This window comes from Brevibacillus sp. 1238, assembly GCF_029892995.1.
Classification (GTDB): domain Bacteria; phylum Bacillota; class Bacilli; order Brevibacillales; family Brevibacillaceae; genus Brevibacillus; species Brevibacillus parabrevis.
In genome coordinates, this window is sequence record NZ_JARXWC010000003.1 from 110924 (window position 1) to 226266 (window position 115343).

A 115343-nucleotide genomic window follows, 5' to 3' on the forward strand; every position below is an offset into this window, starting at 1 on the left:
GCGACTTGCCCGCTGCGCGCTAGGGAAGCGGCGAGACGATGCGCTTACAAGCGATGTGCGACAAAATTGGCGGGAATAGGAAAAACAGATGATGGTTGTACTTGCGTATGATATGATAGACAAGGTTGTGTTATGAGATAAAGGAGGTTACCCATACATGAACACGGTTTCAGAAAGCATTGTAAAAGACATGTCGCTTGCCCATAGCGGCCATTTGAAAATTGACTGGGTAAAAGAGCATATGCCAGTTCTTAACCGCATTCGCGAGCGCTTCGAAAAAGAGCAGCCGTTTGCGGGACTGAAAGTGGCAATCTCCTTGCACCTGGAAGCAAAAACAGCTTACCTGGCAAAAGTGGTGCAAGCTGGTGGCGCAGAAGTGACCATCACTGGCTCCAACCCATTGTCTACCCAAGACGACATTTGCGCGGCTCTGGTTGAAGACGGCATTCGCGTTTTTGCGAAGTACAATCCAGACCCTGCTGAATACAAAGAGCATCTGATCAAAACGCTGGAAACTCGCCCTGACCTGATCATTGACGACGGTGGCGACCTGGTGACCATCCTGCACAGCGAGCGCCGCGATCTGCTGGCTCAAGTGCGCGGTGGGGCAGAAGAAACGACAACAGGTATCCTGCGCCTGAAAGCACTGGAAAAAGAAGGAAAGTTGGAGTTCCCGATGGTAGCGGTGAACGACGCTTTCTGCAAATATTTGTTTGACAACCGCTACGGTACAGGCCAATCCGTATGGGATGGTATCAACCGCACGACAAACCTCGTAGTAGCAGGCAAAACGGTCGTTGTTGCTGGCTACGGCTGGTGCGGCAAAGGGGTAGCTATGCGCGCGAAAGGTCTTGGCGCGAAAGTAATCGTAACCGAGATCGACGCGATCAAAGCGGTAGAAGCGTACATGGATGGCTTCGAAGTGATGCCGATGAGCGAAGCTGCAAAACACGGCGACTACTTCGTGACCGTAACCGGAAACCGCGATGTGATCCGCAAAGAGCATTTTGAAGTGATGAAAGATGGCGCTATCTTGTCCAACGCTGGCCACTTCGATGTCGAAGTGAACAAAGTCGAGCTTGGCGCTTTGTCGACATCGAAACGAATCGTGCGCAAAGACATCGAAGAATTTGTCATGGCAGACGGTCGAAAACTGTACCTTCTGGCAGAAGGCCGCCTCGTAAACCTGGCAGCAGGCGACGGTCACCCAGCTGAAATCATGGACATGACATTCGCGCTGCAAGCTGTTTCCTTGGCGCACGTCAATGAACAGTACGAGCAAATCGGCAAGAAGGTACTGAACGTGCCTTACGAGCTGGATGCCATGGTTGCTCAGTACAAATTGGAAGCATTGAACATCGGTATCGACAAATTGACCGATGAGCAAAAATCGTATCTCGATAGCTGGGTCGAATAAGACGCGAAACCCGTCCTTTCCCGGCAAAAAAATCAGCGAAAAAATCCTGCTTACAAACGCAGGATTTTTTTTTATAATAGCAAGTAGGCGACAAGGTGGGGAAAAGTGGGGGAAAGTGGAGCCACAGGACAAGAAAGTGGGGGACCAGGGCGTGTTCATGGGGGAATACCAGCATAGCATCGACGAAAAAGGCCGCCTGACCATCCCTGCGAAATTCCGTGAAGGACTCGGAGCTTCCTTTGTCATTACCCGCGGACTTGACCAATGCTTGTTCGCTTATCCGCTGGAAGAGTGGAAGCAGCTGGAGGAAAAGCTCAAGACGCTTCCTTTCACCAAAGCAGATGCACGCGCTTTTACACGGTTTTTCTTTTCCGGTGCAACCGAATGCGAGTGGGACAAGCAGGGAAGGGTAAACATACCGCCCAATCTCCGCGAGCATGCGGGCATGCAAAAAGAATGTGTGATCATCGGTGTGTCCAACCGCGTAGAGGTGTGGAGCAAAGAACGTTGGGAAGATTATTTCGCCCAGTCGGAAGGCTCTTTTGGAGAAATTGCTGAGAAACTGGTTGATTTTAATTTGTAGCAGCGAGAAGAACAGGAGTGACGACATTGTCGTTTCATCATGTAACAGTATTGAGGGATGAGGCTGTAGACGGCCTGAACATTCGGCCTGGAGGCATCTATGTGGATTGCACACTTGGCGGAGCTGGTCACAGCAGCCTGATTGCTTCCCGTTTGACCGATGGCGGTCGTTTGATTGCCATTGATCAGGACGACTGGGCGCATGAAAATGCCCGGGAACGCCTGGCTCCCTATATGGATAAGGTAACATTGGTCAAAAGCAATTTTCGCCATCTGAAGGAGATTGTCAAAGATTTGGGGCTTACAGGTGTAGACGGCATCCTGTTCGATTTGGGAGTGTCTTCGCCACAGCTTGACGAGGGGGAGCGCGGTTTCAGCTACAACGCCGATGCGCCGCTCGACATGCGAATGGATCAGCAAGCGCCCTTGTCCGCTTATGACATCATCAACGAATGGGACGAAGAAGAGATTGCCAAGATCATCTGGCTGTACGGAGAAGAGAAATTTTCCCGGCGAATTGCCCGGCAAATCGTGCAACAGCGCAAAAAGCAGCCGATTCAAACAACAGGCGAACTGGTCGAGCTGATCAAGGAAGGGATTCCGGCAGCGGCGCGACGCACAGGCGGACATCCTGCGAAGCGAACATTTCAGGCGATCCGCATTGCCGTCAACGACGAGCTGGACTCGTTCAAAGAAGCCGTCATCGATGCGATCGAGCTTTTGAATCCGGCTGGCCGCGTGAGTGTCATCACGTTCCACTCGCTGGAAGATCGCATTTGCAAGCAAGTGTACCAGGATTATGCCAAAGGCTGCACATGCCCGCCAGCGTTCCCGATTTGCACATGCGGAAACGAAGCGATCGTCAAAATCATCACGCGCAAGCCGATTTTGCCGTCAGAAGAAGAACTGCAAGTCAATCCGCGCGCACGCTCCGCGAAGCTGCGGGTAGCGGAAAAGGTCTAGAGTGAGCAAAAGCGACGAGGAAGAAGGGGTGAGAAAACGTTGAGCTATTACTACCAAGGCAATCTGGCAATGGAACTGGAAAAGGAATCCCGCTCCGTCACCAAAACAACAAAACGAACAGTCCGAATCAAGCCTACCATTCCGACAGGCGAAAAGTTGCTCTATCTCTTGTTTATCTCGCTGACAGTAACCGGTCTGGGAATGGTCGGGGTAAGATACTCGCAAATTTCCCAAATGAACTATGAAATCCAGAGCACCAAAAAAGAGAATCGCCTGATAGCCGAAAACAACGCCACTCTGAAACTGCAAATCGAGCAACTCAGCAACCGCGATCGCATCCAGAGAGAAGCCGAGCGACAAGGCATGGTGTACAATGCGAATGCCGTACATACGATTGGTCAGGAGAACGGAAAGGCGAGTTCGCTTCAACAAAAGCCAAACCAGCCTTAAATCAATGTTACTGCGTCTATTGTGCGGTAACATTTTTTTCTTACCCCCGATCAATGACGTGATGGAGTGAGTGGAAATGGATACGAAACGACTGGTGAACTGGCGCATCCTTATTTGTGCGTTGTGCCTGATCTTGATTTTTTCCACCTTGAGTCTGAGGATTTACTGGATTCAGACGGTGGAAGCAAGCAAAATTATGGATAAGGCTACGGAACAATGGGATCGGGCTCGGACGCTGCAACCGATGCGCGGAGCGATCAAGGATCGAAACGGCGAAATTCTCGCTTTCGATGGCAAGGCGTACACGGTGAACGCCAGGTTGAAGGGGCGCGATGACAAGGACAAGGATTTCGTCAAGGACCCTTACTATACAGCGAATGCTCTTGCCCCGATCCTCAACGCTCCGGTTCCTGAACTTGTGAAAATGCTGACCAAGCCGAACACGGTAGTCGAGCTGGGCCGCTATGGCAGAAAAATTAGCGAGGAACAAAAAAACCGGATTTTGGCGCTGCAATTTCCCAAGCTTCCCAGTGGGCAGCAAGTGGAAGAAAACCAGCTTCCGGGGATCTTTTTAAATGAAACGACCAGACGTGTGTACCCGAACAACAGCTTTGCCTCACACGTAATCGGGTACTTGGACCTGTACGACCAGCCGAAAATGGGAATCGAGCTTCAGCTCAACAAGGAACTGGCCGGAGAACAAGGGCAGATGGAGTATAAAAGAGACGGGGCAGGCTATCAGCTTCCGGACAGCCAGGGCCAATACGTCCCGGCAAAAGACGGCTACGACGTCTACCTCACCCTTGACAGGCAAATCCAGGATTACGTCGAGCAAGCGCTGGATGTCGTCGATCGCCAGTACAAGCCAAAAGGCATGACAGTCATCGTCTCCGATCCGCAGACGGGCGAGATTCTCGCGATGGGCAATCGTTCGCAATTTAATCCCAATACATACTATAACGGGATTACCAACTATACAAACCATGCGATCACTTCCATGTTCGAGCCTGGTTCCACGTTCAAGATCATTACGCTTGCAGCCGCGATTGAAGAAGGGCTGTTCAATCCAAATGAGACGTACGACTCTGGTAAATACACGATCAAGGGACAAGTTCCGATCCGCGACCACAACAACGGGGTGGGCTGGGGAAGAATTACGTTTCTGGAAGGGGTTCAGCGTTCCAGTAACGTAATGTTCGCGAAGCTCGGCTACGAACGCCTCAAGCTGGAAAAGCTCAGGGCGTACTTTAAAAAGTTCGGGATAGGTTCTTTGACCGAAATCGAACTGCCTTACGAGAAAGAAGGAAACCTGATCAACCTGGAGAAGCCGCGCTCTCCGCGTGACTGGGCAGCGTCGACTTTCGGACAAGGGGTGACAGTTACAGCTATTCAGCAGATCGCCGCAGTCGGGGCGATTGCCAATGGCGGCGAGCTGTTGAAGCCGCATATCGTCAAAGAATTGCGCGACCCGCACACCGGAGCGGTTGTGAAGCGCAGTGAACGCGAAGTGCAGAGACGGGTCGTTTCAGAAGCGACCGCGAAGAAAACCCGCGATATTTTGGAAACGGTCGTGACAGGCGAGCACGGAACAGGGAAGCTGTACGCGATCGACGGCTACCACGTCGCAGGGAAGACGGGAACGGCGCAAAAGTACGACCCGAACACAGGCAAAATCATGGACGGCCACTACATCGCTTCCTTTATCGGTTTTGCGCCAAAAGACAACCCGCGTCTGCTCGTGTACGTTGTCATTGATGACCCAGAAACGAGTGATTCGTATATATACTGGGGAAAAACGATGATTGCGCCCACGTTCAAGACGATCATGGAGCGCAGTTTGCAATATTTGCAACAGCAGCCGGATTTCTCGCGGGTGGAATCGGATAAAGGAAACGGGAAAAACGACAAGAAATCACAAGCACAAGTATTGGCGGCTCAGCCTGTAGCGAGTCAGACTTTGCCCAAGTTTGAAGGGATGTCGACGACGGCGGCGCAACTGCGCGCGAAGCAGGACAATCTGACGGTGACGGTGCTCGGAACAGGCACGAAAATCGTGGAGCAATATCCTGCCGCTTACGAGCAAACAGTGCCTGGCAAGCAAATCATTTTGGTGACGGATCGTCTGGATGGGGCGAAGATGCCTGATTTCAAAGGGAAGTCGCTGCGCGAAGTCATGGAATTTACTTCGCTTTTGAATATCGACGTGCAAGCCGCAGGAACAGGCTTTGTCGTACAGCAGAGCATCGCTCCGGGCACGGCGCTCACAGGCAAAGAGAAGCTGCTGATTACGCTGCAATCAGAGTCGCAGCCGCCGCCCGCGCCACAACCGCAGGAAGGCACAGCGCCAGCAGGCACAGCGTCACCTGATGGCGCTACGCCGCCGCCAGCGTCTGGAACTGGAACGACTGCGCCGACGAATCCGACTGGAGAGCAGCCTGCGGGTCAGCAGGGCGGACAGCAGGGAAGCACCGGGTCCAACCAGCAAGCTCCTCCAGCGGGCACACAAGCAGGTCAGACAAGTCCAACTCCATAGTTCTATCCCGTCCCCCCGACGAATAAGGTAAGGAAGAGACAACCTATTCGAGGGGGGACTCGCTTTGCGGGTATCCAATGCTACTGTACGCCGTCGCATTTTTATATCGCTTGTCATCGGCATTGTCCTGTATACGGCGCTCATCACCCGACTCGGGTATGTGCAACTGGTAGAAGGGCCGAAGCTGGCGCAAATGGCTGACCAGCTGTTGAATCGGGAAATCGACTTCAAGCCAAATCGCGGCCGGATTCTCGATCGGAACGGCAATGAGCTGGTCTCCAACATGACAGTGCCAACCGTTGTCGCCGTTCCCGCACAAATCAAGGATGCGAAGGAGACAGCCCGGCAACTCGCGATCATTTTGGAGCAAAAAGAAGAAGATGTGTACCAGGCGATCACGAAGAAACAAATGAGCAATGACAAGATTCCGGGCGGGAAAAAGCTGCCGATCGAAAAAGCGCGAAAAATCCAGGAGCTGAACCTGCCGGGGATTTACTTGGCCGGGGATTCCAAGCGCTTTTATCCGAATGGCTCCATGGCCGCGCATATTTTGGGCTTTACCGGGATCGACAATCAAGGGTTGACCGGACTGGAAAAGATTTACGATCCATTTTTAAAAGGAACGGACGGACACATTTCGTTTCCCTCTGACGCCAAAGGACGCGTGATGCCCGGCGGCTCCGAAGATTACGTAGCTCCGGTAAGCGGAATGGACATGTATCTGACCATCGACAGTGCGATCCAGTCGTTCATCGAACGGGAGCTGGATCAGGCTGTGGTCGCCTATCAGCCCGATGATGTTCTGGCGATCGCGATGAATCCAAAGACGGGGGAAATTTTGGGGATGGGCAGCCGTCCGACGTTCCAGCCGGACGAATATCAGAACTACCCGACGGAAGTGTACAACCGGAATTTGCCCATCTGGAAAACGTATGAGCCAGGTTCGACATTCAAGATTGTCACGCTCGCTGCGGCGTTGAACGAGGGCGTCGTATCGCTCGATGAAGGCTTCTACGACCCCGGCTTCATTACGGTCGCGGGAAAGCGGCTGCGCTGCTGGAAACGGCAAGGACACGGCCAGGAGACGATGCTGGAAGTCGTGGAGAACTCGTGCAACCCGGGTTTCGTGACGATGGGCCAGCGGCTGCAAAAAGAACGCCTGTTTGAATACATCAAAAAATTTGGCTTCGGACAAAAAACAGGAATCGATTTGATCGGAGAAGAGAACGGGCTGTTGTTCAATCTGAACCGCGTCGGTCCGGTTGAACTGGGCACGACCTCGTTCGGGCAAGGCGTTTCCGTTACGCCCATCCAGCAAATGGCGGCTGTTTCGGCAGCGATCAACGGCGGGAAGCTGATGAAGCCGTTCGTCGCCAAGGAATGGCGCGATAGTGTCACACACGATATCGTAGCGCGGACGCTGCCGACGGAAGTGCGGCAGGTCATCTCGGCAGAGACTTCCGCAAAAGTCCGGTACGCCCTGGAGAGTGTCGTCGCCCAAGGGACAGGGAACAAGGCGTACATCGAAGGCTACCGTGTCGGCGGGAAGACAGGAACCGCGCAAAAGGTCAAGAACGGACGATACATGGACGGGGAGTACATCGTATCCTTCATCGGCTTTGCTCCGGCAGACGATCCGCAAATTGTCGTTTATTTTGCAGTCGACAATCCGAAAGCACTGGCTTTTGGCGGACTGATTGCCGCGCCCAGCGTCAAGAGCATCATTGAATCTTCCTTGCAGCACCTGAATGTGCCCAAGCGCAAAGACGGGATTGCCAAGGAAATCAACAAAGCTTTGGGCGAGCGGGAACCGATCGAAGTACCGAATATGGTCGGGCAGACGATGAAAGATGTCGTCCAGACGTACGAGACGCTTCCGCTGGTCGTTTCGGGCAAAGGCACCTATGTGATTGCGCAGTCGCCAGCACCGGGAGTAAAAATTGAAGAGGGCGGAAAAATTCGCATACATCTTGGTGACAAATTGAGCAATTAGCTATAAAATGAGATTTCGAAGGCGGAGGGAAGTAGGCTTGTCTACAATCGCTCTGCCTTTGTTCGTCACCAAAACGGATTCGTGTCATTTCGGTAAAAAAGGGCAAATTTCTGTCTATACTAAGTTGGAGAATGGGGTGCCTGTTTCATGTTTCTACGGGATCTGCTCATGCCTTTGTTGCCAGTGAAGGTTTCGGGGGATGACAGTATGGAGATTACGGGTTTGACAGCAGACTCGCGCCAGGTTAAACCGGGCTACTTGTTTGTATGTCTGACAGGGTATACCGTGGATGGTCATACGTTCGCGGCCCAGGCGGTGAAAAATGGCGCCGTTGCCGTGTTATCCGAACAAGATCTGGACGTGCCAGCGACTATTGTCAGGGTGCCGGATACCCGGCGGGCAATGGCTATGCTGGCTGATCGTATTTTCGGATCTCCCACAAGAGAGTTAAAGGTGATTGGGGTTACGGGGACAAACGGGAAGACGACCACCACTCATCTGATCGACAAGATCCTGCGCGATCGGCGCAAGCAAACAGGCTTGATTGGCACGATCCACATGCGAATCGGGGATGTTATCGAAGAAGTGAAAAATACGACTCCCGATGCCGTGGATCTGCAAAGAAGCTTCCGTCGCATGTGCGATGTGAACACAGACTATGCGATCATCGAGGTGTCCTCTCATGCGCTTGAGTTGGGACGGGTGCGCGGCTGCGACATCCATACCGCGGTCTTTACCAATTTGACGCAAGATCATCTCGACTATCATAAAACGATGGAAAACTATCGCTACGCCAAGTCTTTGCTGTTTTCCCAGCTCGGGAACCACTACGATCCGAATTGCCTGAAGACAGCCGTGCTGAACGCAGATGACGAGGCATCGAAGCTGTATGCAACCGTGACACCTGCGCGCGTCGTGACGTACGGCATCGACCAGCCGGCAGACGTCCAGGCTAAAAACATCGAGATTACGAGCAAAGGAACCTCGTTTACGGCGGAAACCTTTGCGGGTACGATTGACCTCAACCTGAAGCTGATGGGGAAATTCAATGTGTATAACGCATTGGCAGCCATGGCGGTTACACTTGCAGAAGGCGTGAGCCTCGAAGACATCAAGGCGAGCCTGGAAGCAGTAGCTGGTGTCAACGGACGTTTTGAAGCCGTAGATGCGGGTCAGCCGTTCGCTGTTCTCGTCGATTACTCGCATACGCCGGACAGTCTGGAAAACGCCTTGATGACCGTCAAGGAATTTGCCAAAGGCAACGTGTTCTGCATCGTGGGCTGCGGGGGAGACCGCGACCGCACGAAGCGCCCGATTATGGCGCAAATCGCAACGAAATACGCGGATATGACCGTCTTAACATCAGATAATCCTCGCTCCGAGGAGCCGCAGGCGATCCTTGCCGACATGCTCGCAGGCGTGCGCGATGTGTCTGCTGCGCGTTACACGGCAGTGACGGACCGCCGTGAAGCGATTCATTATGCCGTTTCCTTGGCGAAGCCGGACGATGTCATTTTGATCGCCGGAAAAGGCCATGAGACGTATCAAATCATCAAAGATCAAGTACTGCCCTTCGACGACCGTGAAGTTGCGCGGGAAGCGATTGCCCGGTACAACCAAGAATAGAGACAGATGCGACACATTGGCATCGAAAGAAAGGAGGCTCGGGCATGTTCGCTGACAACGTCCTAATCGTCACGATCGTCGCCGCGTTTCTCATTGCCGTACTGATTGGCCCACTGTTTATTCCCTTCCTTCGCCGCCTGAAATTTGGGCAGGCAATTCGGGAGGAAGGACCGCAATCCCACTTCAAGAAGGCTGGTACCCCTACGATGGGGGGCACCATCATTCTGCTGGCACTTATATTTACCGTGTTGAAGTTTGCCAATGCTACAATGGAAATTTACTTCCTGTTACTGGTGACACTCGGCTACGGTTTGATCGGATTTTTGGATGACTTTATCAAGATCAGGAAGAAGCGCAACCTCGGCTTGACCGCCAGACAAAAGTTTGCCGGTCAGATTGTGCTGGCTATCGGCGCGTATATTTTGCTGCTGATGATGGGGCATGACACGTCGCTGCATTTGCCAGGCACGCCATGGAAGCTGGAGCTGGGCTATTTCTACTTCCCGTTCCTCTTGTTCTTGCTCGTCGGCACGACCAACGCCGTAAACATTACGGACGGTCTGGACGGCCTTTTGGCTGGTACGGGAGCGATCGCTTTCGGGGCGTACGCCATCATTGCCTGGTTCGGGCAAGATTACGACACGGCGATTTTCAGTGCAGCCGTCGTCGGTGCGGTTCTCGGCTTCCTCGTGTTCAATGCCCATCCGGCCCGCGTGTTCATGGGGGACACAGGCTCGCTCGGTTTGGGGGGAGCACTCGCCGGAATTGCGATCATGACGAAAACAGAGCTGCTTTTGGCGATTGTCGGTGGGGTGTTTGTCGTGGAGACACTGTCTGTCATCTTGCAGGTCGTTTCTTTCAAGACACGGGGCAAACGAATTTTTCGCATGAGCCCGCTTCACCATCATTTTGAATTGACAGGCTGGTCCGAGTGGCGTGTCGTCGTCACCTTCTGGCTGGTCGGCATGTTCTTTGCCGGATTGGGTGTATACCTTGAGGTGGTGACAATCAGATGATGCGTTATCATAATCAGCACGTAGTCGTTTTAGGAATGGCGAAAAGCGGTGTAGCAGTGGCAAAACTGCTGCACCGCTTTGGCGCTCATGTCGTGGTTAACGATAAAAAGCCGCGGGAAGAAGCGAGCGGGATCGAGGAGCTGGAAGCGCTCGGAATTACCGTCATTTGCGGGCACCATCCGGAAGATTTGATTCATCCGGGGGTGTCTCTCGTTGTGAAAAATCCGGGAATCCCTTATGAAGCGCCGCCAGTGAAGCAGGCGCTTGCTCTCGGTATTCCTGTCGTGACGGAGGTAGAGCTTGCCTCCCAGATTGCCAAGGCACCGATCATCGGCATCACGGGCTCCAACGGAAAGACAACCACGACGACGCTCGTTGGACAAATTCTCAAGGAAGCGGGTCTTGATGTGCTCGTTGGCGGCAACATCGGAACCGTCCTTTGCGGTCTTGCGGAGGAAGCTGGGCCAGACCAGTGGCTGGTCGCAGAGCTGAGCAGCTTTCAGCTCATGGGAACGCGAGAATTTCGTCCGCACATCGGTGTTTTGCTCAATCTGTACCCTGCTCATCTCGACTATCACCATACGCTGGAAGAGTATCTCGACGCCAAGCTGAAAATGTTCGCCAATCAGACCGCAGACGATATGGCGATTTTGCCGTTTGACCAGCCGGACATTCTCGCGAAATGCGGCGAGCTTCCCGCACAGACGTACTATTTCAGCAAAACGCAGCAAGTTCCGCGCGGGGCATTCGTCCAGGATGGCGTCATTTTGTTCGCCGATGGACAGGGCGGGACAGAGGCGATTATCGCTGTCGACGAGATCACGGTCCCGCATTTGGACAATGCGCTCGCCGCGATTCTGGTAGCGAAGCTGACTGGCGCTGATACGCGTGCGATCGTGCAGGTGCTTTCGACTTTTGCCGGGGTAGAACATCGCATGGAATACGTGGATTCCATCGCCGGAGTGAAGTATTTCAACGATTCCAAAGCGACCAATCCGGAGGCGGCTTCCCGTGCCTTGCAGGCGTGCCAGGAGCCTGTCGTCTGGATTTGCGGCGGGTTGGATCGCGGTGTTGATTTCAAGGAGCTTTTGCCTGTCATCAAGGGCAGGGTAAAAGCGGTCATCGCATTGGGCCAGACCGCACCGATTTTGCTTGCGCGGGCGGAAGAAGCAGGGATTAACGAGCGAATCCATGTCGATACTGTGGAGAAAGCCGTTCTTGCTGCTTCCCGGTTGGCGCAATCAGGTGACGTGGTGCTGCTCAGCCCGGCGTGTGCGAGTTGGGATATGTTCCCTTCGTTTGAAGCACGGGGGAGCATGTTTAAGGACGGCGTGCATAGACTTAAAACAAGCCTAGCATAACGTCCCACAAAAGCTTCATGAATACAGCGTGAAACGGGACGGCATGAGAAAGGATGACCTGGCACTATGAGCAAGGTACGCTCTGCCCCCGACTTCGTAATTATTTTTGCAACACTTTTTTTATTGGGAATTGGCATCGTGATGGTGTACAGCGCCAGTGCGATCGTCGCCCAGAAGCCACCCTTTTCCGATCCGTACTTTTTTGCCAAGCGGCAGCTGATTTTTGCCTTGCTCGGCATCACATCGATGTACATCACGATGAACATCGACTATTGGGTATGGAAACAATGGGCCAAGCCGGGCTTTTACGCCAGTATCGGGCTGTTGATTCTGGTGCTTATCGTCGGGATTGAAGTGAACGGCTCGAAAAGCTGGCTTGGCTTCGGGGCTTTCGGAATCCAGCCTGGCGAGTTTGCCAAGCTCGGCGTCGTCGCGTTTTTGGCGCGGTGGCTGTCCGACAACCAGAAGCAAATTGTGCAGTTCCGCAAAGGATTGATGCCCGCTCTGGCGATTCCGATGGTTTGTTTCGGCCTGATCATGCTTCAGCCCGACTTGGGTACAGGCACGGTATTGACAGGCACGGCGATTGTGATGATTTTCGCGGCAGGAGCGCGAATCAGCCACTTTGTCGGCTTGGGCATGATCGGGGTGGTTGGCTTCATCGGACTGGTACTGTCAGCTCCTTACCGCATCAAGCGGATTACTTCTTTTCTCGATCCTTGGTCTGACCCGCTCAATACAGGCTACCAAATCATTCAATCGCTGTATGCGATCGGCCCGGGCGGTTTGCTCGGCCTCGGTTTGGGACAAAGCAGGCAAAAGCATCTGTACTTGCCGGAACCGTACAATGACTTCATTTTCTCCATTGTGGCGGAAGAACTCGGCTTCATCGGCGGTACGCTCATCTTGCTGTTGTTCCTGCTGCTTTTGTGGAGAGGGATGCGCACAGCGATCACGGCCCCCGATCTGTTCGGCAGCCTTTTGGCGCTCGGGATCATCGGAATGATTGCGATCCAGGTCGTCATCAACATCGGGGTAGTGACAGGCATGTTTCCGGTGACGGGGATCACGCTGCCGTTTTTAAGCTATGGAGGATCATCCCTGACACTGATGCTCACAGGTGTCGGCGTTCTCCTGAACATATCTCGGTTTTCTCGATCATGAATGAACAGCAGGAAAAAGGTGCGATGCTTCGCACGTGGGCAATCTGTTTTCTCTGCATAAAAAGGGTGTGAGAGTATGCGCGTCGTCCTTACAGGCGGTGGCACAGGTGGACATATTTATCCGGCGCTTGCGGTGGCGAGGGAAGTTTCTCGCCAAACTCCGCAGGCTGCCTTTTTGTATATCGGCAGTAAAAAAGGGTTGGAAGCCCAGCTCGTACCGCGAACAGAAATTCCTTTTCAGTCCGTCGAGATCAGCGGGTTGAAGCGGAAGCTGTCGCTGGACAACCTGAAGACCTTGTGGAAATTCGTCCGGGCCGTGTCGGATGCGAAAAAAATGCTGCGCGATTTTCAACCGGATGTCGTCGTGGGCACGGGGGGATACGTCTGCGGGCCAGTCGTCTACGCAGCCTCGCGCTTGGGCATCCCGACCTTGATCCACGAACAAAACGTCGTTCCTGGTCTGACCAACAAATTTTTGTCGCGCTCGGCTACTCGGGTGGCCGTATCTTTTGCAGAGTCTCTCGCGTACTTTCCAGAGGGGAAAACCGTGTTTACCGGCAATCCGCGGGCGACAGAAGTGATGCATGGCAACGCGGAGGCGGGCCGTGGCTTTCTGGGGGTAGACGCAGGCAAAAAAATCGTCCTGATCTTTGGCGGCAGCCGGGGAGCGAGGGCGATCAATGAAGCGGTGCTTTCTGTTGTTACCGAGTTGGGCAAATATGCCGATACTCATTTTGTATACGTAACCGGAGATGTTCACTTTGATAAAATCTCCAGCGAGCTTGCCGCAAAAGGGAAGCTTCCCGAGAACATTTCCGTGCTTCCATTCGTCCATAACATGCCGGACGTTTTGGCGGCGACACATATACTGGTCGGACGTGCAGGTGCATCTACCTTGGCAGAAGTGACGGCTCTCGGCGTTCCGTCGATTTTGATTCCGTCTCCGTATGTGACAAACAACCATCAGGAGAAAAATGCGCGCGGCCTTGAACGTGCAGGTGCAGCGCGAGTCATTGTGGAGAAGGAGCTGAGAGGAGAGCGCCTGCTTCAGGAAGTGGAAAGCTTGCTGCACAGCGATGAGCTGTGGAAGCAAATGAAAGAGAGCGCCCTGTCGCTGGGAATGCCGAAAGCAGCCACGGAAATCGTGCGCACCTTGCAGGAAGTCTCCGCAAAAAAATGATCAGATGGGCGATTGTCACGCCGATCTGGGCGATCGCATAGTATGGAGCAAACACGTGAGAAGACTTACAGGTCCGACCTAGCAAACGTATCAGGAGGTTCACAAATGATAAATATTGCAGATGAGCTGAAGCAAGCAGGGATCGGAAAAGTGTGGACCAATGAGCCTCTCGCCAATCATACGACATGGCGGGTTGGCGGTCCTGCTGATTTGTTAATCCAGCCCAAGGACAAAGAATCCTTGCTAAAAGCCTTGCAGATCATCCATCGTCATGAAATTCCTTGGAGTGTTATCGGGCGCGGCTCCAACCTTCTGGTGAGGGACGGAGGGATTCGCGGAGCCGTGTTCAAAGTGGCTGAGGGCTTGAGCCACTGCGAGTTCAGGGGTGAAGAGGTGTGTGTGGGTGCCGGATATTCCATGATCCGCCTGGCGGTGGAGACAGGCAAGATGGGATTAACAGGGATGGAATTCGCAGGAGGGATTCCTGGTACGGTAGGCGGAGCCGTCTATATGAATGCAGGGGCACACGGATCTGATCTTTCACGTATTCTTATTGAAGCCGAGATTCTTTTCGCAAACGGCGAATGTAAGGTGTTGAGTAACGACGAACTGAGCTTTAGCTATCGGACTTCTCTTTTGCAAAAAGAAAAAGGGATTGTGCTGGAAGCCCGTTTTCAACTGCGTCCAGGCGATCGCAAGCAGATTGCCGCGACACTTGCGACCAACAAGGATCGGCGACGCCAGACACAGCCGTTGCAAATGCCGTGTGCGGGCAGTGTGTTCCGCAACCCGCCGAACGATCACGCAGGGCGTCTGATAGAAGCAGCGGGGCTGAAAGGCTATCAAATCGGTGGAGCTCAGGTTTCAGAAAAACACTCGAATTTCATCGTGAATTGCGGGGGAGCCACGGCTACCGACGTCCTCACCTTGATTGAGCATGTTCGGAGCACAATTCTTGCGAAATACGGAATTGATCTGCATCCGGAAGTTCTGGTGGTGGGCGAGGGGTAACACGGAGGTGAAAGTTTGGAGACTTTTGCGATCGAAGGCGGAAGACCTCTGTCCGGTTCGCTTCGGATCCAAGGAGCTAAGAACGCTGCTCTTCCCATCCTTGCCGCTGCTGTTCTTGCGGAAGGGCAATTCTATATCTACGATGTCCCCCATTTGAAAGATATCAAAGTCATGCTGGAGATAATGACGGCACTGGGGGCCAACACGAAGCACGTGGACGGTTGCGTCGATCTGGATACAACGTCTGTCTCCGTCCCGCATGTGCCAGATGATTTAATGAGCCAGATGCGATCTTCTATTTTTCTCGCCGGGCCGCTTCTGGCCAGGTTGGGTGAAGTCACCATATCGCGTCCCGGTGGCTGCGACATTGGTGAACGCCGAATTGACCTGCATTTGTCTGGTCTTACGGCACTCGGGGCTAAAATAGAAGAATCCGAAGGCTACATTACTTTTCGGGCAAAGCAATTGCGCGGGACCAACATCTTTCTTTCCTTCCCCAGCGTGGGCGCGACGGAAAATATCATGATGGCGGCAGTCTTGGCAAAAGGGACGACACGCATCTGTAATGCGGCTCGGGAGCCGGAGATTATCGACCTGCAAAACTTCCTGAACGCCATGGGTGCGCGAATAAGAGGGGCAGGAACCGATACGATTGAAATCAGCGGCGTACCGCGGCTTCGCTCCGTCAGCTACCGGATCATTCCCGACAGAATTGTGACGGGGACGTATGTGCTGGCGGTCGGCATTGCCCAAGGGCATGTGGAGCTGACCAATACATTGCCTGAGCAACTCACGGCATTGATTGAGGTTGCCCGTAGCTGTGGTGTTGAAATCAAGACCCGCCATGATATAATGGAAATCAAAAGCAACTCCCGTCCTCGTGCTTACGACCGGATCATCACCTCGCCGTATCCAGGGTTTCCGACTGACCTGCAGGCGCAGCTGATGGTGTTTCTGTCACAGGCGAGGGGAACCAGCGTCATCAAGGAAACGATTTTTGAAGGAAGATTCAAACATGTGAATGAATTGGCGCGAATGGGCGCCTCTATATACGTAGATCTCGGCTCTGCTATCATTCGCGGCGTCGGGAAGCTGACCGCCACGAATGTGGAAGCGACAGATCTGCGAGCAGGCGCTGCTCTCGTATTGGCAGGGCTTGCGGCAGAAGGCATTACGACGGTGAATCAGATTCATCATATCGATCGTGGATACGATCGCCTGGAAGAGCAATTGCGCAGGCTGGGAGCCGACATCACGAGGGTTTCGATATGATCGAGGGAAGTCAAGCGGCATAGTGCTATGCCGCTTTCCCTGTTTTGTATAGTTACATTTATTTGGAAGAAATCCATTTATTCCCTTTTGAATGAATTATCTTGCGGGCGATGAGCCTAGAATGCATGAGGAAGGATTCGGCCATGGCGGTAATTGAGGAACGCATTCCGCAAGTCAAGCAGCAACGTCCCAGACGAAAAGGAAACCGTAAACTGGTATTTTGGCTCGTGCTGTTTTTTCTTACTGTACTTATCATTGTTTTTATTCGCTCACCGTACAGCAAGGTGCAGGAAATCCAGGTTATCGGAAACGACATTTACACCACAGAGCAAATCGTCCAGCAATCGGGTCTGCAACGCGACATGCAATTTCTCAATGTGTGGGAGAGCAGCGTGCAAAGCAATTTGGCGCCGCTTGAGGGCGTCAAGAACGTGACGGTCAGCCGTTCTTTTCCGGGAGTGATCCGGCTGCACGTAACGGAGCAAAAGCGCGTCGCCTTCTGGAATGGACAAGACGGCAGCCGCTATCCGCTGCTCGAAAACGGCAAGGTGCTGAAGCAGGTGAATTTTGCCGATCGCGTGGTGGACAGGCCCTTGATCAGCTCCTGGGCAGCGCCTGAGCTGCTCCCCAATCTCGCCAAAGCGTTGTCCCGCCTCACACCGAATGTGCTCGCCGAAATTTCGGACATAACTCTGACGCCAACGGTGTACGATAAGCAGCGGGTAACCTTGTACATGCGCGACGGAAACGAAGTGCGCAGCGTGGTCTACAAGCTGGATAAAATGTTGAACTGGTATCCGGCGATCGTGGCAGAGCTGCCGGCAGGAACAAAAGGGGTGCTCTCCATGTTCGAGCAGCCGTGGTTTGTTCCGTACGGTGCGGGAAGTGATGCCATTCCGATAGCAGGCAACCAGGAGCAGACAGAAAAGCCGCAGTAAAGAAAAAAGGGGTAGCAGACAATGAGTCGTCGCCGCAAATTTCATCTTTATTTAACCGTCGTGACGCTTTGTACAGGCTTTCTGGTAGCAACCTCGTTTGAGACTACCAAGCTCACGCGCAAAGAGCGGTTGAATGATCAGCTGTTCCAGCAGGAAACACAATTGAATGACCGGATTTTATCCGAAAAAGAACAAAACAGGCATTTGGAAAACCAGCTGATTGATTTGCAGCGCCAGGTAGGCAAAGTCGAGGAAGCGATGGCTCAGCAAAAATCTGAGGCAGCCGACACACTCGCCCAGCTGGAGGCTGCGCGTATGCTCTCCGGCGTGGTCGCTGTAGAAGGCCCTGGTCTTGTCATCACGATGCAGGACAGCCAATCGGCAGCAAGCAGCTCGGACATCGCCAATTACATCGTGCATGAGCAAGATGTGCGTCTGGTCGTCAATGAACTGCGCGCAGCGGGAGCCGAGGCGATCAGCATCAACGGCCAGAGACTGGTAAGCAACTCTTCCATCCGCTGTGTCGGTCCGACGATCATCGTCAACGGAATCAAGTCTGCCGCTCCTTTTGTCATCTCGGCAATCGGCAATCCTGAGACGATGGAGAGTGCCCTCCATTTGCCAGGAGGAGTATTGCAATCTCTGCAAGACTTTGTTCAAATCGACTTGGCGAAAAAAGAGAAGGTGCAGCTCCCGGCCTTCGTTGGTGACGCCAAAACGAAACACTCCTAAAAGGTAAAAGGATGCGTTTGCCCTATGTTACAAAAAAGCCGTAAAATCACGTTTATTCTTGCCATTATTAGTGCTATCATAGGTGTGATGTTGGCTGTGCAATTGCGCAGCAGCCTCCATCCGGTACATAAGGAGTCTCGCAGCATTGCGGAACTCCGGACCACGCTGCAAAAAGAGCTGGAGAAACACAAAAACCTGCTTGCAGATATTTCCAAGTACAATCAGCTGTACTACCAATACGAAACCGCATTAAGTGAAGACGAGAGCATTTCGGTCATGAAGGAAGAGCTGGAGCGAAACCGTCGAATGGCTGGAATGGTAGAGGTCGAGGGGGAAGGCATCGTGCTGGAAGTTGTCGATGCCCACACGCCTACAGAGCCGATTCTGGACGAACACATGCAGGTGCCTGTTGTAGGTGAATACACGATTGACGATGAAGATTTGCGTTGGCTGGTCAATATCCTGTTTGCGAACGGAGCGCAAGCGGTGTCCATTAACGATCATCGGTTGATTGCCACTTCCGCGATCCGCAATGTAGGGGCTGTCATCCAGATTGATACGAGGACGATACAGCCTCCATATGAAATAAAAGCATTGGGAGAGCCCGACGTGCTTTTGTCCGCGATGAAGCTGGAGGGTGTCGAAGAGAACTTTCAGCTGGCGAACAAAAAAGTGTTGGCCGAAAAACGGGACAAGCTGTTGATTTCCGCAAACAAAGAAACACGTGTCATCCAATTTATGAAACCTGTTAAAGAAAAAGGAGATTCGTAACCATGTGGCTCCCGCTTATCGGACTGATTGTCGGTCTCGCTGTCGGCTTCCTTCTGGATTGGCGCGTGCCCCAGGAGTATAGCAGCTATCTTTCCATAGCTCTGTTGGCTGGATTGGATACGATCTTTGGGGGGATTCGCTCCTTCTTGGAACGCACCTTCAACGTTCGGATCTTCATGTCCGGATTCTTTTTCAATACGCTCTTTGCAGCTGGGCTGGCCTTCATCGGAGGTTTCCTCGGGATTGATCTGTACCTGGCGGCCATCGTGGCTTTCGGGGTGCGTCTCTTCAATAACCTGGCTGTGATTAGGAGAATAGTTCTATCCCGTTGGATCAATCAGCAAGAATAGCCCGAACAAATGGGAAGATGGTCATTTTTTTACAAAAATTCTAGATGAAAAAAAGGGAATGGTTGTCCTGTGTGGAATAATTTATGCAGGTGTTCTCATTTTAGCAAGACAAAAGACGTAGCAGGGGAGGTGTCACAGGTTTGGTAAGTAATGAACTCATCGTCAGCCTAGACATTGGAACATCCAAAGTACGCGTCATGATCGGCGAGATCAACAACGGTTCCATCAACATCATCGGCGTCGGACAATCACACTCAGAAGGCATCAAGAAGGGCGTGATTGTTGACATCGACCAAACCGTGCATGCCATCCGGGAAGCAGTCGATCATGCTGAACGCATGGTTGGCGTTTCTATCGAAGAAGTGTATGTGGGGATCACTGGAAACCATATCGAGTTGCATGAAACCCAAGGGGTTGTCGCTGTATCCAGCGAAGACCGTGAGATACGAGAAGAAGATATCCAACGCGTCATTCAGGCAGCGAAGGTTGTAGCGATTCCGCCGGACCGTGAAATCATCGAGGTAGTTCCAAAGGAGTATATCGTAGATGGGCAGGGTAGTATCAAAGACCCTCGCGGGATGATTGGTGTCCGACTGGAAATGGAAGGGACCATTGTAACCGGATTGAAAACGGTTGTACATAACATCGTTCGCTGTGCTCAACGAACCAATCTGCGTGTAGCTGGAATTTTCTTGCAACCGCTTGCGGCTAGCACGGTTGCCCTATCCAAAGATGACAAAAATATGGGTGTCGTTCTTGTCGACATCGGTGCGGGTTCTACCACGATCGGTGTATTCGAGCAAGGTAAGCTGGCCGCTACCACCGTGATCGGCATCGGTGGCGACCATATCACAAGCGACATTTCACTAGGATTGCGTACCCATACGGATGTGGCAGACCGCGTGAAAATAAAAAACGGTTGTGCGTTGATCGATGAAGCTTCTGAAGATGTGAAATTCAAGGTGAACCGGATTGGCAGTGAAGTAGAAAAGCAGTTTACCCAAGTAGACTTGGCCAATATCATTGAGCCGCGCGCTGCAGAAATATTCCAATTAGTCGAGGATGCTGTCTACAAGATGGGCTTCCGCGACGAGATTGCAGGCGGCTACGTCCTGACTGGCGGTACAGTAGCAATGCCTGGCATGCTGGAATTGGCAAAAGAAGAATTGGACGCACCTGTTCGCATCGCAATTCCTGATTACATCGGAGTGCGGGATCCTGCCTACACCACAGGGGTAGGTTTGATTCAATATGCCTTGCAGTTGATGGAGCGCCGCAGCGTACGCGTCACCCCCTCATTCAAGGGCACTCAGAAGCAAACCGTTGCCAAGCAGCCAAAAGAAGGCGGCGGTTTGATGGAAAAAGTGAAAAACTGGTTTAGCGAATTTATTTAGTCGCTTTGCCGTAGTTAGCACAATGGCGAAAATTGGAACGTTTCGTTCTTTTGAAATCATGGAAGAGAATAACGGGATGTCCCATTCGTTTGTCAATCGGCTTCTTGGGCCACAAGTTTTTATGTTGAATTGGGGAGGACTAGCAATATGCTGGAATTTGATATGGACATGGAATCCTTTGCACGAATTAAAGTAATTGGGTGCGGCGGCGGCGGCAGCAATGCTGTAAACCGCATGATTGCAGGCGGCGTGAAAGGGGTAGAATTTATCACCCTGAACACCGATGCACAGGCGCTCCAATTGTCCAGTGCCGAGATTAAACTGCAAATCGGGGAAAAGCTGACACGCGGTCTCGGAGCAGGTGCGAATCCGGAAATCGGCAAAAAGGCGGCGGAAGAGAGCCGCGATTTGATTGAAAATGCTCTGCGCGGTGCAGATATGGTATTCGTTACGGCGGGAATGGGCGGAGGAACCGGTACTGGTGCAGCCCCTGTTGTCGCTGAGATCGCCAAGGAGATGGGCGCTCTTACGGTGGGTGTCGTGACTCGTCCTTTCTCTTTCGAGGGGCGCAAGCGTTCCCAGCACGGTGAGGCTGGTATCGCGGCACTCAAGGAAAAAGTGGATACGCTGATCGTCATTCCTAACGATCGTTTGCTGGAAATCGTAGATAAAAACACACCTATGCTCGAAGCGTTCCGTGAAGCGGACAACATTTTGCGCCAAGGGGTTCAAGGGATTTCCGACCTGATCGCTGTACCGGGTCTGATCAACTTGGACTTTGCAGACGTGAAGACGATCATGACCGAGCGCGGCTCCGCTTTGATGGGGATCGGCGTAGGCAGCGGGGAAAACCGTGCGGCTGAAGCGGCTCGCCGTGCCATTTCCAGCCCGCTCTTGGAAACATCGATTGACGGTGCTCGCGGCGTTCTGATGAACATCACAGGCGGCACCAACTTGAGCTTGTACGAAGTAAACGAAGCAGCAGATATCGTTTCTTCGGCAGCAGACCCAGATGTAAACATGATCTTCGGTGCGGTCATCAACGAAGATTTGAAAAATGAACTGGTAGTTACGGTCATTGCAACGGGATTCGAGCATTCCCAGCGCGTACCGGAAGCACCGCGCCGCCAGCAACAACCGATCAATACCGCTGGCAACCGTCCGACACCGATTTCCAACACGAATACGGGCCGTGCCAAAGAAGAAGAGGATGACAAGTCCTTCTTCTCCATGAGCAATCTCGACAACCTCGATATTCCAGCATTCCTGCGAAATCGTCGTCGCAACAAAAAATAGGCCACAAAAGTGGAAAAGCCTTGTTCTCTTTTCGGAGACAAGGCTTTTTTCTGTGAAAAACGTCTCGACGCTGTGCATTTGCTTGAAATAGAACCAAAAACGTTAGACAAAAAATCCAAAAAAACACCGTCAAGAATTGACAGACTTTACATACACATTGATATATACTGCTTTTACTGATAGAGCCAGCGCTATAAAAGCGGCGTCCTGGCGCTACACATACGGCAACTCTTGCAGCTCTCGGATTTTCGCCCAGGCGAAAACAGATCGGAGGTGAGGGCAAGTGGTTGTGTATCTTGATATCATTCTACTCCTCAACCTGGCTATTGATACCTTGTTGCTCTGGTTTACCGCGTATTTTCGCAAAGAGCGCGTGGTGTGGTGGAGAATGATCGCGGCCTCATTGTTCGGTTGTTCGTATTTGGTCTTTTTCTTTTTCCCTGCGTTTTCGCCTATGTATCAATGGTCAGTCAAGCTGTTGTTTTCCATTCTCATGCTGTGGATCGCATTCGGGAACAGGAGGTTGTTGTCCTTTGCGCAAAACTTGATCATTTTTTATTTTGTCGCTTTTGTTTTTGGCGGAGGAGTATTCGGGCTTCAATACTTTTTGGCGCCGCGAAACGAAATTGTCAACGGATTGATTGTGACGCACAACGACGGTTTTGGAGTGGGCTTCAAGCCTACCCTCGCGATTGTGGTCATCGGGTTTCTGCTCGTCTTTTTCCTCGGGAAAAAGAGCTACAAAGCGATTCAGGAGCCGCGAAGAATGGAGACGTTCCTCGTCGATGTCGTGGTGACTGTCGCAAAAGAAAAAGTCATTTGCCGCGGTCTCGTGGATACAGGCAATCAACTGCACGAGCCGATCACGCGTCTGCCGGTGATGATTATCGAAAGCCGCATGCTGGCTCATCTGCTTCCGCCGTCGCTTCTCCGACAAACCGATGAAAACGGTGGAGTGTGGGAGAAGCTGGACGGATCCTGGGATGACCTGCCGCTGGAATGGCAAGCTCGGGTACGGCTCATCCCGTACCGGAGCGTGTCGCGGGGAATGGATTTTTTGCTTGCGATCAAGCCGGATCATGTGATGGTTGTACAGGAAGGACTTCGCTATGAAACGGAAAAAGTGCTGATCGGGCTTAACCCGATTCCGCTTTCGGCAGACGGCAAGTACCAGGCGATCGTACATCCTGCCATGATGGAAGCATATACGCAAGAACCTACCTTTATTCTCAAACAGGAGGGCTAATCATGTATGTAAAACTTCGCCTACAACTCCAGTTGACCTGGTACCGTTTCCTGCTGTGGATTGGTGCACGCGCTGAAGAAGTCTATTACATTGGCGGGAGTGAAGCATTGCCTCCACCGTTGACGAGAGAAGAAGAGGAACTGCTTCTGGGCCGCCTGCCTTCGGGCGATCCCGCCGTGCGCGGCATGCTGATCGAGCGCAACTTGCGGCTGGTTGTCTACATCGCCCGCAAATTCGAAAATACCGGGATCAACATCGAGGATTTGGTCAGCATCGGGACGATCGGCTTGATTAAAGCGGTCAACACGTTTGACCCGGAGAAAAACATCAAGCTGGCGACATACGCCTCCCGCTGTATCGAAAACGAGATTTTGATGTATTTGCGCCGCAACAACAAGATTCGCTCCGAGGTGTCTTTTGACGAACCGCTCAATATCGACTGGGATGGCAACGAACTGCTTTTGTCCGATGTGCTCGGTACAGAAAATGACACGATCTATAAAAATATCGAAGACCAGGTAGACCGCAAGCTGCTGAAAAAAGCGCTGGATAAGCTGTCCGAGCGGGAGCGAATCATCATGGAGCTGCGCTTCGGCCTCGCTGGGGAAGAGGAGAAGACGCAAAAAGACGTCGCGGACTTGCTCGGGATCTCCCAGTCGTATATTTCCCGTTTGGAAAAGCGAATTATAAAACGGTTGCGAAAAGAGTTCAACAAAATGGTCTAACGCATATTTTCCCAGCCTCAGGGGATACTGTTCCTAAACCGTAACAGATGGTGGTTTTTGCCACCTTCTTGGCGGCTACGCGTCAGTACGCGGCCTTTCAAGACAACCGGGTTAGGGACTTTTTTCTTGCTTCGAGGAGGGAAAGACGTGACGCGCAATAAGGTAGAGATATGCGGGGTAGATACCTCCAAACTGCCGGTGCTGACAAACAAGGAAATGCGGGATTTGTTTGAGCGCCTGCAAAGCGGAGAGCTGGCTGCCCGCGAGAAACTGGTCAACGGCAACCTGCGTCTGGTGCTGAGTGTCATCCAAAGATTCAATAACCGCGGAGAGTTCGTCGACGACCTGTTTCAGGTAGGCTGCATCGGATTGATGAAAGCGATCGACAACTTTGATCTCGGGCAAAACGTTAAATTTTCCACGTACGCGGTACCGATGATCATCGGGGAGATCAGGCGCTATTTGCGCGACAACAACCCGATTCGCGTTTCCCGTTCGTTGCGGGACATCGCCTACAAAGCCCTTCAGGTGCGAGACAATCTGACCAACAAGCATTCGCGAGAGCCCACCATTACCGAGATTTCTCAAGAATTGAACGTTGCCAAGGAAGACGTCGTGTTCGCGCTGGATGCCATTCAGGACCCGGTATCGCTTTTCGAGCCGATCTATCAGGATGGCGGAGATCCGATCTACGTCATGGATCAAATCAGCGACGAGAAGAACAAGGATGTCACATGGGTAGAAGAAATCGCGCTCCGCGAAGGAATGCAACGTCTGGGTGATCGGGAAAAAATGATTTTATCCATGCGCTTTTACGAGGGAAAAACCCAGATGGAAGTAGCAGAAGAAATCGGAATTTCGCAGGCACAGGTCTCCCGGTTGGAAAAAGCGGCGATCGCTCATATGCAAAAGCACGTGCAATCGTAATGAGAAGCTACATAGGTCCCGACGGTCTTCGTGCCGTTGGGTTTTTTTATGGCTGGCGATTCGTGGCTGCCTTTTGTTTTTTCCGGCGAAGAAGGACATATTCTCCGGCGGGTTCATATACTGAGAGTAACGGAGAAAAGTGGGTGAGGAGAATGGTGAAAATCTCTGACTTCCAGACAAAAGAAGTGGTCAATATCCTGGATGGGAAGCGGCTGGGAACGATATCCGATTTGGAGATCGATCTGCGTCACGGACGTGTGGAAGCCATTGTCGTGCCGGGGCCGGGCAAATTCCTCGGATTTTTTTCCTCCGGGAATGATTATGTTATCCCGTGGCGCAATATTGTGAAGATCGGAAAAGATGTGGTGCTGGTCCGGATGGAGGAAGCACTGAAGGTAGAAGCCAGAACTTCTGGCGCAGATGAATACAGGGAGTAGAGGGGGAAAGGCGTCAGTTAGCCTTTCTTTTCTTTTCGGCTATGGTATGATAAGCCATATGAGGAAGGTGACAGGATGAGAGAACCGTTTGGCTTGGAAGAGGATAAATCTGTGTTGACGCTGACGGATTGGGAAAAGCATTTTCCGGGCCTGGTGGCGGGGTTTACCGTTCGCCTTGGCGGGGAAAGTGAACAACCGTACGGCTCGTTTAATATGGGCTTGCATGTGGGAGACGAGGCAAGCCGCGTTGTCGCAAATCGGAAAAAGCTGGCCGAGCAGGTCGGGATGCCTTTTGAAGCATGGACGTGCGCGGATCAGGTTCACGGCAACCGCGTTTGCCAGGTGAGTGCTGGCGGAGCGGGCAAGGAGAGTCTGGACGATGTCATTGCCGCCACAGACGGCTTGTTTACCCGGGAAAAGGGCGTTTTGCTCACCTCGTTTTACGCTGATTGCGTACCGCTCTTTTTTCTGGACCCGGCAACAGGGGCGATTGGTCTGGCTCACGCAGGCTGGAAGGGCACAGTGGGACGTATTGCCGAGGAAATGGTCAAGTCGCTGCAAACGCATTGCGGGGCGCAGCCAGCGGACATTCGCGTAGCCATCGGGCCGTCCATCGGGGGCTGCTGCTACGAAGTGGATGAACGGATCATGACGCAAGTGCGGACGAGCGCGCAAAACTGGGAGACCGCGGTAACGGCTTCTGCCGCAGCAGAGAAGTACATGCTGGATCTTCGCCAGCTGAACACGGAGATTTTGCTGGAAGCGGGGATTGCCAAGCAGCATTTGCTCGTAACAGACTGGTGTACAAGCTGCCGTACAGACTTGTTCTTCTCGCATCGAAAAGAAGCCGGAACGGCCGGGACGACAGGGCGAATGGCTTCTTACATCGGATGGAAAGAGACAGAAGGGAGATAAAAAGTCGTGGGAATCAAGGAACAGGAATTGTTGAAAGCAAGAATGGAAGCGATCGAAGCGCGGATTCAGGCGGCGTGCGACAGAGCAAACCGCAAGCGCGAGGACGTCAAAATCATTGCCGTAACGAAATACGTCGATGAGCAGGCAATCGGTGATTTGCTGGATGTCGGAATCGAGCATATCGGGGAAAATCGCGTGCAGGACGCCCTGCCCAAATACGAGTTGCACAAGGAGCGCGGCACGTGGCATTTTATCGGACATTTGCAAACCAATAAGGCCAAAGAGGTCGTCGGGCGTTTCCCGTACATCCATTCGCTGGATCGCCTTTCGCTCGCGCAAGAGCTGAATCGACGCGCCGAGGCGATTGATCAGGTCGTAAATTGCTTTTTGCAAGTCAATATATCCGGTGAAGAGACAAAATTTGGGCTTAGTCCCAACGATGTATTGGCTTTTTTGCGTGAAACCAGTAATATGAAACATATAAAGATCGTCGGATTGATGACGATGGCGCCTGTTGTCGATGACCAGGAGGAAGCGAGACAAGTATTTCGCGGCCTCTACGAGTGGAAGGCACGAATTAATGAGTGCGCATTCCCCCATGCTCATATCGAAGAATTGTCGATGGGCATGTCCAGTGATTTTGAAGTGGCGATTGAAGAGGGAGCTACATATATTCGTCTGGGCTCTGTTTTGGTCAAGCCGGAATAGGGAAAAGAACCGTCAGACACGACAACGAGCAGGAGAGGAGGCAGTATATGGGTGTAATGAACAAGCTGATGGGGTTTCTAGGTTTGGAAAACGAGGAATACATCGAAGAAACCACAGTCGAAGAGGAACGGGATGAATACGATTCCAGCAATAAAAAGCATCAGCCTGTCAGCAGGGCGAATAACGTGGTGCCGTTCCAGGCGCGGGAAAAGGAGGGAATCCGTTTGATTCTCTGCGAACCCCGTCATTATAGCGATGCGCAAGACATTGCCGATAATCTCCGTCATCGCAGACCCGTTGTAGTCAATCTGCATCGTGTGGAAAAAGATCAGGCGAAGCGAATTATCGACTTTTTGAGCGGAACCGTCTACGCGCTGAATGGCGACATTCAAAAGGTTGGCGATACGATTTTTGTATGCACGCCTGACCATGTAGACATTCAAGGAACGATCTCCAGCGTACTGGAAGAGTAACGGACCTACCACGATTAAAAAGGGTGAGCGAATGAATTACTTGTTGACCATTCTAGATTATGCTTTCGTTGTGTACCAATACATGATTATCGCCTACATCTTGATGTCATGGGTGCCGCAGATGAGAGCGACAGGCATCGGGCAATTACTGGAGAGGCTGGTAGAGCCTTATCTTGCTCCGTTTCGCCGTTTTATCCCGACACTCGGTTTTATCGATATTTCTCCGATCGTCGCTTTGATCGCTTTGCGTTTTGCCTATTTCGGGCTGGTTAGCATCTTGGCAAAGCTGGCGTAAGGTGTGTGGATAACGGATGAGAGTGTTTGATCATTTTGCAAAAGAAGAACGTCCCTTTGCGGAACGGGCGCTGGAAATGCTGACGCTGGTAGAGCGGAAGCAGGCCATGCGCCTTACTGATTTTGTGGACCCCAGACAATTGCTGATTTTAAAAAGCTTGTGCTCGCAAGTTCGCGATGTGAAAATATCCGCCAGCGGAGGCTATGAAGGCGCGGAACGCGTGCGTGTGATCATCCACCCGGAGTACATGGAGATCGAGCAGGACGACTACCGCCTCGCCCTTTTGGCGATTCAGGCAGATCAACGCTTTCACACGCTGGAGCATCGCGATGTGATGGGAGCTGTCCTGAGTGCCGGGATGAAGCGGGAAAAATTCGGCGACATGCTGACGGACGCCGGGACTTGCTATGTCATTGCGGCGGAGGAAGTGGTTGACTTCGTTTGCCTGCAAGTCACGCAGATTCACCGTACTTCCGTGCAGGTTGAACGCGTGGCGTGGGAGTCGTTCACGCCGCCTGCTGCCCGCCTGGTCGAAAAGACAATTACCGTTCCTTCGCCACGAATGGATGCGGTGATCGGAGAAGTGCACAACATGTCCCGGGCAAAAGCACTGGTCCCGATTCGCGCAGGCAAAGTCAAGGTCAACTGGAAAGTGACCGAAGATCCGTCGACTCAGCTTGCAGAAGGCGACATGGTGTCACTTGCCGGCTTCGGACGGTTCAAAATCATCGAGGTAACGGGAACAACCCGCAGTGGAAGACTTCGCATGATTGTCGGACTGGTTACATAAAATGAAGCAGGCCGCAAAAAAATGTAAAATAAGGCAGGAAACAAAGCCGATTCTGTCGAAACCATAAGTACGAATTATCGGGAAAAGTGGGGGGTTCATGTGCCATTAACGCCATTGGATATACACAATAAAGAATTTAGCACAGGCTTTCGCGGGTACAACGTCGACGAAGTAAACGAATTTCTCGATCAGGTGATCAAGGACTTCGAACTTCTCATTAAAGAGAAAAAGGAACTGGAAGAACGAATCGCTATTCTCAATGAGCGTGTGGACCATTATAAGAGCTTGGAAGAAAACTTGAGCAAATCGATTCTGGTCGCCCAGGAGACAGCGGAGGACGTCAAGTCCAATGCCCGCAAGGAAGCACAGCTGATTTTGAAGGAAGCAGAGAAAAACGCGGATCGGATTGTCAACGAAGCGTTGGCCAAATCCCGGAAGATTGCCATCGAAATCGAAGAATTGAAAAAACGCGCGTCCGTGTACCGCATGCGCTTCCGCACTCTTTTGGAAGCACAGCTGGAAATGCTGGAGCAGGGCGCCTGGGATGATATCGAGCAGGCTGATTCTGCGGTCGCTGTTGAATAAAACATTGACGATGTGCCGATATTGGTACTATAATGTAAAACAACTTTGTCGAAAAAATCAGCCCATATAAACATGAGACGATGAACGGGAAGAGTACGCGGAACAGCACTGCCAAAGAGAGTCGGGACCAGGTGAAAACCCGACCAGTTGCCCCGCCGAAAATCACCCGGGAGTTCAATATCCGAAAGCTTATGCCGCGAGTTTGCGACGGCATCGGCGAGTAAGTGAGCGAGTCATTCCCGTTACGAATGAACGAGTGGAATCAATCACGCCTGCTTTGTATGAGCAGCGGTTTGGTTCAATCAGGGTGGTAACACGGGAGCTTTCTCTCGTCCCTTTTTGGGGATGGGAGAAGGCTTTTATTTATTTTCTAGGAGTGAATCAGGCTATGGACTACAGCAAAACCTTATCGCTACCAAAAACCGATTTCCCGATGCGCGGAAACTTGCCAAGCCGCGAGCCGCAAATGCAGGAGAAATGGGAAGAGCAAAACATTTACCAACAAGTGCTTGCGCGTACCGAAGGCCGTCCTTCGTTCGTTCTGCATGACGGACCTCCGTACGCCAACGGAGATATTCATATCGGGCACGCACTGAACAAAATTCTCAAAGACTTCATCGTTCGCTACAAGTCCATGGCCGGCTTCTACGCGCCGTATATTCCGGGCTGGGATACGCATGGATTGCCGATCGAACAGGCGATTGTCAACGCACAAGGTCTGGATCGCCGCAGCATCGAGGTAAACGACTTCCGCAAGCGTTGCGAAGAGTATGCCTGGTCTTACATTGACAAGCAGCGCGACCAGTTCAAGCGTCTGGGTGTTCGCGGCGATTGGGAAAATCCGTATGTGACGCTTCTCCCTGAGTATGAAGCCAACCAAATTCGCGTTTTTGGCGAGATGGCGAAAAAAGGCTACATCTACAAAGGGCTGCGTTGTGTATACTGGTCCCCGTCTTCTGAGACCGCACTGGCTGATGCTGAAATCGAGTACAAGGACAAGCGTTCTCCGTCCATTTACGTCAGCTTCCAGGTAGCAGATGGCAAAGGCAAGCTGGACACAGAGACAGGCGTTGTCATCTGGACGACGACACCTTGGACGATCCCGGCCAACTTGGCGATCTCGCTCCATCCTGAGCTGGAGTACAACGTCGTAAAAGCAGACGGCCGCAAATTCCTCGTTGCCAACGGACTGATCGAGGCGGCAAGCAAGGAAATCGGCTGGGAAGGCGTGGAAATTGTCGCCAGCTTCAAAGGTCAAGAGCTGGAAGGCGTATTGACCAAGCACCCGATCTACGACCGCACATCCCCATTGATCCTCGGAGAACACGTGACGCTCGATGCAGGTACGGGTTGCGTGCATACCGCTCCTGGACACGGGGAAGACGACTTTGCCGTCGGACAAAAATACAATCTGGGTGTACTCTGCCCGGTCGACCACGAAGGAAAAATGACCAGTGAAGCACCGGGTTTCGAAGGTCTTTTCTACGAGGATGCGAACAAGGTCATCACCGAAAAGCTGAAAGAAAATGGAGCGCTCTTAAAGCTGAGCTTCTTCACGCACTCCTACCCGCATGACTGGCGCACGAAAAAGCCGGTTATCTACCGTGCGACAGAACAATGGTTTGCTTCCATCGACGGCTTCCGCGCACAAATGCTGGAAGCGATCAAAAACGTGAAGTGGATTCCGCATTGGGGAGAAACCCGCCTGGCGAACATGATTGCAGATCGTGGCGACTGGTGCATTTCCCGTCAACGCGTATGGGGTGTTCCGATCCCGATTTTCTACTGCAAATCTTGCAATGAGCCAATCATCAACGACGCGACGATCAACCATATCGCCGAGTTGTTCCGCAAAGAAGGTTCTTCTGCCTGGTTTGCCCGCGAAGCAAACGAGCTGGTTCCGGAAGGTCTTGCTTGCAGCAAATGCGACTGCAAAGATTTCCGCAAAGAGACAGACATCATGGACGTATGGTTCGACTCCGGCTCTTCCCACCAGGCTGTTCTGCGCGAGCGCGGCATCGCTTGGCCGGCTGACATGTACCTGGAAGGTTCCGACCAGTACCGCGGCTGGTTCAACTCCTCTCTGTCTACGGGAGTTGCGGTTTATGGCACGGCTCCGTACAAGGCTGTCCTGAGCCACGGTTTTGCTCTCGACGGGGAAGGCCGCAAAATGTCCAAGTCGCTTGGCAACACAGTAGTGCCGCAACAAGTAATCGACAAGCTGGGCGCCGATATTTTGCGCCTGTGGGTAGCCTCTGTTGATTATCAGGCAGACGTGCGCATTTCTGACGCGATCCTGAATCAGATTGCCGAAGTGTACCGCAAAATCCGCAACACGTTCCGCTTCCTGCTCGGCAACCTGGACGGATTCGACCCGGCAAAAGACCGCGTAGCTTATGAGCAGCTAGGCGAGCTGGACCGTTATGTGCTGGCAAAAGCGGCGAAAGTCGTGAAGCGTTCCCGCAAGGCATACGACGAATACCAGTTCCACACCGTTTTCCATGCGGTGCACAACTTCTGCGTCATCGACTTGTCTGCTTTCTACCTGGACATCTGCAAAGACCGTCTGTATGTAGAAGCACCTGACAGTGTAAAACGCCGCGCAGCACAAACCGTCATGTACGATTGCCTGCTCAGCCTGGTGAAGCTGGTAGCGCCGCTCTTGCCGCATACCGCTGACGAAGTGTGGGCGTTCATTCCGGGAGTGTCCGAACAAAGCGTGCAGCTGACAGACATGCCAGAAGGCGACGAGCAGCACCTGAGCTTCTCCGCAGAGGCAGAAAGCAAGTGGGACGCTTTCCTCGCTGTACGCGATGAAGTGCTCAAAGCCATGGAAGAAGCGCGCCGCAACAAAGTATTCGGAAATTCCGTGGATGCCAAGCTGGCGCTGTATCCGCAAACGGAAGAAGCAGCGAAAGCATTGGCTGCCATGGACGATCTGGCTGACCTGTTCATCGTCGCTCACGTCGATCTGCACGCCCAGGGAGAAGCAGCTCCGGCAGAGGCAGCACAACTCGAAGGCATCGCAGTTGTCGTCTCGGCGGCTGACGGTGAAAAATGCGAGCGTTGCCGCGTCGTGAAGCAAGACGTGGGTACACGCGAAGCGCATCCATCGCTCTGCGTGCGCTGCGCAGACATCGTGGAACAACACTACGCACATGTAAGCGAATCGTAATGATTTCAAACCTGCCATTCCAATCGGGGTGGCAGGTTTTTTGTGCTTGCATGCGATGGTTATTTCCCCACTGCTGAGCCATACTACCTGTTGAGGAAACCAAACAAAGGTGGTGCCCGATTTGGATCACAGAATGCTGGCCAGCTTCAGGGAAAAACTGCTGGAGCAGAAAAAAGAACTCGAAGATCGCGTGCAAGATCACTACGGCATGCGAGAACCGATGACTACCTCCTTGCAGGAATTTTCCATGTACGATAACCATCCGGCAGATATAGGCAGTGAAATGTTTGAACGCGAAAAAGATTTGGCTCTCGACAGCCTTGACCGGGAGACGCTGAAAGAAATCGATCAGGCGCTGACCCGGATGGAAGAAGGGACATACGGCCTCTGCACGGTCTGTGGCGAGCCCATTCCGCACGAGAGGCTGGAAGCATTGCCCCAGGCGCAAACGTGCAAGGAACACGCTCCTGCCCCGCATGTGAACGAGTCCCGACCGATCGAGGAAGAGTTTTTGCAGCCGCCTTTTGGTCGCACATCGCTCGATGAAAAAGAGGGGCAGAACGGCTTTGATGGAGAAGACGCCTGGCAAATCGTCGAGTCGTGGGGCACGTCCAGCACCCCGTTCTCCTTCCAGGAAGGCGACAAAGCCGATTATGGCGAGATGTACATCGAAAGCGACGAGCCGGACGGGTATGTCGAAGCGGTAGAAGAAATCGGCTACACCGACATGGACGGCTACCACGGGCCGGACAGTGTTCACTTCATGCGCAGCGAAACATACGAGGATTACATGCGAAAAGGCGAAGGAAAAGGGAATTTCCTTTCCTACGGCGAGTACGAAGAGCAAATCGAGCAGCGCGAGGGACGCGATGACCTCGTTTGATCGGCGTTTCCTGATCGAGCGCGTCGAAACTTATCCACTCCTGTATCGCTTGCCGCAAGCATACGGTGACGCCAATGGGTACAAGCGCTATCGCAGCACGTTTCTCGTCCGCATCATCACACGAGCTGGCATCGATGGGTGGGGGGAAATCGTCGACTGGTTGCCGACATTGGACAGAGGGTTTCGGGAACGGATCATCCCGTTTTTGCTAGGCAAGGACGCTTCTGGCCGACTGATGATCGCGGATGTGATCAGCAAATGGCATCAGCGATCGGCTTCAGGCGTCAGCATGGCTTTGAGCGAGATTGTCGCCAAAGCGGCGAACATGTCTGTCTGTCAGCTATGGGGCGGGGCGATTCATCGCACCATCCCTGTTTACGCCTCTTTTCAGTCTTACTCCGAGCGTGAAGACTGGATCGAGCATTCGCTCAGCCAAGTGGCAGCGGCGACAGAAGCGGGCTTTTCCAAAGTCAAAGTAAAAATCGGCGGTCGCTCGGTTCAGGAAGATCAGCGACACATTGCCCGGATGATGGATATGCTGCCAGAGGAGGTTCAGGTAGCGCTTGACGCCAATCAAAGCTACGACCTGGCAACGACGAGACAGTGGACGCGGCTTTTGGATCGCTATGCCAACTGGATGTGGCTGGAAGAGCCGATGCCGATGGAGCATGTCGACGAATACGCCAAGCTGCGGGCCGCTCTGCCGATTCCGCTTGCGGGGGGCGAAAATTTGATTCGCTGCACGCACTATTTGGCTTTGTTCAGGCAAGGAGCGATTGACATCGCGCAGCCGGACGTATTGCATACGGAAGGAATCGAGAGCTACCGGATCATGCTGCAAGCAGCGCGGCAGTTTGGCTACCGGGTATCGCCCCATACTTTTGACGGCGGCTTGGCGCGATTGTATACGCTGTTTGCGCAAGCTTGTCTGCCGGCCTGGAGCAAAATGGACAGCGAGCCGATTGAGCCGATCGAGTGGGATGTGATGGAAAATCCGTTCACAGCTCTCTTTCCCCTTTATCCAGTCAACGGCGAAGTGAACGTCCCTGATGGACCGGGAATCGGACTTGCACCGAACTGGGAAATTATCAACGCGATGCGCTGGGATGGCAGCGTCTATGCGTGAGATGAGGAGTTTCGTATGGCACAAAATGCGAAAAACCTGATAGGGCTGACGGGAATCCCGCTGGTGATGGTGTTGGGCAACTCGATGCTCATTCCCGTCTTGCCCACGATGAAAAACAAAATGCACCTAACCTCCCTGCAAACCAGTCTGCTCATTACAGCCTTTTCGATTGCCGCGGGGATTGTGATTCCGCTGGCAGGATACTTGTCTGACCGTTTTGGCCGGAAGATCGTCATCTTGTTTTCGCTGGCTCTGTACGGGGTAGGGGGGCTTTTGGCAGGACTTGGGGCGATGTGGCTGGATCAGCCGTACATGCTGATCATGGGAGGACGGGTTTTGCAGGGGATTGGGGCAGCAGGGACGGCGCCGATTGCCATGGCACTGGTGGGCGATCTGTTTGAGGGAGCTTCGGAGAGCAAAGCGCTCGGCTTGATGGAGACTTCGAACGGATTGGGCAAAGTGTTGAGTCCGATTTTTGGCTCCTTGCTCGCCTTGATTTCCTGGTACATGGTCTTCCTCGCGTTTCCGATTATTTGCGGGGCGGTTCTTGTACTGTTTCTGTTTTTGACAAAAGAAAAGAAGCAAGAACGCAAGCCGCTTGTCATCAAGCAGTATTTGCACAGGATCGGAGAAGTGTTCAAGCAGCACGGAAAATGGCTGATCCCCGCGTTTTTTATCGGCAGCATTTGTTTGTTCACGCTGTTCGGCGTGTTGTTCTACCTGTCCGATCTGCTGGAAGAAAAGTACAAGATCGACGGTGTCATCAAAGGCGGATTTTTGGCGATCCCGCTTTTGGTCATGAGTATTGCTGCCTATTTGACGGGAGTCATTATTCGCAAAAAGCTCGGCCTCATGCGCCTGTTTGTGATCATCGGGATGTTTTTGCTGTCGGCATCGTATATACTGGCCAGCTTCGTCAAAGGCGCCTATGTGCTGATCGGGATTCTCATCATTGGGAGCATCGGGACGGGAATGATCTTGCCGTGCCTCAATTCGATGATTGTCGGAGCGGTGCAGAAAGCCGAGCGGGGGATGATTACATCTCTGTACAGCGGCGTGCGGTTTATGGGGGTAGCGGTCGGGCCGCCCGTGTTTACGTGGCTGCTCGGGATTTCGCGAAACGTCATGTTCTTTTCCATCGCCGGTCTGTCGCTCGTGTTCGGGGTAGTGGCGATTTTCCTGTTGAAGCCCAAGCAAGCTGAGCAGACCGGGCAGAGCACGGAGCAGGATGCTGCCAAAGAGCAAGAGACGAAAGCATGGCGGCAAATCTCCGAGGTGCTCGGAATCGAACCGGAGACCGAGCAGGAAAAGCGGCGTGCGAATGCGCTCAAAAAGTACGGCCTTGATGTGAACGATCTGTTTTCACGCCTGTTGTCCGGGAAAAAGGAAAAAGAAAAAAATTAAAAACAGGCAGTCCTGCCGCAGTCTCTCACCAGAAAGGGAGGGCTTGCGGTAAGGAACGCCTGTTTTTTGCTCGCCTGACGCTTGAAGGAAAAGCTTGCTCACTGGCCGGAGTGGGCCGCAAACGGATGCCGCAGGGCGCGCTCCAATGTCAACGGATACACGTCGTCGCGCAAAATCCGGCTAAACTGCTCGTCGTTCTTGATGTCCCGGGGAATATCCGCGAACATGACCGTCTCCTGGACGTCAGCACCGGGAGGGTTCTTTTCGTATGTAAGCACTTTTGCGATGTAAATATCTTTTCGTTGCCCGCCGCTCAGCGTGTACTGCCCGATACGCTCAATGCCTTCGAGGACAGCACCTGTCTCTTCATACACTTCCCGTACGGCGGCCGCCAGACTGCTTTCGCCAGGCTCGACTTTTCCGCCGGGCAGCTCCACACCGCGGCTGCGATGGCGGGTAAACAGCAGCTTGCCTTGATAAAAGGGAACGATGAGCACGTGTCCAGCCGGGTGAGAGCGATACTCGTCCGGATCGAAGGTAAGCTGCACAGGCAAACCGAAATCATCTGAAAAAACGTACAAGAACAGCGCTCCTTTCTAAGCTCAAAACGGAGTAGACGAGCGGCCGTGCATGGAAATATGCTTGACGGCTTTCATAGCCTGCCCGACAGCCAGTGACAGGCTGGCATAGGCAGCGCCGTTGGTGACGTCACCCAAGCCGTATATCCACGCATCGTCGGATCGTTGAAAATCGTCTGTCTTCAAATAGCCGTCTCCAAACATGGTCAATCCATCCAACCCGGCGCAATTGCCATGGACTCCAATGCGCGGCAAAATCAAGTCGACCAGCAATTGTTGCGGATTTTCCGGCCGCCGCGAAGCCAATGTCAACCATAGCCGGTCTTCGCGGTGCAAAAAGCCGCTCACTTCCGTCTCCCACAGAACGGTCAAATTGGGGAGTGCGGCCATTTTGCGCAGCCAATCGGGTCGGGCACGCAGATGGTTGCTGCGGATCAGCAAGGTGACGTGGCGAGCATGCTTGGTGAGGTTCACGGCACTCTCGACAGCGCGATCTCCGCCGCCAATCACAGCCAAGTCCAGTCCAGCTACCGACGTAGCCTCCGCCGTCGTGGAGAAGGAGGGTGGCAAGACGCGGGGGCAGCCGTCCAGAGCCGGAATTTGGTTAGGGGCAACACCAGTGGCAACGAGCAAATAGTCTACGCGATAGAGCGCTTTGGAAGTCGTCACGGTTTTGGCGACCCGATCGATGGCTACCAGTTCTTCTTCAAAGCGGACAGCCAGTTTTTGCACGGAAGGATGCCGGGACAAATCTTCCAGCAAAGAAGCCCCTTGCGCATACACACGCGGAGGAAAATCCCAAATTTCATTGTGGATTTGATGCAACTGGCCGCCGAGCCGATCTGTTTTTTCTACCAGCAAACAAGACAACCCCAATCGTTGGCACCAAATAGCGGCAGACAACCCCGCGATGCCGCCGCCTGCGATCAGCACCTGTACGTGTTCCACTCTCCAGTCCCCCGATCTTTTCTTTTTCCGGTTTTCCCAATAGTTTTAGACTACCTGTTTCGTTTAAGGAGTGCAAGGACTCGCCGCTAAAACGACAAAACAGGTGCGATCCCTCGGGCATCAGCTACAATCTGACAGCAGAATGTGGTAAAATAGGACATGCTTTTCCAGAATAATAAAAAAATGAATAGAATTGTGACACCATGCATGTGAAAAGGAGTGAACCTGCGTGCAGGCCAAGAACGAAAAACAAAGGGCCCCTGTGAAACAGCCGCGTACACGCAAAAAACGCGGACAGCGAAGCAAGCGGATGTATCTGCTCTTGGCTGCGTGCCTGTTTCTCTGCTTGCTGGCGGTCGGGGCGGGATACGCGCTCAACAAGGTCGACCAGACACTGGAAGTCGTGACGGAAGATCCGTACAAGCTTCCCGATCAGCCCGTCGTCGAGCAGCCGTATGAGGATAAGAAATCGATTGCGTTCGTCATTGTCGGGGTGGACACGCGGAAAAACATCGGGATGCTGAACACAGACGTACTGGTTGTCGCGGTCGCGAATCCTGTGACGAAAAAAGTGACGATGGTATCCTTGCCGCGCGACACGCGGGTCGAGATTCCCGGATACCCAGGTTATCACAAGATCAATGAAGTTTTTGCACTTGGCGAAGGTCAGAAAAAGCTGGCAGAAAGCAAAGGCAAACCTGTGACGGAAAACGGTATGACGATGCTCAAGAAAACGCTGGAGCATATGTTTGGAATCTCTGTCGGCCATTACGTCCAGCTCGACTTCGAGGGCTTTACGGCAGCGGTTGACAAGCTTGGCGGCGTCAAGGTAGATGTGGATCGCGATCTCGTCTATGAGCTTCCCAAGCAAGGCGTCTACCGAAATTTGAAAAAGGGAACCCAGGTGCTGAATGGCGAACAGGCTTTGGGCTTTGTCAGACACCGGATCGACAGGCGCGGCAGTGCTTACAATTCGAGCGACTTTGACCGCAACCGCCGTCAACAGCAAGTGATTCGCGCAGTAGCGGACAAAATGATCTCGATGGACGGAGTTACCCGTCTGACATCGGTGATGGAAACGGTTGGACAGCATATTAAAACAGATTTGTCGAAGGATCAAATCAAAGGCATGGCCATGGATTTCGGCACGATTTCTTCGGATAATATCGTCTCGCTGGAAAACGGGGCGATCTGGAGCTCGCCGTATTCCTTGTGGCCGCGGGAGAACATGCAGGCGGTCCGCAGTACGCTGCAAAAGGAACTGGGTGTAGCCGAATCAACGAACCAACTGAGCAACGCGTCGGTTGCGGAAGTTGCCAAGATCGAGATGAAAACAGAGACAAGGCCGACGACGCCAAAGCCGTCCACTTCATCCCCAACCAAAGAAGCGAAGCCAAAATCGGAGAAACCGACAACTCCGGCAGCAAAACCGGAAACGACGCCAGAGCCAACTCCCGTACCGGATGGAGGAAACGGGCAGTCCGGCGAGACGTACCCGAGCGACATGCCGCCTCCTGACATTATCGCGCCGCCAGCACCCGCGCCAGATGTCAGTGACAATGGGCAGACATAATGATTTTTGTGCACCCTTCCCAAAGCGAGCCACATATACTGCCAAAAACGGGCGTATGTCAGCTTGCGGGAAGGAGGCCACGTCCTTGAAAAATTGGCAAGAGACGTTGAAGCAGTTGCAAAAGGCTTCGCAAAGCCTGGGAAAATTAAATCTGGACAAAGAGCATCCGTGGGGTGCTTTGCGCCAGATGAATCAAATCATGGACGCGAGTTTTTGGGAAAATGTAGCGGCACTCAGCAAACAAACGCCGAATCAGACAACGACCTCTACCACGAAGACGACGAAGGTCGTGCAGACCAGCCAAAAGAGCGCGAAACAGCCCAAAGGCAAGCCAGTGCGGGTCGTGCAGGAGGAAGAAACGGCTGATTATCCTGTCACGGATGTGTTCTTGTCGGAGCAAGCGGTAATCGTCTGCTGCGAATTGCCGGGCTTTGCGCGCGACAGCCTGGAGTTGGCACTGGTCGAGCAAAAGCTGCTCGAAATCAAAGGGGAAGTCAAAGAGCCGAATTACAACGGCGCGTGCGTGAAAACAGAGAGGAGCTACGGCTCTTTTCAACGGAATATCGAGCTGCCAGCTCCGGTGGTCGCAAAAGGAATGAAAGCACAGTACCAGGATGGCTTGCTGGAAATCATTTTGCACCGTGATGCGGACTATCGGGAGCGAAAAACGACATTCAAGGCGAAGCTGTAGGGGAGGACTTCACGTACCTCCTCTTTTTTGCGGTTTCCCGAGGCGAAAAGGAGGCATGTCCGCCTGCGGGCAAAAACAGTGCTAATGAAAGCCATTAACACTGTTCGTTCATATATTCCCTACCAGCGGCTGATCGACAATGCTCGGATCAAGCGTATTGGTTGCATTGGCGCCGTTGATCGTATTGACGACATTGCCCGTATTGCCGCCCCCAGAGCCGGAAAAAGTTTTCGTCGCGCTTTTCGGGGAGATGTTCAAGGTATCCCCGAAGTTGACAGTTCCCGAGTTGCTGTTGATATTGACAGCTCCCACCACGGAAGGCACTGGTTAATCCCCTCTCTTCGGCTTTGGTTCGTCGCGAAGCAAATGCCGGATATTTTTCACGCGTGTTTCCAGGGTCAGGCATTCGGTGGAACCGATATGGATCACGGAAGATGCCGCAGCGAACGGCACGTCGACTTTTCGCACGCGCAGATGTGTGCAGTCGTGAAACGTATCGATGCATATCGGCTCCTCGGGGCAAGGAGCTGCTAACGGAACGCTGAACACATCGTAATCGGCAAAAGGCAGTTCATTTTTGAAAAAAATCGCTTTTTCCCGTTGAATCGCCAAAATATTGGCTTGAGTATGCACTTGCCTGGAATCGCCAAGTTGCAAAACAGAGGAAGAATCGATGGAGATGCTGCTCAACTTTTTGACGTGGCTTGTTCTTCGGTACAACAGCTGTCGCCTCCTTATGGCGGAGTGAGCGCGGTATCAACCGGAACCGCTCCAATGATCATCGATTCTGGCGGAGTTTCATAAATGGACAGCAGTTTGACCGTTGTTGTATCTCCAATGAACAAGGATGCAGAGGATGACAAGGCATCAATCGAAAGCTTGCCGACGCAGACGGCACCATTTATCACCTGGTAGATCATATCAGGGTTCGTTCACCTCGCGAGGCAGATTTTTGACGAAGCTCTCACACGTTTTTTCGATATCCCGCTTGACCTTCTGGACTATTTTTGGCACCAAGGCGTCGATTTGTTCCGGCTCCAGGTCATCGGCGGGAAGCTGATTGACGTAATAGCGGATGCGCTGATCAATTTGCTTTTTGATATCGTCCAATATAAAAGCCCGGTAGTCGTCATTGAGCGGGTATCCGCACTCTTCTTCGATTCGTTCCAGCACGTGATAGGCGTCCGACTCCAGGTAGCGGTATATTTCTTTTTGCACGCGGTCAAACAGCGGCGAGTTTTTTTGCTCGCCAGACGGCACATTCATCGTCTGATTGATGGAAAGCTCGCCGATTCCCGAATCGTTGCCTTTCGGGTTGAGACCGATATTGAGCGTTCCTTCTAGCCGTTCCACCTTCAACAGATCAAACTTGTACTCGTTTTTGATTACAGAAGGAACCTGTTTCTCTTTCAAGTCTTTGATATCTTGCTGCAATTCTTCTATCATTTGCTTCATTTTCTCGATTTTTTTGTTCTGTGTTTGTATATAGTCATGTAACTGTTGCAAATACTGCATCACTTCGGAACCGATGTACATGACGATCATCCTTCTTCATCAAACATAAAGCTGGTCAGCGTGAAGGCTCAACCAATGGGACAAGCGGAATAAATTCTGCCGAAGAAGTCTCGGGCAACGGTCCGGCTGCGGGGGCCGGCTCCGTGAATCCGCCTGTGTTGTAAAGCTGGGATAGCGGCTTGATGATGCCGGCACTTCCGATTTGACAAACCGATGAGTTGGTTATGCCATCAATCTTCAAATTGTGGATGACGATGTTTTGATGAATAAAAAAATTCATGGAAAATCCCGTCCCTCTGCCGCAGAATCGCTCGTATCCTCCACGAAGATGGGAAGTTCGTTGCTGGTCGTTTCGTTCACGTAGACTACGCTGCGCGGAATCTTGAACGAAAGATTGGTGCCAGAGTTGAACGAGCCTCCTCCTGCAAAGGTTTTGGAGTAGCTGACAGGGGAAATTCTCCGGACGTCTCCGACATTGAAGACGCCGCTTATGCTGTTTACATTGATGACCCCAACAATGGCTGGCATCTTCGACACATCCTTTTTACGAAAGAGCCTTTCTGTATTGTATGTGGGAGGGCACTGGGTGTTCATACCTGTTTTTGGGTTCGCGGTCCGCGCTGGGCAGTGCAGGCATACAATACAAAATCCCGCATAGAGCAAAAGTGCGATGAAGGAAAAAGGAGAACGAGCAGAATGAACATGAAAGTCCACAATAAAAAGATTGCGCTTGGAGACATCAAAGTAGGGGGCGTGCAGCAGTCATCGCTTGTTTTGATCGGAGATGCGGACGTGATCAGTTGCACATCGGTTTTTGACACGCCAAAAGACTCGCTCATCTACAGCAAAGAGGTACCGATTCGACCGACGACACCACCAGCACCAACAAGACGAGGCCGATGACAGCCTCGCCTAACGGGATGAACCATATTTGTGCTCGAAGTGGCCAAGAGCGAGCAACGGCCAGATGAAGCGATAGCTGTGATAGGCAAAATACGTGCCGCCAGGCCGTCCGCCTCCTGTCGGATACGTGACAGACCAGCCCGTCGCCTGACTTTGCCGGGATAAAAAGTCGATCCCTCGCAAAATCGGGGGCGTAGGCTCAGGGGAGACGGCGATGAGAGCATCGAGCGCCCAGGCTGTTTGGGAAGGCGTGCTTGCGCCGAGAGCGACGTATGTTTTTTTCTCGTCGCTGTGGCATGATTCGCCCCAGCCCCCGTCGGCGTTTTGCGTGCCGAGCAGCCAGGCGACAGCCTTTTGGACCGCAGGGTGAGTGGAGGTTACACCGACTGCGGCAAGTCCGGTAATCGCCGCCCATGTTCCGTACACATAGGCAATCCCCCAGCGACCGTACCACGACCCGTCCGCTTCCTGGTGGGTGAGCAGCCAGCGAACGGCTTTTTGCACAGGGGCGTCGCTTTCCTTGTACCCGGCGTATCGACCGAGAAACTCCAATGTTCTTCCGGTCAAATCAGCAGAGGAAGGATCGGTGCTGACCGTATCTGAACCCTCAATCGGCAAGTTGCGGATTAGGGCGGAGTCTGTATTTTTCTCAAAGGCAGGCCAGCCGCCATCGTCGTTTTGCATGGACAAAATCCAGTCGAGTCCGCGCTTCCAGGCGGCGGCTGTCGTTTTGTCCAGCCGCGAATGGGCGCGTAATGCCCGCAAAGCGGCTGTCGTATCGTCGATGTCGGGGTTCAGCGTGTTGAAGTCGGAAAAACCCCAGCCTCCCGGGTGTCCTGCCGGATTGCGAATTTTCCAGTCGCCGTACGTATGCTGCTGTTTCGCAAGCAAGTAGCGGTTGGCTGACGCGATAGCAGGGTGATTGGCGGACAGGCCGCTTTGCTGGAGAGCGTGTGCCAGGAGGGAAGTATCCCAGACGGCGGAAGTCGCCAGTTGCAGGTGAGAGCCTTCCGGCGTTTCGCATACGCTGTCGCGCAGTCCGACGACCGCTTTCGCGATGTGCGGATCGCGGGGAGAATAGCCGCGGGCAAGCAGGGCAAAGACCATGAAAAAGGTGGAGGTGGAGTAGTTGTACAGCGTTCCGTCGGCTTCCACGCGAGCCAACATAAACTGCTCCAGTCTGCGCAGCGATAGCTCGTGCAGCAAGCCGGGCAGCAAAGGCAGGCGCATGACATGCTCGTGGATCGAAGCAAGGAAAGGCTGGCCGCCACGGGCAAAACGATCCAGCAAGCGGTGCGGATAAAGGCCGGGAGAGATCGGAGACGTCACGTACAAATCAGACAAATCGGGCGTGTCCGCCGTTCCTTTGGCAAACTTGCGGTCGGCGGCAATCATCATCGGGGCGAGATGCACGCGGGCATATCCGACAAAATCGTAAAAGCTGACAGGCGAGGAAGGGGGCAGCAAGGCAATTTCTACAGGCACGAGAAAATGAGCGGGCCACTTGTACTGTCCGGTCAGGGCAGCGGCAAATTTGGTCAGCAAATTGGCTTCGGTCAGTCCGCCTTTGGCGCGAATGAACTCGCGAGCGGGAACCAAGCGAGGATCATTTTTTTGGTAGCGGCGCGAGAACAGCAGGGCGTAGTAACAGTCCAGCGTCGTCGACAAATTCCCTTCCGCTTCGTCCGGATACAGCTTCCAGGCGCCATTTTCCTGCTGGAGAGCGGCAATGCGGGTCGCAAGTCCATCGATCAATCGCTCATCATCAATTCCGAGCGTGCGTAATAGGATGATCATGTGAGCGTCAGTCGTCGGGGAGCTTTCCAGACAAAAGCGCCAGGAGCCATCCTGTTTTTGCTGGCTGAGGAGCAGAGACTGAATGCGGTTGATTTCTTGCCGTACTTGCAGCAATGACAAACACCTCCATCACACATGCTTTTGCCAGAGGGGAGGGACGAATGATGGGTCGGACATGGCAAACGTACGCGACTCTGTGGCCGCTTGCACGCGAGCTTGGAAAAGGAAAGCGAGCGAGTCAGGCTGCCGATCCCCTCATAAAAAAGGACCAGGACACGGTCACGGACATTCGCAACAAAACAAAGGAAAGCAACGGCGACAATCTGGACAGGACGAGCGCCTATTTGGCTTTTTTTCGCCGGCATCCCGAAGTTCATTGGGCACTTTTGGCGCATCTCGTTTCGCGCAATGCCGGATGGAGCATGACAGATTTGCGCGGCGAACTGCTGCCCAGGCTGCTTTCCACAAAAGAACAGCACGACTATTTTTCTTTTTTGGAGCGGGGCAACTGGCTTATTTTTCAAGATGCCTACCCTCAATTATTACTGTATGAGGAGAGCGTCAAGCGCCAGACCAATCTTTTTCATCTCCTGCCCCAATTCGGCGTCTCCCGCTTCATGCAAGCGCTCTGGAACCACTTTTGGGAGAAAGGCGACAGCAAGCTGCTCACCATTGGGCTGATTGTGAACGAGCAAAACTATTTGGAGACGCAGATGATGGGAGATGCGACGTACCGCCATAGCGTGGTCAAAACGTGGCCTTTTGCCTTGCAGGAAGTGCTTCGGCTCAACCTGATCTTGTTTCCGTACGAAGCGGAGGGACGGTCAAACGCTCCGTTGCGGCTGCTCGGCGATCAAGTGCTTCAGTTTGCTTCGCTGGTTGAACGGATCGAGCTGGGCAAACGACTGTACAGCCTTTTGTATCGCGACACGAAAACCAGGGAGGGAGTAGAGAAGTGGGCAGAGCAGAAGCCACATACCGGCTCCAGCAAAGATTTTTGGCCGCACCTGTTCCACGATTTGCGCGAGACAATGCCAGGGAAGCCGTATCAAAAAACGGTGCGCGGGTGCGCGCTTTTGCCTGGCGCCAAGCGACTCTACTCTCCTGTGCTGCGCCAAGCATGGCAACGGGTACAGCACGAAGCGCCAAAGGACATAGACTGGTACGAAGGCAGCAAAGGCGTCATGCGGCAACTGGCATTCGCCGCAGAGGATACACCGCCTGTTTTGGCCGATGCAGAAGGCGTCTATTGCCAGGCGATTGAAAAAATCGAGCTGGCTGTGCTGGCAAAAGGGAAAATCTTTGGCTCGATGTAGTAGAATAGAGACAGATTGAACACAGGGAGAAGAGCATGCATGAAAGTCGTCATAGCAGAAAAACCGGACCAGGCCATGAAGCTTGCCAGTCCTTTTGCCCATAGAAAACAACAAGGCTTCGTTGAAGTGCACCCGAATCGGATGTTTCCGAAAGGAGCCTTTTTTACTTGGGCGGTCGGGCATATTTGTGAACTGGTGCCGCCGGAAGCCTACAACCCGGCGTGGAAAAAGTGGTCGCTTGCCACACTGCCTTTAGTACCGCAATCGTTTCAGCACCAGGTGATGAAGTCAAAAGCGAAGCAGTTTGGCATCATCAAACAGTTGTTGAAGCGTTCAGACGTGACCGAAATCATCCATGCGGGCGACGCCGGGCGCGAAGGGGAGCTGATTGTCCGCACGATTGTCGAGATGTGCAAAGTGCGCAAACCGATGAAGCGGCTGTGGATTTCCTCCCTGACGGAGAAAGCCGTAACCGCTGGCTTCGCGGCCTTGCTTGAGGAGACAGAGACGCGCAATCTGTACCATGAGGCGTACAGCCGCTCTTGTGCGGATTGGCTGGTAGGCATGAATGCATCGCGCGTCTATACGTTGTTGTTGCAGCAAAGAGGAATCAAGGACGTCTTTTCGGCGGGACGGGTTCAGACGCCAACGCTCGCACTGGTGGTCAAGCGGGAAAAAGAAATCGCGGCGTTCAAGCCGGAGCCTTTCTGGGAAGTCAAGGCGACGTTTGCCATCGGCAAGAAGCGCTACGAAGGCGTCTGGCACAAAGAAGACGGGGAGTCGCGCATCCTCGATCCGCAGTTGGCAGAGCGGATTGCCGCTTTTTGCCGGGACAAGCCAAGCGAGGTTAGCGAGGTGGAAACCGAGCGCAAAGAATTTTTGCCGCCTTATTTGTTCAATCTGTCCTCGTTACAGGCGACGGCGAATAAAATGTTCAAGTATTCGCCGCAAAAAACGTTGGAGATTGCGCAAAAGCTGTACGTGAAGGGGCTTTTATCCTATCCGCGCTCCGACTCGTCTTTTGTCACCCAGGAGGAGGCGAAGACGTTTCCCGACATTTTGAACAAACTGTCGAAGCAGCCGGAGTACCAGCCACACTTTCCTTTGGCGAAAGCATCCATCGCCTCGGACAAACGGTACGTCAACCAAAAAAAGGTGACCGATCACTATGCGATCATTCCAACCGAGCAAGTGCCGACCGTTTCCAAACTGAGCGACGAGGAGCGAAAAATTTACGACCTGGTGGCAAGACGCCTCATTGCCGCGCATCAGGAAAGCGCCTTGTTTGACTATACGACGGTGAACACGCTGGTCGACGGCCGCGCCGTTTTCATCAGCAAAGGCAAGGTGCAAATCAGGGCTGGCTGGCGCGAAGTGTTGTTTGATGAGGAAAAGGATGACAAGGAAGCTGTGCTGCCTCCGCTTGCCAAAGGCGAGACAGGAAAAGTGCACAAAGTAGAAGCCAAAGAAAGCAAGACCCAGCCGCCCAAACGCTACACGGAAGGCCAACTGATCACGCTGATGAAGACAGCCGGAAAGCACCTCGACAATCAGGAGCTGGAAAAGGTGCTGATGAAGACAGAAGGCTTGGGGACAGAGGCGACCAGAGCTGGGATCATCAACATGCTCAAGGAACGCAAGTATATTGAAGTCCGCAAAAACCAGGTGTTTGCAACGCAAAAAGGGACGCTGCTCATCGACGTCATCGGCGACAAAATTCTCGCTTCCCCGGAAATGACAGCCAGATGGGAGCAGCGCCTTCAGGAAATCGGGCAAGGCGATGCTTCCGCGCAAGTTTTCATGGAACAGGTGCGCAAGCTCTCGCACAAGATCGTCGAGGATGCCGTCGAGCAGTCCCGCGAATGGAAGCTGGAAGCGTACGACGTCGAAGCATTGCCCACATCCAAGCAGGCGTCCAAGTTTTCCATCGGCTCGAAAGTGGCTGCTTGCCGGGCGTGTGGCGGCGATCTCGTAGACAAGGGAGAGTTTTACGGGTGCGCCAACTATAAAAAGTCCCAGTGTACCGTCACCATTTCCAAGACGATCATGGGGAAAAAAATTACTCCGGCTGCGGCCAAAAAGCTGATGGAAACAGGCAAGACCAATCTGATCAAAGGCTTTGTCAAAGGGAAAGAGCGCTTCGACGCATACTTGCAGTGGGATGAAGCGGACAAAAAGGCGAAAGTCAGCATGCCAGCCTTGGCGGAAAAAAATGCATAGAAGAAAAAGACATCATTTTGAAACTTGCTTGCGTAAGTAACGTAGATACATGTATAGAGGGTTCGGCAAATGTGGGCCGAATTACCCAGCACGTATTGAGGGAGGAAATCACATGTCCATTTTTAAAAGACTTCGCGATCTGACTATGTCCAATCTTTATGCCTTGATTGAAAAAGCGGAAGATCCAATTAAAATGACCGATCAATATTTGCGCGATATGCAAGAGGATTTGAGTGAAGCGGAAAAAGCGGTTGCTGCCCAAATCGCTCTGGAGAAAAAGTTCAAGGTGCTGTACGAAGAGCAGGAAGCGCTGGTGAAAAAGCGCGAAGAGCAAGCGCACGTGGCCGCTCAGGCGAAAAACATCGATCTGGCCCGCCGCGCTCTCGAAGAAAAGAAAGCCGCCGAGCAAAAAATGGCTGAGTACAAAGAGGCTTACGAGAAAAACAAGCTGGCTGCGGACGGGCTGCGCGACAAGCTGGCTGAAATGAAGAAACAGATTACCGATCTGAAAAACAAGCGCGAAACACTCGTGGCTCGCGTCAATGCTGCCAAAGCGCAAAAAACGATCAACCAGACGATGGCTGGATTCGACAGCAACTCTGCGATGGCAGGGCTGAAACGGATGGAAGAAAAAGCGTTGCAGATGGAGGCGGAAGCGGAAGCAAGCGGCGAGCTGTACAAAAAACAAAGCTCGCTCGACGACGAAATCGCGAAACTCTCCAAAGACCAGCAGGTGGAAGACGAACTGGCAGCGCTCATGAAAAAATACGAGGGGTAAACCGCTTCGGCGGAGCCCCTTTTTCCTTGAAAGGTTGAATGAGAAAGCACAGGCTTCGCCACGAAAAAAGCTGGCGAAGCCGCACTTTCTACTATCTTAGTTGCTGCGGGGGGATAGACGTGTCGTGGACACAATTGCTCGGAATGCTCGTGTGGACCGGAGCAGGCGGTATTTTGCTGTTTGTATTGATGTGGATTGACACGCTTTTTACGAAGTACAAGGATATGGCTGAAATCAAAAACGGGAACGTGGCCGTGACGACCCGGTTTGTCATGAAGCTGTTTGCGCAAGGTTATATTTTATCGCAATCGATCATGAACTCGAATGAATTGTGGAACGCCCTGTTGGCATCTGTGGTCTCATTTATTATTTTGCTCTTGTTGCAAAAAATCGCGGAAATTTTGTTGAAAAGCTTTGCCGGACTTGATCTGGAGCGTGGAACCCAGCAAGGAAAAGTCGCACACGCCATGGTGGCGGGATCATTCCACCTGGTCGGCGCCTTGATTCTGGGCGCACTGGTCTAAACCGGGCAAGGAAGGAGTAGGACCAGATGAGTTTGTTCAAGCGCATTCAAAATATATTTGCCAAGCATGAACCGCCTGCCCCGGAAAAGAGCATTTTGACGGTAGGGCCTGGCGACGTGGTGGAAGTCTCGCTCGTCACCTACCAGGTAACGGGAAAGTCGACCAATGCGAGCCGCAATGCGACGATGCTGACTTTGCAGGATGGAACGACCATCCGCTATTTATACATCGAAGAACGCGAAAAAACGGTTTACCAGCTGTACACGGTCATCGACGGCAGACTGGACTCCGTAGATGAGGTGCCTACGACAATCGAAATGGACGATGTGACCTATCATCTGGAAGAACAGTACAACGGCAGAGTGCTCGTCGTCGGAAAAGCTCCGTTCCATACTTCCGGTGATCAGTACATCTGGCAGTTCCAATCGGACGGCCGCGAGCTTTTGCGGATCGAATGGCAGGACGGCAGATTCATGCTGTACGAGGGAGAGTCGGTTTTACCTGCGGATGTCCAGGTACTTCGCGGAACGTAAGGAGGAGTGAGCATGCCGAACCGTTGGATGAAATCGATCAAGCTCCTGCTGATTCCGGCGGTGCTCCTGCTTTTGCTGGCTGGCTGCGGAAGCCCCGGAATTGGCGAGAGCTACCCGCTTGAATCCGTCTCCACGAAGGACAAAGGGCAGACATCGCGCATTTATCGCGCCGAAAACAAGACGGTGCCCGAAGTAGCGCAGGAGCTTGCTGACCAAAAGCAGCCGGACGAGATTTCCAAAGAAGACGACCAACACATGTTTCTCGTCTATCCGGATGAGCTGTATCATGTGCAGCAAGATCAGGCGAAGCCGTCCGATACGCTGATTGAGGTCGACACGAAGGAGTACGTTCGGGAAAACTACGATTCATCCTTTTTGCAAGGATACATTTTGGCGAGTGTTCTCGACGATTTGTTCGATGGACACAAGAAAAGCTACAAAGGCAGCTACCGGGGCTACTCAAGCAAAGAGATTTACAAGCCCTCCGGCAGCTATCACGTCCCGAGCGAGGCGGAGAAGAAGGTTGCCCCGCCGATTACCAAAGAAGGAACGGGCAGCATCTTCAAGCGCAGCGACAGCAAAAAGAAAAGTGACAGTTCAGTCGGTCAGGATGGCAACCTGTTTAAAAAGCAGGACTCATCCTCTAGCGGAAGCAAAGGCAAAATTACCCGCTCCTCCGACGGCTCGTCTGTTTCCTCGAAGAGCTCCTCGATTTTTTCCAAGCCGAAAAGCAAATCACCGCCGCGAACAAAAGCAGGAAGCTCGGGGCGCATTACCAAACGCAGATAATCGTCACCCAAAACCCGCTGACATGGCGGGTTTTTTTATGTTTGGCTCAGCGGACAGCGAAGTTTGCGGGAGATGCGCCGTTTGCGATCGACAAAACGGTCACGCCCGGTTCCGTTTTGTAATGAATTTTTCATAAAGCAAAGTATGGAAGCCCTTTGTCATTTGTAAGATGTAAAGTACGCGAAAAACAGCGGGAGAAAAGCGGAGCAACATTCGACTGATGAAAGCGATTACCAAAGCGGCTTTCTCGACTTTTGTTTGGCAATGACGAAAATATGATTGTTTATCGACAAAAGAAGAAGGGATGTGCATGCATCATTCGACAGTCTTTGTTAGCGGCATTCGCTATGATGACATTGTACATATACAAAGACGACAGACAAGTGGATAGCGGAAGGGAAACTTGGCGGAAAGGAGCGCATCACGATGCTGGAAAAAATTCTTGAATTGCGTGCACAATCCAAATCCATCGCACAAATTGCCCAAGAATGCGGCTTAACCATAGGCCAGGTGAAATATCGTTTGCAAAAAGACAGAGCGAAGGTGGAGAGTGTATCGGCAGAGAATCGACAGATGTCATCGCTGGCATCCCGACGAGAAGAAAATTGGCAACTGCCAGCTTTTTACGGACGCGATATCGTCAAGGTGATGGCGCAAAGTCCGACCGTGCTGTTTGTGTACTGGGAAATTACATGGCCGAGGATGAGGATGGTGGCATCGTATCTACAGGCAGACTTCCGGCAGATTCAAAAAGGGCTGCGCTTGTACGACGTGACAGAGCGGCTGTTTGATGGTCAAAACGCCCATTCTGTCCGGGATATTTACGTCTGCGAGGACGCGCATTCCTGGTATGTGAACGATGTGCTGCCAGGGCGCACGTACTTAATCGACTTCGGTCTATTTGAGCATGGCCGCTTTTGTCCGATACTGCGCTCGGATTTGGTCGTGACTCCTCGAAATACAAAAGCTGCCTGGGGCGAACCATTGGTGGAGCCAGCGTCTGATCGCTCTGCGCCTGCGTGGTTCGAAAACTTTTCCTCGTATTCACTCTACTCCAAAACATCCAAATAAGTGAGGTGTCAACTGTGCACAACGGTTATCTCTCCCTTGTGTTGCACGCTCATATGCCTTATGTACGACACGGGGACCGGGACGATCGCCTGGAAGAGCGCTGGATGTACGAAGCGATGCTGGAATGCTACATCCCGTTGCTCATGGTCTTCGACAAGCTCCTCTCGGACAAAATCGACTTTCGCATGACAATGGTGCTGTCCCCGACTTTGCTGTCCATGCTGGATGACGAGCTGATCGCGACACGGTTTCGCGCCTATCTCGCCAAAACAGTAGAGCTTGCAGGCAAAGAAGTAAAACATACGGCAAACAACCCGGCTGAACAGCGTATCGCCAAGATGTACCTGGAAAAGTTTCGTACTATCGCTTTATTTTGCAGCAAGCTCGATTATCGGCTGATAGAAGGCTTTAAACGTCTGGCAGACAGCGGCTGCCTGGAGCTGATCACATGCGCGGCGACACACGCTTTTCTGCCATATGTGGAGACAGAGGAAGCGATTTTGGCACAGCTGCGTACGGGCATGGACACGCACGAACGCATTTTGGGCAGGCGACCGCGAGGAATTTGGCTGCCGGAATGCGGCTATACGCCAGGGGTAGATCGGTTGCTCCGAGAGGTGGGGCTGCAATACTTTTTTGTCGATTCCCATACGATCGAACACGCGACACCACAGCCGCGCAGAGGCTTGCTTGCTCCGCTCGGCACGATGCACGGGGTGGTGGCTTTCGCCAGAGACGATGTCGCATCCCAGCAGGTGTGGAGCACTTTTGACGGCTATCCGGGCGATTATGATTACCGGGAATATTATCGGGATATCGGGTTTGACCGGGACATGGACTATATCGAGCCGTACATTCATCCCGCCGGAATCCGTATACATACCGGGTTGAAATACCACCGGATTACCGGACGAGACGTGGAAAAGCAGCTGTACGAACCTGACTGGGCACGGGAAAAGGCAGCCTCTCACGCGGGGCATTTCCTCTATCACCGCGAACGGCAAATCGAAGAGGCAGTTGCCTGGATGGACCGCAAGCCGCTCGTTGTCGCGACGTATGATGCTGAACTGTTTGGACACTGGTGGTACGAGGGTCCGCAATTTCTCGACTACTTGCTGCGCAAGACGGCATGCGATTCCCAGATTGTGAAGCTGATCACCCCGTCCGAATACTTGGACGAATATCAGGAACAAGACCTGGGGCATTTGCCGATGTCGACTTGGGGACGCAACGGCTACGGAGAAGTCTGGCTGAATGAAAAAAACGGCTGGCTGTATCGGCATCTGCATCAGGCGGAGCGCGATTTGATCGAGGTCGTGACGGCTTTTTACGAGCATAAGGGCCAGGAGCAAGAGCGTGACCAGCTTGCGAGCCGCGCCTTGAAACAGGCGGGCCGAGAGCTGATGCTTGCGCAAAGCAGCGACTGGGCGTTTATCATGGATGGTCAAACCGTTGTCGAATACGCTGTGCGTCGCACCCATGATCACCTCGCCAATATGCGGGAGCTGCTTGCGATGGTGCGCGAAGACCGAATGGATACAGAGAGATTGACACAGCTGGAGACTGCCTTCCCGATCTTTCCCCACATAGATGAGACGTACTATTTGCCAAAAGAGGCGCATAGAGTGAACGTATCGCATCAGCTGGTAGCGGCCAGCAAAGGCGCGGAACCTGCGGGAGTTGTCCTGATGCTCGCCTGGGAATTTCCGCCGAACGTGGTAGGCGGACTGGGTCGTGCCGTCTACGATCTCGCCCGTCATCTGGTTCGCCAAGGTGTTGCCGTGCACGTCCTGACCCGGGCATCGGACTGGAGCGTGGCGGAGGAAGTCATGGATGGTGTCCATGTACACCGTTTGCCTACGTACATTCCGGCAGAGCAGGAAGATTTCCTGTCATGGGTGTTCCAACTCAATCTGGCGATGTCAGACGCGACGGAACAGCTGTGGAAAAACGGCGTCAGACCGGACGTGATTCACGCTCATGACTGGCTGGTCGGCTGGGCCGCCATGGAAATCAAGGAACGCTATTCGCTGCCGCTGGTCAGTACGATCCATGCTTTGGAGCACGGGCGGCATCAAGGGATTCATACGCCTTTGCAAGAGCGGATTCACAATAGCGAGCGCACTCTTGCGCACGCTTCGGATCGAGTCATTGTTTGCAGCCACTACATGGCGAATGAAGTGCAGCGTTTGTTCGACATTCCGCGAGCCAAACTGCGGGTGATTCACAACGGCGTCGATTTGGCGCAGCCGCCAGCATTCGATCAAAATCGATTGCGCGAAGAGCTGTCGATTGGCGACGGGCCGATCCTGTTTTTTGTCGGGCGTCTGGTCCAGGAAAAAGGGGTTCACCTTTTGCTGGAAGCGATGGCCAGGTTGCGCTACGACTTTGGTCATGTGACGCTGCTCATCGCGGGCAAAGGACCGATGCAGGGGCAGTGGCAACAGCGGGCGGAAGAGATGGGGATTGCCGAGCGCGTGAAGTTCCTGGGCTTTGTCGATGACGCACGTCGAGATCAGTTGTTTTTACTTGCTGATATCGCGGTCTTTCCCAGTTTGTATGAGCCATTTGGCATTGTGGCCCTGGAAGCGATGGCTTTGGGCGTGCCGATTTTGGCAGCGGACACGGGCGGACTGCGTGAAATCGTCAGACATGGGGAGAACGGAGCGACGATGTACGCCGGAAATCCGGAATCGCTCACCGATCAGCTGCGCTGGCTGCTGCAAGATCCGAAAAAGCGGCGGCAGATGGCGCAGACGGCGCAACATGACGTTTTGCAACATTACAACTGGACGTCTTTGGCGATCCAGACGATGGAGGAATACCGATTGCTCGGCGTTGCTTGCCTGGCCTTATCGGAGAAATAGACACTGACAGCGCATGATCGCAACGATGATGAAGGAGGAAGGAAAAAAGATGAAGGCAGTAATTATGGCTGGTGGTAAAGGTACGCGTCTACGTCCGTTAACGTCCCAAACTCCAAAACCAATGGTGCCACTCTTGAACCGGCCTTGCATGGAGTACACGATCGATCTGTTGAAGAAGCACGGAATTACAGAGATTGCCGTCACGCTCCAATACTTGCCTGATGTCATCCGCGATACGTTTGGTGATGGTTCGCGCTACGGTGTTTCTCTCGTGTACTTTGAAGAAACGACGCCGCTCGGAACAGCGGGCAGTGTGAAAAACTGCGCCGATTTTCTCGACGAACGGTTCATCGTCATCAGCGGGGATACGTTGACCGATATGGATCTGTCAGCAGCGATCCGTTTTCATGAGCAAAAAGAAGCGTTGGCTACGCTCATCTTGACCCGGGTGGAGACGCCGCTAGAATTTGGCGTGGTCATGACGGATGAACAGGGCCGGATCAATCGTTTTCTGGAAAAACCAAGCTGGGCAGAAGTGTTCAGCGATACCGTCAACACAGGGATGTACGTCTGCGAACCGGAAGTGCTTTCTTATATAGAAGAAGACAAAGAAGTCGACTTCAGCAAAGAAATTTTCCCCTTTTTCCTCCAGGAACAAAAACAGCTGTACGGCTATGAGGCGAGCGGCTACTGGTCGGATATTGGCTCGCTTGAAGTATACCGCCAGGCACAGTTTGATCTGCTGGATGGCCGTGTGAATCTGGAAATCAAAGCCCAGGAAATCGCCCCGCGCATCTACCTGGAAAATCACGTTCGCGTCGACTCTTCGGTACGTCTGGAAGGGCCGGTTTATATAAGTGAAAATGTACACTTGCAAGCGGGAGTAGCTGTGGGGCCTTATACGGTCCTGGGCAGCAACACGGTCGTTTCTTCCGGTAGCAAGCTTTCCCGCGCGATCTTCTGGGAAAATAGCGTGATCGGGAAAAAGACGGAAATTACCGGAACGACCCTTTGCAAAAATGTCCGACTCGCCGATTGCGTGCAAGCAGGCGAGGGAGCCGTCATCGGAGACAATTGCCAGATCGGAGCGAAATCAGTCGTGAAGGCAGGCGTCAAAATTTGGCCGGACAGAGAGGTGGGGGAAAGCGCAACGGTCACGACCTCGCTCATTTACGGCATGAAACAGACGAAAAACTTGTTCGGAAACAACGGGATCAAAGGGCTCGCCAACGTGGACATCACGCCGGAGTTTGTCACCCGGCTGGCTGCGGCGTACGCCTATTTGCAAAAGTCCGGCAGCAAAATTGCCCTTTCCGCGTGCTCGCATCCTTTTGCGCAGCTGCTCAAGCACAGCATCATGACGAGCTTGTGCTCCTCCGGCATTGATACGGTGGATTTTGGCGTCGGCAACTCCCCGCTCATCCGCTATGGTGTGCGCTCCCTCGGTTGCGTCGGCGGCATCCACGTGTTCATGAACGAAGCCTTAGACGAAAAAGAGATCGTCATCCAGTTCATCGATCAGACAGGACTGCCCATCACGCGTGATATGGAGCGGAAAATTGAAAATGCCTACTGGCAGGAGACGTACGTGCGCAACTTGCATCATTTGGGCGAGCTGCATGTCGAGCATCAAGTCCAGGAGGCGTACTTGCTGACTATGGCCCAGCAGCTGGATATGACGGCGATCCAGCGCCAGCGTTTTCACTTGCTGATCGACAGCGAAACCCGCTTTTTCCCCACGTTCCTCGCCCCGCTGTTCCACGAGCTGGGAGTGACGGTGACGTATGGCGCGATTCAGGATGGCATCAGCAAAAAGAAAGCCGATCTGGGGATTCGGCTGGATAAGAACGGCGAAGCGCTGGCCCTGTTTACAGAGGAAGGCGCGAAGCTCTCCGCTGAACAGCTTCTGGCGTTGCAGCTTTTGGCATGCAGCGGCCGACATCAACGCATCGGTCTTCCTGTCAGTGCCCCGATGGAGCTGGAACATCTGGCGCAGCTTTTGCAGATCGAGGTCATCCGAACGAAGGTGACGCCGCGCTCCATGATGGAAGTGGCGGCGGAGGATCACTTCCATCCTTTGTTCGATGCCGTGTACAGTCTCATGAGCATCCTGTCCTATCTCGCCCAGGAGGAAAAGCCGCTTAGCCTGCTGCTTGAGCTGTTGCCTGCGTGCCACATGGAGCGGAAAACGGTGTTTTGCCCGTGGGGTGCGAAAGGCAAAGTGATGCGAAAAGTGCTGGAAGAGAACAAAGGCAAGCTGCTGGAGCTTGTGGACGGAATCAAAGTGTATGACACGAATGGCTGGGTACTGATTTTGCCCGACTCCGAGGATTCGCATGTCAAAGTCATTTCGCAGGGAGCGACAGCAGAGACAGCGGCAACACTCGCCTCGTCCTATGCGAGACGAATTGCGGAGTATCAGTGAGGATAAAGGGAATCGACAGCCTGAGTACGGGAAGGATGTGAAGGCATGCCGAGACCGCTCGTCGTCGGGAACGGAAGACTTTTGATCAATTTTGACGACAAGCTGCACATGCGCGATCTGTACTATCCGTATGTGGGCCAATTAAATCACGTCGGCGGACACTTCAGCAAGCTGGGAATATGGGTGCAGGGGCGCTTTTCCTGGCTCGATGAAGACGGCTGGACACGAAAGCTGGGCTACGACCGGGAATCGCTCGTCACAGATGTTCACGCTCATCATGAGCATCTGGCGGTTTCCTTGCAGATCGCAGACGGGGTGCACCAGCGCGATCCGATTTATTTGAAAAAAGTGTGCGTTCGCAATCATGCCAATGAAGTGCGCGAGTTCCGGCTGTTTTTCAATCACGATTTCAGCCTGAACGAGACGGAGGTAGGGGACACCGCGGTGTATGATCCCCGCCTCGGCACTGTGTATCACTACAAACGCAATGTGTACATGATGGCAAACGGAGTCACCCCGGAAGGCGGAATCAACCAGTACAGCGTCGGGATCAAGCGGTTCAACTACGCAGAAGGAACATGGCGAGACGCAGAAGACGGCCTGCTCGCGGGAAATCCGATTGCGCAAGGCTCTGTGGACAGCACGATCTCGTTTCGGATGGTGTTGCAGCCGCACGAGGAAAAAACGATGTACTACTGGCTGTGCGTCGGCGAATCGTACGACGCGGTGCGGACGCTGAATCAGTACGTGCTGGACAATGACCCGGACCGGCTGCTTGGTCGCGTCGCCGTCTACTGGAGACGTTGGGTCAACAAGGAGGAGCGCGACTTCGCCGACCTGCCCCAGGAGATCGTCCATCTGTACAAGACCAGCTTGCTTCTGGTGCGGACGCAGATCGACCAGAACGGAGCGATTTTGGCGGCAAATGATTCCGACATCCTCCAGTTCAATCGCGACCACTACAGCTACATGTGGCCGCGAGACGGTGCCCTGATTGCCAGCGCGATGGCGAAAGCGGGGTATACGGGAGCAGTCGCTCCGTTTTTCCGCTTTTGCGCCGAGGCACTCAATGAGGAAGGGTACTTGCAGCACAAGTACAACCCGGATGGCTCTGTCGGCTCCAGTTGGCATCCATACGTGGTCGACGGGGAAATCCAGTTGCCGATTCAGGAGGATGAAACAGCCCTCGTTCTGTACGCGCTCTGGGAGCAGTACAAGAGCGGCAAGCAGATTGAAGACTGCCAGGCGCTGTATCCGACGCTGGTTCGTCCCGCTGCCCGCTTTTTGCTGGAGTACGTCCATCCTGCGTTGCAGTTGCCCAAGCCAAGCTATGATTTGTGGGAGGAGCGCCGCGGCATCTTCACGTTCACCAGTGCCACGGTGTACGCCGGGCTGATGGCGGCGGCGCGGTTTGCCCAACTGTTCGGAGATGACCGCCGACACAAGCGTTACGAGGACGGGGCGAAAAGCATCCGCGCTGCGATGGAAAAGCATTTGTACGATCCGGGAATCGGACGGTTTTTGCGGGGAATTTACGTGCGGCCCGACGGTGGCGTGGAAAAAGATTTCACTGTGGAGAGCAGCTTGCACGCCCTGTTTGCCCTCGATGTATTCCCTGTAGACGATCCGCGCGTGCAGCGCACGATGGAGGCTGTGAAAAAGAGTCTGCGCGTCGATACAGAGGTAGGCGGCTTCGCCCGCTATCAGGGAGACTACTATTTCAAAAAGTCGCACGATGTTGCCAAAGTGCCGGGCAATCCGTGGATCATCTGCACGCTATGGGTAGCTGACTGGGAGATCGCCAAGGCAAAATCGCTCGACGAATTGCAGGAACCGAAAAACAGGCTCGCCTGGGTCGTGCGTCACGCGCTGCAAAGCGGCGTGCTGTCCGAGCAGCTTGACCCGTATTCGGGTGCCCCCGTATCGGTTGCGCCTTTGACCTGGTCGCACGCTACGTTCGTAGCTACTGTTCTGCGCTATTTGGAAAAAGTGAATGAGTTGCGCTAACGAGGGGAGAGATGGAGATGACGGCAATCCGTTTCGGTACAGACGGCTGGCGCGACATCGTGGCGGACGGCTTTACGATGGCCAATGTCCGCATCGTCGCACAAGCAATCGCCAGCTACACAAAAGAAGTCGGCCAGCAGGAGCAGCCGATTTTGATCGGATATGACACGCGCTTTCTCGGGAGACGGTTTGCGGAGGAGATCGCCAGTGTGCTCGCAGCGAACCGGATTCGTTCTTATTTGGTGAACGAGGCGGCTCCTACGCCAGCGGTCGCCTTCGGAGTCAAGCATTTTGCGGCCAGCGGGGCGATCATGGTCACCGCCAGCCACAACCCGCCTGAGTACAACGGGATCAAATACATTCCCGAATACGCCGGTCCAGCCACACCGGAGATCACGGCGAGGCTGGAAGCGTGGATCAGCGAGATCGCGTCTTCCGGTCAACCAGTGCAGACAGTCGCTTTGTCAGATGCCGCGCGCGACAGGCTGCTGCAAGTAATTGTGCTGCGTCCTCACTACGAGGCCCATCTGCGGCGCATGGTCAACATGGATGTGTTGCGCAACTCCGCCCTGCATGTCGTCGTGGACGCGATGCACGGCGCAGGAATGGGCTACGTCAGCTCGCTGCTTGCGGAAGCCGGAGTCAAAACGGTGGGAATCCGGGAAACGCCGGACGCCGCTTTTGGCGGAGATTTGCCGGAGCCAAACGACAAGCACCTTGGCCTGTTGAAAAAAGAAGTGCTGGAGCGCAAAGCGTCACTCGGGCTGGCGAATGACGGTGACGCTGACCGCTTCGGAGTCGTCGACCGTTTTGGCACCTACATACCGCCTAACGATGTGCTTGTTCTTTTGACCCATCATCTGGTGAAAAACAGGAAGCTGACCGGGCGGATCGTGCGAACAGTTGCGACCACGCACCTGTTGGATCACATGGCCGAGCACTACGGGCTGGAGCTGGTAGAGACTCCTGTCGGCTTTAAATACATCGGAGAGCAAATGCGCCAAGGCGACGTCCTGATCGGGGGAGAAGAAAGCGGGGGAGCCAGCGTCCTCGGCCATATCCCGGAAAAAGATGGCGTCCTGATCAATCTGTTGCTCACCGAGATGGTCGCTTTTGAAAACAAGGAAATCGACCAGATTTTGCGCGATGTGTACGATGAGTTCGGCGAGCTGTTCCATACGCGCCTCGACATGCGCCTGGCGGAAAAAGAAAAGTGGATTCAGCAGATGGTCACTACGCCGCCGCAGCGGATCGGGCCATACGCGGTGCAAGGCATCAACCGGATGGACGGGATCAAGCTGCTGCTTGAGGAAGGGCACTGGGTACTGATTCGTCCTTCGGGCACGGAGCCGCTGGTGCGGATATACTGCGAGGCGACGAATGCGACAGCGCTTGCCAAGCTTCAGGAAGCGATCCGCGACTGGTTTTCGGAAATTAATGTATAAAAAAGAACAAGAAAAGAGCGGAAGAACGGACGCCCAACAGCGCCGTTCTTTCTTTTGTATTTTCACTCTGTTTCGAGTTTTTTTTCGTACGGGGTTTTTTAAAAAAATTCATTTTGCTAGAATCATCTTATAGAAGTCGGTACTAGATGAAAGATGGGGACCTATGCGCATTGACCAAGAAGTGTTGGAAGCTTTTTTGCATGAAGTAAAAGTAGAAAGCCAGTCGCCGGATGATCCTGTCGTCGTTGTCCACACGCCCTATCCGTGGGAGCTGGTTGGGACAGGAAATTATGCCGCGGTTTTTGCCCATCCCGATTACCCGCGTGTGGTGATCAAGCTGTATGCCCCTGGCAGGCCAGGCTGGGAGAATGAAATCGCAGTGTACAAGAAGCTGGGCGAGACTCGTTCGTTCCCGGTCTTGTACGATTATGGCAAAGGCTATCTGGTGATCAAACGAATCAACGGCATTTCCTTGTTCGACTGCGTCCGTTTTGGGATTCCCATTCTGCCACAGGTGATCGAGGATGTGGAGGATGCGCTGGACGAAGCGCGCGAAAAAGGGCTGTTCCCACACGATGTCCACGGCAAAAATGTGCTGATGGATCAAGGGCGGGGGTACCTCATTGACGTCTCGGACTACTACAAGAACGTTCCGGACAGCAAGTGGCGGGACTTGCGCAAGGCGTACTACAAGATTTACCTTCCTTTTATGAAAGACCGCGGCTGGAAAGTCCCCCTGTGGGTGCTGAACGGAATCCGCAAAGGGTATCGGCTGTACAAAAAGGCAAGGCGCTTGTTCAGGTGAGCGCACTCTGGTAAAATGATCATTTGACATTGTGTTTGCATGGCTGCTTGAAGCAGGTGAAGGAGGACATTCCATTGTTGTATTTTCTGATTGCAGCAGGTATTATTGCGCTTGATCAATGGACCAAGCACCTTGTAGTAAATAATATGGAGAGGGGAGATTCCATCCCGTTGATCGCGGATGTGTTTCATCTCACCTCGCATCGCAACATGGGGGCGGCTTTTGGCATCCTGCAAAATCAGCGCTGGCTCTTTATTGTCATTACGATTGCTGTAGTAGTTGGCATTGTGTATTCCCTGATTCGCCTCGGGAAAAAACAGCCGCGAGCTTCTTTGGCGCTGTCGATGGTATTGGGCGGAGCGATCGGGAATTTCATCGATCGGGCCACAACCGGACAAGTCGTCGATTTTCTCGATTTCACCCTGATCAACTTCCCGATTTTCAATGTCGCTGATATGGCGATTACGATCGGTGTCGGTATTTTGCTGCTGGATGTCTTTCTCGAAGGCAGAAAAAGCGGACGGTAACCACCTGGATCGAAGTAACTTTGTGAGGAGACAAACATGAACGACACGCAATTGTTTGAACGGTATGATTGGAACGTTGAACCCGAGGATGCGACCGAGCGGATTGATAAATACATCACGCTGCAAAATGAAGATTGGTCCCGCTCGCAGGTGCAGGCATGGATCAAGGAAGGCCGCGTCACCGTGAACGGCGAGCCGATCAAGAGCAACTACAAGCTTCAGGCGGAGGACGAGGTCACACTGCGCGTGCCGCCGCCAAAAGAAATGGCGATCCAGCCGGAGCCGATGCCGCTGGAAATCGTGTATGAAGACAGCGATGTCGTGGTAGTCAACAAGCCGCGCGGACTGGTGGTTCACCCTGCTCCCGGCCATTACAGCGGGACGCTCGTGAATGGACTTTTGGCCCACTGCAAGGACTTGTCAGGCATTAACGGCGTGCTTCGCCCCGGTATTGTGCACCGGATCGACAAGGACACGTCAGGACTGTTGATGGTCGCCAAAAACGACAAGGCGCATATGGGATTGGCGGAGCAATTGAAGGAGCACACGGTGAATCGCACGTACGTCGCGATTGTCCACGGTGTCATTCCGCACGAGATGGGCACGATTGACGCACCGATCGGACGCGATCCGAAAAACCGCCAACAGATGGCGGTCGTCTTCGAGAACAGCAAGCCGGCCATTACGCATTTTATCGTGCTGGAGCGCTTCAAGGAGTACACATTGGTGGAGTTGAAGCTGGAAACAGGCCGAACGCATCAAATTCGCGTTCATATGAAATACATCGGATACCCGCTGGCGGGCGATCCGAAATACGGTCCGAAAAACACGCTGGAGATCGACGGACAGGCACTGCATGCCAAGACGCTCGGCTTCACACACCCGCGTACGCAGGAACGGCTGGAGTTTGAGGCGGACATGCCTGCGGACTTGACCGATATCGTGAATTTTCTCAGACAAGCGTAAAAGGCAGGGGAAGGCAAGTGCTGAAAAGATTGGCGCATGTGACACTGTACGTTCGCGATTGCGAGGAAGCTCTCGTCTTTTATACGGAAAAGCTCGGTTTTGAAAAAAGGATGGATTCGCGCATGGACGATGGCTCGCGCTGGCTTACGGTCGGATTGCCGGGCCAGGAAGTGGAAATCGTCCTGCATGATCCGACGCACTGGCACCGCGAGGAAATTGCCCGCGAGATGCTCGCTGCGGTCGGCAAAAATCCGATGTGGGTCTGGGAGACAGACGATTTTTCCACTACCTACGAAACATTGCGCGGGCGCGGCGTGAAGTTCGTCAGCGAGCCTGTCGAAGTGATTTATGGCATGGAGGCGATTTTCGAGGATTTGTACGGCAATCGCTTCTTGCTGCTTTCACCCGTCAGCTTGTGATTGTACATAAACGCTGTATGATTCGAAAACGCTAGTAGAGAGCAACGCAACGGCTTTCTTCTGGCGTTTTTTTTGACGCAAACGATGTCGAGGAGGGGATAAGATGAGAGGGAAGTGGCGTAAGGCGGCTGCTGTTTTGACGATGCTTGGCATGCTGTCGGCAGCAGGCGGGCAGGCGATGGCGCAAGAACAGGTGAAGCTTCCGGAACGAGTGAACAAGGAAGTGAGCGTCCCGGCGCACGTAGCTTTTACGAGCAATCAGCATCTGTTTTTGCTGGACGGGCAGGATAAAAGCAAAGCGCCGAAGCAAATCACCAAAGACGGACTTGCCGAAATCGCAGGCTGGTCCGCTGACGGCAAATGGCTGTTGTTTGTGAAATACAAAGGAAACGACAACTATACGGAACCGGGCTATTTGTGGGCGGTTCGCGCGGATGGCAGCAAAGTGGTGCAAATCGATGACAGAGCGATTACCGGAAAGCCGAAATGGTCGCCGCAGAAAAATCAGGTGGCCTACACAGTCAATGTCGGTACAGCCGAACAGCCGCGCACTTTGTTCAGCATCAAGGAAGTGCGGGAAACCGGAGAGGTGCTCGCAACGAGCGAGACATCTGCTGCGTTTTTCGACTTCACCTGGATGCCGGACGGCGAAACGATCCTGACCTCGTGGGAAGCAGGAAAAGATCGCCCGATGAAGCTGGTGCTGCAAAATCTGGCGGGCAAACCTGTCGCTGCGTATCCGATCGCAGAGGCGCCGAATGTCGAAGATGGGATTTACGCCCTGGCGGCGACGAACATGAAAGTATCGCCTGACGGTCAGCTCGTCGCCTATTACGTGCGCTACAACGCCGCTTCCTTGTCTGCGGATGGCGTGCCGATCCAATTGTTCAATCTGAAGCAGCCTGCGAAAAAGCCGCTCGAACTAGGCTCAGGCTTGGCCTACTCCCAGTGGCTCGAGTGGACGGCGAACAGCCAGCAACTCGCTTTTATTGACGGAAACGACCGGATGGCGACGGAAAACAAACACTTGAAGCTGTCCAGCCGCGATGGAAAAGTCGTTTCGGCGAGCCCGGCAGACAGTGTCGACACGTATCCCGTCTGGATGCAAAAGCCGCCGTACACGTTGTTTTTCTCCAGAGGAAAAGCGACGCCGTACGCTTTTGACCCGAAAAAGGTGATGGTGCCCGGCCAGCGTATCTGGACGCGAGAAGCAAACGGGGCAGAGCAGCCGTTGACGAAAGGCTCGCTGCAGACGGCTGATTACTATCCATCCCCATCTCCTGACGGCAAGCAGCTCCTGTTCTTGCGCCTCGCTTCCGCCGAGGACGGCTCCTTGTTCCTGCAAGCAGACGGAAAAGAAACCGAGCTAGTCAGAGGGATCACGGGCGACATCGGCTATTACGCCAATTACTTGCCGGAGTGGATCGCCGTCTATTGGAATAGTTAGATTTCTTGCCATTCCATTGACACCCGGCTTGTTTCGTGACATAATCCTATTTGACGAATGGAACCTTTAAATCCAGTCCCGTGAGGCTGGCAAGGGCACGGAATGACAAGCGAGGTCTAGCGCAAGCTGGCTTCCTTGTCCGAGGGTTTCTTGTCTCCTGACAAGGAGCCTTTTTTCGTAAAGCCACTGTTCCCGTCGAGGAGGGGATATCGAGATGATCAACAAAAGTGTCATCATGGATGAAGCGGCAATCCGCCGCGCGCTTACTCGCATTGCCCACGAAATTATCGAGCGAAACAAGGGTGTCGAGGACTGCATCATCGTAGGCATCAAGACCAGAGGAATTTACCTCGCAAAGCGTCTGGTCGAAAGAATCGAGATGATCGAGAACGTAAAAGTGCCAGTCGGCGAGCTGGACATTACCTTTTATCGCGACGATCTGCAACACAAATCGGAGGATGCGGTTTTGCAAGGCTCGCAGCTCCCCGATCAAATTACAGGAAAAACAGTCATTCTGGTGGATGACGTGCTTTATACCGGAAGAACGGTACGCGCCGCGCTGGATGCTCTGATTGACAGCGGCCGCCCGCGGATGATCCAACTGGCTGTGCTCGTTGACCGCGGTCATCGCGAACTGCCGATTCGCCCTGACTTTGTCGGGAAAAACTTGCCGACTGCGCGGACGGAAATCGTCGACGTGCAACTGGCTGAAGTAGACGTGATGGACATCGTGTCCATCCGACAGCTGATCTAACTGAATGAATCCTCTTTAACAGCGATCCCGTGAGGTCGACAAGAGGCAAGAAACTTCCCATGTGTATGGTGAAGTTAGCCTCTTTGTGTCCGCACAAAGAGGCTTTTTGTATGAACGAGGGAAGAAAATGAAACACAGGGGGAAAATAAGGCCATGAGCCAAAAACACTATGTTGATGTAGACGAAACACCACAGATTTCCAAGCTGCTGCCGCTATCCATTCAACACTTGTTCGCGATGTTCGGCTCTACGGTACTGGTGCCGATCCTGACCGGGCTCGATGTAGCGACGGCGCTGTTCACCAGCGGAATCGGCACGCTTTTGTTCCTCTGGATTACAAAAGGAAAAATTCCGAACTATCTCGGATCATCATTCGCCTTCATCGGCCCGATCATCGCCGTAACGGCCTCGCACGGAGTAGGCACTGCACTGCTCGGCTGCTTCTTGTCCGGGATCGTGTACATCATCGTCGCGGGCATTGTGAAAAAGGCAGGCGTCAAGTGGCTTGACAAAGTGCTGCCTCCGGTTGTGATCGCCTCGGTCATCGTCGTCATCGGACTGAGCCTGGCTGGTGTAGCGGTAGACATGGCAACGAAAGTAACGGTAGATGGACAGTCGCAAATGTCTCTGACCTCCATCGAAATTTCTCTGGTGACGATGCTGATCACCATTTTGGCAGCGGTTATGCTGCGCGGCTTCCTCGGACTCATCCCGATCCTGATCGGAATTATCACAGGGTATGTATACACGCTGATTCGTCACCCGGAACTGATCGACTTTCAAAAGGTTGTTACAGCCGACTGGTTCGTTGCGCCACCGTTCAAGTTCGGTGAAGTGATGGGTGTGATCGGCAACGGATCTGCCTGGATCGCCGCACTGGTTATCGCGCCAGTCGCATTCGTCACACTGGCAGAGCATCTGGGCCACTTGTTGGTAACAAGCAAAGTCATGGATCGTGACCTGATGAAAAATCCAGGTCTGCACCGCAGCTTGCTCGGTGACGGGATTGCCACTTCGCTGGCCGCGTTCATCGGTGGGCCGCCAGCGACAACGTACGGCGAAAACATCGGGGTATTGGCCATCACTCGTGTGTACAGCAAAGTAGTCATCGGTCTGGCAGCCGTCTTCGCCATCCTGTTCGCCTTCATCGGCAAAATCAGCGCGCTGTTGATGACGATTCCGACTCCGGTGCTTGGCGGTGTGTCGATTATCCTGTTCGGGATTATCGCGGCACAAGGCTTGCGGATGTACGTCGAACACAAAGTAGACTTTGCCAATAAACGCAACATGATTGTCGCCGCTGCGATTCTCGTCACCGGGATCGGCGGATACAAGATCAGCTTTGCAGGTGGAGGTCTTTTCAGCGACCTGACCATTGACAATATCGCATTCTCTACCTTCCTGGGAATCTTCCTGCACCTCATCCTGCCTGGCAAAGAGTCGGCGATGGGGGAAGCATCCCGCGAAGACGAAAAACAAATCGCGTAAACGTTCCCCATTCCTTTAAATCCAGTCCCGAGAGGCTGGCAAGGCATAGAACGCTGTTTTGGCTGCCCAAAATCGGCATCCGTCCGGCTTCTTGTCTCTGCTACCTCTCTATAGGTAACGTGAGTCAAGAAGCTTTTTCTTTCGATAAATCAGATTAACCGGAGGGATTTTCGATGAACAACCTAGCGCACCTGATTGGCTTGAAAGACTTGTCCAAACAACAGTTGGTCCAGCTTTTGGACCGCGCGCAATACTGGGCGGCTAGACCCAGTGAGCAAGCAGACATCTTGCGCGGCCGCTTCGTGGCGAATCTGTTCTTTGAAGCCAGCACCAGAACCCGCTTCTCTTTCGAAGTAGCTCAAAAGAGACTCGGCGCACATGTGTTGAACTTCATCCCGGAAACCTCCTCTACAGTAAAAGGCGAGACGGTGTATGACACGATCCGCACGCTGGAAGCGATGGGCGTGGAGGCTGCGGTGATCCGCACGAAAAAGGAAGGGCTGTTGCAGGAGCTGGCGCAGACGGTAGACATGAAGCTGGTCAACGCCGGAGACGGGACAAACGAGCATCCGACTCAATGCCTGCTCGACCTGCTGACGATGAAACAGCAGTTCGGCATGCTGGAGGGCTTGACGGTGGCGATCATCGGCGACTTGCGCCATAGCCGCGTGCTCGGTTCGCACCTGCACGCCATGCCTAAGCTGGGAATCAATCTGCTGCTGGCTGGTCCGCCTGCGATGATGCCAGCGGACATCCCGCAAGGCGTCAAAGTAGTGAGCATGGAAGAAGCGATCCAAACTTCAGATGTAGTCATGATGCTCCGCGTCCAGCTGGAGCGCCACACCGAATCGCTCTACACTTCCAAGGAAGAGTACCACAAAGCATTCGGGCTGACGCTGGAGCGGGCGACCATGATGAAGCAAGGCGCGGTCATCATGCATCCGGCCCCTGTCAATCGCGGAGTCGAGATTCACACCGACCTGGTAGAATGCGAAACATCTTTAATCCAAAAACAAGTAACCAATGGAGTCGCAGCGAGAATGGCTGTACTGGAAACTCTGCTGAAAGGGAGCGATGCAAAATGGGAACCATCCTTGGCAACGGCAACGTACTAAATCAGGCGGGAGAACTGATCCCGGTAGAAATATTGGTGGAAGAGGGACGAATCGCCGCGATGGGAGAAAGCCTGCCGCGCGAAGGCCATGACTGGGTAGATTGCAAAGGCGGAATGATCAGTGCGGGATTGATTGATGTCCACGTCCACCTGCGCGAGCCGGGTTTTGAACATAAAGAAACAATCGAGACAGGAGCGACAGCAGCCGTGCGTGGCGGCTTCACGACGATCTGCTGCATGCCGAATACCCGTCCTTCCATTGACAGTGTGGAAACAGTGACCTCGATCCTGGACAAAGCGCGTGCAGCCGGAAAGGCCCGCGTGATTCCTTACGGCGCGATCACCGTACGCCAGCTGGGAAAAGAACTGACAGACTTCGCAGGCTTGAAGGAAGCGGGAATTTTTGCCCTGACAGATGACGGTGTCGGCGTGCAGTCCACGGCGATGATGAAAAAAGCGATGACAGCAGCAGCCGAGCTGGGAATTTCGATTGTCGCCCACTGCGAGGACGAAGACCTGCTGATTCCGGGAGCGGCCTTGCACGACGGCGTGGTCGCAGCGCGCCACGGACTGCCTGGCATTCCGTCCGAATCCGAGTCCATCCACGTCGGACGCGACATTTTGCTTGCGGAACAGACAGGTGTGCACTACCACGTATGCCACATCAGCGCAAAAGAATCTGTAAGACTCGTGCGCGACGGCAAGCGTGCAGGTGTGAACGTCACTTGCGAAGTAACGCCACACCACTTGCTGCTGTGTGACGAGGACATCCCGGACAATCTGGATACGAACTGGAAAATGAATCCGCCGCTGCGTTCCCGCGAGGATCGCGCAGCGCTGATCGCCGGGCTAAAAGACGGCACGATCGACATGATCGCGACAGACCACGCTCCACATACGCAGGAAGAAAAAGCAAACGGCATGGCTCGCGCGCCATTCGGCATCGTCGGTCTGGAAACAGCTTTCCCGCTGCTTTATACCAACCTGGTGCAAACAGGCGAGCTGACTCTGCAAAGACTGGTTGAGCTGTTGACTGTACAGCCAGCGAAAGCTTTCGGACTGTCGGCCGGACGTTTGGAAGTAGGCGCGGTGGCAGACTTGACTGTCATCGACCTGGAGACAGAAAAGAAAATTGATCCGACAACCTTTGCCAGCAAAGGAATCAATACACCGTTTACGGGATGGGCGTGCAAAGGCTGGCCGATCCTAACACTGGTAGACGGCAAGATCGTACATCAAGGCGTGTAAAACGACTCAGCCTGTCAACTAGCAAGCGAGCGGGCACCTACGGGAGAGACGGCAGCTTTTACACGAAAATGAAGGAGGAGCATAGATGCGTGCAAGATTGATTTTGGAAGACGGAACAGAATTTATCGGAACAGCGTTCGGAGCGACGAAGGAATCCTACGGGGAAGTGGTTTTCAATACAGGACTGACAGGATACCAGGAAGTTCTGTCTGACCCGTCCTACTGCGGGCAGATCGTAACCATGACATACCCGCTGATCGGGAACTACGGGATCAACCGCGACGACTTTGAAGCTGTTCGTCCGTACATTCACGGCTTCGTCGTCCGCGAGCATTGCGATATGCCGAGCAACTGGCGCAACACCAACACGCTGGATGAGCTGCTGAAAACATACGACATCCCGGGGATTGCCGGAGTAGACACGCGGATGCTGACGAGAAAAATCCGCTACCACGGCACGATGAAAGGCATGATTACGACCAGTGAAGCCCCGCTTGACGAGCTGGTGGCAGCGCTCAACAACACGACCTTGATGACGGATCAAGTTTCCCGCGTCTCTACAAAAAGCGTGTTCAGCTGCCCAGGGACGGGACATCGCGTCGCACTCGTTGACTTTGGCTCCAAGCACGGCATCTTGCGCGAACTGACCAAGCGCAACTGCGATGTGGTCGTCGTGCCGTATGACGTGACGGCAGAAGAAATTCGCCGCATCCAGCCAGACGGCATCCTTTTGTCCAATGGCCCTGGCGACCCGAAAGATGTACCGCAAGCAAGCGAGATGATCCGCAGCATTTTGGGAGAATACCCGCTGTTCGGCATCTGTCTCGGACACCAGCTGTTCGCCCTCGCTTCTGGCGCAGACACGATGAAAATGAAATTCGGCCACCGCGGCGGCAACCATCCGGTGAAAGAGCTGCCGACGGGACGCACATACATCACTTCCCAAAACCACAGCTACGCTGTAAAAGAAGATTCGCTCGCGGGAACCGAGCTGGAAGTTACCCATATCGCTCTGAATGACGGGACGATTGAAGGACTGCGCAACCAAGCGAAGAACGCCTTCTCCGTTCAGTATCACCCGGAAGCGGCTCCAGGGCCGTACGACTCCGGCTACTTGTTCGACCAGTTTCTTGCGATGATGGAAACCGCTAAGGAGGAAAAAACTCATGCCAAAACACGCTAATTTGAAAAAAATCCTCGTGATCGGATCGGGTCCCATCGTCATTGGGCAAGCTGCGGAATTTGACTACGCTGGTACGCAAGCTTGCGAAGCATTGAAAGAAGAGGGCATGGAAGTTGTCCTGATCAACTCCAACCCGGCGACTATCATGACTGATACCAATATGGCTGACAAAGTGTACATCGAGCCAATCACGCCTGAATTTGTAGCGCGCGTGATCCGTCAGGAGAAGCCGGACGGACTTTTGCCTACCCTTGGCGGTCAAACAGGCCTGAACATGGCGGTTGCCCTTGCAGAAGCAGGCATTTTGGAGCAAGAAAACGTGAAGCTGCTCGGCACCAAGCTGGAATCGATCAAGCAGGCGGAAGACCGCGAGCTGTTCCGCGCCCTCATGAACGAGCTGGGCGAGCCGGTTCCTGAATCGGTGATCGTCAGCACAGTCGAAGAAGCGGTCAATTTCGCCAACGAAATCGGTTATCCGATCATCGTGCGCCCAGCCTACACCCTGGGTGGAACAGGCGGCGGAATTTGCGACGACGAAGAAAGCCTCCGCGAGATCGTCGCAAGCGGTCTGAAATACTCGCCGATTACCCAGTGCCTGATCGAGAAAAGCATTGCCGGAATGAAGGAAATCGAGTACGAAGTCATGCGCGATGCCAACGACAACTGCATCGTGGTCTGCAACATGGAAAACATCGACCCGGTAGGGGTTCACACAGGTGACTCGATCGTCGTAGCGCCAAGCCAGACGCTCGCTGACCGCGAGTACCAAATGCTGCGCTCTTCCGCGCTGAACATCATTCGCGCACTCGGCATCGAAGGCGGCTGCAACGTGCAGTACGCGCTTGATCCGCACAGCTTCCAATATTACGTCATCGAGGTAAACCCGCGCGTAAGCCGTTCCTCTGCGCTGGCTTCCAAAGCTACTGGCTACCCGATTGCGAAAATGGCAGCGAAAATCGCCATCGGCTATACGCTGGATGAACTGAAAAACCCGGTGACAGGACAGACGTACGCTTGCTTTGAGCCGACACTGGACTACATCGTGAGCAAAATCCCGCGCTGGCCGTTTGACAAGTTCCAGTCTGCCAACCGCAAGCTCGGCACGCAAATGAAAGCGACAGGCGAAGTCATGGCGATCGGACGCACTTTTGAAGAATCGATCATGAAGGCGATCCGCTCCCTGGAAATCGGTTCCTACCACATCGAGATCAAAGGGGCGGGAGAGATTTCCGAAGAGGAACTGACAGCCCGTCTGATTCAGGCCGACGATGAGCGCCTGTTCCTGCTGGCGGAAGCACTGCGCCGCGGCTGGACCATCGACCAACTGCACAGCTTGACGAAGATCGACCTGTTCTTCCTGCACAAGTTCCACAAAATGATCGCTTTTGAACAAGAGCTGGCAAACGGACTGACAGCTGACAAACTGTTCGAAGCAAAACGGATGGGCTTCACCGACCGGAAAATCGCCGAGCTGTGCGGCGAAACCGAAGAAGCAGTACGTGCGCTCCGCATGGAAAAAGGCTTCGTTCCGGTATACAAAATGGTAGATACGTGCGCAGCCGAATTTGAAGCGCAAACGCCTTACTACTACTCCAGCTACGAGGTAGAAGATGAGCGCATCGAAACAGGCAAAAAGCGCGTGGTCGTACTTGGCTCCGGCCCGATCCGGATCGGTCAAGGGATCGAGTTTGACTACGCAACCGTGCATGCTGTCTGGGCTTTGCGCGAAGCGGGCTATGAAGCGGTCATCATCAACAACAACCCGGAGACGGTTTCGACAGACTTCAATACATCCGACCGCCTGTACTTCGAGCCGCTGTACATCGAAGACGTCATGAACATTCTCGATGTTGAGAAACCGGAAGGCGTGATCGTGCAGTTCGGCGGACAAACAGCGATCAACCTGGCTGACAAGCTGGCCGAGCGCGGCATCAAAATTTTGGGCACGAGCCTGGAAAACATCGATGCAGCAGAAAACCGCGAGAAGTTCGAAGCGCTCCTGCGCAGCCTGGATATCGCGCAGCCGCCTGGCAAGACGGTAACATCTGTCGAGCAAGCGGTAGTCGCAGCGGAATCGCTCGGCTTCCCGGTACTGGTTCGTCCATCCTACGTCCTGGGCGGACGGGCAATGGAGATCGTCTACAACGAAGCCGAGCTTCGTGAGTATATGGAAAAAGCAGTGAAGGTCAACCCGGATCACCCGGTATTGGTCGACCGTTACATGGTCGGGGTAGAGGCAGAAGTCGATGCGATCTGCGATGGCGAAAACGTGCTGATCCCAGGCATCATGGAGCACATCGAGCGCGCAGGGGTTCACTCCGGCGACTCTATCGCGGTTTACCCGCCGCAATCGCTCTCCCAGGCGATCAAGGATGAACTGATCGACATGACGACGAAGCTGGCGCGTGCGCTGCAAGTCAAAGGCTTGCTCAACATCCAGTTCGTCATCTACAAAGATCGCCCATACGTCATCGAGGTGAATCCGCGCTCTTCCCGTACGGTGCCATTCCTTTCCAAAGTGACAGGCATTCCGATGGCGAACATCGCAACGAAAGCGATTCTCGGCCACTCGATCGTCGAGCAAGGCTTCACACCGGGCTACCATCCGGAAGAATCGGTTGTATCGGTCAAAGTTCCGGTCTTCTCCTTCGCCAAGCTGCGTCGCGTAGACATTACGCTCGGCCCGGAAATGAAGTCGACCGGGGAAGTCATGGGCCGGGAGAGCACGCTGGCAAAAGCGCTGTACAAAGGCTTGGTCGCTGCTGGCATGAACATCCCGACACAAGGAACCTTGCTCGTAACAGTAGCAGACAAAGACAAGGAAGAAGCGCTCGACATCGTAAAACGTTTCCGCCACCTCGGCTTCAAGCTGATGGCGACGGCAGGAACGGCTGATTATCTGGAGCAAGCAGGCTTGTCCGTTACACGCGTGAACAAACTGTCCGAAGGCACGCCAAATCTGCTCGACGTGATCCATACAGGCGAAGCGAACATCGTGCTCAACACGCTGACAAAAGGCAAAACGCCACAGCGCGACGGCTTCCGCATCCGCCGCGAAGCAGTAGAGAACGGCGCGGTATGCTTGACTTCGCTGGACACAGCTTCTGCCCTTCTGCATGTGCTGGAAACGATCACGTTCTCGACAGAAGCAATGCCTGCCCAACGCGCAGGTGCGAAAGTGGCAGCAACCGTATCCTAGACGAGGGTCAAGGGTAGCAGACCAGACTGGACGAGAAAAGGGGAGAGCAGTGTGCAACAGCAATTGACAGATGTTCGGGAGCGCATGATTGTTGCGCTCGACTTTTCCACCATGGATGAAGTGAAGAAGTGCCTGGAGCCGCTCTCCGGGCACATCCGCTACGTAAAAGTGGGGATGGAGCTGGCGTACGCCGAAGGGCCAGCCATCGTGTCCTATTTGAAAGAGCAGGGGCTCAAAGTGTTTGTGGACTTGAAAGTTCACGACATCCCGAATACAGCCAAAGGGGCGATGAAAAGCCTCGCGCGTCTTGGCGCTGACATGGTGAACGTGCATGCTGCCGGGGGCGTGGCAATGATGGCAGCGGCGAGGGAAGGATTGGAGCTGGGGACAGCGGCAGGTGCTGCTCGTCCTCTCCTGATCGGCGTAACGATGCTTACTTCGACAGGAATGCAGACGATGAACCAGGAGCTTGCGATCCCAGGCTCCGTCGAAGATGTCGTCGTGCATTACGCCATGATGACGAAGCAAGCCGGATTGGACGGGGTTGTCGCTTCTCCACTGGAAGTGCCGATGATCAAACAGGCAGCGGGCGAGTCTTTCGTAACCGTGACGCCAGGCATCCGTCCTTTGGGAACAGATCAAGGAGATCAGACGCGGATTACGACACCGGAACAGGCTTTCCGCCTGGGCAGCGACTATCTCGTGATCGGACGTGCCATCACAGGGGCAAAAGATCCCGCAGGCGTCTGGCAAAGTATCGTGGCAGCGGTAGAAGCAGATCGCGCGTAAGCATTCACGCCGGAAGGGATGAAGAGAAATGACGACAAACACAACAGCCAAACAAATTGCAGCGAACCTCCTGGAGATCGGAGCGGTTCACCTGCGCCCGGAACAGCCTTTTACCTGGACATCGGGAATCAAGTCGCCGATTTATTGCGACAACCGCATCACCATGTCTTACCCGCACGTACGCCGGGCGATTGCCCAGGCATTTGCCGAGCTGATCAAAGAAAAGTATCCAGACGCCGAAGTTGTGGCGGGAACGGCTACGGCTGGCATTCCGCACGCGGCATGGGTGGCAGAAGTTCTTGATTTGCCAATGATTTACGTGCGCGACAAGGCAAAAGGACACGGCCGCCAAAACCAGATCGAAGGCGCACTTTCCGCCGGACAAAAAGTAGTGGTCATCGAAGACCTGATTTCTACAGGCGGCAGCTCCCTGAAAGCAGCGCAAGCCGTTCAGGCAGAGGGCGGCGAGGTGCTGGGCGTCGTAGCGATCTTCAGCTACCAGTTCCCGGATGCGGAAAGCTTGTTTGCCGAAGCAGGCGTTCCTTGCACGACGATTTCCCACTACACGGCACTGCTTGAGGCGGCAAAAGAACAAGGCGTAATCACAGCGGAACAGGAGAGCGTGCTGGGCGAATGGCGCAAATCTCCACGGACGTTTTTTGCATAAAAACTGATTTGGCTTCGGAAAAGAGTGGACACCGTTGAAGTAACGGCTCCACTCTTTTTGTTTTTTGGAAACGACCAACAAGGATTGTCTCGGCACGCACAAAGTGGCGGACTGGGCGAGAGTTTACGCTTCGGGGAAAAAAGTCGCCAGATGGAAAAGCAAGACATCCGAATGGTTCGTTCTAAACGCAACTGGAGAGCGCAGAAGAGTGCCCGATCCAGGGGCCATCCTTTTTGCCTGCCTGTTCTGCGTAGCAGTGGAAACGCCCGTCAGACTTGATTTCGGACGCGAATTTGAACACCTTCTGCTTCGAAAAAGCGGGTGATCCACGTCTGATCTTCTCGCAGATCAGCCAGTTGTTCAGGGAAAAAGATGCCGCCAGCAGTAGCCAGATTGTTGCCTTCCATCAAGATTCTTTGCGCCTGGATGGCAGCTCCTGTAGCGGTCAGGTGAGTTTGTCCCTGCGGGTCTGTGATCTCCACCTGTCTGCGCGTGAGCACACCGTGCTGGTCGCGTCCTTCAATCTGGACGGTGACATGGTGCGCAGCGCCTGTGCCCGGGTTGTACAAAATGCTTTGCCGCGCTTTTTGCCCGAGCAGCTTCCACACTCCGCTCCGCACGAGGAAAACGAGTGCGGACGTGGACCATGTTTGATCGAAAGCGATGCGGAAGTTTGCTGAACGGACGGACGAATCTTGTACCAATGTCACATGATCGGGCGTATCCAGCCGATAGCATTTGGCCCGAAAGCCGTTCGGAAAAGTAACCGGACGCGGCTCTGTCATAGGCAGAACGGTTCGCGTTTGGCTTCCTTCGAAAACGTGAAAAGGAATCGTCATCCTGTTCATGTAAGCGGTAGAATCCGGCCCTGCTTTATCATGCAAAGAGTAAAGGGCGTATATATCGACAGACGCTTCCTGCAAGCCGTCTGCGTACATTTTGCCGAAAAGGGCGGGAGTTCCTCCCATCCACCCAGAGGCGAGGACGATTGGCGCACGAAGATCAACGCTTCGCAGTCGGTCGATGGCTCCCGAGAATCGCTCTGTCCAGCGGGTGACGTCCACGAGCGGAATTTGCCGCCGAGCGCTTGCGAGCAGCAGCCTGTCATCAGGATCGTTGACGGCATTAATAATGAGGGACAGGTCTTTTGGCGCATTAATAAGCGGGTCTGCTGCCGTATTGTCCACGAAAAGCGAATGAACTCGGGGAGAGGCGAAAGGAAGCGGCTTCCCCGGATTTCTGCCCCCGAGCAGCAATTGCAAGTCGTGATTTTGCTCGTGTAAAATGCGGGCAATTTGGCTGCCGACAGTCCCATACCCGCCGACGATTAATCCTTTTTTCTCAGCCAAAGAAAACTCCTCCGTTTGTATGTTTATTTGTTTAAGTTTATCAACATAAAGTGGAGAAGAAAAGGGACGCGCTGTCCCTTGCCAGTTGCTCGTTATGAACATTCTTCTTCGACAAATGTGACGAGTTGTTTAAACAGAAGCATCGCCTCTGTAATTTCCAAGCGGTAGTAAATTTCTGTTCCTTTTTTCTCGGAGTGGAGCAATCCGGCTTGCCGCAATATTTTCAAATGATGGGAAACGGTCGGCCTGGACATCGGGATATGCTCGGCAATTTGCGTGACGTTCAAGCTTTCTTTGTCAATCAACAGGGCGACGATTTGCTGGCGCACGGGATCACCTAGCCCTTGGAAATAAGGACTCAGCTGCATAAAAAGGTGGATCGCTTTTTCGTTACAGGTTGGATGATTCATAGCTACACTCCGTTAATAAACTTAATCATTTGAACGTATTATAATCCTCCTTCCTTTTTTTTGCAACCTTCAAAACGGCTGATTTGCAAAGGTTTTTCCGCAACGGCTCTCGCTGTGATTCATGTAATGGAAAAGCAAATCAGGGAATAGTAAGAGGGGTTACAAATAAGTTGAAGGAAGGTGCTTATGTCATGAAGGAATGGACGGGGAGCGCAGTCTCCCGCGAAGCAGTAGGGAAAATCAGAAAGGTATTCGGCTCTTGCTTTCTGGCGCTGGCGTTGCTCTTTTTCATCCCGGGCACAGGTCTCGCGGTAGGCAAAGGCGCGCAGGGACCAGACGTATACGTGATTCAAGGGATGTTGAAATCATTAGGTAGCTATTCTGGACAAATCAACGGATACTACGACGATGTCACGGTGCGCGGCGTCAAGCATTTCCAGAAAAAACACGGCTTGCCTGCGACAGGCTCTGTGGACAAGCGCACGCTTAATCGCATGGTTTACTCTTATGATCGAGTCGTTTCCAATCCACACCGCGGCGGAGCAGGTCAAGGTAGCGGCAAAGGCATCGGAGGCGGAGCAGGCCAAGGTGGCGGCAAAGGCTTTGGCGGCGGAGCAGGTCAAGGCGGCGGCAAAGGCATCGGTGGCGGAGCAGGTCAAGGTGGCGGTAAAGGCTTTGGCGGCGGAGCAGGTCAAGGTGGCGGCAAAGGCTTTGGCGGCGGAGCAGGTCAAGGCGGCGGTAAAGGCATCGGTGGTGGAGCAGGCCAAGGTGGCGGCAAAGGCATCGGTGGTGGAGCAGGCCAAGGTGGCGGTGAAGGCATCGGTGGCGGAGCAGGCCAAGGCGGTGGAGCAGGCCAAGGTGGCGGAGCAGGCCAAGGCGGTGGAGCAGGCCAAGGCGGTGGAGCAGGCCAAGGCGGCGGAACAGGCCAAGGTGGCGGCAAAGGCATCGGTGGTGGAACAGGCCAAGGCGGCGGAGCTGGTGAAGAAGGCGGCAAAGGAACTGGCAACGGCGGCGGAACCGGAGAAGGCGGCGGCAAAGGAACTGGCAACGGCGGCGGAACCGGAGAAGGCGGCAAAGGAAACGGCAACGGCGGCGGAACCGGAGAAGGCGGCGGCAAAGGAAACGGCAACGGCGGCGGAACTGGAGAAGGCGGCGGCAAAGGAAACGGCAACGGCGGTGGAACTGGCAACGGCGGCGGTACAGGCAACGGTTCCGGCAATGGCAATGGATCTGGCAAAGACAATGGTCAAAATGCCGAGGACAACGAAGGAAACGGCAAAGACTAAAAAACCGTTACCTGGCAAAAACGCTTCGTTTCTCCCAAAGAGACGAAGCGTTTTCGTTTAGACAGGCGAAGCAACGGTTTGCAACGTCATTTTGTCCTTCGTCCGCCAATGTTCGCAATCCCGACTTTCCATATTCTGCTTGCAGGACGTTTGCATTATAATAAAGACGTCCGCGCTCCTTTTTCGGATGGGGTGGAAGACTTTTTCCCTAGCATGGAAGTCATGCAAAACAAAAGCTGACATACATAACGACACAGGATATTGATGGCAGAGGATGAATCACATGGCGAAAATAGAGATCATAAAAAGCATGCTGAGCAATGATCGGGGAAATGCCCATGCATGGTTTCTTTTGGGAATGGAGCATGCGGAACTGGGGGATCGCACGGAAGCATTGCAAGCTTTTACGCAAGCTCTCTCACTCGGAGATGGGGAAATAAAAGATAAAGTTGCAGTGGAATTGAACAAGCTGCAAAGGGAAATGCCGTTTTCCAAAAGCAAAAAAGGAAGCGCTTCTTGGGAGGCTTCTCTTTTTGGCTGGAGGCCCTCGCGACGAATCCAGGTGATAGAGGGGGGCAAAGGAAAAGCAGTTGAGCATGGTTGCGCGTTGCCCGACTTTACGACTGGCTATCATTCGGTTGGCGGGTTGCAAGCTGAAAAAGAAGTGATCGTAAACACATTCGCTGCCCTGACACAGCAAGGCGTGGTACATGAAAGGGGAGAGCGAGGAGGGATTTTGCTTTACGGCCCATCCGGTTGTGGCAAATCATTGCTCGCTAAAGCGACGGCAGAGGAGTGCCGCGTTCCGTTTTTTCCGATAGCGCAATCGGCAGGAAGCGACGTTATGTCCTATCTCGCTGAGTCTTCCTTTTCTGCTGTTGCGGAGGCAGACAGCTATCAAAATAAGCCGCTGCTTGTCTTTTGGGACGAGCTGGACGGGCGACAAGGGCCACAGTTCGCCTATCAGAAGCAGGTGGATACGGAATTTGCATGGCTTGCGAAACTGGGCGAGTGGCAGCAGGCTGAGCGAGGGCTGTTCCTTATGGGAGCGACTACCGTTCCCTGGGAGCTGGACATCGCATGGTTGCGGGAAATCGGCTTTGCGCAAATGCTGTTTGTCAGTCCGCCGGATCGGGCAGCGCGGGCAGAAATTTTCCGGTTGAAGCTGAGAGGCAGGCCCGCCGAGCCGATTGATTACGCGCAACTGGCAGGCTGGACGGAATTTTATTCAGGAGCGGATATTGAGTACGTAGTTGAGCTTGCTACCGAGCAAGTCTTGCACGATTTTTTGACCAAAGGGGTGGAAAGGCCCATTCAGATGAGCGATTTGCGCGAATCGATCGCAGCCACTCGGCCGACGACGATCGAGTGGCTGCGGACGGTCAAAGAACATTTGCAAGAAATCAACCGAGACGGACATTATGCGGCTGTCGCACAATATTTGGACATGCATCGGCGCATTTGACTGGCAGGACCGGACTCACTTGAAAAACGTGAGGGGGTCCTGCCGTTTTTCTTGAAATAGAAAGAATATTGACGCAACGACTGTCTTTCTATAATCTGAGGGTAATCGAGCTGATTCAGCAAGGAATGGGAGGAATCGACATGAAGCTGTATGATATATCTCGACCACTCACAAAAGCTACGCCGACGTGGCCGGGGGACACAGCTTTTCAGTACACCGTGAACTGGCCCAAATCAGAAAGCGGCTCCGTCAATGTCGGGAAGCTCGTGATGAGCATTCACACGGGAACGCATGTGGACGCGCCGTTTCATTTTGATGATCACGGGAAAACGACGCTGGAATTGCCGCTTGATCTGTACGTAGGCGCAGCCAGAGTAGTCGATGTGTCGGGGCGTGCAAGCATCGGAGCGGATGATCTGGCGGGAATCGACTTGTCAGGGGTAACCCGATTGTTGCTCAAAACCATGTCGTGGTCCGAACCCGAGACGTTTCCTGCTGAGATTTGCTACCTTCGTCCTGATTTGCCGCCGTTTCTGGCAGAAAAAGGAATCAGGCTGCTTGGCCTGGACGTGCCTTCCGTCGATCCGCTAGAGAGCAAGGAGCTGCCTGCCCACCACGGGCTGCACCAGCATGGCATTTATATTTTGGAAGGGTTATGGCTAGATGCCATCGAGCCTGGCGACTATGAATTGATCGCACTGCCGCTCGCCTTGGCTGGTGCTGATGGAAGTCCTGTGCGGGCTGTTCTGCGCCGATAGGCTGTAGCGATGAAAAACCGCTCATACCTTAAAGCGGCATGAACGGTTTTTTTCCTAACTTTATTTCAACTTACGCTCTACGTGATTTGCAAGAGGGGGGAAGTTTTCTCAATGACGTCCCAATTCATGCCGCGCGCTTTCAGTCTGGCGAGAAACGGGATCGGATCGATCAGCTCTGGAGGTATGCAGCCTGTCATCGAAAGCAGTCCCTCTGCCATCATGTCAACGGCAACGACAGGCGGGATGCCGGTTTGCCAAATCGTTGCCTGAAATTCGGTTTTTTGGAAAACCTCGTCATGATTGGCGATCGTGTAGACGTAAACTTCTTTTCGCTTGTTATCTTTTCTGCCCTTGACGAGCGCGCCGACGCTGGAGTAGCCGTGGATTTTGCCTGCCAGGTCTACTGGTTTGGGCATCGTCGTTACGACCACGTCGCGCGGGGCAACGCGCACTCCTTTTACTTCAATCTCTTCATCGCTGTCCAGCCCAAGATAGCGCAACACTTTCAAGGTGTTGACGAAATCGGGGTGCAGGGCGTATTTGAAGTCGACGTATTTGCAGCCTTTTGCCCGTCCAATCGTCTCGCCGAGCGTAGTGGCTTCTTCATGCTCCACGTTGTAGCAGTCCAGCCAGCCGATCGGCTCCGGAAATTCAAATTCTTCTTTGTTGGCAAAAGGTGTCGGGAAATACTGTTCGCCTTTTGCCGCAGTCCAGAAGTTGGGCTTTGCCAGACATTCCTGTATGGCTGTCTGCGGGCTGAAATAGGAGCAGAAGCCGTCGTAATCCACTACCGAATTATCTCCATCCCGGATGAGAATGGCGTCTACTTCATCGAGCGAATCTACAGCGTATCGTGCGGCGATGTTCGAAAAACCGGGGTCGCACCCGAGCCCCATGATTCCCAAAATACCTGCTTTCCGAAAACGGTCGTTCCAGGACAGTTGCTGCTGCAGCCATTGCGGGCCGCAAGAAGCCGTATCAATATAATGAGTTCGTGTGTGAAGGCAAGCCTGCATCACCGCCAGGTTGTTTTCTGGCAAGCCGATGTGCAGCAAAAGGTCGATGTCGCCCAAAATGGATTGGACGCTGGACACGTCGCGGGCATCCACACATTTTACCTGGATTTCCACATTCGTCTCCCGGCGCAGCTCCTGGGCCAGTTCTTCTGCCGGGCCGATGGCTATATCGGCCAGGACAAGCTTGGTGACAAAACGGGATTTGATCAACTCGCACGCGCTTACTTGTCCGACTCCACCTACTCCTAAGATTGCGACTCGCATAGAGTCCTCCTCCCTGGTGACAAATCTGCTATCTTCGCATTCGAAACAGCCATTTTTGCAAAAATAACGAAATGGACGATGAACGGCGGACTCCCGCCAGGGCATCATCGATCGGCTCGCGGGGACGCAAGGAAAGCACCATGAGAAACCTCCTTTTTCGTTTTGATTGTTCACCAAACGATTGAAAAAGCAAGGTGAATAGTACATGTATATGAAGCATTCCTCACGTCCCATGCGCGACAGTGAATATCGAAGCGCAATTCTTTTTCGGGGATGGGACTTGTCTTTCCAGCAAACAGCTACGCCTCGGTTTTTCCTCTCTGCGGGTTGCGAAAAGTGTTGACCGCAAGCGGTTGTATCCACTTTCATGAAAAAGTCGAGGTGCACTCGTCAAGCAGAGTTGTCTTGATAATAAAGCGAATTTCTCTAATAATAACGGTGTAAACCAACGAAGCATTCCGCATCGTGAGTGTACGGAAGGATGGAAACACACATGGAACCGATGAGCTTTGTTCTTTTTGGCGCGACAGGAGACTTGGCAAAACGCAAAATTTATCCGGCCTTGTTTAATTTATACGTAGATGACAAACTTCCCGGCAGCTTTTCTATTGTCGGTGTGGGCAGGCGAGCTTGGTCTGGTCAGGAGTTTGTTCGCAGCGTGGAGCAGTCGATCCGGGAGTTTTCCCGGCGAGATGCGATTGATCAGGCACAGCTTGAACGATTTTTGGCAGCCTTTTCTTATGCGGCTGTCGATGTGACGAAAGCAGAAGCTTACACGCCACTGCTGGAACGGGTCAAGCAGCGCGAGGACGAATGCAAGCTTCCGCAAAATCGGATGTTTTATTTGTCGGTTGCCCCTGAGTATTTCGAGGTGATTGCTGCCAATATCCAGACGAGCGGACTCGGCTCTGTTGCCGGCTGGAAGCGCCTGATCATCGAAAAGCCGTTCGGACGCGATCTGCAATCGGCGGAAGACTTGAATGAGAAGCTGGCCAAAGCGTTTTCCGAAGAAGAAATTTACCGGATCGACCATTATTTGGGCAAAGCGATGGTGCAAAATTTGGAGGCGTTGGAGTTTGCCAATCCCGTTTTCGCCGCTCTCTGGAACAATCGTCACATTGCAAACGTACAGATCACAGCGAGCGAAACGGTCGGGGTAGAAGAGCGGGCTGGTTTTTACGAACAGGCTGGGGCGCTGCGTGACATGTTGCAAAATCATATGCTGCAAATGCTGATGATGGTTGCCATGCACATCCCCAAGCGGATTACGGCGCAAGACATTCGCGCGCAGAAACGTAAAGTAATGGAAGCAGTGCGGCCGCTGGCGCTTGAAGAAGTGGCGAAAAACATCGTGCGGGGGCAGTATCGCGCAGGAAGCATGGGGGAAGTTCCGGTGGCAGGCTACCGGGAAGAGCCGGGAGTATCGCCGACCTCGATGACGGAGACGTATATCGCAGCCAGAGTCTGGATTGACGACCCGTTTTGGAGCGGAGTGCCCTTTTACATTCGCACAGGGAAACGGATGAAGGAAAAGTCGACGCGAATCGTCATTGAGTTCAAAAACCCGCTGGAGCAGCTGTATCGGGAGCAACAGGAAAAGACAGCGCCGAATTTGTTGATCATTCATGTGAATCCACAGGAAGGAATCGCTTTGCAGCTGAATAGTAAGAATCCGGCCAATAGCGGAAAGATTGAGCCTGTGACCGTTGATTTCAGTTCCGGGCAGAAGGACGTCCCAGAGGCTTATGAACGCCTCTTGTTCGATGCGCTGCGTGGAGACTCGACCTATTTTGCCCATTGGAATGAAGTGCGCCTGTCGTGGAAATGGGTAGAGCCAATCTTGACGGCTTTTGAGCGCAATCTCGTACCGCTTGTCTCGTATGAAGCGGGAACATACGGGCCGGATGCAGCGAAACAATTGCTGCAAGCGGAAGGATTTTCCTGGTGGTTGGATGAAGTAGAAGAGAGGGAGCCGGAGCCGATGCATCGGTAATGGCTGACTGTACACCTCGGCTTATGCGAGTGTCTTGCTCATTTCGGGTTGAGACTGGCTCAAGCCAGGGGTGAGTCAAGTGAAAAAGAAGGGGGAAGCGATTCATGCGTTTTGGCGTAATCGGCACCAACTGGATTACAGATGAGTTCATCCAGGCAGGTTTGACCGTCGAAGGCTTTTCTCTTCAGGCGGTCTATTCGCGGACGAGCGAACGCGCCCAGGAATTTGCTGAAAAATACCAAGCCCCTTTTGTATACACGGATATAAAAGAGATGGCATCGAGCGGAACCATCGATGCTATCTACATCGCAAGCCCCAATTGCTTTCATGCGGAACAGGCGATCCTGTGCATGGACATGGGGCTGCATGTGTTGTGCGAAAAGCCGTTTGCTTCTAACGCGGCAGAAGTCGAAGCCATGCTTGCGGCAGCGAAAAGAAATGATGTGCTGCTCATGGAAGCCGTCAAATCGACCCTCGTGCCCAATTTTTCTACAGTCCGGGATCATTTGCCCAAGCTCGGCACCATTCGCCGATATATCGCAAGCAACTGCCAGTATTCCTCCCGCTACGATGCCTACCGACAGGGCCAGGTTATGCGAGCTTTTGATCCCGCCTATTCCAACGGAGCGTTGCTGGACATCGGGATTTACTGTCTCTATCCTGCGATTGTGCTGTTTGGCAAGCCAGAACAGGTCAAGGCGGAAGGCGTTCTACTGCAATCAGGGGTAGATGGCGAGGGCAGCATGCTGTTGAAGTACGAAAATATGGATGCCGTCATCAGCTTTTCCAAGATCACGACTTCGTACCAGCCTGCGGAGATTCAGGGGGAGGACGCGACGATGGTGATCGATAAAATCAACCATCTCACGCGTATCGAGATTCGCTACCGCGACGGGAGGGTCGAGGATGTGACCAGGCCCCAGACGCCCAAAACGATGCATTATGAGATCAGAGAGTTCATTCGCTTGGCTGAGGCAGGCTTGAGAGAGTCAGAGACAAATTCACATACAGCTTCCCGCTGGACCATGGAGGTCATGGACGAAGCGCGAAGACAAATCGGTGTTGTGTACCCTGCTGATTTGCCGCGTTGAAGGAAGGGAACAGCTAAATCATAAAAAAGCAGGAAGACAAGGGGGGGCGAAAACGCGATGAGAATGTTCGATGTGACGGCACCAATCTTTGAAGGCATGACGGTGTACAAGAACAAGCCGGAAAAGCAACCGAAAATACAGACGGTTACGAATGGGTACGTAACCGAGTCCAGAATCGATATGGATGTGCACTCTGGCACCCACGTAGATGCGCCGCTGCACATGGTGAACGATGGAGAGACATTTGAGAGCATCTCGCTGGAAAAACTGGTCGGGAACTGCCGTGTGCTTGACTTGACGCACGTTGAGGACCAGATTGGCCGGGCTGAGCTGGAAAAGTTTGATATCGCCCCGGGAGAGTTTCTCCTGTTTCAAACGAAAAATTCGCAAGACGACGCCTTTTCGTTTGAATTTGTTTATTTGGCGCACGATGGCGCTGCTTATTTGGCTGAAAAAGGCGTACGGGGAATTGGCACGGATGCTTTGGGGATTGAACGGAGCCAAGAGGGGCATCCGACGCATAAAACGCTGTTTGCCGCAGGTATCGTCGTGATCGAAGGGCTGCGTCTGCGCGATGTGCCACCGGGCCTCTACTTTATGGTGGCTGCTCCGCTGAAGCTTGTAGGAACAGATGCGGCTCCTGCGCGGGTGCTGCTGTTTGAAGGCTGGCAAGAAGGATAAATAGAGAGAAGCCGAGGAGGACATGAGCATGCTGATCCGCCCAAACCGGGAGGAGTACCAAGATTATTTTGCTACCTACGTCAGTCAAGTGCCAGAAGGTGATCTGCTGACGATTCTCGAACAACAGGCAGCACAGACAGGGGAGATGTTCGCCGGATTGACAGGGGAACAAATCGATTATCGCTACGCTCCGGGCAAATGGACGGTAAAAGAAGTGCTGGGCCATATCATCGATACCGAGCGAATCATGAGCTATCGCTTGCTGAGAATCGCCAGAGGGGATCAGACTGAGCTGGCGGGGTTCGATGAAAATACGTATGTAGCAGAAGGCTTCTATCAGGAGCGCAGTCTGACGGATTTGCTCGCAGAATACAACGCTGTGCGACAGTCGACGCTGGCCCAACTGCGGGGGATTGCTGCCGAGGCGTGGACGAGAACGGGCACAGCAAATGGCAATAAGCTGTCGGCACGCACATTGGCCTATATTATCGCCGGACACGAGGCGCACCACTGTAGAATTTTGCGGGAACGGTATTCGCTGTAAGCCGGGAGAAGCCCGCTGTTTCGCTTTCTGTGTGTCGCTTTTCGTTACTCGTTTTTCGCTTTCCAGCTGTCGCTGCGTGTTCCTCGCTATCTTTTCGCTGCCGCTCGCAACTCGCCCTCCCTATCTCGGCAATGGTAGGGTACAATAACAGTAGTGATTTTTCCAATTTCATATGTGGGAACAGGTTCCTTGAGGTATATCGCCGCAAGGATAATAGGGAAGCTCGGTGCAAATCCGACACGGTCCCGCCACTGTAAGAGGGGAGTTTTGCGCATACAGGCCACTTGTCCAGACTTGGATGGGGAAGGCAGCGCCAGACGATGATCCCAAAGTCAGGAGACCTGCCTGTTTCGACGACACTGATGGACCTACGGGAGATAGGGAGGTGTTAGAGGACTCGCCATGACAGCAGGGGGACGAATACGTTTCTCTTTGCTTGCGCATTTTCTAACGATCGTATCGGTCGTCGGAAAATGCTTTTTTTGTTTGGGGGATTGGTGTGGTCTGTCGAAGGGGGCAACTTGTCTCGAAATTGATGCGATTAATCGAGGCGCTGGAGTAGCTTCGCGATAGAAGCGGCTAAAATCGAAAGAGCTGAGCTGAAGCTGCCTCTCGCTTGCAGCGGTTCGTCGAATGGACCAGGGCGTCTCGCGGTTGATCTACCTGTCAAAGAGGCTACGATGACTCGCGATTAAATTCAACTTGACTAGATCTTGTACGAATGTGAGGGATCGCAAGCTTGCGAACCGGAGCCTTTTTAAGGATATCGTTGCCAGATTGTCGCCGTGAAAAAGGAGGGAGTGGCGTGGTTCAGCTTTTCATATGTCCATGGTGCGGCTATGTTGAAGAAAAAGAGGTGCCAGAGGAAAGCGAAGCAGGAATCGTTACGTGCGCTTGCTGCAACATGGCAGAAGTGGAAAGTGTGTTTGCGCGTGGAAACGGCTGCTTTGCTGAGGGGGTTGCCGTTCTGTCTTCCTGCTTGCGAGTCTTGTCAGCAAACAAAAAGAATTGTGTTGACGAATGCATTGGAATTTCTTAGAATAGGCTCAATAGCAAATCATAGTTCTTATCCAGAGAGGTGGAGGGTCTGGCCCGATGAAGCCCGGCAACCGTTGCTTTTGCGACAAGGTGCCAATTCCTGCGGGACGTTTCGTCTCGATAGATAAGAAGCGGGTGCCTCGTAGCAGTCAAGACGAACCTTCTTCTTAGCGGAGAAGGTTTTTTGATGTATGAAAAAGTGGGAACGAGGCAAACATTTGCCCAATTTCAAAGACAAGAGAGAACTGACATCTAGCAAAGAACAAAAATTCATAGTTTTCTTTATCTAGAGAGGTGGAGGGACTGGCCCGATGAAGCCCGGCAACCGTTACGCAGTTTGTGACAAGGTGCCAATTCCTGCAGGACGAAAATCGTTCTGGGAGATAAGGAGAAGGACCTTGATGCCAAACCTTCTTCTTAGCAAGAAGGTTTTTCTTATTTTTCCAAAACATGACATGAGGTGGTAATAATGAGCGCAGGTGTAATCAAAGTAGGATTGCTGGGATTGGGAACAGTAGGGGGCGGCGTCATCAAAACGATTCGCTCGCAACAGGAGAAGCTGGCGCAGCGGTTGGGCAAACGGATCGAGATTGTCAAAGCATTGGTTCGCGATTCGGAAAAAGAACGGGCGGTTCAGGTTGATCCTGCGCTTTTGACTACCGATTTTGAGGATGTGCTAAAAAGCGATGTGGACATTGTCGTGGAGGTAATGGGCGGTGTCGAGCCTACGTATGATTACGTGCGTGCCCTGATTGAAAAAGGCTGCCATGTGGTAACGGCGAACAAAGAGCTGCTCGCCAAACGCGGCCCTGAGCTTGTCGATCTGGCTAACCAGCATCAGGTGCATCTGGCTTATGAAGCGAGCGTAGCTGGCGGGATTCCGATTTTGAGTGTGCTGCGGCAGTTTTTGCGCACAAATGACATCCAAGGAGTTCGCGGTATTCTCAACGGGACGACGAACTTCATCTTGACGAAAATGGAGGCGGAACAGCTCTCTTATCAGGAAGTGCTGAAGCAGGCGCAGGAGCTGGGCTATGCGGAAGCTGATCCGCGTTCGGATGTGGAAGGTTTCGATGCCATGTACAAATTGTACATTCTCGCGCAGCTTGTGTACGGGGAGTCGTTGCCGCTTGCGGATGTCGTGCGTAAAGGAATCGCCGATTTGTCTGCCGGACACATCCGGATCGCAAGCGAGCTGGGTTACCGGATCAAGCTGATTGCCCAGGCACAAAAAGCCGAGCAAGGCATCCGCCTATCGGTTCAGCCGACTGTGCTGCCCATTGCCCATCCGTTGGCGCAAATCCAGGATGCGTTCAATGCGGTGCAGCTCTCCGGGAACATCGTGGGCGACCTGTTGTTTACGGGCCGGGGTGCAGGCGAACTGCCGACCGCAAGCGCTGTCGTTGAAGATTTGGCTTACTTGTTGACCCAGCCATTTACGCCGCATCCTGTTTGGACAGAAAAAAATGCCGCGGCTCAGTTGGAGCAAGGGCAAGACGAACGGGTGCTGTGTTATTTGGAAGGCTCGTGTATCGCCGCCACACCTGATCGCGTGCTGCATTTCTTGCGGGAGGCTGGCGTGAACGTGACGAAATTGAAGGTGCAATTCGACTTGGGCGGTGTGCTGCGCGCGGGCTTGATCGTTACAGGTATTCGCGCAGAGCATGAGCAAGTGCTGAAAAGTGACTTCGGACTTTCCGTGCGCTGCTTCCCGCTGATCGAATCGGCATAGCTCGCAGTCTGTCTAGATCAGCGCTGATCCTTTCTACTTGCTTTTTTTATCCGAGAGCTGTTGATCGGTATCTGAAGGCCCGTTTTTCTGATTGCCGGGGAAGACGACTTTTTCCCATTTGGTCATGAAATAACTGCAGAGTATAATAAGGCCGATCGCCGATACGGTGATAATCAATCCGGTCATATGTGCCGCCTCCTTTTCGCTGGAAAAAGTGGTTCTACTATGGTCTACGAAAGCAATATGGAAAAGTTTCGCCAAAAAAGGCAACGGGCACGCCTCATTTATCATGAGCGTGCCTGTACGTGACCATCGGCTTCAATCTGAACGTTTTCCGACAGTGATTCGATTCGTTGCAGAAGCGCTGCCCCATCCGTGTCATTCATCGGTACCGCTCGTCCCAGCTCGGCATGGAACGGGAGCATCGTCAGTTCACAGGAAGCGTCTTTTGTGCAGCTTGCTTGCAGTACCATCGTCTGCCACGTTTTTGGCTCCGTCGAGCGGGTGAAAATGAAATTGCCCAAACTGTAGGCAATCCACTTGCCGTTGTAGCGTTCAAAGCCTTGCAGGACGTGAGGATGACCACCGACGATCAAGTCTGCTCCTGCGTCAATGTAAGCTTTGGCCAATTCTTTTTGGTGATCGACGGGAAAGTCTTCCCGTTCCTTGCCCCAATGGGCGATCACGACGACGAGATCAGCGTGTGCCTTTGCTTGTTGAATCGCTTGGACGGCTTTGGCGGAATCATAGGAGCCAGCCAGTCCAGGCTGTTTCTCCGTGGCGAACCAGCTGACTTCGGGAATGACCCGGCTGAATCCGAGCAAGGCGAGCTTGATGCCGTTTCGCTCCACCACGACGGGAGTGAAGGCTTCCACAGAGTCTTTGCCGCCGCCGAGGTAAGCGATCCCGTTTTTGGCAAGCGCGTCAAACGTGTCGAGCAATCCGGCCACGCCCTGATCCATCGAATGGTTGTTTGCCAGGTTGACCGCATCGATCCCTGCTGCTTTCATCGCAGGCGCAGCCAAAGGAGAGGACTTGTAAACGTATTGTTTGTTGTCGGCAGGCGTGCCTTTTGTGGTAAGTGGCGTCTCCAGATTGGCTATGGTAAAGTCATCCTGCAAAAACAGGGAACGGACGTGCGTGAACGGGTAGTCGTAGCCTTTTTCGAGCAACGTTTTTTCCACATTTCCGGACATCATCACATCTCCGACGAAGGTCAGCCGGACAGTCGGCTCGTGGGCAACAGCCGGAGGTGGTGCGGAATCGTGTTCAGGGGAGGCGGAATGGCTTCCCAGCTTGTCGAAAGCGAAGTAAATCCCTGAGCAAAGGATGACGAGCAGACTGAACAAGAGCGTTTGCTTCGCCATCCTTTGCCACTTCTTTTGTCGTTGTTTTCGCCGGATGTGCTTTAGGCTTTGCTGCGTCTGATTCATTATGCTCCTTTCAACGGTAACGAAAAATGGGTGAATTTGTTATTATAGAGCTAATACGAAAAGGGGCGAAAAAAGATGCAGCTTTCCTTCGATCATCTGGTTCATTTCGTGCACCGTCCCCCTGGAGAGGCTGCCCGGCTTTTTCAGGAAGCAGGCTTTCACGCTGTCGCGGGCGGACGTCATACCCATTGGGGAACATGGAACAGTCTCAGCTACTTGGGACTATCTTATGTGGAGTTTTTGGCGGTGGAGGAGGCAGCTGTCGCCAAGCAATCCGACAATCCGCTCATCCGGCAACTGGTCTGGGAGGCGAATCGCGGTGAGGGACTTGGGCAAATTGCCCTGCGCACTCGGCAAATGGACGCGTGGGTAGAGCGATTTCAGTCACTTGGTCTCAAAGTGACAGGGCCGGTAGCGGGCAGCCGCACGCGAGACGACGGGAAGATTTTGCAGTGGCGCATGCTGTTTGCCGAAGACCCGCACAGTGCGAGACAAATGCCGTTTCTGATTGAATGGAGCGAGACAGACGAGGAGCGCAAAGCCGATTTGACACAGCGCGGCATCATCGCTCCGCATCCAAATGGCGCGACGGAGCTGCAAGCGGTTGGTTATGCTGTTTCCGATCTGGAAGCGGCAGCAGCGGATTGGACGCGGTGGTTCGGCTTGCCGAGCCAAGCAGTGTTCGACGATGAGCAAATGGGCGCTCGTTGCCTGACGCTTGCTTTACCTGGCGGAAATATCGTGCTGTGTGAACCGCAGCAGGATGGATCGGCCAAGCGGATGCTGCAATCGCGCGGAGAGCGTCCTTTTTTTGCAAGAGTAGGCGCGGCAAAAGCGCTTCACGAATCGCACTCCATTTGTGGCGGGACGTACCTGATTTGAATTTGCTAGAAAGTAACGAGGGGCAAAGCAAGAAAATGGCGCAAAGGAGGCGAGCTTGTGACATCACCCAAGCATTCTTTGTCCGCTGCGGCGATTATCGTCAATGATCGCAACGAAGTGCTGCTGATCAAAGGACCGAGACGGGGCTGGGAAATGCCCGGCGGAAAGGTGGAGCAAGGGGAGTCCATCCGCGAAGCAGCGATCAGGGAAACGAAGGAAGAATGCGGCTTGGACATTGAAGTGACGAAATTTTGCGGCGTGTTTCAAAATGTCAGCAAGTCGATCTGCAACGCCCTGTTTCTCGCCAGACCGATCGGCGGAAAACTAATCACAACGCCTGAGTGTCTGGAGTCGGGCTTCTTTCCGATCGAGGAAGCTTTGCAAAAGGTGACCTGGAGCAATTTCAGACAGCGCATCTCTTTATGTTTGCAGGAGGAAAAGCATCCGTTTTACGTGGAGTTTTAGGGCAAACGGGCAAGTGTAGGTCGTAGTGAAAAGAGCGGGCGAAATCAATCAGCAGGCAAAAAGCTGTCCGAACAGGGACGGCTTTTTTGTTTTGAGAAAAAAGTGAGTGTGTTTGCTCATTCACGGCGGGCCTTAGAGCTTTTTGCAACTGATTAGCCACATCGTTGAGTTTTTCCAAACGCACTTGACTGAATAACTGAATCATAGAAAAAAGAGCAACCCGTTCCCTTTGCGAAAAAAGGAATCAGGTTGCTCTTTCTTTTCTGCGACATCAACATCGCCGGCGATCAATGCGTTCCGAACGTCTTTTTCGTCAATTGGCGGTACATGTACAGCATGGCAATGCGCCACGGAACCAGCATGCCGAACGCCAGCAGGAAGAACAAGCCGCCTGTCTGGATCGGGGTGAAGCTGTCGTTGATCACCAGCTTGATAATCAGCCGGATGATCAGGAGTCCTGCCAAAATAAAGAAGAACGCACGGGAACGTTTGAGGTAAACGTCTTGACCGATGATCTCAAAGCGCGAAGTCATAATCAAGGGAATGGAGAAAATCAATCCGGTTACAAACGCCGCCAGATCGTACATCGGTGGCAGCGCCGCTTCCGGAAAGAAAAACATGGCAAAGCCAGTAGCCATGAAGAACGGCGGCAGGATAATGCTTTTTGCAGACACAGGCTTTTTTTGCCGGCGCATGCGCAAAAAGATGACCGCGGTTGCCATCACCAGCGGCACCAAAATGCCAAAGGATGAAGAAGTGAGTATCTGCATGGAAAAAACGCCTCCATAGACTTTCAACAATTTTTCAATGTTGTCTTGTCTAGTTTACACCAAATTGAGACGTATGGGGAAGCCGCAGACAGCGAAGCGGCATTTTTGCTAAGCCGCCGCTTCGTCGCTGGCCCGGACATCGAGCTTGTGTTTTTTGCTGTAGAGGAGCGTCAAGAGGCCGGACAAGAGCGTCAGCGAGCCGATAAACAGCAGGTAGCCGGTGATGCCGAGCAGGTCGAGACCGACCCCGGTAATCCCCAGCGCGAGCAGAAAACAGCCGCGGTCGAGCATGCTTTTGAAGGAAAAAAACCGTCCTTGCTGGTGGGCTGGCAAGCGCTTCTGAAAGATCGTCGCAATGACAGGAAAAAAGAAGGCGACGACCAAGCCAAACACGGAAAAGGAAGACAGCACCATCGCTTTGTTGTCTGCCATGGACATTCCGAATTGGGAAAGCGCGAAGAAAAACAGCATGAGCGTAGAGGCAGCGACCAGATTTTTGCCGCCGATCCACCGTTTGGCGAGCAGTCCGCCGATCAAAATGCTCGTGCCCTCGACCGCGTAAATCCAGCCCATGAGCTGCGGCTCGTTTTGCATCTCGCTTAGGTTGAGGATCATCAGATTGAGTCCGCCCAAAAACAACGTAATCAAACCGTTGTTGATCAATCCGACAAACAAGGCAGGGTCTTTGCGGGCAATCATCAGCACTTCGCGGAACTCCACTTTTTCCTTCATATTCCGCGAGGTAACGGGCGGAATCCGCAAAAACAAGGTGACGACCGCCAAAATCGCGTAGGCAATGATCGAGCAAATGTACAGCATGGGCAATTCCATGGAGACGACGAGCACACCCCCGAGAGCCGTTCCGCCAATGCGTGACAAGGTGGAAATATTCAAGTACGCACTGTTCGCTTTCAAAAGCTCATCTTTGCTCAAGATGGCAGGCAAGGAGGCTTGCACGGTCGGGAAGTAAAACGCCGCAGACACTTGCATGACGATCAGGGAGACGATCATCCAGAGAATGGAATCGTACGCGAGAGCGGGAAACATGAACACAGGGCTTAAAGTCCGGGCCATGCTGGCAAAGAGCATCACTTTTCCCTTGTCGTACATATCGATGACGACGCCCGCTTTCGGAGCCAACAGGATGCTTGCGATCAGACCGCTCATCAAAATCAGACCCTTCACGGTTTCGGAAGGGATCAGGCTCTGCATGAACGCCAGATTGGCAATGATGGAAATCCACATGCCTGCACCTGCGACAATCTCCCCTGTCATCAGCAAAAGAAAGGTTCGGTTGCGCCACAACATGAGAGCCACTCCATATCTTTTTGGTTTTTGACAAAAAAATGAACCGATCGAGTTTTTCAAAACGGTAAAACCCAGTATAGCATCTGCCCAAATATTTGTATATTTATTGACGCTGTATGTATGCTTCCTAGCAATAACGGGCAAATTACTGGAACAATGAGCGGCGATTACGCAAAAAAGGAGCTAATCGGCATGGCGCGAAAACGTACGCTGCTTCTGTTGATCGGGTATGGATTTGCTGCCACGCTTGCCATCTTTTACGGACTGGTAGAGCGGCACAGCTTGTTTGTTACGTTTGTTGCCTTCCATCTGGTCGTATGCGTGGGAATCCCGCTGCTGCACGGCTGGTGGGAGAAAAGTTTGCAGGAAAATTGGCAGTTGGCGTGGGGCCGGTTCGAAAAGCGGGGAGCGCTGTTTGGAATCGCGCTGGGCGTGCTGTTTTTTACGGGGATTCAGGCTGGATTGTGGTTGCTTTTGCAAGCGGAGGGCTTGCCTGCTGCTGTGCGGGCGGGTTTGGAATCGTGGGGGTTGAGCCGCAAATGGATCGGCTGGTTTGCCCTATACCTCGTGTTCGTGAACTCGTTGCTGGAAGAATTGTTTTGGCGAGGCTTTGTCCTGCAACGGATGCTTCGTTCGCTTTCCCGTGCCGTCTCCGTGCTTTTGACCAGCTTTTTTTATACGCTCTATCATCTGATTGTCACGACAGCCTTGTTTGGCTTGTGGCGGGGCTTGCTGCTGACCAGCGCAGTATACGTGGCCGGGGTTATTTGGGGCTGGCTGAAAGGGCTGTTCCCATCGATATATCCTACCTGGTTCAGTCATTTGCTCGCAGATTTGGGGCTGGCTTTGGCGGTTGTTTTGTGGATTTACTAGCGGGAAGATAAGGGAAAGGAGAGAAAGCCATGCTGGCGCCACACGAAGAAGTCCAGCTGCGCAAGCATCTGCTGGGCATCCTGCGGCAAAAGAATGAGCACGTCCAGCTTTACTTCGATACATATGGATTCACGCCAACAGGACCATTGCTCGCTTATTTGCGCTCGATCAAAGGGTGGGAAAATATTCGCCGCTCCGATCTGTGGCAAGTCGTGGACAATGACCCGCAGCGGCAAATTGACTGGGATGGCGGCGTTTTGATTCGCGCCACCTACGGCTTTGCTTCAAGCCCAGTCCAGGCAGCAGGCCGACTCACAGAGGTGGAGCCACCAGCGCGTCTGTACTACGGCACGCACGAAAAGCTTGTTCGGCAAGTGCTCACGGGCGGACTTTTGCCCATCGCTAGTGACTTTGTGCAGCTTGCGCTCGCGATCGAAGAGATCGGGATGCCGGAAGACACGCTCTCTGTGCTGACCGTGCAGGCGGCAGAGGCGAGGGCAACCGGCATCCGATTTTTCAAAGGGAGCGGAGCATTTTTGTACAGCGATGCGATTCCAGCCGCTTTTGTAACAGAAGAAGCGTATTAGTCCGCCGGATTGATCTGCTTTCCTTGGCGCAGTTGCAGTTGCCGCTCTCGTTCTGCAAGCACGTCGCTGCGGTCGCGCAACGTATGCTTGTTCAGCAAAAACGGATCGCTCATGTCGCTGTCGCGGTGCTCAGGCTGATTTTGCCGGGCACAGGCCGCTTTGTACGCGGAAATCAGTTCTGCGGCCTGCATCGGCAAGGTAAGGCTGCGGTATGGCATGCCTTTTTGAATCTCATCCAGGCGCTCTGCCAGCAATCGCTGCAGGGCCATGCTGTCCAAGCCAAGGCGCTCGATCTCTTCATGGTGTTCTTTGACCAACGCGTGGGCGCTTGTGAGCATCTTGCCAGCGCCATTCAGGTTGCCGCGTCTGTGATGATACAGGCCCACGGCAATTTGGATCAGGCCGACCCACACAGGCTGGCGCTTTTCTGCTGGAGCACTCTTCCAATATTCTTCGAGAATCTCGTGACACTCGAAGTAGTCGCGTTCGACATGAAACTGAACCAGGTAGTCCAGATACGGCTCAGGATACATGGTGGACTTCACCTCGCTCTTTTTTGGGAAAAACGTCTCGATGTTTTTTCGCGAAAGCGGGTGCGCCGCTTGCGGTCAGTCAAACGATCAAGAGCGTTTTGTTTTCAACCGTTTCGTTATGTACTATTATAATGCATAGAGAAGAGAAATCGAGGTGTGAAACATTTTATGACAAGAGATGAACTCATGGCCGTCCTGGAAAAAAAGCGGATGACGGAAATTATCGAATTGATTGAGGATGCCGAGCAAGGCGATCTGGAAGAGCTGGAATTGGTGGAAAGCCTGGGACTGTTGATGGATCAGGAGCTGAACAAAGAAGTGATCAGTCTTCTGGAAAGCCTCGGGGTCACCATCATCTATTTGAGTGGCGATGAAGAAGATGAGGACGAAGCGGACGAAGACGACGAGAACTAAAAAGGAACCAACCTGGCTGTTTCAGCAAGGTTGGTTTTTTGATCGTGAGCGTGGGACTAGCGCCTACTTTTGGGTCCATACCCGGTTTTTGTTGCGTGTAGCGGGAAACTTTTGCCCTCTGTCCAGCTCGATGATCATCGGGTCTTGCACGCTGGCGCCAGTCTCCCCGATTTCCATGTACACGCCATTTTTCGGCGATTTGTCGCCTTCACGAAAACGGCTTTGTTCTCCCATCAGGGCACCTTCTTTCTCGTGATGTGTGATCAGCCTTAGTATTGCCGCGAAGGAACGGATCATGCCGACGGCTTCTATTGACGTTCGATTCGCAATTCATATACGATGTTTTCAATGATGGATGAAGAGGTGAATTCATGCTACGCCTGACCCTGCAAAAGGATTCGAATGTTTCGTACCACGAACAGATCTACCAACAAATTGCCTCCTCGATTCGCAGCGGAGAACTTCCGCCGAATGAACAGTTGCCGACAGTAAGGGAGCTTGCTGCGCAGCTGAAGGTCAATTACAACACGGTCCGCAGCGTTTATCTCCGCTTGCAGCAGGAAGGTATGGTGGACTCGCGACAGGGGCGAGGGACCATCGTCAGCAACATCGTCAACGATCCACTATTGACCCGCAATCCGGCGCATCTCGCCTTGCTGGCCAAAGAGACATTGCACAAAGTAAAGGCGATGGGGTACTCGATGGATGAGTTTACCCGCGTCCTCTCTTGTGTGATGCAGGAAATCAACCAGTTTCCCGTTTTGTTTCTGCGCTTCACCGAGCTGGAGCTTGCCGAATATTTGCGTCTGGTGCAATACCATCTTCCGAGTGTCATGCTGGAAGGGCGAACCTTCGAGGATTTTTCCCAGCGAGTCGAGCAGGACCCGAGCTTTTTGCAACAATACAAAGCGATTGTGACGCATCCTTCCGTGAATTTGCGCGCGAAGCATCGGCTGCCGCGCGAAGCCCCGCCAGTCGTCAGTCTCGACTTTATACCCGACCCGACAACGGTAATTCCCGCCATGGAAGCGTACCCCCGGCATACAAAAGTGGGGCTGGTCTGTGCTACCATTCGCGGGGCGGCAGGAATGATCAATGATTTGTACAATGCGGGCATTACCCATCTGGACATTCGCACGATCGAAGCGAATCATCCCGATGTGTTCGAGCTGATTACAAACTGCGATGTCGTGTATATTTCGAAGCCTGGCTATATGGTCAGGCCGCATTTGCTGACTTTGCCAAAAGTGAAGGAATACCAGGAAATTCCCGATCATCACGGAATCAACGAGCTGCGAAAAATTGTCACGCAATGATCGATTCATCCCCGCACTTATTCACTGGCCGCCTGCCAGAGCTTTTTTCTTCATACACATAGACAAAACCCCGCCGGCAGATGCTCTGTCGGCTTTGTTGTGCCAGGCAGGACACCCGCTGATTTTGGCTCAACAATAGACAAGTGTACCATGCCAATGCACCTTCACCTACATACCTTGTAGATGTAACGATCAGGAGGGGGTGAGGTTCATGGGTTGCGGATGCAGAAAGTCTCATTGCAAGTGCTACTACAAGAAGTGCTGCAAGAAGAAATACTACAAAAAACATTGCTACTACAAGCCTTACTACAAAATGGAATGTAAAACAGGTCGCGGTGGCTGCGGTCACCATCACCACCACGGTGAAAGCTGTGGACATGGCGGCGATTTTGGGTCCTCTTGGGGTGGACACAGTCACGGTGGCAAATATTAATAGCGAGGGAAGCGCCTTTTGGGCGCTTTTTTCGTTTTTTCGCAAGTTTCAAGCGAAGATATCGTACACTTACAGTAACGGGAATGGAATGGGGGAGAAAACGATGAATCATTTGAGCGGAAAAGACGAGCGAATGTGGGCCATGATTGTGCATCTGTCTGCTCTGGCAGGCTTTTTGATCCCTTTTGGCAATGTGCTGGGGCCGCTGGTTATTTGGCTGGTCAAGCGGGAAGAGGGCGAGTTTTTTCAAGAGCATGGGAAGGAAGCGCTCAATTTTGGCATCTCGATTACGATTTATGCCGCGATTTCCGGCTTGTTGCTGATTGTCTTTATCGGCGCGATCTTATTGACCGCCTTGTTCATTTTCTGGATCGTCTTCGTTGTCATCGCCGCCGTCCGGGCAAACGAGGGCAAATCGTACCGCTATCCGCTGACGCTGCGCTTTGTGAAATGAAGAGCAAAACGAGGGAACCGTTCCGTTGAGGGGCGGTTTTTTCGTAATTTTCTCGCAAAAAAGGCAGGGTGAATGACCATTCATCGCGAAAATAGGGGAGAAAGCAAGCGGAGCGTTTTCCTTGCGTTCGCACCACAACCACAAGAGCATTTCGCTCAATTTGCGGACAGAGGAAGGATTGCGCAAGCTACAGCGTCAAGGCGTTATTCCGGAAGCGTCCCAATAGAAAGGAGAAGTGAGAAGAATGGAACACACAGGACAGGCAGAAAGCCTTTTGGTGAAAAAAGAAGCGGGAGTCTGCACGATTACGCTCAATCGCCCGCATGTGCTGAATGCGCTGACAGTGGAGATGTTTTCCTTGCTGCAACAGGCGATTGCGGAGGCGGCGGATGATTCGGAGGTGGAAGTGCTCATTCTGCGGGGAGCGGGCGGTCATTTTTGCTCGGGAGCCGATTTGACCGTATTGACATCGCTGAGCGAGAAAAGCGAGGCAGATGACGCGCTTTCGGTGATCAACGATTTCATCACCCGGTTGAATCAGATGCCCAAGCCAGTCATTGCGGTCGTGGAAGGGGTAGCAGTCGGAGCGGGGCTGAACTTGGCGCTGCACGCGGATTTTGTCATCGCGGCGACAGATGCGGTCTTGCAAGAACCGTTTGTACAGATCGGACTGACGACGGACTTCGGCGGCACCTATTTGTTGCCACGGCTCGTCGGAACAGCTTGGGCGAAACGTCTTGCGTTGCTTGGCGAAAAAATTTCCGGGCAAACAGCCGAACAGATCGGTCTGATTTATCGAGCTGTGGAGCCTGCGCGGATCGAGCAGGAAGTGGAAGCACTGGTGTCCATGGTGCGCCGCTTGCCAAGCCAGGCTTACGCAGTTACGAAGGAAGGGCTGGGACGGTGCCAGTTTAACGGCCTGGAGTACGCGCTTGCCTGGGAAAAACAGCAGCAGCCGTCCTTGATTGCCCATCCCGAGTTTCAGTCGCTCGTTCGTGCCAAAAGGAAGCGGACGTAAGCTTTATTTTGGCAACGGGATTTTCAATTCGTGAATGCGCTGCTCTGATTCGGCGCTTTCTTCAAACAGGACGAGGACAGGCTCCTTCAGCTTGGAGGCGTCGAGGTTCAGGTTGATGCTGAACGTACCCCATGCTGGCCCACCCTGACTGGCGGTAACAAAACTGTCGGCCAATGTGGCGTCTCCATCTGTCACGACAAAGCGGACGGTCGCCTCGAATACGCGTGCTTCGCCTTTTACTGTGTATTGGCCCGCTCCCGTTTTCGTCACCGATATGTTGCGAAAGGACTCGTTCTCGTATTTGCCGCCTGATTCGCCAGCAGGTTGCTCCAGGGCAGTCGCAGACGCAAACAGCGGGGAGGCGGTCATACCGACGGACGCGGCAGCCAGCAAGGACAAGACGAGAAGCTTTTGGGGAAAACGCATGATATCCCTTCCTTTTCCAGAAGTATGTGTCGTTTTTAAGATGGCGACCTGCCAGGTGTTTTATTCTGGAAAAGCAACGGTCCCAAAGGAAACAGCTTTGGCTGTCAAAGGCCAAAGCTTTTTTCGCTTGCTAGGAGCCTGTCCGAAAAATCGGCAAAGTTTCGTATGTTTGTCCCAGGACGTTTTTATGAGCGCCGCCCAGATAGCCGTCGATCACGCTTGCATAAATGCTGCGAAAATGGCGATAAATCCGGGCGAAGTATTCGATTTCGTCGGCACTTGGCGCAGGCTTGTAAAAGGCGCGCAATACTTTTTCCGTCACAAAAACGGCCGTACGGGGATGAGCAAGCAGCAACTCGACAAGGGAGGCGAGCGATTCGAAGCTGCGGGGAGCCGGATCAGCAGTCACGAGCTGTTTGATCTCCGCTTGCAGGCCGGCTCCGCCCGTGTAGCTGCCAAATCCGGCTTTGTCGTACAGCCGCTTCACATTCTCATCCATACACAATCCTCACTCCTTTTCGCCTGATGGGTCCAAGCTTACAAAAAGGTGTGGGAAAAGAATGGGAAACGAAAGGAAAGAAAATCCGTTGAGCGTGGAATGATTCTGTGGTAAAGTAGTTGTATCAAGATCCTGCGATGTACGTAAGGCCGTAAATGTTTCTAACCTTATACGTGTTTTTCGGGAGACGAAAATTTGTGATGGATGTCAGGCCCACCTCCCTTTTGGGGATGCATGGGAAGGCTGAAGGGCAGACCAGTCACCCACCTGTGTGAGCGCAGGTTATAGAAACATGAGGTCAACGGCAAAGCGGGGACTTGAAAGCATGTAAAAGCAAAGATTTGCCGATAGCATGAAAAAACCACTTGGAGATTTCCAGGTGGTTTTTCTATGTCTTCTGTTGTCGACGAAACGATTTTCGCAGCATGGCGATCAATGAGTCGTTCTGTTTTGTTTGCCGGAACCGTGTCCCTGGCCTTGGTTTTGTCTGCGGCTCGACGAATCTTGTCCGTCTTGCTGATCGTTGTTGTTGACAATCGTCAAGCTTTGCTCCAGGGATTGAGAATCTTGAGCGTCCTGAAGGATTTGGTACATTTGCAGGAAGTTTGCTTTCTGGCCTTCGGGTATGCCTTTAATGCGCACGGTCAGTTCCTGTGGCCCGCCTTGCTGCCCTTGACCTTGCCCCTGCCCCTGGCTTTGCCCGCCCTGGCCGCTAGTGGAGCTTCCTTCCCCGGAGCTGGGCTGTTCGTCCAGAAAGCTGAGGAACATGGAGTCGCTATCTTGAAAATCCTGTCCACCGCCGCTTTGCGAATGCTGGTCGCCGCCACCGTTTTGTCCGCCACCACCGCCGCTGCCGCCTTGTCCACCGTTTTGCTGCTCAAACAATACGCTGAATTCGTTTAGATCAGTCTGGATGATGCCAATGACGTTCATCCTGATCCTCCTTCCAAAGTTGAAACCACGAAGATATGCTTCTTTGCTCTTAGTATGAGCTTAGCGGGTTTCGCTATGCGTGGAGGAAGCGTTCGCTTTCAACTGGCGGACGAGGGCTTCGTCCGGTGTGACGTACAAGGTGCGCTGTTGCTCGTAAATGACAAAGCCCGGCTTGGCGCCGCTCGGTTTTTTGACGTGCTTGATCAAGGTGTAGTCGACAGGAATTTGGCTGCCTTCTTTGGCGCGACTGAAATAGGCGGCCAGATTTGCCGCTTCCAGCAACGTTTGCTCGGAGTATTCCCGGGAGCGGATGACGACGTGAGAGCCGGGAATGTCCTTCGTATGCAGCCATGTCTCATGCGAAGCGGCCAGCTTGTTCGTCAAAAATTCGTTTTGCTTGTTGTTTTTTCCGACCAAAATTTCCGTTCCGTCTGTGGACACGTACGTTTCCAGCTCAGGGCGCGTATCTTTTTTCTTGCGCGGCCCGCGCTTTTTCCGATCGCGCATGTAGCCTTGCTCGACAAGCTCGTCGCGAATTTCTTCGGCTTCCTTTAGGCTGGCGTGCCCAAGCTGAACCAAAAGGCCGTCCAGGTAAAGAATTTCCGCTTTGGCCTGCTCGATTTGTTCACTGACGATTTGCAGGCTGTTTTTTGCCTTGTTGTAGCGCTTGTAGTACGCTTGCAGATTTTCGGACGGCGTCTTCAGCGGATCGAGCGGAATCGTGATGGTTCCGCCCGCTTCGTCGTACCAGTTGACCGTGACCAGCTCGGTGTCGCCGCGCTTCATTTGATGCATGTTGGCGGTAATCAGCTCGCCGAACAGGCGGAATTGGTCGGCGTCGTGCGCCTCCTGCAACGTTTGCTCCAGCTTTTCGATTTTCTTTTCATTTTTGTTGCGTTCACCAGTCACGAAGCGAATCAAGTCGTGGGCGCGCTGCTTGACCGTATCGCGCAGAGCTTTGCCTTCGTAGTACGCCTGCAAGCATGTCTGCACGGATGGGTACGGCGTTGTCGTGCCCGAGGCGAGGTGCGTCAGCTCGATTACGTGGAAGTAGGCTTTGCCAGCGTGTTCCACGATGGAAGGAGCGTATGCGTGCGCCTTGACTGCTTCCATGACCGCAGAAAAAGCTTCCCACAGCGTTTCCCGATTTGCCAGCTTCGCTCTGTGCACGATCTCTTTTGCCAAAAGCGGGCTGATTCCCGTATAGCCGTCGACGATCTGCTTGTCCAGGCGTCCGCTGTTCCAATCGATGGAGGAAATGAACTCTTGCTCGGTCGCAGCCAACGGGTCGCGCTTGTCTTGGCTCGGCGGGGAGACGTACGTCCTGCCGGGTGTGACCTGTCTGTACTGGCTGATCGCCAAGGTGACGTGCATCGCGCTGTCCAGAATCGTCCCGGTAGCCGGATCGATGAGAATGATGTTGCTGTGCTTGCCCATGATTTCCATGATAATGCGGCGGGTCGCCGTATCTCCCAGCTCGTCGCGGGTGCGGACGTCGATGTGGATGATCCGTTCCATGCCGATCTGCTCGATGGACTCGATTACGCCGCCTTCGCAATGCTTCCGCAGCAGCATGCAAAACATCGGGGCTTCCAGCGGATTTGTAAATTCTTCTGTCGTAATGTGAATCCGCGGGTACGTCGGGTTTGCCGAGAGCAGGAGCTTGACCGTTTCCCCAGGTGTCCGCACCTGCATGACAATATCGCTATGATGCGGTTGATGAATTTTGGAAATGCGTCCGCCGATACATTTATGTAATTCCCGTGTCAAGGCACGGGTCACTACGCCGTCAAATGCCACTATAGCTCACCTCTATCCTAAAAAATGCCGAGAAGGAAAAACGAATGGAGAAAATGTTTGCCAGTCACAGTGTAGCATAAAGCGGGAGAGGGAGGAATCTTGTTGTCGCCTTGCGCCTTCGGTTGACACTGCCAAGAGTTGTCTCCTATAATAAATTAACGATTTTGCGTCTGTGGAAGTGAAAATGATGGTTAGAAGCATGACAGGTTATGGACGGCAAGAGGATAGCAGGGGAACTGTGCGTTTGACTGTGGAGATTCGCGCCGTCAATCATCGGTATTCCGAGATACAGGTACGACTGCCAAAAGCTTGGAGCATGCTGGAGGATCAGGTGCGCAAGCTGGTGAGCCAGTACGTCCGAAGAGGCCGTGTCGATGTGACCATCGCGATCGACGGAAAAAGCCAGGCGGCTTCTGCTATCGATATTGACTGGCAGATGGCCGAACAGCTTGTTTCGTTGTCGCGCACGATGGCTGAGCGCTTTTCACTGGAAAGTCCGCTTGGCGTCAAGGAGCTTTTGCTCTTCCCTGGCGTGATACATACAAAAGAAACGGCAGACGACCATGACGAAGTAGCCGAATGGCTGCTGGATCAGGTACGAACTGCGGCGATCGACTTGCTTTCCATGAAAGAGGCGGAAGGCAAGCAACTGTACGCTGATTTATCCAGTCGGCTCGCACAGATTCAAGCGTGGGTGGCGGAGCTTCAACAGTTGGCTCCTATGGGGATCGAGGAACATCGAACCCGCCTGCAGCAGCGTCTGGGGGAGTGGGCCAGCCAGGTTCCGTTTGAACTGGACCTTGCGCGTGTGGCTCAAGAGGTTGCCTTTTTCGCTGACAAGAGTGATATCAGCGAGGAGATTACCCGCCTGGAAAGTCATTGTCTCCAGTTTGCAAAGCAATTGACGGCAAGCGAAGCGATCGGGCGAAAGCTGGATTTTTTGCTCCAGGAAATGAACCGGGAAGCGAATACGATTGCTTCCAAGGCGAATTACTTGCCAATCGCGCACCTCGCTGTCGAGATCAAGACCGAGCTGGAGAAAATGAGAGAGCAAGTACAGAATGTCGAGTAGCATGAAAGGATGGGCTGGGCCGTTATGGCAATCAAGCTAATCAATATCGGGTTTGGCAATATTGTGAATGCCAACCGTATCATTTCCATTGTAAGTCCGGAATCTGCCCCAATCAAACGGATCATCCAGGAAGCGCGTGATCGCAATATGCTGGTGGATGCAACGTATGGGCGCCGGACGCGCGCTGTGATTATTACGGATAGCGATCACGTCATTTTGTCGGCGGTGCAGCCGGAAACAGTGGCGCAGCGACTGACGACGAAGGATGACGAATCGGACGAATAAAGTAGGAGTGTACACAATGAGCATGGTTGATCGCGGTCTCCTTTTGATTCTCTCCGGACCTGCGGGAGTGGGCAAAGGCACGGTATGCAAGGCGCTTCGGGAAAGAATGCCCGAGCTGGTGTATTCCGTATCGGCTACCACACGTTCTCCGCGCCCGGGCGAGGTGGAAGGAGTCAATTACTTTTTCAAGACACAGGAAGAGTTCAAGCAAATGATTGAGCAAGACGCTCTTCTGGAGTGGGCAGAATACGTAGGGAACTTCTACGGCACGCCCCGCCAATTCGTGGATGAGATGCTGGACGAAGGACGAGATGTCATTTTGGAGATCGAAGTCCAGGGCGCGCTGCAAGTGAAGCAAAGCTTTCCGCAAGGGACGTTCCTGTTCCTCGCTCCGCCTGATTTGCACGAGCTGGAAAACCGGATCGTAGGACGGGGCACGGAGACAGAGGATGTTATCCGCAAGCGGATGGAAGTAGCCCGCGCGGAAATCGAGCTGATGGATCATTACGATTACGTCGTGGTCAATGATGTTATCGAGTCTGCCTGCGATCGCATTCAGGCTATTATTACAGCCGAGCATCTGAAAAAAGATCGCCAGGTTCACAAATATCGCAAATGGTTAAAGGAGGTTGAATAGATCATGTTGTATCCATCTATTGACGAATTGACTGCGAAAGCAGAAAGCAAGTACATTTTGGTGACTGTCGCTTCCAAACGCGCGCGCCAATTGCGCGAAAACAGCGAAATGCAGGTAGTCAGACCAAAATCCAAAAAGTTTGTAGGCGTGGCTCTCGAAGAGTTTATCTCCGACGAACTGGTGCACGAGTTTTTGGACGGACGTAAATAAGAGCTTACCTTTAAAAACAACCTCCAAGCAGGTTGTTTTTTTCGGATAGGGAAGAAAAGGGGGAGTTGCAGATGATGAATACGCTCTCGGGAAAACGAATCGTGCTCGGAGTCTGTGGCGGCATTGCGGCTTACAAGGCGGCGGCGCTGACAAGCAAGCTGACACAGGCAGGGGCACAAGTGCATGTCATTTTGACGGAAAACGCCTTGAAATTCGTTCAGCCGCTGACATTTCAAGCTTTGTCGCATCTGCCGGTCTACACCGATACGTTTACGGAGCCAGACCCGCACGTCATCAGCCACATTGAGCTGGCGGACAAGGCTGACCTCGTGCTGATCGCTCCTGCCACGGCCAATGTGATCGGCAAAATCGCGAACGGAATCGCAGATGACATGCTGACGACGACCTTGCTTGCAACCAAGGCCCCGGTGATGGTCGCACCCGCGATGAATGTCAATATGTACCACCATCCGGCGGTCGCGGCGAATATGGAAAAGCTCGCGTCTTTCGGCTATCGGTTCGTGGAGCCGGGGGTAGGCTTGCTGGCGTGCGGCTGGATCGGCAAAGGGCGTCTCGCTGAACCGGAGGAAATCGTCGAAGCGGTTCAACGCTTTTTTGCCCAACCGGACGAACAAGCAGGAGCGGCGATCAAGCAGGACTTGCTGGACAAGCACGTACTGGTGACAGCAGGGCCAACCCGGGAAAAAATCGATCCGGTTCGCTACATTACCAACCACGCCTCCGGGAAAATGGGCTATGCCATTGCCGAAGCTGCGCGCGACCGGGGAGCGAAAGTGACGCTGATCAGCGGGCCGACTTCGCTTGCCCGTCCCGCTGGTGTCGAGTTCGTAGCGGTAGAATCGGTACAGGAGATGTTCGACGCGGTCATGGAGCATCTGCCGCAAAGCGATATCGTCGTGAAGTCGGCGGCTGTATCCGATTACCGTCCGAAAACGGTGCAGGAGCATAAAATGAAAAAGGGCGACGGCCCGTTTGTCTTGGAGCTGGACAAAGCGCCGGATATTTTGAAGACGATCGGTGAGCGCAAAACGAAGCAGTTCGTGGTCGGGTTTGCTGCCGAGACGCAAGATGTTCTGCTGCATGCGCAGTCCAAACTCGAACGCAAAAATCTCGACATGATCGTGGCCAACAATGTCCTGCTGGAAGGGGCAGGAATGGGAAGCGACACGAATATCGTCACCCTTTTGACGCGGGAAGGCGAGCAAGTGGCGCTGGATAAACTGAGCAAGCGGGCGGTAGCTGACAAACTGTTTGATGCCGTGCTGTTGAAGCTGCAGCATAAGCCGCTGTCGGAGCTGTCATGATCGCTCAAGTGATTGTAGACGTGCCTGTCAATCGAACGAATCGGCCTTTTGACTACAAGGTACCGTCTTGGCTTAGTCCGCTCATCCGTGTGGGCAGCAGGGTAATCGTCCCGTTTGGCCCGCGCAAGCTGCAAGGGTATGTGACCGGAATTGTGGAACTAGCGGACGGAGAAATCGCGTCGTCCCGTTTGAAAGATGTGGAGCAAGTGCTCGACGATACGCCTCCGCTTAGCCCGGAACTGCTGGAGCTGGGCGAATGGATGTCCAAACAGTATTTGTGCCCGTGGGTGACTGCTGTTCAGGCGATGATTCCGGCTGTCCTGAAAGGAAAGTCGGAGAAATGGCTGGTCGCGACAGAGGCGTTGGACGCTGACGCATGCGGACAGTCGGGGCTTTTATGGGAACTGTCGCGAAAACGGCAACTTCCGCTTGCCGAGGTGGAAAAACAGTTTCCGGAGGAGTATTTGCTCGTTCCGGGCTGGATTTCCAGCGGACTTTTGGCGACGGAATACCAGGTGACGGATCGGATTACCCGCAAGCAGCAATCTTTTGTGCGCAGTTTGCTGGATGCATCCGGCCTGGAAGAAGCGATCCGCTCCTTGCCAGCGCGTGCCGAGCAGATGCGCCGAGCGCTCGAACTGTTTCGCATGCATGAGGGGCAAGCGTTTTCGACCCAGATGCTGCAAGCGGAGTACGGCATTAGCCGCGCGTCCTTGAAGAGTTTGGAGGCAAAAGGCATTCTCGTCATTGAGCAGGTGGAAGTGTACCGCGATCCATACGCCAATCGGCGCTTTTCCGAGAAGCCGAAGCCGGAATTTACCCCGCTCCAGCAGCAGGTTTTGGCACCGATTTTGCAATCTATAAAAATGGGGATTTACTCCTCGTACTTGCTGCACGGGGTTACGGGCAGCGGCAAGACAGAAGTGTACCTGGAGGCGATCGAACAGACGCTGGCAAAAGGGCGCGAGGCGATTTTTCTCGTTCCGGAAATCTCTTTGACGCCGCAGATGGTGGAGCGGTTCAAAGCGCGCTTCGGGGCCGATGTTGCCGTTCTGCACAGTGCCTTGTCCCAAGGGGAGCGGTACGACGAGTGGCGCAAAATCATTCGCAATCAAGTAAAAGTCGTGGTGGGCGCACGCTCGGCCATTTTTGCTCCTTTTCGCAATGTCGGCCTGATCGTGATCGACGAAGAACATGAAAGCTCCTACAAGCAAGAGGAGACACCTCGTTACCACGCGCGGGAGGTTGCGCTCTGGCGGGCGAAAAGAAACGATGCTGTCCTGATTATGGGAAGCGCGACTCCGGCTTTGGAGACGTATGCGCTGGCTACGCGTGGCCGCTACGGCCTGTTGCAAATGCCAGACCGCGTCGGAAATCGCCCGATGCCGCAGGTGCACGTCGTCGATATGCGCGAAGAGCTGCAAGCCGAGAATCGCTCGATGTTCAGCCGGAAGCTGCATGCGATGATTGCGGATCGTCTGCAAAAAGAGGAGCAGATGGTCATTTTCCTCAATCGCCGCGGCTTTTCCACGTTCGTCATGTGCCGTTCGTGCGGCTATACGATGCGCTGCATTCATTGCGACATCTCGCTTACCTACCATAAAACGAACCATACGGCGCGGTGCCACTACTGCGGCTACACGATCGCCCAGCCCACCCATTGCCCGGAATGCCAGAGCGAGCATATCCGCTTTTTCGGGACGGGAACGCAAAAAGTCGAAGCAGAGCTTGCCAAGCTGTTTCCAGGCATTCGCGTCATTCGCATGGATGTGGACACGACCTCGCGAAAAGGCGCACATGAGGAGCTGTTGAACAAATTTCGCAACGGACAGGGCGATGTGCTGCTGGGAACGCAAATGATCGCCAAGGGACTCGATTTTCCGCGGGTGACGCTGGCAGGCATTATCGCGGCGGACAGCTCGCTGCATTTGCCTGATTTTCGCGCGGCGGAAAAGACGTTCCAACTGCTGACCCAGGTAGGCGGACGCGCCGGTCGGCACGAACTGGAAGGCGATGTCGTCATCCAGACGTACACGCCGGAGCATTACAGCATCGTCCACGCCACCCGGCACGACTATCCGGCTTTTTATCACGATGAAATGTTGCAGCGCAGACGCACGGGATACCCTCCGTATTTCCGGCTGGTGCTGATCACGTTCAGCCATGAGGAAGTGCCTGTCGTAATACGCGGCGCCCACACCTTGGCAGACTTTTTGCGCCCGCGGCTTGCCCAGACGACGATCTTGCTTGGGCCTGTTGCTTCGCCCATCGCGCGCGTGAAGGATAGATTTCGCTTTCAGATCATGCTAAAATATCGGGATGAACCGCAACTGTCTGACTTGCTTGCTCAGGCGACAGCGGCATTTGAAGAATGGAACAAACAGCAGAAAGTATTGATGACGATTGACGTCGATCCATACGTATTGCTTTAGGGAGGATATGATTCACATGGCGATTCGCACAATTGTAAAACATCCAGATCCGATTTTGCGTGAAAAAGCGATCAAAGTGACCAAGTTCAATTCGAACCTGCACAAGCTTTTGGACGATATGGCTGACACGATGTACGATGCAGACGGCGTAGGTCTGGCTGCACCGCAAGTAGGGATTTCCAAGCGCGTGATTGTGATGGACTGCGGAGACGGACTGATCGAAATCGTCAACCCGGAAATCGTCGAGCACAAAGGCGAGCAGTTTGACTATCCGGAAGGCTGCCTGAGCATCCCGGGACTGCGCGGAGACGTTCGCCGCCACAAATGGATCAAGCTGCACGGGCAAGACCGCTTCGGAAACGAGATCGAGCTGGAGGCAGACGATCTTTTGTCCCGTTGCGCCCAGCATGAGATCGACCACTTGAACGGCGTCCTGTTCATCGATGTAGCCGACAAGGTGTATCAGGTGAACCCGGAAGAGGAAGGGGAATAACCGATTTGAAAGATGCTCGCATCCTGTTTATGGGTACGCCTGACTTCGCGGTGTCGAGCCTGAATGCGCTCATCGAAGCAGGCTATAACGTGATTGGAGTTGTTACGCAACCGGATCGTCCCGTAGGACGCAAGCAAGTGCTGACGCCGCCCCCCGTCAAGGAGGCGGCTTTGCGTCATGGACTTGCTGTGTTGCAGCCGGAAAAAATCAAGGCGGAAGAAGCTTTGGAAGAAGTGCTCGCGCTGTCTTTTGATCTGATTGTCACGGCGGCATACGGGCAAATTTTGCCGAAGCGCTTGCTGGATGCTCCGCGCTTTGGCTGCATCAACGTGCACGCTTCGCTTTTGCCGAAATATCGCGGTGGCGCGCCGATTCACAAATCAATCGTCGACGGCGAAGCCGAGTCCGGCGTGACGATCATGTACATGGTAGAAGCGCTCGATGCGGGAGATATGCTGTCCAAGGTCGTAGTGCCGATCGAGGAGCGGGATACGGTCGGGCTGTTGCATGACAAGCTGGCGGTAGCGGGTGCCCGGCTTTTGCTGGAGACGGTGCCTCGTTTGCTGGCCGGAGAGATTCAGCCGGAAGCGCAAGACCATTCGGCAGCGACATTTGCCCCGAACATCAAGCGGACGGATGAAAAAATCGACTGGACGAAAACCGCTACGCAAATCTACAACCAGGTGCGCGGCTTGAACCCGTGGCCTGTCGCCTTCACGACTTGCGAAGGCAAAGTGTGGAAGCTGTGGTGGGTGGAAAAAAGGCTGGAGGCTGGCGGCGGATACGAGCCGGGCACGATTATCGCCCGCGAAGAGGACGGATTGGTCATCGCCTGCGGAAGCGGTGCGGTAAAAGTAACCGAGTTGCAGCCAGAAGGCAAAAAACGGATGAGTGCTCTCGACTTTTTGCGCGGAGCGGGCAGCAGCATTGAAATCGGCACAAAGGTAGGAGAATAGTCCGTGGCAAAAAAGGGAGCAAGAGATATTGCGCTAGACGTTTTGAATCGGGTAGAGGAGCATAAGTCGTACAGCAATCTGGAGCTGAGAGGCGTTCTGGATCGCGCGCAGCTCAGTGCGGCGGATACGGGATTGGTGACCGAGCTGGTATACGGGACGATCCAGCGCAAGCTGACACTCGATCATGTTTTGTCCCATTTTGTCGGGAACAAAAAGCTGCAGATGTGGGTGCGCAACTTGCTTCGTCTGAGTTTGTACCAAATTCGTTTCCTCGACCGCATTCCAGAGCGCGCCGCTGTTCACGAGGCCGTAGAAATGGCCAAGCGTCGCGGACATCAAGGGATTGCCTCGATGGTGAACGGGGTTTTGCGCAATGTACTGCGCCAGCCGGATGTGTGGGAGCGTTTGCCAAAAGGTGACCGCGCCGCACAAATTTCCGTTGCGCATTCCCATCCGGAATGGCTCGTCCGCGAGTGGCTGAAAGTGTACGGCGAAGAAGCGACGATCGCGATTTGCGAAGCCAACAACCGCACGCCGCACAGCTCGATCCGCAGCAACTCGCTGAAAACAACGGTCAGTGAACTGCTGGACAAGCTTGCGCAAGAGGAAGCGGTAGCGCAGCCATCTGCCCTGAGCCCGCAAGCGATCGTGGTGGCTGGCGGACACGTGGCCGGATCGCGTTTGTTCCGGGAAGGGTTTTTTACGATCCAAGATGAAAGCTCGATGCTGGTCGCCCCTGCACTCGCTGCCAAGCCAGGCATGCGCGTGCTCGATGCATGTGCGGCTCCGGGCGGCAAGACGACGCATATAGCGGAGATGATGGAAAATCACGGACAAATTATCGCCAGCGATTTGCATCCGCACAAGCGCGAGCTGATTGCCCAAACCGCCAAGCGGCTGGGAATCACGATTATCGAGCCGATTACAAGCGACGCGCTCGATTTGCCAGACAGAGGACTCGGGACATTTGACCGGATTTTGCTGGATGCACCGTGCTCCGGTTTTGGCGTCATCCGGCGCAAGCCCGACTTGAAGTGGAACAAAACACCCGAGGACGTGCGGGCGATTGCCCAGCTCCAGTACGAGCTGCTCAAGGCATTGGCTCCGATGCTTGCGCCAGAAGGTGTGTTCGTCTACAGTACGTGCACGATTGAGCCAAAGGAAAACCAGGAAATTGTCCAGCGCTTCGTCAAAGAGCACCCGGAGTTTGTTTTGGACGATACGCTTGGGCAAGACTTGCCTGACGCCGTTCGCAATCAAGTGGACGAGTCTGGTGCCTGCGTGCAGATTTTGCCTCAGCATTTTGACAGTGACGGCTTCTTTATCGCGCGATTGAAACGAAAAGGATAGCAAGGGAGGGGTGGCGTGCCAATTGCGGAAAATGCCACTCCTTTGCCTTTGTTTGCGCATGTGCGGATTGGTTTACACTAGGAAAAGGGACGCATTTCTGAAATGGATGCCAAAACCGTTTGAAGCGGGACGCGTGGCGAGGTACAATGATAGAATGATAATTTGTGCAAGCAATGATTTTGAGGATGTGGAAAAGAAATGCCATTCACGACATTTACAAGCGCTAAGCCGCTTATTTACAGCTTGACCCAAGACGAAATGAAAGAGTGGCTCATCAGCGTAGGTGACAAGGCTTTTCGCGCCCAGCAAATTTTTGACTGGCTGTACGTAAAGCGTGTGACTTCCTTTGATGAGATGAGCAACCTGTCCAAAGACCTGCGGCAGAAGCTTGCTGAGACATTCCGTCTGGACTCTTTGACAGAAATTACGCACCAGCAATCAACGGATGGCACAATCAAGTTTTTGTTCCAGCTCGTTGACGGGCATGCGATCGAAACGGTCATCATGCGCCACAGCTACGGAAACAGCATCTGTGTGACGACGCAGGTCGGATGCCGGATCGGTTGCACGTTCTGCGCCTCCACGCTCGGTGGATTGAAGCGCAACCTGGATGCAGGCGAGATCGTCTCCCAGGTGCTGATGGCCCAGCGCAGACTGGATGCCGATGGGGAACGCGTCAGCCACGTCGTAGTGATGGGGATTGGCGAACCGTTCGAGAACTTCGAGAGCTTGATGGCTTTTCTGTCCATCATCAACGACAACCGCGGGCTGAACATCGGCGCTCGTCACATTACCGTTTCTACCAGTGGGATCGTGCCGAAGATTTACGAGTTTGCCGAACGCGGCGGACAAGTCAATCTCGCTATTTCCCTGCATGCCCCGAATACAGAGCTGAGAAGCAAGCTGATGCCGATCAACCGCGGCTTCCCGCTTGACAAGCTGATGGAGGCGTGCCGTCATTACATCAACAAAACGGGTCGCCGGATCAGCTTCGAGTACGGTCTGTTCGGAGGCAAAAACGATCAGCCTGAACACGCCGAAGAGCTGGCGGAGCTGATTGGAGACATGCTGTGCCACGTCAACCTGATTCCGGTCAACTACGTGCCGGAGCGCGACTACGTGCGCACGCCGCGCAACGAAATTTTTCAGTTCAAACGCATCTTGGATGAAAAGGGAATCAATGTGACCATCAGACGCGAGCAAGGCAGCGATATCGCCGCTGCCTGCGGTCAGCTGAGGGCACAACACGCTAAAGAAACCGTGGGGTGAAGCCATGGAAATCGCGATGAAATCCCATGTCGGCCGCGTCCGCCAGGTAAATGAGGACTACTATGCCTGTGTTGCCGATCTGAACGGACGCGTGCTGGCCATTGTTGCAGACGGTATGGGCGGGCATCAGGCTGGAGACATTGCCAGCCGCCTTGCCGTTGAGCGAATAGTAAAAGAACTGCGGCACCTGGATGGACAGCTTGACGCAGAAGATGCGCGCGAGCAGTTGATGAATGCTGTCCTGGCCGCGAATAAAGAAGTGTACGATTACGCTTTGAATCATCCGGAGTGCAGCGGGATGGGAACGACAGTAGTGGCCGCGCTGCTTGGCGAAACATCTGTCATTACGGCCCATATTGGCGACAGTCGCCTGTATGTTTACAACGCAGACGGACTGGTCATGAAAACAGAGGACCACTCTCTTGTGAACGAGCTTTTGAAAAGCGGACAAATCACGGAAGAGGAAGCTTCTGTCCATCCACACCGAAACGTCATTATGCGTTCGCTCGGCACCGAGCCGGATGTGTTGATTGATCTGGGGCACTTTGAATGGGCGAAGGGCGATATCGTCCTCATTTGCTCAGACGGCCTCAGCAACAAGGTAGCCCATGCCTCTTTGGAAAATTGGTTGCAGAAACAGATATCGTTGCAAGCGAAAGTGGACGGTCTGGTGCAAGAAGCGCTGGAAGCCGGTGGGGAAGACAACATTACGCTGGTCGCTGTCCAAAAAAAGCTTGACGTCGGTCAGAAAGAGGGGTGAGAGAGATGGAAGGTCAACGACTGGGAGGACGGTACCAATTGGAATCCCGCGTCGGCGGAGGCGGTATGGCGATCGTATACAAAGCGAGAGATCTGATACTGAATCGTCCAGTGGCCGTCAAGGTGCTGCGTTCGCAGTTTGGTACAGATGAAGACTTTGTGAACCGGTTCCGGCGTGAAGCTCAGGCAGTAGCAAGCTTGTCTCACCCCAATGTGGTCGGGGTTTACGACGTAGGCCAGGAAGGCGACACGCATTACATGGTGATGGAGTACATAGAAGGCTACACGCTGAAAGAAGTGATTATCCAGCGTGGGGCATTGCCGGTGGAAGAGGCTGTGCGCATCGCCGAACAAATTTGCGATGCACTCGATCATGCGCACCAGAACCAGATTATTCATAGAGACATCAAGCCGCACAATATCATGATCGGCAAAAACGGTCGGGTGAAGGTAACGGACTTCGGAATTGCGCGAGCAGTTACTTCTGCTACCATAACCCACACCAACGCCATGCTTGGCTCTGTCCATTATTTTTCGCCAGAGCAGGCGCGTGGCGGGATTACAGGGGAAAAGTCGGATATTTACTCGTTGGGGATTGTCTTGTACGAAATGGTGACGGGAGAGCTGCCGTTTTCCGGGGATTCCCCGATTTCCGTGGCGCTCAAGCATTTGCAGGAACCGCTGCCTGAACCGCGCCAGGTGAATCCGAACATCCCGCAGAGCGTGGAAAACGTGATTTTGAAAGCATTGGTCAAGGACCCGTTTTTGCGGTACGCCTCGGCCCGCGAAATGCTTGAAGATTTGGAGACGTGCCTGTTTCCGGAACGGTTGAACGAAGAAAAGCTGACGTTTCCGATTGATGAAGAGATGACGCGTGTCGTCCCGATTATTACGCCGGAAATGATGGAAGGGCACACGCACGGACGGACCGGAGGCGGACAGCGCAGCCGCCAGGAGCCGAACGGAGACGACGAGGAGCAAAGACCCCAGAAAAAATGGTGGGTGAAGGCGCTGCTCTGGGTCGGCGGAATCGGACTGTTTTTCGTGCTGGCGTTCTTCGGATTCAACTTCCTGTTGAACGTCGTGCCATCTGTCCCGGAGGTGCCCGTCCCTTATGTGGAAGGAACCGAAGTGTCCTTGGCTGAGAAAAAGATTCAGGAAGCGAATCTCGTTCCGCAAATCGTCGAGGAAGCGAACGATACGATGGAAAAAGGAATGGTCATCAGGCAAGACCCGGCTCCGCCGATGAGGTTGAAGGAAAAGGCCGTCGTCACCTTGTACGTCAGCAAAGGCCAAGAGCTGATCGACATGCCGAACCTGATCACCTTGCCGCGGGCAACGGCGGAAGAGACGTTGAAAAAGAATGGCTTCAAGCTGGAATCGGTCAAGTTCGTCGAAGAAGAGGACGACAAGGCCGAGGTGGGAACCGTCATCAAGCAGTCGCCGGAAGCAAATGAGAAGGTGTATGCAGGAAAAACAAGCGTGACGGTGACGATCAGCAAAGGAAAAGCGTTCGTGACCATGCCGGATGTACGCGGCAAATCGGTCGAAGCGGCGCAAGTGGAGCTGTTCAAAAAAGAGCTCAACGTCGGGGAAATCAAGAAAGTGCCTACGTACTCGACCGACAAAGAGGGGGAAGTGCTGAGCACCCATCCTTATGACCCGGGCATGCAAGTGCAAAAAGGGGTGGCTGTCCCGCTGACCGTCAGCAACGGACAGTATCCGCAGGACGCCAAGTCCGCCGTCGCGCCTGTGTACGTCGAAGTCGTGCCTGGCGAGACGCTGGAAGTGAAGATTGAAGTGACAGACGCGCGCGGCGATGCAAAAGTGCTCTACCAGGAGGCGATTGCCGAGAACAAGGAATACGACGTTCCGGTAGTCGTATCGCCACAAAAAGACGCGCTGGTCAAAGCAACGGTCAAAAGGCAGAACGAAACCGAATTTAAGGAATACCAAACGATTCCGATCTCGTACAACAGCCTGCCGTAAAACAAGTGGAGGGACATGAATGCCAGAGGGACGGATTGTGAAAGCGCTGAGCGGCTTTTACTATGTAGCCGATGAAGGGCGCATCTACAGTTGCCGTGCAAGAGGGCTGTTCAAGAAAAAAGATGCCAAGGTCAACCCGCTTGTAGGCGACTGGGTCGTCTACGATGCGATCAACGAAGAAGAAGGCTATGTGATGGAGGTGGGCGAAAGGACCAATGAACTGGTCCGCCCGCCCATTTCCAATGTAGATCAGGCCGTCCTCGTCTTTTCCATGTACAAGCCGATGTTCAGTCCGCTTCTTTTGGACAAGTTTTTGGCTCATACGGAGCATGTCGGGATTGAGTCCGTCATCGTGCTGTCCAAGGCTGATCAGGTGCCGCAGGAAGAAGTGGACGCGATTGTGCAAAAATACGAGAAGATCGGCTATCGCGTGATCCCGACCTCGACCGTGGACGAACGCGGGCTGCACGAG

The 115343-nt window shown here is 53.5% G+C and carries 112 protein-coding genes, 1 other RNA gene, 3 riboswitches and 1 other annotated feature (2 of these 117 running past the window's edge); of the genes, 91 read left to right on the forward strand and 22 right to left on the reverse strand.

Features of this window, described 5'->3' with window-relative positions; all coding sequences use genetic code 11:
- The 34 genes from M2298_RS08105 to M2298_RS08270 all read left to right on the forward strand — a co-directional run.
- Nucleotides 1–23, forward strand: partial view of a LysR family transcriptional regulator gene (locus tag M2298_RS08105; RefSeq protein WP_122964997.1) — the final stretch only. Its footprint begins 904 nt before the window's first position; 23 of the gene's 927 nt are visible here — the last part of the coding sequence; its start codon lies beyond the left edge, outside the window; the stop codon is at nucleotides 21–23.
- 134 nt (nucleotides 24–157) lie between these two features.
- A complete protein-coding gene (locus M2298_RS08110) occupies nucleotides 158–1417 on the forward strand; it encodes an adenosylhomocysteinase (RefSeq protein WP_122964998.1) in 1260 nt (419 codons plus the stop codon).
- Between the two features lie 151 nt (nucleotides 1418–1568).
- Entirely contained in the window at nucleotides 1569–2000 is a 432-nt protein-coding gene (gene mraZ, locus M2298_RS08115; protein WP_063230384.1) for a division/cell wall cluster transcriptional repressor MraZ, read from the forward strand.
- 17 nt (nucleotides 2001–2017) lie between these two features.
- The gene (rsmH, locus tag M2298_RS08120) at nucleotides 2018–2962 is read left to right on the forward strand and encodes a 16S rRNA (cytosine(1402)-N(4))-methyltransferase RsmH (RefSeq protein WP_122964999.1); all 945 of its coding nucleotides are present in this window, start codon (nucleotides 2018–2020) and stop codon (nucleotides 2960–2962) included.
- A gap of 39 nt (nucleotides 2963–3001) precedes the next feature.
- A complete protein-coding gene (gene ftsL, locus M2298_RS08125; protein ID WP_122965000.1) occupies nucleotides 3002–3412 on the forward strand; it encodes a cell division protein FtsL in 411 nt (136 codons plus the stop codon).
- A gap of 76 nt (nucleotides 3413–3488) precedes the next feature.
- On the forward strand, nucleotides 3489–5945 hold the full coding sequence (locus M2298_RS08130) for a penicillin-binding protein (RefSeq protein ID WP_173597036.1): 2457 nt from the start codon (nucleotides 3489–3491) through the stop codon (nucleotides 5943–5945).
- Between the two features lie 64 nt (nucleotides 5946–6009).
- Entirely contained in the window at nucleotides 6010–7938 is a 1929-nt protein-coding gene (locus M2298_RS08135) for a stage V sporulation protein D (protein WP_122965002.1), read from the forward strand.
- A gap of 147 nt (nucleotides 7939–8085) precedes the next feature.
- Nucleotides 8086–9564 carry a UDP-N-acetylmuramoyl-L-alanyl-D-glutamate--2,6-diaminopimelate ligase gene (locus tag M2298_RS08140; RefSeq protein ID WP_173597037.1) on the forward strand — a complete coding sequence of 493 codons (1479 nt, stop codon included), beginning with the start codon at nucleotides 8086–8088 and terminating at the stop codon, nucleotides 9562–9564.
- A 44-nt stretch (nucleotides 9565–9608) separates the two neighbouring features.
- Entirely contained in the window at nucleotides 9609–10580 is a 972-nt protein-coding gene (gene mraY / locus M2298_RS08145) for a phospho-N-acetylmuramoyl-pentapeptide-transferase (protein WP_122965004.1), read from the forward strand.
- Nucleotides 10577–11941 (forward strand): UDP-N-acetylmuramoyl-L-alanine--D-glutamate ligase, encoded by a 1365-nt coding sequence (gene murD, locus M2298_RS08150; protein WP_122965005.1) that lies wholly within the window; start codon nucleotides 10577–10579, stop codon nucleotides 11939–11941. The genes mraY and murD overlap by 4 nt, the downstream gene beginning before the upstream one ends.
- Nucleotides 11942–12007: 66 nt before the next feature.
- Nucleotides 12008–13105, forward strand: coding sequence for a stage V sporulation protein E (gene spoVE / locus M2298_RS08155; RefSeq protein WP_122965006.1), 1098 nt, complete (start codon nucleotides 12008–12010; stop codon nucleotides 13103–13105).
- Nucleotides 13106–13180: 75 nt separating this feature from the next.
- The gene (murG, locus tag M2298_RS08160; protein ID WP_173597038.1) at nucleotides 13181–14284 is read left to right on the forward strand and encodes an undecaprenyldiphospho-muramoylpentapeptide beta-N-acetylglucosaminyltransferase; all 1104 of its coding nucleotides are present in this window, start codon (nucleotides 13181–13183) and stop codon (nucleotides 14282–14284) included.
- A gap of 105 nt (nucleotides 14285–14389) precedes the next feature.
- Complete coding sequence (murB, locus tag M2298_RS08165; protein WP_122965008.1) at nucleotides 14390–15295, forward strand: UDP-N-acetylmuramate dehydrogenase; 906 nt, start codon at nucleotides 14390–14392, stop codon at nucleotides 15293–15295.
- Between the two features lie 15 nt (nucleotides 15296–15310).
- Nucleotides 15311–16567, forward strand: coding sequence for a UDP-N-acetylglucosamine 1-carboxyvinyltransferase (gene murA, locus M2298_RS08170; RefSeq protein WP_122965009.1), 1257 nt, complete (start codon nucleotides 15311–15313; stop codon nucleotides 16565–16567).
- Between the two features lie 143 nt (nucleotides 16568–16710).
- Nucleotides 16711–17505 carry a cell division protein FtsQ/DivIB gene (locus M2298_RS08175; protein ID WP_173599288.1) on the forward strand — a complete coding sequence of 265 codons (795 nt, stop codon included), beginning with the start codon at nucleotides 16711–16713 and terminating at the stop codon, nucleotides 17503–17505.
- Nucleotides 17506–17526: 21 nt separating this feature from the next.
- Nucleotides 17527–18237, forward strand: coding sequence for a DUF881 domain-containing protein (locus M2298_RS08180; protein WP_063230397.1), 711 nt, complete (start codon nucleotides 17527–17529; stop codon nucleotides 18235–18237).
- A 24-nt stretch (nucleotides 18238–18261) separates the two neighbouring features.
- Nucleotides 18262–19008 (forward strand): DUF881 domain-containing protein, encoded by a 747-nt coding sequence (locus M2298_RS08185; protein WP_122965011.1) that lies wholly within the window; start codon nucleotides 18262–18264, stop codon nucleotides 19006–19008.
- A gap of 2 nt (nucleotides 19009–19010) precedes the next feature.
- A complete protein-coding gene (locus tag M2298_RS08190; RefSeq protein ID WP_005832967.1) occupies nucleotides 19011–19358 on the forward strand; it encodes a small basic family protein in 348 nt (115 codons plus the stop codon).
- A 140-nt stretch (nucleotides 19359–19498) separates the two neighbouring features.
- On the forward strand, nucleotides 19499–20752 hold the full coding sequence (gene ftsA, locus M2298_RS08195; protein ID WP_122965012.1) for a cell division protein FtsA: 1254 nt from the start codon (nucleotides 19499–19501) through the stop codon (nucleotides 20750–20752).
- 147 nt (nucleotides 20753–20899) lie between these two features.
- The gene (ftsZ, locus tag M2298_RS08200; protein ID WP_122965013.1) at nucleotides 20900–22048 is read left to right on the forward strand and encodes a cell division protein FtsZ; all 1149 of its coding nucleotides are present in this window, start codon (nucleotides 20900–20902) and stop codon (nucleotides 22046–22048) included.
- 283 nt (nucleotides 22049–22331) lie between these two features.
- Nucleotides 22332–23294 (forward strand): sigma-E processing peptidase SpoIIGA, encoded by a 963-nt coding sequence (gene spoIIGA, locus M2298_RS08205; RefSeq protein ID WP_122965014.1) that lies wholly within the window; start codon nucleotides 22332–22334, stop codon nucleotides 23292–23294.
- A gap of 2 nt (nucleotides 23295–23296) precedes the next feature.
- A complete protein-coding gene (gene sigE / locus M2298_RS08210; RefSeq protein ID WP_063230402.1) occupies nucleotides 23297–24019 on the forward strand; it encodes an RNA polymerase sporulation sigma factor SigE in 723 nt (240 codons plus the stop codon).
- A 147-nt stretch (nucleotides 24020–24166) separates the two neighbouring features.
- The gene (gene sigG / locus M2298_RS08215) at nucleotides 24167–24946 is read left to right on the forward strand and encodes an RNA polymerase sporulation sigma factor SigG (RefSeq protein WP_005832957.1); all 780 of its coding nucleotides are present in this window, start codon (nucleotides 24167–24169) and stop codon (nucleotides 24944–24946) included.
- A 152-nt stretch (nucleotides 24947–25098) separates the two neighbouring features.
- A complete protein-coding gene (locus M2298_RS08220; RefSeq protein WP_063230403.1) occupies nucleotides 25099–25383 on the forward strand; it encodes a YlmC/YmxH family sporulation protein in 285 nt (94 codons plus the stop codon).
- Between the two features lie 75 nt (nucleotides 25384–25458).
- On the forward strand, nucleotides 25459–26298 hold the full coding sequence (pgeF, locus tag M2298_RS08225; protein WP_173599287.1) for a peptidoglycan editing factor PgeF: 840 nt from the start codon (nucleotides 25459–25461) through the stop codon (nucleotides 26296–26298).
- A gap of 42 nt (nucleotides 26299–26340) precedes the next feature.
- Nucleotides 26341–27006, forward strand: coding sequence for a YggS family pyridoxal phosphate-dependent enzyme (locus M2298_RS08230; protein WP_173597069.1), 666 nt, complete (start codon nucleotides 26341–26343; stop codon nucleotides 27004–27006).
- 47 nt (nucleotides 27007–27053) lie between these two features.
- Nucleotides 27054–27479, forward strand: coding sequence for a cell division protein SepF (locus tag M2298_RS08235; RefSeq protein WP_063230405.1), 426 nt, complete (start codon nucleotides 27054–27056; stop codon nucleotides 27477–27479).
- Between the two features lie 31 nt (nucleotides 27480–27510).
- Entirely contained in the window at nucleotides 27511–27774 is a 264-nt protein-coding gene (locus M2298_RS08240) for a YggT family protein (protein WP_217021544.1), read from the forward strand.
- 16 nt (nucleotides 27775–27790) lie between these two features.
- The gene (locus M2298_RS08245) at nucleotides 27791–28564 is read left to right on the forward strand and encodes a YlmH family RNA-binding protein (protein ID WP_280648426.1); all 774 of its coding nucleotides are present in this window, start codon (nucleotides 27791–27793) and stop codon (nucleotides 28562–28564) included.
- Between the two features lie 99 nt (nucleotides 28565–28663).
- Complete coding sequence (locus tag M2298_RS08250; protein WP_122965019.1) at nucleotides 28664–29149, forward strand: DivIVA domain-containing protein; 486 nt, start codon at nucleotides 28664–28666, stop codon at nucleotides 29147–29149.
- A 71-nt stretch (nucleotides 29150–29220) separates the two neighbouring features.
- Nucleotides 29221–29489, forward strand: a binding site (T-box leader).
- 48 nt (nucleotides 29490–29537) lie between these two features.
- Nucleotides 29538–32324 carry an isoleucine--tRNA ligase gene (gene ileS, locus M2298_RS08255; protein ID WP_122965020.1) on the forward strand — a complete coding sequence of 929 codons (2787 nt, stop codon included), beginning with the start codon at nucleotides 29538–29540 and terminating at the stop codon, nucleotides 32322–32324.
- A gap of 121 nt (nucleotides 32325–32445) precedes the next feature.
- The gene (locus tag M2298_RS08260) at nucleotides 32446–33207 is read left to right on the forward strand and encodes a TraR/DksA C4-type zinc finger protein (protein ID WP_173597041.1); all 762 of its coding nucleotides are present in this window, start codon (nucleotides 32446–32448) and stop codon (nucleotides 33205–33207) included.
- On the forward strand, nucleotides 33194–34333 hold the full coding sequence (locus M2298_RS08265) for a mandelate racemase/muconate lactonizing enzyme family protein (RefSeq protein ID WP_280648427.1): 1140 nt from the start codon (nucleotides 33194–33196) through the stop codon (nucleotides 34331–34333). Before M2298_RS08260 ends, M2298_RS08265 begins: the two co-directional genes overlap by 14 nt.
- Nucleotides 34334–34348: 15 nt before the next feature.
- Nucleotides 34349–35737 carry an MFS transporter gene (locus M2298_RS08270; protein WP_280648428.1) on the forward strand — a complete coding sequence of 463 codons (1389 nt, stop codon included), beginning with the start codon at nucleotides 34349–34351 and terminating at the stop codon, nucleotides 35735–35737.
- A 98-nt stretch (nucleotides 35738–35835) separates the two neighbouring features.
- Here the strand turns inward: M2298_RS08270 and M2298_RS08275 are convergent, their stop codons facing one another.
- Both M2298_RS08275 and M2298_RS08280 read right to left on the reverse strand, forming a co-directional pair.
- A complete protein-coding gene (locus M2298_RS08275) occupies nucleotides 35836–36318 on the reverse strand; it encodes an NUDIX domain-containing protein (protein ID WP_173597044.1) in 483 nt (160 codons plus the stop codon).
- Between the two features lie 21 nt (nucleotides 36319–36339).
- Nucleotides 36340–37263 carry an NAD(P)/FAD-dependent oxidoreductase gene (locus M2298_RS08280; RefSeq protein WP_173597045.1) on the reverse strand — a complete coding sequence of 308 codons (924 nt, stop codon included), beginning with the start codon at nucleotides 37261–37263 and terminating at the stop codon, nucleotides 36340–36342.
- A 229-nt stretch (nucleotides 37264–37492) separates the two neighbouring features.
- On the opposite strand from M2298_RS08280, the gene M2298_RS08285 reads away from it, so the two are divergent.
- Together M2298_RS08285 and M2298_RS08290 are read left to right on the forward strand one after the other, a co-directional pair.
- Nucleotides 37493–38836, forward strand: coding sequence for an LCP family protein (locus M2298_RS08285; protein WP_122965026.1), 1344 nt, complete (start codon nucleotides 37493–37495; stop codon nucleotides 38834–38836).
- A gap of 85 nt (nucleotides 38837–38921) precedes the next feature.
- The gene (locus M2298_RS08290) at nucleotides 38922–39527 is read left to right on the forward strand and encodes an Hsp20/alpha crystallin family protein (protein ID WP_274874065.1); all 606 of its coding nucleotides are present in this window, start codon (nucleotides 38922–38924) and stop codon (nucleotides 39525–39527) included.
- A gap of 108 nt (nucleotides 39528–39635) precedes the next feature.
- Here the strand turns inward: M2298_RS08290 and M2298_RS08295 are convergent, their stop codons facing one another.
- The 6 genes from M2298_RS08295 to M2298_RS08320 are packed head-to-tail and all read right to left on the reverse strand — an operon-like array spanning nucleotide 39636 to nucleotide 41570.
- A complete protein-coding gene (locus tag M2298_RS08295) occupies nucleotides 39636–39851 on the reverse strand; it encodes a spore germination protein (RefSeq protein ID WP_063230417.1) in 216 nt (71 codons plus the stop codon).
- A 3-nt stretch (nucleotides 39852–39854) separates the two neighbouring features.
- Nucleotides 39855–40247 carry a spore germination protein GerPE gene (locus M2298_RS08300; RefSeq protein WP_122965028.1) on the reverse strand — a complete coding sequence of 131 codons (393 nt, stop codon included), beginning with the start codon at nucleotides 40245–40247 and terminating at the stop codon, nucleotides 39855–39857.
- Nucleotides 40248–40261: 14 nt separating this feature from the next.
- Nucleotides 40262–40447, reverse strand: a complete 186-nt coding sequence (locus M2298_RS08305) for a spore gernimation protein (RefSeq protein ID WP_122965029.1) — start codon at nucleotides 40445–40447, stop codon at nucleotides 40262–40264.
- 1 nt (nucleotide 40448) lies between these two features.
- Nucleotides 40449–41063, reverse strand: a complete 615-nt coding sequence (gene gerPC / locus M2298_RS08310; protein WP_122965030.1) for a spore germination protein GerPC — start codon at nucleotides 41061–41063, stop codon at nucleotides 40449–40451.
- A 34-nt stretch (nucleotides 41064–41097) separates the two neighbouring features.
- Nucleotides 41098–41322 carry a spore germination protein GerPB gene (locus M2298_RS08315; RefSeq protein ID WP_173597046.1) on the reverse strand — a complete coding sequence of 75 codons (225 nt, stop codon included), beginning with the start codon at nucleotides 41320–41322 and terminating at the stop codon, nucleotides 41098–41100.
- On the reverse strand, nucleotides 41319–41570 hold the full coding sequence (locus tag M2298_RS08320) for a spore germination protein (RefSeq protein ID WP_063230422.1): 252 nt from the start codon (nucleotides 41568–41570) through the stop codon (nucleotides 41319–41321). The genes M2298_RS08315 and M2298_RS08320 overlap by 4 nt, the downstream gene beginning before the upstream one ends.
- A gap of 168 nt (nucleotides 41571–41738) precedes the next feature.
- Here M2298_RS08320 and M2298_RS08325 point away from each other — a divergent pair, with 168 nt between their 5' ends.
- Nucleotides 41739–41945, forward strand: a complete 207-nt coding sequence (locus M2298_RS08325; protein ID WP_173599281.1) for a hypothetical protein — start codon at nucleotides 41739–41741, stop codon at nucleotides 41943–41945.
- Between the two features lie 9 nt (nucleotides 41946–41954).
- On the opposite strand, the gene shc is transcribed toward M2298_RS08325, so the two are convergent.
- Nucleotides 41955–43856 (reverse strand): squalene--hopene cyclase, encoded by a 1902-nt coding sequence (gene shc, locus M2298_RS08330; RefSeq protein WP_280648429.1) that lies wholly within the window; start codon nucleotides 43854–43856, stop codon nucleotides 41955–41957.
- 50 nt (nucleotides 43857–43906) lie between these two features.
- Here shc and M2298_RS08335 point away from each other — a divergent pair, with 50 nt between their 5' ends.
- The 24 genes from M2298_RS08335 to pyrE all read left to right on the forward strand — a co-directional run bounded on the left by M2298_RS08335 (nucleotide 43907) and on the right by pyrE (nucleotide 74323).
- Nucleotides 43907–45058, forward strand: a complete 1152-nt coding sequence (locus M2298_RS08335) for a DUF2515 domain-containing protein (RefSeq protein WP_280648430.1) — start codon at nucleotides 43907–43909, stop codon at nucleotides 45056–45058.
- A 39-nt stretch (nucleotides 45059–45097) separates the two neighbouring features.
- Entirely contained in the window at nucleotides 45098–47278 is a 2181-nt protein-coding gene (locus tag M2298_RS08340) for a DNA topoisomerase III (protein ID WP_173597049.1), read from the forward strand.
- Nucleotides 47279–47390: 112 nt separating this feature from the next.
- On the forward strand, nucleotides 47391–48056 hold the full coding sequence (locus M2298_RS08345; protein WP_122965034.1) for a PspA/IM30 family protein: 666 nt from the start codon (nucleotides 47391–47393) through the stop codon (nucleotides 48054–48056).
- 119 nt (nucleotides 48057–48175) lie between these two features.
- Nucleotides 48176–48580: a DUF350 domain-containing protein gene (locus M2298_RS08350; protein WP_063230428.1), complete on the forward strand. Its 405-nt coding sequence runs from the start codon at nucleotides 48176–48178 to the stop codon at nucleotides 48578–48580.
- A 26-nt stretch (nucleotides 48581–48606) separates the two neighbouring features.
- Nucleotides 48607–49113: a DUF4178 domain-containing protein gene (locus M2298_RS08355; RefSeq protein ID WP_063230429.1), complete on the forward strand. Its 507-nt coding sequence runs from the start codon at nucleotides 48607–48609 to the stop codon at nucleotides 49111–49113.
- A 12-nt stretch (nucleotides 49114–49125) separates the two neighbouring features.
- Entirely contained in the window at nucleotides 49126–49902 is a 777-nt protein-coding gene (locus tag M2298_RS08360) for a DUF4247 domain-containing protein (RefSeq protein ID WP_122965035.1), read from the forward strand.
- Nucleotides 49903–50328: 426 nt separating this feature from the next.
- Nucleotides 50329–50973, forward strand: a complete 645-nt coding sequence (locus M2298_RS08365; protein ID WP_280648431.1) for a DUF4912 domain-containing protein — start codon at nucleotides 50329–50331, stop codon at nucleotides 50971–50973.
- A gap of 14 nt (nucleotides 50974–50987) precedes the next feature.
- Nucleotides 50988–53840, forward strand: coding sequence for a 1,4-alpha-glucan branching protein domain-containing protein (locus tag M2298_RS08370; protein ID WP_280648432.1), 2853 nt, complete (start codon nucleotides 50988–50990; stop codon nucleotides 53838–53840).
- 49 nt (nucleotides 53841–53889) lie between these two features.
- Nucleotides 53890–56265: a sugar phosphate nucleotidyltransferase gene (locus M2298_RS08375; protein ID WP_173599276.1), complete on the forward strand. Its 2376-nt coding sequence runs from the start codon at nucleotides 53890–53892 to the stop codon at nucleotides 56263–56265.
- 45 nt (nucleotides 56266–56310) lie between these two features.
- A complete protein-coding gene (locus tag M2298_RS08380) occupies nucleotides 56311–58272 on the forward strand; it encodes a glycoside hydrolase family 15 protein (protein ID WP_173597052.1) in 1962 nt (653 codons plus the stop codon).
- 11 nt (nucleotides 58273–58283) lie between these two features.
- The gene (locus M2298_RS08385; protein ID WP_280648433.1) at nucleotides 58284–59717 is read left to right on the forward strand and encodes a phosphoglucomutase/phosphomannomutase family protein; all 1434 of its coding nucleotides are present in this window, start codon (nucleotides 58284–58286) and stop codon (nucleotides 59715–59717) included.
- Nucleotides 59718–59880: 163 nt separating this feature from the next.
- On the forward strand, nucleotides 59881–60522 hold the full coding sequence (locus tag M2298_RS08390) for a serine/threonine-protein kinase (RefSeq protein WP_122965041.1): 642 nt from the start codon (nucleotides 59881–59883) through the stop codon (nucleotides 60520–60522).
- 74 nt (nucleotides 60523–60596) lie between these two features.
- On the forward strand, nucleotides 60597–61049 hold the full coding sequence (lspA, locus tag M2298_RS08395) for a signal peptidase II (protein WP_063229926.1): 453 nt from the start codon (nucleotides 60597–60599) through the stop codon (nucleotides 61047–61049).
- 36 nt (nucleotides 61050–61085) lie between these two features.
- Entirely contained in the window at nucleotides 61086–62015 is a 930-nt protein-coding gene (locus M2298_RS08400; protein WP_122965042.1) for an RluA family pseudouridine synthase, read from the forward strand.
- 17 nt (nucleotides 62016–62032) lie between these two features.
- Nucleotides 62033–62434, forward strand: coding sequence for a VOC family protein (locus tag M2298_RS08405; protein ID WP_173599273.1), 402 nt, complete (start codon nucleotides 62033–62035; stop codon nucleotides 62432–62434).
- A gap of 103 nt (nucleotides 62435–62537) precedes the next feature.
- Nucleotides 62538–63881, forward strand: coding sequence for a TolB-like translocation protein (locus tag M2298_RS08410; RefSeq protein WP_173599272.1), 1344 nt, complete (start codon nucleotides 62538–62540; stop codon nucleotides 63879–63881).
- Between the two features lie 214 nt (nucleotides 63882–64095).
- The gene (gene pyrR / locus M2298_RS08415; RefSeq protein ID WP_063229922.1) at nucleotides 64096–64635 is read left to right on the forward strand and encodes a bifunctional pyr operon transcriptional regulator/uracil phosphoribosyltransferase PyrR; all 540 of its coding nucleotides are present in this window, start codon (nucleotides 64096–64098) and stop codon (nucleotides 64633–64635) included.
- 153 nt (nucleotides 64636–64788) lie between these two features.
- The gene (locus M2298_RS08420) at nucleotides 64789–66123 is read left to right on the forward strand and encodes a solute carrier family 23 protein (RefSeq protein ID WP_122965045.1); all 1335 of its coding nucleotides are present in this window, start codon (nucleotides 64789–64791) and stop codon (nucleotides 66121–66123) included.
- Nucleotides 66124–66296: 173 nt separating this feature from the next.
- Entirely contained in the window at nucleotides 66297–67238 is a 942-nt protein-coding gene (locus M2298_RS08425; protein ID WP_173597056.1) for an aspartate carbamoyltransferase catalytic subunit, read from the forward strand.
- The gene (locus tag M2298_RS08430; protein ID WP_122965047.1) at nucleotides 67205–68485 is read left to right on the forward strand and encodes a dihydroorotase; all 1281 of its coding nucleotides are present in this window, start codon (nucleotides 67205–67207) and stop codon (nucleotides 68483–68485) included. The genes M2298_RS08425 and M2298_RS08430 overlap by 34 nt, the downstream gene beginning before the upstream one ends.
- An 85-nt stretch (nucleotides 68486–68570) precedes the next feature.
- Complete coding sequence (locus M2298_RS08435; RefSeq protein ID WP_217021497.1) at nucleotides 68571–69668, forward strand: carbamoyl phosphate synthase small subunit; 1098 nt, start codon at nucleotides 68571–68573, stop codon at nucleotides 69666–69668.
- Nucleotides 69652–72867, forward strand: coding sequence for a carbamoyl-phosphate synthase large subunit (gene carB, locus M2298_RS08440; RefSeq protein ID WP_122965049.1), 3216 nt, complete (start codon nucleotides 69652–69654; stop codon nucleotides 72865–72867). The genes M2298_RS08435 and carB overlap by 17 nt, the downstream gene beginning before the upstream one ends.
- A gap of 51 nt (nucleotides 72868–72918) precedes the next feature.
- Entirely contained in the window at nucleotides 72919–73656 is a 738-nt protein-coding gene (gene pyrF, locus M2298_RS08445; protein WP_122965050.1) for an orotidine-5'-phosphate decarboxylase, read from the forward strand.
- 28 nt (nucleotides 73657–73684) lie between these two features.
- On the forward strand, nucleotides 73685–74323 hold the full coding sequence (gene pyrE, locus M2298_RS08450) for an orotate phosphoribosyltransferase (protein WP_063229915.1): 639 nt from the start codon (nucleotides 73685–73687) through the stop codon (nucleotides 74321–74323).
- 269 nt (nucleotides 74324–74592) lie between these two features.
- On the opposite strand, the gene M2298_RS08455 is transcribed toward pyrE, so the two are convergent.
- Together M2298_RS08455 and M2298_RS08460 are read right to left on the reverse strand one after the other, a co-directional pair.
- Complete coding sequence (locus M2298_RS08455) at nucleotides 74593–75672, reverse strand: saccharopine dehydrogenase family protein (protein WP_280648434.1); 1080 nt, start codon at nucleotides 75670–75672, stop codon at nucleotides 74593–74595.
- 92 nt (nucleotides 75673–75764) lie between these two features.
- Nucleotides 75765–76082, reverse strand: a complete 318-nt coding sequence (locus tag M2298_RS08460) for an ArsR/SmtB family transcription factor (protein ID WP_063229913.1) — start codon at nucleotides 76080–76082, stop codon at nucleotides 75765–75767.
- A gap of 191 nt (nucleotides 76083–76273) precedes the next feature.
- Here M2298_RS08460 and M2298_RS08465 point away from each other — a divergent pair, with 191 nt between their 5' ends.
- The 3 genes from M2298_RS08465 to kynB all read left to right on the forward strand — a co-directional run bounded on the left by M2298_RS08465 (nucleotide 76274) and on the right by kynB (nucleotide 79591).
- A complete protein-coding gene (locus M2298_RS08465; RefSeq protein ID WP_280648435.1) occupies nucleotides 76274–77368 on the forward strand; it encodes a peptidoglycan-binding domain-containing protein in 1095 nt (364 codons plus the stop codon).
- Between the two features lie 283 nt (nucleotides 77369–77651).
- Complete coding sequence (locus M2298_RS08470) at nucleotides 77652–78833, forward strand: AAA family ATPase (RefSeq protein ID WP_173600209.1); 1182 nt, start codon at nucleotides 77652–77654, stop codon at nucleotides 78831–78833.
- Between the two features lie 140 nt (nucleotides 78834–78973).
- Nucleotides 78974–79591, forward strand: a complete 618-nt coding sequence (gene kynB / locus M2298_RS08475) for an arylformamidase (RefSeq protein WP_173600208.1) — start codon at nucleotides 78974–78976, stop codon at nucleotides 79589–79591.
- A 77-nt stretch (nucleotides 79592–79668) separates the two neighbouring features.
- Here the strand turns inward: kynB and M2298_RS08480 are convergent, their stop codons facing one another.
- The gene (locus tag M2298_RS08480) at nucleotides 79669–80871 is read right to left on the reverse strand and encodes a saccharopine dehydrogenase family protein (protein WP_122965055.1); all 1203 of its coding nucleotides are present in this window, start codon (nucleotides 80869–80871) and stop codon (nucleotides 79669–79671) included.
- A 493-nt stretch (nucleotides 80872–81364) separates the two neighbouring features.
- On the opposite strand from M2298_RS08480, the gene zwf reads away from it, so the two are divergent.
- The 5 genes from zwf to M2298_RS08505 all read left to right on the forward strand — a co-directional run bounded on the left by zwf (nucleotide 81365) and on the right by M2298_RS08505 (nucleotide 87950).
- Nucleotides 81365–82864: a glucose-6-phosphate dehydrogenase gene (gene zwf / locus M2298_RS08485; RefSeq protein ID WP_173600207.1), complete on the forward strand. Its 1500-nt coding sequence runs from the start codon at nucleotides 81365–81367 to the stop codon at nucleotides 82862–82864.
- Between the two features lie 104 nt (nucleotides 82865–82968).
- The gene (locus M2298_RS08490; RefSeq protein ID WP_274874062.1) at nucleotides 82969–83955 is read left to right on the forward strand and encodes a Gfo/Idh/MocA family protein; all 987 of its coding nucleotides are present in this window, start codon (nucleotides 82969–82971) and stop codon (nucleotides 83953–83955) included.
- Between the two features lie 57 nt (nucleotides 83956–84012).
- Nucleotides 84013–84636 (forward strand): cyclase family protein, encoded by a 624-nt coding sequence (locus tag M2298_RS08495; RefSeq protein ID WP_122965058.1) that lies wholly within the window; start codon nucleotides 84013–84015, stop codon nucleotides 84634–84636.
- Between the two features lie 28 nt (nucleotides 84637–84664).
- The gene (locus M2298_RS08500) at nucleotides 84665–85180 is read left to right on the forward strand and encodes a DinB family protein (RefSeq protein WP_173600204.1); all 516 of its coding nucleotides are present in this window, start codon (nucleotides 84665–84667) and stop codon (nucleotides 85178–85180) included.
- Nucleotides 85181–85345: 165 nt separating this feature from the next.
- Nucleotides 85346–85543: riboswitch (cobalamin riboswitch) on the forward strand.
- 700 nt (nucleotides 85544–86243) lie between these two features.
- Nucleotides 86244–86349, forward strand: a riboswitch (SAM riboswitch).
- Nucleotides 86350–86497: 148 nt separating this feature from the next.
- Nucleotides 86498–86608, forward strand: a riboswitch (SAM riboswitch).
- A 79-nt stretch (nucleotides 86609–86687) separates the two neighbouring features.
- Nucleotides 86688–87950, forward strand: a complete 1263-nt coding sequence (locus M2298_RS08505) for a homoserine dehydrogenase (RefSeq protein WP_173598028.1) — start codon at nucleotides 86688–86690, stop codon at nucleotides 87948–87950.
- A gap of 33 nt (nucleotides 87951–87983) precedes the next feature.
- Here the strand turns inward: M2298_RS08505 and M2298_RS08510 are convergent, their stop codons facing one another.
- Together M2298_RS08510 and M2298_RS08515 are read right to left on the reverse strand one after the other, a co-directional pair.
- Nucleotides 87984–88136, reverse strand: coding sequence for a hypothetical protein (locus tag M2298_RS08510; RefSeq protein ID WP_217021478.1), 153 nt, complete (start codon nucleotides 88134–88136; stop codon nucleotides 87984–87986).
- Nucleotides 88137–88237: 101 nt separating this feature from the next.
- Complete coding sequence (locus M2298_RS08515) at nucleotides 88238–89383, reverse strand: CapA family protein (RefSeq protein ID WP_173599653.1); 1146 nt, start codon at nucleotides 89381–89383, stop codon at nucleotides 88238–88240.
- 75 nt (nucleotides 89384–89458) lie between these two features.
- Between M2298_RS08515 and M2298_RS08520 the strand changes: the two genes are divergently transcribed.
- On the forward strand, nucleotides 89459–90265 hold the full coding sequence (locus M2298_RS08520) for a VOC family protein (RefSeq protein ID WP_122965063.1): 807 nt from the start codon (nucleotides 89459–89461) through the stop codon (nucleotides 90263–90265).
- Nucleotides 90266–90322: 57 nt separating this feature from the next.
- Nucleotides 90323–90730: an NUDIX hydrolase gene (locus tag M2298_RS08525; protein WP_122965064.1), complete on the forward strand. Its 408-nt coding sequence runs from the start codon at nucleotides 90323–90325 to the stop codon at nucleotides 90728–90730.
- A gap of 287 nt (nucleotides 90731–91017) precedes the next feature.
- Here M2298_RS08525 and M2298_RS08530 read toward each other — a convergent pair whose 3' ends face one another.
- Both M2298_RS08530 and M2298_RS08535 read right to left on the reverse strand, forming a co-directional pair.
- Nucleotides 91018–91500, reverse strand: a complete 483-nt coding sequence (locus M2298_RS08530; protein ID WP_063229897.1) for a CcdC family protein — start codon at nucleotides 91498–91500, stop codon at nucleotides 91018–91020.
- A 108-nt stretch (nucleotides 91501–91608) separates the two neighbouring features.
- Entirely contained in the window at nucleotides 91609–92808 is a 1200-nt protein-coding gene (locus M2298_RS08535) for an MFS transporter (protein ID WP_122965065.1), read from the reverse strand.
- Nucleotides 92809–93000: 192 nt separating this feature from the next.
- Here M2298_RS08535 and M2298_RS08540 point away from each other — a divergent pair, with 192 nt between their 5' ends.
- The gene (locus M2298_RS08540; RefSeq protein WP_173599654.1) at nucleotides 93001–93681 is read left to right on the forward strand and encodes a CPBP family intramembrane glutamic endopeptidase; all 681 of its coding nucleotides are present in this window, start codon (nucleotides 93001–93003) and stop codon (nucleotides 93679–93681) included.
- Nucleotides 93682–93710: 29 nt separating this feature from the next.
- The gene (locus tag M2298_RS08545) at nucleotides 93711–94268 is read left to right on the forward strand and encodes an RNA 2'-phosphotransferase (protein WP_217021469.1); all 558 of its coding nucleotides are present in this window, start codon (nucleotides 93711–93713) and stop codon (nucleotides 94266–94268) included.
- Here M2298_RS08545 and M2298_RS08550 read toward each other — a convergent pair.
- Complete coding sequence (locus M2298_RS08550) at nucleotides 94265–94801, reverse strand: DUF309 domain-containing protein (RefSeq protein WP_173598031.1); 537 nt, start codon at nucleotides 94799–94801, stop codon at nucleotides 94265–94267. The genes M2298_RS08545 and M2298_RS08550 overlap by 4 nt on opposite strands.
- A gap of 168 nt (nucleotides 94802–94969) precedes the next feature.
- On the opposite strand from M2298_RS08550, the gene M2298_RS08555 reads away from it, so the two are divergent.
- Nucleotides 94970–95215, forward strand: a complete 246-nt coding sequence (locus tag M2298_RS08555; RefSeq protein ID WP_122965473.1) for a hypothetical protein — start codon at nucleotides 94970–94972, stop codon at nucleotides 95213–95215.
- Between the two features lie 63 nt (nucleotides 95216–95278).
- Here M2298_RS08555 and M2298_RS08560 read toward each other — a convergent pair whose 3' ends face one another.
- The gene (locus M2298_RS08560) at nucleotides 95279–95449 is read right to left on the reverse strand and encodes a YjzC family protein (RefSeq protein WP_083955748.1); all 171 of its coding nucleotides are present in this window, start codon (nucleotides 95447–95449) and stop codon (nucleotides 95279–95281) included.
- Nucleotides 95450–95586: 137 nt separating this feature from the next.
- Here M2298_RS08560 and M2298_RS08565 point away from each other — a divergent pair, with 137 nt between their 5' ends.
- The 3 genes from M2298_RS08565 (at nucleotide 95587) to M2298_RS08575 (ending at nucleotide 98436) form a co-directional block, all read left to right on the forward strand.
- Entirely contained in the window at nucleotides 95587–96531 is a 945-nt protein-coding gene (locus M2298_RS08565) for a GntR family transcriptional regulator (RefSeq protein ID WP_122965069.1), read from the forward strand.
- Nucleotides 96532–97067: 536 nt separating this feature from the next.
- Nucleotides 97068–97418, forward strand: coding sequence for a DUF4870 domain-containing protein (locus tag M2298_RS08570; protein ID WP_122965474.1), 351 nt, complete (start codon nucleotides 97068–97070; stop codon nucleotides 97416–97418).
- 244 nt (nucleotides 97419–97662) lie between these two features.
- On the forward strand, nucleotides 97663–98436 hold the full coding sequence (locus tag M2298_RS08575; RefSeq protein WP_122965070.1) for an enoyl-CoA hydratase/isomerase family protein: 774 nt from the start codon (nucleotides 97663–97665) through the stop codon (nucleotides 98434–98436).
- A 3-nt stretch (nucleotides 98437–98439) separates the two neighbouring features.
- Here the strand turns inward: M2298_RS08575 and M2298_RS08580 are convergent, their stop codons facing one another.
- Nucleotides 98440–98862 carry a Gmad2 immunoglobulin-like domain-containing protein gene (locus M2298_RS08580; protein ID WP_280648436.1) on the reverse strand — a complete coding sequence of 141 codons (423 nt, stop codon included), beginning with the start codon at nucleotides 98860–98862 and terminating at the stop codon, nucleotides 98440–98442.
- A gap of 130 nt (nucleotides 98863–98992) precedes the next feature.
- Nucleotides 98993–99361, reverse strand: coding sequence for a hypothetical protein (locus M2298_RS08585; protein ID WP_122965072.1), 369 nt, complete (start codon nucleotides 99359–99361; stop codon nucleotides 98993–98995).
- Between the two features lie 126 nt (nucleotides 99362–99487).
- On the opposite strand from M2298_RS08585, the gene ssrS reads away from it, so the two are divergent.
- Nucleotides 99488–99681: non-coding RNA, 6S RNA (gene ssrS / locus M2298_RS08590), on the forward strand.
- A 112-nt stretch (nucleotides 99682–99793) separates the two neighbouring features.
- On the opposite strand, the gene M2298_RS08595 is transcribed toward ssrS, so the two are convergent.
- Together M2298_RS08595 and M2298_RS08600 are read right to left on the reverse strand one after the other, a co-directional pair.
- Complete coding sequence (locus M2298_RS08595) at nucleotides 99794–100294, reverse strand: hypothetical protein (protein ID WP_122965073.1); 501 nt, start codon at nucleotides 100292–100294, stop codon at nucleotides 99794–99796.
- Nucleotides 100295–100354: 60 nt separating this feature from the next.
- Nucleotides 100355–102094: an Rqc2 family fibronectin-binding protein gene (locus M2298_RS08600; RefSeq protein WP_280648437.1), complete on the reverse strand. Its 1740-nt coding sequence runs from the start codon at nucleotides 102092–102094 to the stop codon at nucleotides 100355–100357.
- Between the two features lie 187 nt (nucleotides 102095–102281).
- Here M2298_RS08600 and M2298_RS08605 point away from each other — a divergent pair, with 187 nt between their 5' ends.
- The 13 genes from M2298_RS08605 to rsgA all read left to right on the forward strand — a co-directional run.
- Entirely contained in the window at nucleotides 102282–103166 is an 885-nt protein-coding gene (locus M2298_RS08605; RefSeq protein ID WP_173599680.1) for a YicC/YloC family endoribonuclease, read from the forward strand.
- A 24-nt stretch (nucleotides 103167–103190) separates the two neighbouring features.
- Nucleotides 103191–103451, forward strand: a complete 261-nt coding sequence (gene remA / locus M2298_RS08610) for an extracellular matrix/biofilm regulator RemA (protein ID WP_015891999.1) — start codon at nucleotides 103191–103193, stop codon at nucleotides 103449–103451.
- A 16-nt stretch (nucleotides 103452–103467) separates the two neighbouring features.
- Complete coding sequence (gmk, locus tag M2298_RS08615) at nucleotides 103468–104088, forward strand: guanylate kinase (protein ID WP_063229881.1); 621 nt, start codon at nucleotides 103468–103470, stop codon at nucleotides 104086–104088.
- Between the two features lie 3 nt (nucleotides 104089–104091).
- Entirely contained in the window at nucleotides 104092–104298 is a 207-nt protein-coding gene (rpoZ, locus tag M2298_RS08620; protein WP_063229880.1) for a DNA-directed RNA polymerase subunit omega, read from the forward strand.
- A gap of 74 nt (nucleotides 104299–104372) precedes the next feature.
- Nucleotides 104373–105623, forward strand: coding sequence for a bifunctional phosphopantothenoylcysteine decarboxylase/phosphopantothenate--cysteine ligase CoaBC (coaBC, locus tag M2298_RS08625; RefSeq protein WP_242775274.1), 1251 nt, complete (start codon nucleotides 104373–104375; stop codon nucleotides 105621–105623).
- The gene (priA, locus tag M2298_RS08630; protein WP_217021459.1) at nucleotides 105620–108055 is read left to right on the forward strand and encodes a primosomal protein N'; all 2436 of its coding nucleotides are present in this window, start codon (nucleotides 105620–105622) and stop codon (nucleotides 108053–108055) included. Before coaBC ends, priA begins: the two co-directional genes overlap by 4 nt.
- Before the next feature lie 16 nt (nucleotides 108056–108071).
- Nucleotides 108072–108548 (forward strand): peptide deformylase, encoded by a 477-nt coding sequence (gene def / locus M2298_RS08635; RefSeq protein ID WP_063229878.1) that lies wholly within the window; start codon nucleotides 108072–108074, stop codon nucleotides 108546–108548.
- 5 nt (nucleotides 108549–108553) lie between these two features.
- Complete coding sequence (gene fmt / locus M2298_RS08640) at nucleotides 108554–109504, forward strand: methionyl-tRNA formyltransferase (RefSeq protein ID WP_217021458.1); 951 nt, start codon at nucleotides 108554–108556, stop codon at nucleotides 109502–109504.
- Between the two features lie 3 nt (nucleotides 109505–109507).
- Nucleotides 109508–110854 (forward strand): 16S rRNA (cytosine(967)-C(5))-methyltransferase RsmB, encoded by a 1347-nt coding sequence (gene rsmB / locus M2298_RS08645; RefSeq protein WP_217021456.1) that lies wholly within the window; start codon nucleotides 109508–109510, stop codon nucleotides 110852–110854.
- 198 nt (nucleotides 110855–111052) lie between these two features.
- A complete protein-coding gene (gene rlmN, locus M2298_RS08650) occupies nucleotides 111053–112123 on the forward strand; it encodes a dual-specificity RNA methyltransferase RlmN (RefSeq protein ID WP_122965080.1) in 1071 nt (356 codons plus the stop codon).
- Nucleotides 112124–112127: 4 nt separating this feature from the next.
- The gene (locus M2298_RS08655; RefSeq protein ID WP_122965081.1) at nucleotides 112128–112883 is read left to right on the forward strand and encodes a Stp1/IreP family PP2C-type Ser/Thr phosphatase; all 756 of its coding nucleotides are present in this window, start codon (nucleotides 112128–112130) and stop codon (nucleotides 112881–112883) included.
- Nucleotides 112884–112888: 5 nt separating this feature from the next.
- On the forward strand, nucleotides 112889–114871 hold the full coding sequence (gene pknB, locus M2298_RS08660; RefSeq protein WP_122965082.1) for a Stk1 family PASTA domain-containing Ser/Thr kinase: 1983 nt from the start codon (nucleotides 112889–112891) through the stop codon (nucleotides 114869–114871).
- A 19-nt stretch (nucleotides 114872–114890) separates the two neighbouring features.
- Nucleotides 114891–115343 carry the 5' portion of a ribosome small subunit-dependent GTPase A gene (gene rsgA, locus M2298_RS08665; RefSeq protein WP_122965083.1) on the forward strand. 438 nt of this gene lie beyond the right edge of the window, so 453 of the gene's 891 nt are visible here — the first part of the coding sequence; its start codon is at nucleotides 114891–114893; its stop codon lies beyond the right edge, outside the window.

Coding starts and splice junctions, on each gene's coding strand:
- M2298_RS08110 (WP_122964998.1), top strand. CDS start 158: ATGAACACGGTTTCAGAAAGCATTGTAAAAGACATGTCGCTTGCCCAT.
- M2298_RS08130 (WP_173597036.1), top strand. CDS start 3,489: ATGGATACGAAACGACTGGTGAACTGGCGCATCCTTATTTGTGCGTTG.
- M2298_RS08140 (WP_173597037.1), top strand. CDS start 8,086: ATGTTTCTACGGGATCTGCTCATGCCTTTGTTGCCAGTGAAGGTTTCG.
- mraY (WP_122965004.1), top strand. CDS start 9,609: ATGTTCGCTGACAACGTCCTAATCGTCACGATCGTCGCCGCGTTTCTC.
- murD (WP_122965005.1), top strand. CDS start 10,577: ATGATGCGTTATCATAATCAGCACGTAGTCGTTTTAGGAATGGCGAAA.
- spoVE (WP_122965006.1), top strand. CDS start 12,008: ATGAGCAAGGTACGCTCTGCCCCCGACTTCGTAATTATTTTTGCAACA.
- murG (WP_173597038.1), top strand. CDS start 13,181: ATGCGCGTCGTCCTTACAGGCGGTGGCACAGGTGGACATATTTATCCG.
- murB (WP_122965008.1), top strand. CDS start 14,390: ATGATAAATATTGCAGATGAGCTGAAGCAAGCAGGGATCGGAAAAGTG.
- M2298_RS08175 (WP_173599288.1), top strand. CDS start 16,711: ATGGCGGTAATTGAGGAACGCATTCCGCAAGTCAAGCAGCAACGTCCC.
- M2298_RS08180 (WP_063230397.1), top strand. CDS start 17,527: ATGAGTCGTCGCCGCAAATTTCATCTTTATTTAACCGTCGTGACGCTT.
- M2298_RS08185 (WP_122965011.1), top strand. CDS start 18,262: ATGTTACAAAAAAGCCGTAAAATCACGTTTATTCTTGCCATTATTAGT.
- M2298_RS08190 (WP_005832967.1), top strand. CDS start 19,011: ATGTGGCTCCCGCTTATCGGACTGATTGTCGGTCTCGCTGTCGGCTTC.
- ftsZ (WP_122965013.1), top strand. CDS start 20,900: ATGCTGGAATTTGATATGGACATGGAATCCTTTGCACGAATTAAAGTA.
- sigE (WP_063230402.1), top strand. CDS start 23,297: ATGTATGTAAAACTTCGCCTACAACTCCAGTTGACCTGGTACCGTTTC.
- M2298_RS08220 (WP_063230403.1), top strand. CDS start 25,099: ATGGTGAAAATCTCTGACTTCCAGACAAAAGAAGTGGTCAATATCCTG.
- pgeF (WP_173599287.1), top strand. CDS start 25,459: ATGAGAGAACCGTTTGGCTTGGAAGAGGATAAATCTGTGTTGACGCTG.
- M2298_RS08230 (WP_173597069.1), top strand. CDS start 26,341: ATGGAAGCGATCGAAGCGCGGATTCAGGCGGCGTGCGACAGAGCAAAC.
- M2298_RS08235 (WP_063230405.1), top strand. CDS start 27,054: ATGGGTGTAATGAACAAGCTGATGGGGTTTCTAGGTTTGGAAAACGAG.
- M2298_RS08240 (WP_217021544.1), top strand. CDS start 27,511: ATGAATTACTTGTTGACCATTCTAGATTATGCTTTCGTTGTGTACCAA.
- M2298_RS08245 (WP_280648426.1), top strand. CDS start 27,791: ATGAGAGTGTTTGATCATTTTGCAAAAGAAGAACGTCCCTTTGCGGAA.
- ileS (WP_122965020.1), top strand. CDS start 29,538: ATGGACTACAGCAAAACCTTATCGCTACCAAAAACCGATTTCCCGATG.
- M2298_RS08265 (WP_280648427.1), top strand. CDS start 33,194: ATGACCTCGTTTGATCGGCGTTTCCTGATCGAGCGCGTCGAAACTTAT.
- M2298_RS08270 (WP_280648428.1), top strand. CDS start 34,349: ATGGCACAAAATGCGAAAAACCTGATAGGGCTGACGGGAATCCCGCTG.
- M2298_RS08305 (WP_122965029.1), bottom strand. CDS start 40,447: ATGATCTACCAGGTGATAAATGGTGCCGTCTGCGTCGGCAAGCTTTCG.
- gerPC (WP_122965030.1), bottom strand. CDS start 41,063: ATGTACATCGGTTCCGAAGTGATGCAGTATTTGCAACAGTTACATGAC.
- M2298_RS08315 (WP_173597046.1), bottom strand. CDS start 41,322: ATGAATTTTTTTATTCATCAAAACATCGTCATCCACAATTTGAAGATT.
- M2298_RS08320 (WP_063230422.1), bottom strand. CDS start 41,570: ATGCCAGCCATTGTTGGGGTCATCAATGTAAACAGCATAAGCGGCGTC.
- M2298_RS08325 (WP_173599281.1), top strand. CDS start 41,739: ATGAACATGAAAGTCCACAATAAAAAGATTGCGCTTGGAGACATCAAA.
- M2298_RS08335 (WP_280648430.1), top strand. CDS start 43,907: ATGGGTCGGACATGGCAAACGTACGCGACTCTGTGGCCGCTTGCACGC.
- M2298_RS08340 (WP_173597049.1), top strand. CDS start 45,098: ATGAAAGTCGTCATAGCAGAAAAACCGGACCAGGCCATGAAGCTTGCC.
- M2298_RS08345 (WP_122965034.1), top strand. CDS start 47,391: ATGTCCATTTTTAAAAGACTTCGCGATCTGACTATGTCCAATCTTTAT.
- M2298_RS08355 (WP_063230429.1), top strand. CDS start 48,607: ATGAGTTTGTTCAAGCGCATTCAAAATATATTTGCCAAGCATGAACCG.
- M2298_RS08360 (WP_122965035.1), top strand. CDS start 49,126: ATGCCGAACCGTTGGATGAAATCGATCAAGCTCCTGCTGATTCCGGCG.
- M2298_RS08365 (WP_280648431.1), top strand. CDS start 50,329: ATGCTGGAAAAAATTCTTGAATTGCGTGCACAATCCAAATCCATCGCA.
- M2298_RS08375 (WP_173599276.1), top strand. CDS start 53,890: ATGAAGGCAGTAATTATGGCTGGTGGTAAAGGTACGCGTCTACGTCCG.
- M2298_RS08380 (WP_173597052.1), top strand. CDS start 56,311: ATGCCGAGACCGCTCGTCGTCGGGAACGGAAGACTTTTGATCAATTTT.
- M2298_RS08385 (WP_280648433.1), top strand. CDS start 58,284: ATGGAGATGACGGCAATCCGTTTCGGTACAGACGGCTGGCGCGACATC.
- M2298_RS08390 (WP_122965041.1), top strand. CDS start 59,881: ATGCGCATTGACCAAGAAGTGTTGGAAGCTTTTTTGCATGAAGTAAAA.
- M2298_RS08400 (WP_122965042.1), top strand. CDS start 61,086: ATGAACGACACGCAATTGTTTGAACGGTATGATTGGAACGTTGAACCC.
- M2298_RS08410 (WP_173599272.1), top strand. CDS start 62,538: ATGAGAGGGAAGTGGCGTAAGGCGGCTGCTGTTTTGACGATGCTTGGC.
- pyrR (WP_063229922.1), top strand. CDS start 64,096: ATGATCAACAAAAGTGTCATCATGGATGAAGCGGCAATCCGCCGCGCG.
- M2298_RS08420 (WP_122965045.1), top strand. CDS start 64,789: ATGAGCCAAAAACACTATGTTGATGTAGACGAAACACCACAGATTTCC.
- M2298_RS08425 (WP_173597056.1), top strand. CDS start 66,297: ATGAACAACCTAGCGCACCTGATTGGCTTGAAAGACTTGTCCAAACAA.
- M2298_RS08430 (WP_122965047.1), top strand. CDS start 67,205: ATGGGAACCATCCTTGGCAACGGCAACGTACTAAATCAGGCGGGAGAA.
- M2298_RS08435 (WP_217021497.1), top strand. CDS start 68,571: ATGCGTGCAAGATTGATTTTGGAAGACGGAACAGAATTTATCGGAACA.
- carB (WP_122965049.1), top strand. CDS start 69,652: ATGCCAAAACACGCTAATTTGAAAAAAATCCTCGTGATCGGATCGGGT.
- pyrE (WP_063229915.1), top strand. CDS start 73,685: ATGACGACAAACACAACAGCCAAACAAATTGCAGCGAACCTCCTGGAG.
- M2298_RS08460 (WP_063229913.1), bottom strand. CDS start 76,082: ATGAATCATCCAACCTGTAACGAAAAAGCGATCCACCTTTTTATGCAG.
- M2298_RS08465 (WP_280648435.1), top strand. CDS start 76,274: ATGAAGGAATGGACGGGGAGCGCAGTCTCCCGCGAAGCAGTAGGGAAA.
- M2298_RS08470 (WP_173600209.1), top strand. CDS start 77,652: ATGGCGAAAATAGAGATCATAAAAAGCATGCTGAGCAATGATCGGGGA.
- kynB (WP_173600208.1), top strand. CDS start 78,974: ATGAAGCTGTATGATATATCTCGACCACTCACAAAAGCTACGCCGACG.
- M2298_RS08480 (WP_122965055.1), bottom strand. CDS start 80,871: ATGCGAGTCGCAATCTTAGGAGTAGGTGGAGTCGGACAAGTAAGCGCG.
- zwf (WP_173600207.1), top strand. CDS start 81,365: ATGGAACCGATGAGCTTTGTTCTTTTTGGCGCGACAGGAGACTTGGCA.
- M2298_RS08490 (WP_274874062.1), top strand. CDS start 82,969: ATGCGTTTTGGCGTAATCGGCACCAACTGGATTACAGATGAGTTCATC.
- M2298_RS08495 (WP_122965058.1), top strand. CDS start 84,013: ATGAGAATGTTCGATGTGACGGCACCAATCTTTGAAGGCATGACGGTG.
- M2298_RS08500 (WP_173600204.1), top strand. CDS start 84,665: ATGCTGATCCGCCCAAACCGGGAGGAGTACCAAGATTATTTTGCTACC.
- M2298_RS08505 (WP_173598028.1), top strand. CDS start 86,688: ATGAGCGCAGGTGTAATCAAAGTAGGATTGCTGGGATTGGGAACAGTA.
- M2298_RS08510 (WP_217021478.1), bottom strand. CDS start 88,136: ATGACCGGATTGATTATCACCGTATCGGCGATCGGCCTTATTATACTC.
- M2298_RS08515 (WP_173599653.1), bottom strand. CDS start 89,383: ATGAATCAGACGCAGCAAAGCCTAAAGCACATCCGGCGAAAACAACGA.
- M2298_RS08520 (WP_122965063.1), top strand. CDS start 89,459: ATGCAGCTTTCCTTCGATCATCTGGTTCATTTCGTGCACCGTCCCCCT.
- M2298_RS08530 (WP_063229897.1), bottom strand. CDS start 91,500: ATGCAGATACTCACTTCTTCATCCTTTGGCATTTTGGTGCCGCTGGTG.
- M2298_RS08535 (WP_122965065.1), bottom strand. CDS start 92,808: ATGTTGTGGCGCAACCGAACCTTTCTTTTGCTGATGACAGGGGAGATT.
- M2298_RS08540 (WP_173599654.1), top strand. CDS start 93,001: ATGGCGCGAAAACGTACGCTGCTTCTGTTGATCGGGTATGGATTTGCT.
- M2298_RS08545 (WP_217021469.1), top strand. CDS start 93,711: ATGCTGGCGCCACACGAAGAAGTCCAGCTGCGCAAGCATCTGCTGGGC.
- M2298_RS08550 (WP_173598031.1), bottom strand. CDS start 94,801: ATGTATCCTGAGCCGTATCTGGACTACCTGGTTCAGTTTCATGTCGAA.
- M2298_RS08555 (WP_122965473.1), top strand. CDS start 94,970: ATGACAAGAGATGAACTCATGGCCGTCCTGGAAAAAAAGCGGATGACG.
- M2298_RS08560 (WP_083955748.1), bottom strand. CDS start 95,449: ATGGGAGAACAAAGCCGTTTTCGTGAAGGCGACAAATCGCCGAAAAAT.
- M2298_RS08565 (WP_122965069.1), top strand. CDS start 95,587: ATGCTACGCCTGACCCTGCAAAAGGATTCGAATGTTTCGTACCACGAA.
- M2298_RS08570 (WP_122965474.1), top strand. CDS start 97,068: ATGAATCATTTGAGCGGAAAAGACGAGCGAATGTGGGCCATGATTGTG.
- M2298_RS08575 (WP_122965070.1), top strand. CDS start 97,663: ATGGAACACACAGGACAGGCAGAAAGCCTTTTGGTGAAAAAAGAAGCG.
- M2298_RS08580 (WP_280648436.1), bottom strand. CDS start 98,862: ATGCGTTTTCCCCAAAAGCTTCTCGTCTTGTCCTTGCTGGCTGCCGCG.
- M2298_RS08585 (WP_122965072.1), bottom strand. CDS start 99,361: ATGGATGAGAATGTGAAGCGGCTGTACGACAAAGCCGGATTTGGCAGC.
- M2298_RS08595 (WP_122965073.1), bottom strand. CDS start 100,294: ATGAACGTCATTGGCATCATCCAGACTGATCTAAACGAATTCAGCGTA.
- M2298_RS08605 (WP_173599680.1), top strand. CDS start 102,282: ATGGTTAGAAGCATGACAGGTTATGGACGGCAAGAGGATAGCAGGGGA.
- remA (WP_015891999.1), top strand. CDS start 103,191: ATGGCAATCAAGCTAATCAATATCGGGTTTGGCAATATTGTGAATGCC.
- gmk (WP_063229881.1), top strand. CDS start 103,468: ATGAGCATGGTTGATCGCGGTCTCCTTTTGATTCTCTCCGGACCTGCG.
- rpoZ (WP_063229880.1), top strand. CDS start 104,092: ATGTTGTATCCATCTATTGACGAATTGACTGCGAAAGCAGAAAGCAAG.
- coaBC (WP_242775274.1), top strand. CDS start 104,373: ATGAATACGCTCTCGGGAAAACGAATCGTGCTCGGAGTCTGTGGCGGC.
- priA (WP_217021459.1), top strand. CDS start 105,620: ATGATCGCTCAAGTGATTGTAGACGTGCCTGTCAATCGAACGAATCGG.
- def (WP_063229878.1), top strand. CDS start 108,072: ATGGCGATTCGCACAATTGTAAAACATCCAGATCCGATTTTGCGTGAA.
- rlmN (WP_122965080.1), top strand. CDS start 111,053: ATGCCATTCACGACATTTACAAGCGCTAAGCCGCTTATTTACAGCTTG.
- M2298_RS08655 (WP_122965081.1), top strand. CDS start 112,128: ATGGAAATCGCGATGAAATCCCATGTCGGCCGCGTCCGCCAGGTAAAT.
- pknB (WP_122965082.1), top strand. CDS start 112,889: ATGGAAGGTCAACGACTGGGAGGACGGTACCAATTGGAATCCCGCGTC.